This is a genomic window from Marmoricola sp. URHA0025 HA25, from assembly GCF_054059435.1.
The window spans coordinates 1,631,279-1,743,469 of the sequence record NZ_JBSSCD010000001.1 but is presented as its reverse complement, the minus strand read 5'-3'; the positions used below and the strand labels follow the sequence as shown (position 1 = coordinate 1,743,469).

Sequence of the window (112,191 nt, the reverse complement as noted above, 5' to 3'; positions counted from 1 at the left end):
GCCACCTCCAGGGCGGCGCTTACCTCCTGGTGCTGATGGTCGTCGCGGTGCTGCTGTCCGCGACGTTCTTCGCTCGTCGCGACGTGGACGCCACCTGACCCGGTCCGCGCTCCGCTCGCGTGGCGGCCCCGCGTAGGCTGGCCTGCGTGACTGACCTGCACTCCGCCCCTCGGCCCGCTCCGGAGGGCCGCAAGCTGCTGCGACTGGAGGTCCGCAACGCCGAGACCCCGATCGAGCGCAAGCCGGAGTGGATCAAGACCCGCGCCAGGATGGGTCCGCAGTACCGCGAGCTCCAGCAGCTGGTGAAGTCCGAGGGCCTGCACACCGTGTGCCAGGAGGCGGGCTGCCCCAACATCTTCGAGTGCTGGGAGGACCGCGAGGCGACCTTCCTCATCGGCGGCGACCAGTGCACCCGGCGCTGCGACTTCTGCCAGATCGACACCGGCAAGCCTGAACCGCTGGACCGCGACGAGCCGCGCCGGGTCGCCGAGTCCGTCCAGACGATGGGGCTGCGGTACGCCACGATCACCGGCGTTGCCCGCGACGACCTGCCCGACGGCGGTGCGTGGCTGTACGCCGAGACGGTGCGCGCGATCCACGAGCTCAACCCCGACACCGGCGTGGAGAACCTGATCCCCGACTTCAACGGTGAGCCGTCGCTGCTCCAGGAGGTCTTCGAGTCGCGGCCGGAGGTGCTCGCCCACAACGTCGAGACGGTGCCGCGGATCTTCAAGCGGATCCGGCCGGCCTTCCGCTACGACCGGTCGCTCGACGTGCTCACCCAGGCGCGAGCGTTCGGGCTGGTCACCAAGTCCAACCTGATCCTCGGCATGGGCGAGACCCGCGAGGAGGTCAGCCAGGCGCTGCGTGACCTGCACGACGCCGGCTGCGAGCTGGTCACGATCACCCAGTACCTGAGGCCTTCGGTGCGCCACCACCCCGTCGAGCGGTGGGTCAAAGCCCGAGGAGTTCGTTGAGCTGTCCACCGAGGCGGAGGAGATCGGGTTCGCGGGGGTGCTCAGCGGGCCGCTCGTGCGCTCGTCGTACCGGGCGGGCCGGCTGTACCGACAGGCGATGGACGCGCGAGCCGCGCGGTCTGCGGCGAGCTGAGCGTCTCGACTACGCTCCTTGAGTTGAGCTCGACACGAGCACCGGCAACCACCACGAGGCAGGCACCACGCATGGCGAAGAAGGACCCGAGCAAGCCCGGACGGATCAAGCAGATCGTCCAGAGCTACCAGATGACCAAGGAGCGCGACCCGCGCATCGGCCTGGTCCTGCTCGGCACGTTCCTGCTCGCCGGTCTCGCCGGGTTCGCGCTCGTCCTCCTCCTGCTCGACAACCTGGTCTTCTCGATCGTGTTCGGCGTGCTCGTCGGCTCCCTGGTGACGATGATCATCTTCGGCCGCCGTGCGCAGCGATCCGCCCTGGCCCAGATCGAGGGTCAGCCGGGCGCGGCCGCCGCGGCTCTCGGCCTGCTGCGGCGCGGGTGGAAGACCGACCCGGCGATCGGCTTCACCAAGCAGCAGGACGTCGTGCACCGCCTCGTGGGCCCTCCGGGCATCGTGCTGATCGGTGAGGGCAACCCCAACCGGCTCAAGCCGCTGATGGCCTCGGAGCGGCGCAAGCACGAGCGGGTCGTGTCGGAGACGCCGATCACCGAGCTCGTCGTGGGCGACGGTCAGGGCGAGGTGCCGCTGCGCAAGCTCGTCCGGCACGTCTCCAAGCTGCCCCGCGCGCTGAAGCCGGCCGCTATGACCGACGTGCTCGCGCGCCTCAAGGCCCTGGACGCCAACCGGTCGAACATCCCGCTGCCCAAGGGCCCGATCCCCACGTCGATGAAGGGCGCCCGCCAGAACATGCGTGGGCGCTGACGGTCCTCAACCCCCGAGCGTCCGAGCGACCGCCGCCGCCTCGCCGCGGTTGCTGACGCCGAGCTTGGCCAGGATGTTGGACACGTGGACGCTCGCGGTCTTCTCGGAGATGAACAGCGCCTGACCGATCTCGCGGTTGGTCCGGCCCTGCTCGACCAGCGCCAGGACCTCGGTCTCGCGCCCGGTGAGGCCGGCGATCGCGCGCTGGGTCGCGGCGCCGGGCACCTTGAGCCGCTGGCGACGGGCGACCGTCTCGACCTCCTCGGTGAGCATGACCGCGCCCAGCTCACCTGCGCGCCGGTGCACCGCGTGCAGCTCGGTGACGGCGGCGTCCACGTCCCCCGACCTGCCGAGGGCGTCGACCAGGCGGACGCCGCAGTACAGCGCCTGCTCGGCCTGGGTCCGCGACGCCATGGCGTCGCGAGCCGCCCGCCACAGTGACGGGTCGTCCAGGTCGTTGACCCGGGCGACCTCCGCGTCGAGCACGGCGAGCCAGCCGTCGATGTTCGCCCGTCGGACCTCGTTGACGCCCGGCCGGGACCCGGCCAGAAGGGAGCGGATCCGCTCGACGGTCTTGGCCGCGTCGGCGGATCCGGCAACGGCGGCCGCGGCCGCGACGCGGGCAACGAGCGCGAACGCGTTGTAGGTGTTGGCGTCACCGGCGAACGGCTCGAGGAGCTCCAGCGTGTCACCGGTGTCGAGCGGTCCGCGCGCGAGTGCGAGCAGCATGCCGACGGCGGCCTGCGGACCGATCGCCTGGGGATCGCGGATGCTCGGCGCGAGCTCCTGCGCCCGACGCAGGTGTGCCGCACCCTCGTCGTACCGGCCCTGGACCGTGTCCAGCCAGGCGTGGCTGACGTTGAAGTACTGCCCGTTGACGCCGGCGACCGACCCGGTGCGCACCTCTGCCAGGGTGCTCTCCGCGTCGCTGTGGCGTCCCGTCCGGATGAAGGCGTCGGCGAGCTCCATCCGGAGCCAGTCCGTCATCGCGCCACGGACCGAGTGCCGGGCGGCGTACTCGAGGCCCTCGCGCGCGGTTCTCTCGGCGCTCGCGATGTCGTCGGCGGGCGTCTTGAAGTTCGAGGTCAGGTTGATGTAGCCCCGCACCGCATCGGCTCCGGCGCCGGCGGCATGGGCCGTGGCAATGGCCTCGCGCAGCAGCGCGTTGCCCTCCTCCAGCTCGCCGAGTGACCCCAGCGACGTCCCCAGGGAGTTCTGGGCACGGCTCAGCTCGACCGGCGCGTCCACCTCACGAGCGAGGGACACGCCGAGTCGGCCCGGGGCGATGGCCTCCTCGTAGCGGCCCAGCAGCATCCGCAGCCGGCACTGGAACCCGAAGGCCTCGGCTGCCTCGCGGGTGTGCTCGCCGGCCAGCATCTCCGTGGCGGTGTCCGAGGCCACGACCGCGTCGTCGCCGAGGCCGGCCATCCAGAGGCTCTCGCTCAGCTCGGCGTACAGCCCGCCGACGACGACCCGGTCGGCCACCGGGTCCAGTGAGTCGATGGCGCGGCGGAGGTGGCCGAGTCCCACCGAGGGATGTCCTGCGTGCCGCGCGCTGTGGGCGGCGAGCCGGAGGAGCTCCCAGGTGGCAGGGGTGTCCGCCCCGGCTTCCGGGGAGATCCGGGTGCTCAGGTCGACGGCGCCCTCGAAGTGGCGCTGGGCCTCGTTGAACGCGAACAGCGCCCGGGCGCGCTGCCCTGCCCTCACCAGCGAGCGATAGGCCAGGTCGACGTCGTACGCCGCCAGGGCGTGGTGGGCCAGCTCGCTGTCCACGGCGTCCGACCCACCTGCGGCGAGGTCGGGCTCGGCGAGCAGGGCGTCGGCGAACGCGCGGTGGAGCCGGGTGCGCTCGCCGGGCAGGAGCTGCTCGTGCACGGCCTCCTGCAGCAGCGCGTGCCGGAACCGGAAGTCGGTGCCGTCCGAGACCAGCGCCTGTGCCTCGACCGCGGACCGGAGGCCGGCGTCGAGGTCGTCGGGCTCGAGGTCCGCGACCACCTCGAGCAGCCGGTGGTCGACGCGCCGGCCGGCAGCGGCCGCGATCCGGAGCACTTCCTTCGCGGCGTCGGGCAGCGCGTCGATCCGGGCGGTGAGGATGTCGCGCAGGGTCCACGGCACGCCGTCGGCGTCGGAGCCCGCGAAGAGCTCCTCGGCGAAGAACGGGTTGCCCTCCGACCGGTCGGCCACCTGGCGCGCCACCCCGGGCGCGACCGGGCCACCGTTGATGGCGGTGAGCAGCTCGGCGATCTCGTCCCCGGTGAGCGGCTGGAGCTCGATCCGCTCGACGTGAGGAAGTCGCCCGAGCTCTGCCAGCACCGATCGGAGCGGGTGCGAGCGGCGCATCTCGTCGGAGCGGTAGGTCACCAGGAGGAGCACCCGGGAGTCGACCAGGTTGCGGGCGAGCCAGGCGAGCAGGTCGAGGGTCGAGCGGTCGGCCCAGTGCACGTCCTCCAGCACGACGGCGACCGGGTGATCGGTGGACAGCTCCACGAGGACGGCGCGGAACGCCTCGAACATCCCCAGCTGGCCGGTCCAGTGCGGGTCGACGTCGCCGTGGTCGCGTCCCGGGAGGAATCCCGATAGCTGGGGGCCGATCAGCTCCTCCGCCCGGCTCTCGCCGAGGTCGCGGGCGAGCTGGCGCAGGATCATGACCAGCGGCGCCAGCGGCATCACCGCCTGACCGAGCTCGAGGCAGCCACCCTGGAGGGTCACGGCGCCCTCGGCGCGGTCGACGAACTCGGTCACCAGCCGGGTCTTGCCGGCTCCGGCCTCACCACCGACGACCACGAGCCGGCCACTTCCGACGGCCACGCCCGCGAGAGCTGCCTCCAGCAAGTGCAGCGGTGCCTCTCGGCCGACCATCACGGCGGCAGACACACGCTGGGGCATGGCGCCGAGTATGTCAGCGCCGGTCTGCGCCCGGGTGCTGCTCAACGAACGGCAGGAACGAGGTACTGCAGGTACGGGTCGCGGCGGGAGGACCGCCCGGAGCCCGACCGGGTCGCCGACTCGCTGGCGTCGGTCCGGGCCTGACGACGAGCCTGCCGGAACTGCCGGCGGACGCGCCCCTGCTCGGCCTGCGCGATCAGCTCGGCGACGTGGTGGCGGGCGATGGTCTGGTTGATGTAGCTGGTCATGGTGTGCTCCTGGGTTTCGTGCTTCTCCGACACCCATGACTCTGTCGCTAAGGCCACCCCTCCCACATGGGGAGGACGCCTCGTCCATCGCCCGGAACGGCACCTCAGATCACCCGGCCAGGCCTCAGAGACCCCTCAGACAGGGGCGAGAGCCTTAGACCGCGCCTCAGACGCGCTCAGGACCTCACTGGCTCATGATCTGCGAGGCCGGCGGAGCGGTGATATCAACCGGTTTGCCCCAGTCGGACACCAGCATCTGGATCGCCTGGCCGGCGACGGTCATGTCGATGCGCCGCATGAGGTGGTCGTCGTCGACGTACAGCGTGTAGGTGACCGTCTTGGGCAGGTCGCCGGACGCGGCCGCGCCGCCGAGCGTGGCCGCCATCGCCGAGGTGTCGGCGGTGACGCGGTACTTGGTGACCTTGGTGCCGTCGACGGTGTCGGTCCCGGCGTACTCGACCTTCTGGAGCGCGCCCTTCATCGCCGTGATCGAGCCGTCCGGGCTCAGTCCGGACATCTGCTCGACGATGCTGCCCATGCCCGGGGTGTTCTTGTCGATCTTGACGAACTTGCCGCCCGGCGTCTGCTGCATGTAGACCACGCCGCCGACCAGGATCACGACCGCCTTGGTCGAGCCCATGTCCATCGACATCTTCATCTCGGTCTTGTCCGTGGAGTAGCGGACGTCGGCGTCGGCGCTCACCGAGCTGCCGATCTTCATCGACATGTGCGCGGTCTTCTTCTCGCGCATCGCCGCCAGCATGGTGGCGACCAGGTTGTCCTTGGTGAGCCGCTCCCCCGGTGCTGCCGCGCCCTCGACTGCACTGTCGCCGGAGTCGCTGGAGTCGCTGGAGCCGGTCACGTCGCCCGTGTCGGTCGAGGCGGACGCGCTCGGCGACGCCGACGAGGACGCGCTGGTCTTCGCACCTGCGTCCTTGGTCTTGTCGTCGGAACCGCAGCCGGCGAGGGCGGACAGAAGGAGCGCACCGGCTGCGATCGCGCTCAGCGCGCGGGAACGGGTGATGAGCATGGGTCCTCCGGGTGGATGCACGACGTGTTGCCGCAAGCGTAGGAGACGCCTCCTCACTGCACGCGATAAGCGCCCGATCGGGTCCACAGGTCGTGGAGCCCCCGACCGTCCTCGCGGAACACCAGCGGCGGGATCACCAGGCACACCAGCAGCTGGCGCTGCAGCGCCCGCAGCAGGCTCAGCGGCCTTCCCTCCAGGGTCTGCACCCTGACCCGCACGAGCGCCTGCCCGAAGGACGCCCCGGCGAGTGCCACGCCGACCGACGACTCGAGCCAGAAGACGACCAGCGGGAGCCAGGAGTACGCCGGTGCGTCGAAGCCGCCTGCCACGAAGGCCGCCACGAGCGACGAGGCGATCCAGTCGACGAAAAGCGCCCCGATGCGCCGCAGCCAGGACGCGTGCTCCAGGGTGCTCGCGGGGCTGCGTTCGGCGGACATCGCGACGACCCTACCGAGGCCCACGCGCACCGGCACGACACGGGTGGGCGGGCCGGCCCGTCCCGTGACGTGAGCGCGTGTTACATGGCCGAAACAAACCGGATACGGTCGATTAATCGGTCCGGCGTACGTTGCTCCACGGTGCGATGCATCGTCGCGTCGCACACCCCTCACCACTCAAGATCTGGTCGCCCTCCGCGGCCAAGGAGGACGAATGTTCCAGAACAGCGACGAGCTCCTGAAGTACATCAAGGACGAAGGCGTCGAGATGGTCGACGTCCGGTTCTGCGACCTGCCCGGTGTGATGCAGCACTTCACCGTGCCGGTCTCGTCCTTCGACCAGGCGGTCTTCGACGACGGCCTCGCCTTCGACGGCTCCTCCATCCGCGGCTTCCAGGCCATCCACGAGTCCGACATGTCGCTGTTCCCGGACCCGACCACGGCGTACATCGACCCGTTCCGCACGGCGAAGACCCTGGTCGTCAACTTCTTCATCCACGACCCGATCACCGGCGAGGCGTACTCCCGCGACCCGCGCAACATCGCCCGCAAGGCGATGGCGTACCTGAGCAGCACCGGCATCGGTGACACGGCGTACTTCGCCCCGGAGGCGGAGTTCTACGTCTTCGACTCGGTGCGGTTCGAGACCAAGGTCAACGAGGGCTTCTACCACATCGACTCCGAGGCCGGCGCCTGGAACACCGGCTCCGAGGACAACAACCGCGGCTACAAGGTCCGCTACAAGGGCGGCTACTTCCCGGTCGCGCCGTACGACCACTTCGGCGAGCTCCGCGACGAGATGGTCATCGAGATGGAGAAGGCCGGGCTGCACGTCGAGCGTGCCCACCACGAGGTCGGCACTGCCGGCCAGGCCGAGATCAACTACAAGTTCGACGAGCTGCTCAAGGCCGCCGACGACGTCATGAAGTTCAAGTACCTGGTGAAGAACGTCGCGTGGCGCAACGGCAAGACCGCGACCTTCATGCCGAAGCCGATCTTCGGCGACAACGGCTCGGGCATGCACTGCCACCAGTCGATCTGGAACAACGGCGAGCCGCTGTTCTACGACGAGACCGGGTACGCCGGGCTCTCGGACATCGCGCGCTACTACATCGGCGGCATCCTCAAGCACGCGCCGTCGCTGCTGGCGTTCACCAACCCGACGGTGAACTCCTACCACCGCCTGGTGCCGGGCTTCGAGGCGCCGATCAGCCTGGTCTACAGCCAGCGCAACCGGTCGGCGTGCGTGCGCATCCCGATCACCGGCTCGAACCCGAAGGCCAAGCGCATCGAGTTCCGCTGCCCCGACCCGTCGGCGAACCCGTACCTCGCGTTCTCCGCGCTGCTGCTCGCCGGCATCGACGGCATCAAGAACAAGATCGAGCCCGCCGCGCCGGTGGACAAGGACATCTACGAGCTGCCGCCGGCCGAGATGGCCGAGATCGCCCAGGTGCCCACGTCGCTGAACTCCGTGCTCGACAACCTCGAGGGCGACCACGACTTCCTGACGGTCGGCAACGTGTTCACCCCCGACCTGATCGACACCTGGATCGACTACAAGCGCACGAACGAGATCCTGCCCGTGCAGCTGCGCCCGCACCCGCACGAGTTCGAGCTCTACTACGACATCTGAGCGAGCGTCTACGCCGAGAGCCCCGGGTGACGACCCGGGGCTCTCGGTCGTTCGAGGCGGTCTTCGACGGCCCGTTTCGCCTTGTCCCGGCGTGAGGCGTATCCGGACGTCGAGTCGTGCACCCGGCCACGCGGCGAAGAGAGCGCGGTCAGGCACACGACCCACTTCGGCCGTGGGCACCAGATTTTCGCAAGGTCTGTGCGCGACATTGGCCTCTGACGACGGCGGGGGACCAGATGTCGCGCAGCAAGCTGATGGGACGGATCGTGGTCTCCGCCTGCCTGGCGCTGGTCGTGGGGTGCGGGGGGACCTCTGGCGAGCCCGGCACTGCGTCGACGCAGCCGGCGGTGCTCGCATCACCGTCGCCGGTCACCGAGGACGTCCGCGCCTGCGCAGGCGTGGAGGCGATCATCAGCCACATCACGGTCGACACCGTCCGCTGGTCACCGAACCTGCACCCCTTCGACAAGACCATCTCCTCGCGCTTGGCGACGTCGGCGCGCGAGCTCGCCGCCCAAGGCCCCCAGGCCACTGACACCGACATCCAGTTCTGGATCCGGGCGACGGCGGCGTCCTTCAGCGCGGTCGCCACCGCGATGGCTGCGCAGAAGCGCAAGCACGTCGACAAGGCGATCGACCAGTCGCGAGTGGCCTACAAGGGGCTCAAGCAGGCGTGCTCACTCGACGGACGATGACCCGCTGACGTCGGTTCGGCCTCTCGGCCTGGATCAGTCGTGCAGGCGCTCGGGGACCAGCCGGGCGAGCACCGCGCGGATCGGGTGTGGCGCCTGCAGCTCGCCCCGCCCGAACGCCCGCAACAGGTGCTGGAGCTCGGTGCCGAACCCGTCGGACGCGGGGGTGATCTCGTAGCTGATCGCGCCGGCTTCGTGCGCCACCACGCGAACCTGGGCCCCGAGGTCGTGCAACAGGGCCACCACCGGCTCGTTCTCCTCGGCGACCAGGGCGGTGAAGTGCCGGACCCCTTCCTCCCGTGCTCTCGCGAAGAGCCGGTGCAGCAGCTCCCGGGCCAGTCCGCGTCGCTGCCAGTCATCGACGACCGCGATCGCGATCTCCGCCAGCTCCGGGTGGTCGCGATCCTTGATGAAGCGCGCAATGCCGACGCCCCGGCCGTCGCGTGCGTCGCGGGCCCCGAGCGCCTCGTGGTCGTGGTGGTCGACGTGGGTGAAGTAGCGCAGCTCCGACGGCGACAGCCTCGACTTGTCCGCCAGGAACCGGAGACGTCGCGACTCCGCGCTCAGCCGGGAGAACCCCTCCTCGAGCAGCGGTACGTCGTCGCGGTGCACCGGGCGGATCAGCACCTGCGACCCGTCGTCGAGCACGACCAGCTCGTCCTCGGAGCCTCGCGCCCTGGCGGCCGGCGCCGGCCTGGTCGGATCCAGCGTCATGGCCGGCCACCCCCACGAGCAGACACGGCAACGTGGCGACCCTTCGGCCGCGGTGTCGGCCCGCTGGTCCGGGATGCACGGCGACTCTCGGCGCGCAGGAGCAGGACGAGCCCGGTGGCGACCGGCACCGCCCAGAGGAGGAAGCCCCAGCCGAAGGACACCAACGCCACGTTGAAGGCGATCAGGGCGACCAGCCCGGACCGGCGTACCCGGCCGGGGAAGAGCACGGCGGCACCTGCGACGGCCTCGAACGCGACCAGCAGCCCGATGAAGACCGTCTGGTGGGGCACCACCAGCGACTCCCACGTGTCCTTGACGAAGCCGACGTACGCCCGGGCCCGGACGCCGCAGACGACGATGGTCACGCCGCGTGCCGCCCAGATCGGACCGAGCACCAGCACTGTCGTGGCACCCACCGGCCGAACCCCCTCACCTCTGCACGGGTGTCTCCACCTCCATGTTCGAACCGCCGGAGAGCTCGCTCTCAGAGGCGAACGTCCCAGCCCGCGGGACGACGGTCCCCCGGGACTTCCTCCGCCGGTGACGGAAGTCCCAGCCCGCGGGGACATTGCGCTCTGACCCGTTCGCACGAGCGGCGGCAGGGTGGAGTCAGAGGCATCACGAGAGACCAGATCCAGGAGGAGCCATGGACAAGCGCCAGGGAACGATCGTCGTCGGCATCGACGGGTCCGCGGCGTCGGCCCACGCACTCCGCTGGGCCGCCGAGCACGCTCTGGCCGAGCACCGCGGGATCACACTCGTGCACACCGTCACGACCGTGGCACCGGCGTTCATGAGTGCCGCGATGGTCAACGTCGCGGAGGCCCGCGTCGCTCTCGAGATGTCGGGCCGAGCGGTGCTCGACGCGGCGCACCATGAGGCAGAACGACTGGCGCCCTGCGTGGAGGTCGTCGACGTGCTCGAGTACGCCGACGCGGGGGACCTCCTGGTCAGGCTCTCGGAGAGCGCCGCCATGGTGGTCGTCGGCTCGCACGGGCGCGGACCAGTGCGCAGCAAGGTGCTCGGATCGGTGAGCGTGCGACTGGTGCGCCACGCCCACAGCCCGGTCGTCGTCGTGCGCCCGAGCAACCCGGGAACGGTGCGGAACGGCGTCGTGGTGGGAGTCGACGCGCTGGCCGAGTCGCAGCCGGTGCTCGAGTTCGCCTACCGCGAGGCGTCCCTGCGCGGCCTGCCGCTGACCGTGGTCCACGCCGCCTGGTGGAGTCGCGGAGCTGGCACGTTGGAGGCGGCCTACATCCCGGTCACGTCGGCCGAGAGGGAGTCGGCAGGGCTCGCGCTGGCCGAGGCGATGGCGGGCATGGCCGAGAAGTACCCGGAGGTCGCCGCCACGACTCGGGTCGCCGAGGGACGGGCAGAGGACATCCTGGTCAGCCTGGGCGAGCGGATGAACCTCATCGTGGTCGGGGCGCACCAGACCCGTGGCGTGGAACGGATCCTGTTCGGCTCGGTCTCCGTGGCAGTCGTCGAGCACGCCACCTGCCCGGTCGCCGTGGTGCCGGTCACCGCCGTTCACGCGTGAGGGCCCGGCGCGCACTGTTCATCTCATGGCGACGTTGCCCGCGCGCATTCGCGTAGCGCATCGGTCACCATTCACCCATGTCGACGACAGGCCCGGTGACCACTGACGCGGCGGCGCTGGCCCGTCGCGCGGCCGCCGAGCTGCTCGGCACCGGGTTCCTGGTCGCCGCCGTCATCGGCTCCGGCATCGCAGCGAGCCGCGTGTCCCCCGGTGACGTCGGTCTGCAGCTGCTGGAGAACAGCCTCGTCACCGGTGCCGCGCTCGTCGCTCTCATCCTCGCGCTGCAGCCCGTCTCCGCCGCGTTCAACCCGGTGGTGACGCTCGTGGAGCTCGCCTTCGGTGTCGTGCGCGCCGACGAGGCGGCTGCCCTCGTCGGAGCACAGTTCGTGGGTGGCTTCCTCGGTGCAGTCGCGGCGAACCTGATGTTCGACCTCGATCCGGTCTCCCTGTCGGGCCACGACCGCACCGGCGGCCACCTGCTGCTCGGGGAGGTCGTGGCGACGTTCGGCCTCGTGCTGATCGTCTTCGGCAGCGTCCGGTCGGGTCGCAACGAGACGGTCGCGTTCGCGGTGGGCGGCTACATCGCGGCGGCGTACTGGTTCACCAGCTCGACCAGCTTCGCCAACCCTGCCGTCACGGTGGCGCGGATGTTCTCCGACACGTTCGCGGGGATCGCACCTGGTTCGGTGCCCTGGTTCGTCGTGATGCAGCTCGCCGGCGGCCTGCTGGCGTGGCTCGCCGTGAGGTTCCTCTACCCCGCGGAGGACCGCACGTCGCCGACCGAGTGAGCGAGCTGAGCGGCCCGCTCAGTCCTCGGAGCGACGCCGTTCGAGCATCACGGTGTCACGCCAGACGCCGTCGAGCCGCGCGATGCGGGGACGCACGGCCAGGGTCCGGAAGCCAGCTGCGTGGTGCAGTGCGAGGGACGCCCGGTTCTCGGGGAACACCGATGTCTGGAGGGTCCAGAGGCCGCCCGCGTCGGCCTCGTTGACCTGGCGGAAGATCAGGCTCTTGCCGACTCCGGCGCCACGCGCACTCTCCGCGACGTACACGCTGGTCTCGCCGACCCCGGAGTAGCACTCCCGCGAGGAGGCCGGGCTGATCGCAGCCCACCCGACGACCTCTCCGTCGCGCTCGGCGACCCAGCGGTGCTCCGGCAGCCACTTCGTCGCCAGCTCGGCCGGCGACGGCACCTCGGTCTCGAACGTCGCGTTGCGGGTCGCGATGCCCTCGGCGTAGATGTCGCGCACGGTGGGCAGGTCGTCGTCGGTCATCATCCGCGTGTCCACGTCCGCCGGGAGGTCGTCCGGGCAGCAGGGACGGCTCGCGAGCGTCCCCATCACGACGTCGGCGGCGTGCGGCAGCCCGCTGCAGCAGGCAGGGTTCACCGAGACCACCGACGACGTCCCGACCTTGTCGACGGCGACGAAGCCCACCTCGGCGAGCTTGCGGACGTGGTGGGAGCACGTGGACTGGCTGATCCCGAGGCTCTCGGCGAGCTCGCCCACCCGGACGGCCCCGGTCGGCGCGGTCGAGACAGCGTGAAGCAACCGCACCCTGGTGGGGTCGGACAGGGTCGCGAACCACTCGGCATAGGTCGCGGCGGTGTCCTCGGCGATCGCCGTGCCAGACGTCATGCGGACACCTTACATCGATGTCCATCGATGGTTGCGTTCATCGAGCCAGATCGATACAGTCCGACTTCATCGACACCCGTCGATGGAGATCACCAGGAGACCCCATGGCCAGCAAGCCGACCCAGCCTCCCGTCGTCGTCATCGGCGCCGGCCCGATCGGGCTCGCCGCCGCCGCCCAGGCCCAGGCCCGCGGCCTGGCGGTCGTCGTCCTCGAGTCCGGGACATCGGCAGGCACCTCGGTGCGCAGCTGGGGCCACCTGCGGCTCTTCTCCGCATGGAGCGAGCTGATCGACCCCGCCGCGGCAGCCCTGCTCGGTGCCTCGGGCTGGCTGGCTCCTGACGCGGCTGCGTACCCCACGGGCGCCCAATGGGTCGACGAGTACCTCCAGCCCCTCGCAGACGCACTCGCCGCAACGGACGAGGTCGAGGTGCTCCACTCGTCACGGGTGACCGGAGTCGCGAGGAGCGGCCGTGACCGGCTCGTCGACGACGGCCGGGACCACGAGCCCTTCACGATCCACGTCGACGGCCCGAGCGGGCCGCGGCTCCTCGCCGCGACCGCGGTGATCGACGCCTCCGGCACCTGGACCGGACCCAACCCGCTGGGAGGCGACGGGCTGCCGGCACTCGGCGAGGCCGAGCACGCAGATCGCATCTTCCACGGCATCCCCGACTTCCGTGACGCCCAGACCGCCGCACGGTACGCCGGCAAGCACGTCGTCGTGGCCGGGACCGGCGCCTCGGCGCACAACGTGCTCGTCGGCCTGGCCGCCGTGGGTGCCGCGGATCCCGGGACTCGGGTGTCGTGGCTGGTGCGGCGCACGGCGCCGGAGACCGCTTTCGGCGGAGGCGAGGACGACCAGCTCGCCGAGCGCGGCGCACTCGGCCTGCGCGCGAAGGCCGTCGCCTCGTCGTCGCTGGTCCAGGCGCGCACCGGATTCCGCACCGAGGCGGTCGCGAACGGTCCTCATGGCCGGCTGCGCATCGGGTCGCTCGACGGCCAGGTCGTGGAGGACGTCGACGAGGTGATCGTCGTGACCGGCTTCCGGCCCGACCTGTCGTTCCTCACCGAGGTCCGCCTCGACCTCGACCCGGTGCTGTCCGCGCCACGGCGCCTCGCCCCGCTCGTCGACCCGAACGTGCACTCCTGCGGCACCGTCTCCCCGCACGGTGCCGCAGAGCTGGCCCAGCCCGAGCCGGGGCTGTACCTCGCCGGGATGAAGTCCTACGGTCGGGCCACGTCGTTCCTCGCACTGACCGGGTTCGAGCAGGTCCGGAGCGTCGTCGCGGCGATCGACGGTGACCACGACGCGGCGGCGCGGGTGGAGCTGGTCCTCCCGGAGTCCGGTGTCTGTGGAGGCTCTGGTCTGTTCGACGCGGCCGGCACCACGGGCCCGGGGTGCTGCGCTCCAGTGGCTTCCCAGCTGCTGACGATCGGCACCCGTGACGGGGATTGAAGCCGGCCAGCGCGGGTAACGGGCACGAGGGCAGCGCCACGAGCGGCTGAGCGGGCGGGTCCGTCAACCCCGAACAGACAGGTCGTGCCATGGTCCTCACCAGGCCTCGGGGCCGCAAGGTCGCGCCGGCGACGCCACGAGCCCCGGGATGAGCCGGCCGACCACGATCGTGGTCGTCGACGACTCCCCCGACGTTCGCACGCTGCTCCGGACGCAGGTCCGTCTCTCCGGAGAGCTCGAGGTCGTCGCCGAGGGCGCCAACGGGCTCGAGGCCGTCGCTCTCGCGACCCGGCACCAGCCGGACCTGATGCTGCTCGACGTCTCGATGCCGGTCGTCGACGGGCTCACCGCGCTGCCCAGGGTCAGGGCGGCCTCCCCGACGACGCAGGTCGTCATGTACACGGGGTTCGACGAGAAGGGTCTGGCCGCGCGTGCGGCGGACCTCGGCGCCGCTGCGTTCGTCGAGAAGTCCGCCCCCTTCGAGGTCCTGATCGGCACGCTCGTCGAGCTGGCGAGCCTCGCCGGCGAGCACGCCCCGGCAAGCGAGACTGACGTACCCGAAGGAGAGCCGCCGGTCCTCGACCCGGTGCTCGAGGAGCATCTCGAACGCTTCCACGAGGAGTTCGAGGATGCGTCGGTCGGCATGGCCACCATGACCCTGGCCGGTCGGCTCGTCCGCGCGAACCGCAGGCTGGCGCAGCTGCTGGAGACCTCGGTCGACGATCTGGCGGGCGTCGCTCTCGCGGACCTCGCCGAGGAGCCTGCGGCCATCAACGACGCACTGCTCAGCCTTGATGCCGGTGAGCCGGCGGTCGAGGTCGAGCATCGGCTGCGCTCGCACGAAGGGCGCGTCCTTCGTTCGACGCTGTCGCCGGTCATCGACGTCCGCGGCCGCCCGCTCTACGTCTTCGTGCGGGTCCAGGACGTCAGCAACGAGCTCGCCGCCGAGCGGGAGCTGCGCCGGACCGAGGCCCGGTTCAAGCTCCTGGTCGAGGCGGTCGAGGACTACGCGATCTTCATGCTCGACCCCGAAGGCAACATCAGCAGCTGGAACGCCGGGGCCGAGCGCAGCAAGGGGTACACCGCCGAGGAGATCATCGGCAAGCACTTCCGGATCTTCTACCCGACGGAGAAGCAGGAGAGCCGTCATCCGGAGCACGAGCTGGCCGAGGCGCTTCGCGTGGGCAGGTACGAGGAGGAGGGCTGGCGGATCCGCAAGGACGGCACCAGGTTCTGGGCGAACGTCACGATCACCGCGGTCCGGGATCCCGATGGTGAGCTGGTCGGGTTCGCAAAGGTGACCCGCGACACGACGGAGCGGCGCAACATGCTCGAGCGGCTGGAGGAGACCAACCGCCGGCTCGAGGAGGCCAACCAGCAGCTCGCCGCGCTCGCCCAGCAGCAGGAGCAGTTCTTCGCGGTCACCGCACACGAGCTGCGGGCGCCGGTCAGTGTGCTCACCGGCGCCACCAGCACCCTGACCGGCAGCTTCGACGTCCTCGAACCGCAGGACCGCACCGACATCGCGCGAGCCGTCTCGAACAGCTCGGCGCAGCTCCGGCGGCTGCTCGAGGACCTGCTCACCGCATCTCGGCTCCAGGCGCGTCGTCTGGCGCTCGACCCGATCGAGCTCGACCTCAACGACCAGCTGGAGTCGATCACGGCGGGGGTCCGGCAGTCGACGAGGTCCGCGCAGATCCGCTTCACGAAGGGACCTCCTGTCCGGGTCCGCGCCGACCCGGTCCGGCTCACGCAGATGTTCGACAACCTGCTCATGAACGCCATCCGTCATGGCGAGCCCCCGGTCGACCTCAGCCTGACCACCGACGCACACGTCGCCGAGATCGTCGTACGCGACTCCGGGCCCGGCGTCCCCGAGGAGCTCCACGGCCGGCTCTTCGAGCGGTTCGAGACCGGCAGCAGCAGTGGCACCGGGCTCGGGCTGTTCCTGGTGCGGGAGCTCGCCCGGGCGCACGGCGGCGAGGCGACGTACCGGCAGTCGGACCGTGCCTTCGTCGTGACTCTCCCGACGATCGTCGAACCATGACGATCAGGACCCTCCTCGTCGAGGACGACCCCGACGTCCGCACGATGCTGCGGATCGCACTGCGGGCCCGTGGTGGCTTCGACGTCATCGGCGAGGCCGACACCGGCACCGACGCGATCCGGCTCGTCCGCTCACTGCGACCCGATGTCATCGTCCTGGACCTGGGGCTCCCGGACCTCGCCGGCCGGGACCTCTTCGCGCAGATCCGCAGGCAGTCACCCACCTCGCGGATCGTGGTCTTCTCAGGCAGCGACGCCGACCGGTCATGGTTCGAGCAGCGCACGTCCGGGTACGTCGCGAAGGGCGTCGTGCTCGACGACCTGATCGACGTGCTCGCGGACGCCGGTGCCGGCCAGACCCATGACGAGGCGATCGTGGAGCTCCTGCACAACGTCATCGCGGCCCGCGAGGCCCGCGCGGTCGTCACCGACCTGCTGCAGGGCTGGGGCTACCAGGAGCTGGTGGACGACGCAGCGCTCGTCGTCAGCGAGCTGGTGACCAACGCCGTCACGCACGCGGGATCCAACTGTGCGGTGCTGGTCAACCGGTCCGGTGACGGGGTGCGGATCGAGGTGCGTGACCAGGGCACGGGGATGCCGTCCCCACGGTCGCCCAGCGACGCCGCCGAGAGCGGGAGGGGTCTGATGATCGTGTCCGCGCTCGCCAAGGCATGGGGCATCGACACCGAGCCGCCCAGCAAGTCGGTCTGGGTGGAGCTGTCGTCCGGATGAGGCTGCTCGATCAGCCGGCGGGCGTCGCCAGCCAGGGGTCGCGGAGGTCGAGGAAGCGCGGCTCCCCGGTCGCCATCGCGTTGAGCTCCTGCATCAACGCCGCAGCGTCGGCGGGTGGCTCCTTCTGCTCGCCCTCGCGCGCCGCAGCCTCGGAGGTGAAGTAGATCGCCATCGTCCAGTCGCCGTCCTCGGTGCTCGCCCACAGGGTGCCCAGGATGTCGGGCCGGAAGGACGGCCAGTCCGTGGTGTCGCCGGCCATCAGGTCACGGGCTCGACGCGCGTCGCTGACCTTGCCCTGCATCACCTGGACGAAGCCCGCCCGGTCGGGGTCGCCGTAGGTGTCGACGTCGACGACCGTGCAGTCGCGGAACTCGGGCTCGCCGTCGTAGTACGACGCCATCTGGCCCCACCACTCCCCCTGCTCCGGCCGCTCGCTGTTGCGCCGCGCCGCCTCCTCCGACTCGAAGCGCACCACGGCGACCGACGTGCCGTCGTCCGTGACTCCCCCCGTCGTGCCGAGCCACCCCTCGGCGCCGGCGCCGACGCTGGTCGCCCACGTCTCCACGTGGGTGCGCATCGCGGCAGGATCGGAGGTCCTGCCCTGGATCACCTGGACGAACATCGCGCCTCCTCGTTCCGGCCGAGATCGATGGTGCATCGACGCTACTCCCGAACGCGGCGCGCGGCGAGCATCGTGCGCGGCCTTGGCCCCAATCGTCCGATTGGGGACCTTGACCCCCATCAGCCGTCCGGCCGATGCGCACGGCGCAAAGGGGGCGTACCGTCGCATACGGGCCACGGCGTCCGGGGGGACGCCGGGGTCGCGCTCCGACAGCAGCACCCCGCGGGTGCAGCCGTCGCCGTCGGCTCGGTGTCGGGATCTCGGGTGGGGCGATGACAGGGAGGGCCGTCGGCAGACGCCTGCTGAGGGCCGAGGGGATGCCGTTTCGTGCGGAGGGCGCAGGGAGAGCGCGGATGATGTCGGAGGAGTCGACGGCGCGTTCCGCCGTACGCGAACACGGTGCCGAGCCCGATCCAGCGGGCATCGACTCCACGGTCGAGGTCAGGCGTACGCCGACGAGCCGGCTGCCGGCCATCGTGATCGCCCTGGCGACCCTGGCCGCCTCCGCCGCCCTCGGCCTGGTCGCCCACCACGTCTCCACGCGGCAGGAACGCGTCCTGCTCAAGGAGCGCACGAACGAGGTCACCACCCTGCTGACCACGACGCTCGCCAACACCGCGACAGTCCTCAGCGGGGCCGGCGCCGCAGCCGCGGCCGAAGGGCAGTCGGACCTCTTCACGAGCCTGACGACCACGACGACCGCGCAGGGCGGTGAAGTCGTCGTCGCGCGCCAGCAGGCCGATTCGTTCCACACGCTCGCGCGTGCCGGGAAGGGAGCGACGACCGTCGGTGCGCAGATTCCGGCCGACGACGCCGGCGTCGCCGATCGCGCGTTGAAGAGCAAGGGCATGGTGACCGGGATCTACACCGCCGTGACCGGCCGCCGGATCGTGCTCGCCCTCGGCGTGCCCGGACAGTCCGGCGTTGTCGCCTACATCGACAGCCCTCTCGGCGGGACCACCGCCGCGCCGACCGATCCCGAGTCGCCGTACCGGGAGCTCAACGCCGCGTTGTACGCCTCGGGCACGCGGGACGCGGGCAAGCTCGTCCTTGTCTCCGGCGCGCTTCCCAAGGCCGGCTCCGGGACGGTGACCCGCAAGGTCCCGATCGGCGCCGAGTCCTGGCTGCTCGCCGTCTCACCCCGCGAACCGCTGGTCGGCTCTCTCGCGGCCGCCTTCCCGTGGCTGGTCGTCGGCACCGGCGCAGCGCTCGCGCTGGTTCTGGGCTTCCTCGTCGAGGTGCTGATCCGGCGGCGTGCCTACGCCCTGCGGCTCGTCGAGGAGCGCACGCGCTCGCTGCTCGATGCGCGGCTCGCGGCGGAGAAGGCCAACCGGGCGAAGAGCGACTTCCTCTCGCGGATGAGCCACGAGCTGCGTACGCCGCTGAACGCCGTGCTCGGCTTCGGACAGCTCCTCGAGCTCGACGGCCTGACGCCCGACCAGGCGGAGAACGTCGGCCAGATCACCAAGGGCGGCGCCCACCTCCTCGACCTGATCAACGAGATCCTCGACATCAGCCAGATCGAGTCCGGGCACATGTCGATGAGCCCGGAGGCCGTCCTGGTCGGCGACGTCGTCGAGGCCGCGGTCAGCCTCCTCCGGCCACTCGCCGAGGAGCGAGGGGTCCACCTGATCGGCGGCACCGACCACGGCTGCGGTCACTACATCTTCGCTGACCGGCAACGGGTCAAGCAGATCCTGCTCAACCTCATCGGCAACGGGATCAAGTACAACCGCCAGGGCGGATCGGTCTCCATCAGCTGCTTCCAGGCAGTGCGCGGGACCCTGCGGATCCAGGTCACCGACACCGGTCCGGGCATCGCCGCGGACCAGCTGCACCTGCTGTTCGCGCCCTTCGAGCGTCTCGGCGCCGAGCAGACCTCTGTCCCGGGCACCGGCGTCGGCCTGGCGCTCTCGCGAGGCCTCGCCGAGGCCATGGGCGGCACCCTCGACGTCGACAGCACACCCGGGCGCGGCAGCACGTTCTGGGTGGAGTTCCCGATCGTCGAGAACCCGGTGAAGATCTTCGAGGAGGCCAACCAGCGGGCTGCCCGACCCGACGAGCAGGGTGCGCTCACCGTGCTGCACATCGAGGACAACCTCGCGAACGTGCAGCTGGTCGAGCGGGTGCTGGCCCAGCGGCCGAACCTGACCGTCGTGCCGGCCATGCAGGGCCGGATGGGCGTGGACCTGGCCCGGCGGCACCACCCGATCCTCATCCTGCTCGACCTCAACCTCGTCGACCTGCCCGGCGTCGAGGTGCTGCAGATCCTGCGCGACGACCCGGCGACCGCGGACATCCCGGTCGCGATCGTCAGCGCCGACGCGATGCCGCGCCAGGTCCAGCGGCTGCTGAGCAGCGGAGCCGTCGCCTACCTCACGAAGCCGATCGACATCCACCGGCTCCTGGACCTCGTGGACGACGCGGTCGAGAGGGCGGGCGGTCAGCACACCAGCCACGCCGGAGCGGACACCGATGGCGTCCTCTGAACCGGGGATCCTGGAACCGTTCGGCTGGTCGCCGGTGCTGATCGTGGACGACGATCCGTCCAGCGCGCTGCTCGCCCTCAAGCTGCTCCTGCGTGCTGGGCTGCGCCGGGTCGACACCATCAACGACGCACGGCAGGTCATGGACTGGGTCGACGAGCACGACCCGGACCTGATCCTGCTCGACCTGCACATGCCCTACCTCGACGGGTTCGGAGTGCTGACGGCGTTGCGCGAGCGCTCGACGTCGACCGACCTCCCGGTGATCGTGCTGACCGCCGACGACACGCTCGATGCCTCCGACCGGGCGCTCGGGCTGGGCGCGAACGACTTCCTGGTCAAGCCGCTCCAGCCGACCGCGCTGACCCACCGCGCCCGCAACCTGCTGGACATGCGGGCTGCACACCGGAGCCTGCACCGCCGGCAGCGCTGGCTCGAGGAGGCCGAGCGGTTCTCGCGCGAGCTCTTCTCCGGCGAGATCGACGAGCCGCTGCTGACCATGGCCAGCCGCTCGTTGCAGCTCGCTGACGCCGACCACGTGCTGACCATGGACTGCCGGACCGGCGTCGAGGACGAGGGATGCCTGTCCACGCCGCAGCAGTGGGTCGACCAGACCACGGCAGGAGTGTCCGGACGCCTCACGATCGGTCTCGGGCAGCGCCTCCGTGCGCAGGTCGTCGAGAAGGCGACCCCGGTCCTCATCGACGACGGCCGTCACGACCCGGACCTGGTCTTCGAGGACATCGACGAGCCGGAGATAGGCCCGATGATGCTGTTGCCGGTCGCCGGGACCGAGACACCGCGAGCCGTGGTGGGTCTGGTCCGCGACGCCGGCCGCGAGCCGTACTCGCCCAGCGACCTGGAGACGGCCCAGCAGTTCGTGACCCGGGCGGCGATCGCGCTCGAGCTCGTCGACCGGCGCGCGGACCGGAAGAGCTACCTGGACTTCTTCGAGATCCTGGTCTCGCAGGTGACCGAGTACGCCATCGTCCGGCTCGACGTCGACGGCAGGGTCGCCTCGTGGAACGTCGGTGCCGAGCGGGTGCAGGGCTACTCGGCCGAGGACGCGGTCGGCCGCCACCTCTCGCTGTTCCACCCGGACGAGGACGTGCGTGCCGGCGTACCGCAGCGACTGCTCGACGAGGCCGGGGCGACCGGGCGTGCGCACCACCAGGGCTGGGGCGTGCGCAAGGACGGCACCCGCTTCTGGGGGGAGGCGTCGCTGACGGCGCTCCGCGACGAACGCGGTGTTCTGATCGGCTACGCGCAGCTGACCCGTGACATGACCGAGTCCCGGCGACTCGAGCTCGCGCGCGAGTCGTTCTTCGCCTCTCTCTCCCACGACCTGCGGACGCCGCTCAACTCGATCCAGGGCTTCGTGGAGATGATCCCCATCGTCGACGAGCACCGTCGCGGCGAGTTCATCGAACGGGTGCAGAGCAACGTCGGTCGGCTGACGGTCCTGATCGACAACCTCCTCGACCATGCTCGTCTCCGGGCCGGGGCCGTGCCGCTGTCACCTGAGGTCGTGCACGCGGCGACTGTAGCGACCAGCTGCGTCCGCGACCTCTCGCCGCTGCTCGGCGAGCACCGGGTCGTCGTCGAGGACTCCGACCTGAGCGTGGTGGCCGACCCGGCGGCCCTGGGCCGTGTGCTCGCCAACCTGCTGGTCAACGCCGTCCGCTACTCGCCGGCCGGTACGCCGATCGAGGTCACCTTCGAGGAGGACGCCCCGGTCGGCAGGATCGTGGTCACCGACCACGGCCGTGGCATCGCGAAGGCGGACCTGGCGACGATCTTCGACGAGTTCGAACGCGGCTCGCTCGCCGAGCCCGACGGCGGGACGGGACTGGGTCTGTCCAGCGTCCGGCAGCTGGTGACCCTGCAGGACGGGACCGTGTGGATCGCCAGCGAGCCCGGCTTCGGGACGACGGTGAGCGTCGAACTCCCGCTGCCGGGTACGGGACAGGGCCTCCGACACCTGCCGAGGAGGGCCATGAACTCCAGCACACCGCCGTCGCAACGCTCCGAGTCGGCCGGCGAGCGGCCCGACCAGGACGCGGAACCGCCCGGACCCGGGATCCCCGGTCCGATCCACCCCGACGAGCCGGCCGAAGGCCCCGACACCCCGAAGGACCAGCACGCCGGGATCGGGTGAGGTTGGCCGAAACGGTTGCCAGCGGACATTCCAGACGCCACAGTGTGCGGGTGCAGAAACCCGTGTGGTTGTCGTTGCTGGTGGTGTCAGCCGTCCTGTCCGCCGGCGCGGTGTCGGCCGGGAGTGCCGGAGCGACGGGGCTGGTACGCGCCCGCGTCGTCCACGCCACGTCGACGACCGTCTCCGCGGGCACCTTCGAGACCCGACTCTTCGCCCGGACGAACCTCCGGCGCGCCAACCACGGATGCCGGCCGCTGCGGCTCAACGACGCGCTCGTGCTGGCCGCCCGGCAGCACAGCACCCGGATGGCCGCCGAGAACCAGCTGTCCCACGGGCTCGCCGACGAGCCGATCCTGCAGGCCCGCGCCGTGGGCGCCGGCTACACCGGCTGGCGGATCCTCGCCGAGAACCTGGCCTGGGGACAGGCCACCCCCGGGCAGGTGTTCGGTGACTGGGTGCGCAGCCCCGGGCACCGCGAGAACCTCGACAACTGCCGGCTCCGGGACGTCGGCGTCGGCGTGGTGATCCGCGGGGGACGGCCCTGGGTCACCGAGGACTTCGGCCGCCGTTTCGGGTGAGCCTGCGTCCCGCCCGCATTCTCATTGAGTGCACTATGATCTCCTCCTGACCGTCCGCCCGGGACGGGACCGACGGAGGATCCATGCGTCACGGCATCGTGCTGTTCACCAGCGACCGCGGCATCACCCCGGCCCGCGCGGCCAAGGCCGCCGAGGCGGCCGGCTTCGACACCCTCTACGTGCCCGAACACACCCACATCCCGGTCAAGCGCGACGCCGCCCACCCGGGCACCGGCGACGAGACCCTCCCCGACGACCGCTACCTGCGCACCCTGGATCCGTGGGTGTCGCTCGCCACGGCCGCGGCGGTCACCGAACGGATCCGGCTGTCGACAGCGGTGGCGCTCCCCGTCGAGTCCGACCCGATCACGCTCGCCAAGACGATCGCGACGCTCGACCACCTCTCCGGCGGCCGGGTGACGATCGGTGCGGGCTTCGGCTGGAACACCGACGAGCTCAGCGACCACGGGGTCCCGGCCGGGAAGCGGCGTACCGTGCTGCGCGAGTACGTCGAGGCGATGCGTGCCCTGTGGACGCAGGACGAGGCGTCCTACGACGGCGAGTTCGTCAGCTTCGGCGCCGCCTGGGCCTGGCCGAAGCCGGTGCAGGCACACGTCCCGCTGCTGATCGGCGCCGGCGCCGGACCGAAGACGTTCGCCTGGATCGCGGCCAACGCCGACGGCTGGATGACCACGCCGACGGAGAACGACGTGCCCGGTCACGCCGCAGCCCTGCGCGAGGCCTGGCAGGAGGCGGGGCGAGCGGGGTCACCGGAGATCGCCGTGCTGGTCGTGGTGCGGCCGACACCGGAGGACCTCGCCGGCTGGGAGGCAGCCGGTGTGACCGAGCTGATCTGGGGCCTGCCCGACAAGCCGGCCGAGGACGTCGAGGCGTTCATCGCCCGCCACGGCGACCGACTCGACCTCGGCTGAGGAGACGCCGTGACCCTCAGCGCCAAGGGGACGCGCCTGAACAGGCGTGGCCTGGAGACCCGCGAGCACCTGCTCCGCTCGGCCCTGCGGAGCCTGGCCGACGGCGGGCCCGATGCGGTCAGCGCGAGCTCGGTGGCGCGGGAGGCGGGCGCGACCTGGGGCACGGTCCAGCACCAGTTCGGTGACGTCGACGGGCTGTGGGCCGCGGTGCTGGAGTACGTGCTCAGCGATCGCGCCGCGATGACGCCGCAGGTCCCCGGGTCGACCGGTCTCGCGGACCGGGTCGACGCGGTCCTGGACCTGCTCTGGACCGCCATGGACCGGCCGGCGTCGCGCGCGATCCACCACCTCCGGCTGGCGCTGCCGCAGCAGCGCGACGAGCTGGAGGCGGCCTATCCGCGCACCGCTGCCGCGATCGCGCACTGGGACGAGGCGTGGACCGAGTCGGTGCAGCGCGCGTTCGACGGGCTCGAGGTCGACGCGGTTCGACTCCGCCGGGTGCGCAGCCTGCTCCCCGGCGCGATGCGCGGCCTGCACAGCGAGCAGTTCCTCAGCAGCTACACCGACTCCGCGGAGGCCCGGGCCGGACTGGCCGGGGCTCTCACGGCGTACCTCTCCTGATCCGAAAGGCAGCCCGATGTCCGACACACAACAGGTCTTCGACGTGGTCGTGGTGGGCTCGGGCGGTGGTGCAATGACCGCCGCCCACCTGACCCAGAAGCGCGGGCTGTCGACCGTCGTGGTGGAGAAGACCGACAAGGTCGGTGGCACGTCGGCGTACTCCGGTGGCGCCTGCTGGTTGCCGGGATCGGCCGTCCAGCAGCGTGCCGGGATCGCCGACTCCACCGACTCCGCCCGCGACTACCTCCGGGCGATCCTCGACGAGCCGGACCAGGACAAGGTCGAGGCGTTCCTCGAGGAGGCGCCCCGCCTGGTCGGCGCGCTCGAGGACGACCCCGCCCTGGAGTTCGAGTGGCTGCCGTTCCCGGAGTACTTCGACGCTCCGGGCCGGGTGTCGTGGGGGCGGTCGATCCAGCCGGTGAACATCCGCCGTGCCGACCTGCCGACGGAGGTCGCCGCACTCGTGCGCCCGCCCGTCGAGCGCGACCGGGCCGGCGAGGGCGGGCGCAACACCCTGAGCGGCGGTCAGTCGCTGATCGCCCGGCTGCTCTGGGCCTTCACCCGCGACGGCGGTGTCGTGCTCACCTCGCACTGCGTCGACACCCTGCTCCTCGACGGCGACCGCGTCGTCGGAGTGCGCGCCACTACCGGGGACGGCGACGTCGAGATCCGAGCGCGACGCGGCGTGCTGGTCGCGGCCGGGGGGTTCGAGCGCAACCCGGCGTGGCGCAAGCAGTACGACGTACCGGGTGACGCTGCCTGGACGATGGCACCGCGGGGCACCAACACCGGCGAGCCGATCGCCGCCGCCGTCGCGGTCGGCGCTGCGACCGACCTGCTCGACCAGGGCTGGTTCTGCCCGGGACTCCAGCAGCCGGACGGCAGCGGCACCTTCACCCTCGGGTTCCGCGGCGGCGTGATCGTCGACCGGGAAGGCAGGAGGTATGCCAACGAGTGCCTGCCCTATGACCGGTTCGGCCGGGCGATGGCCGCAGCGACCGGCCGGATCCCGTCATGGTTCGTGTTCGACTCCCGCGAGGAAGGTCGGCTGCCGGCGATCGCGATGCCGGAGGGAGATCCCGCAGAGCACCTGGCGGCGGGCACGTGGGTGCGCGGCGAGACGCTCGAGGACCTCGCCGACCAGCTGCAGCTCCCCGAGCTCGCGAGGACCGTCGCACACTTCAACGGCTTCGCGGCGAGTGGGGTGGACGACGACTTCGGCCGGGGCTCCGACGAGTACGACACGTTCTTCGCCAGCGGGGACGGTCCCAACAAGGCGCTCGTCCCGGTGGACCGCCCGCCGTTCTTCGCCGCCCGCCTCGTGCTGTCCGACCTCGGCACCAAGGGCGGCCTGGTCACCGACGCGAACGGCCGCGTCCTGCGCCCGGACGGCAGCGCGATCGCCGGCCTCTACGCCACCGGCAACTCCTCGGCCTCGGTCGTGGGTGCGGTCTACCCGGGTCCGGGTGCCCCGCTGGGCACCGCGATGGTGTTCGCATCCCTCGCCGTCCAGGACCTGGCCAGGCCCTGAGGAGCGCGCTCAGGTCGCCAGCAGTACGAGCGAACCGAGCGGCAGCAGCCAGCTGACGAAGCTCCCGACCAGGAAGTACTCGGTCAGGCGGTGGATGCGCTCCTGGTCGGGCTTGGACTGCAGCTCGGGGAACCGCAGGAGCCCCTTCGCCGCGATCACGATGCTGGCCGCGGTCAGCTGTCCGGCCAGGCCGAGACCGAGGATGAACACCCGCTCCATCGGACCCAGCAGCCGGCCGCCCTTGAGCTGGGTCTGCGGGTCGTCGATGCTGCCGTCCTTGACCGGGTTGACCGTGCCGGTGGCCGCCAGCACGAGCCGGACCAGAACATTGCCGGTCGAGAGCTGGACCAGGAACGCCCCGGCGAGGAGGAGCACGCGGTCGGCGTCCAGCCCGTCGAGCACCGGCAACGGGTCTCGCGCGAGCCAGTCCCCGAGCACTCCCCCCGTCGGCCCGGCGGCAGGTGCGAACGCGACGGCGAGGACGAACGCCGCGCCGATGAGCGCCAGCGGCACCGACGCCTTGTTGCGGCCGAATCCCTGGCGCACCGTGACACCCCAGGCGACGACCACCGCGGCGATCGCCGCCAGAGCGAGCACGTCGCGCAACCCGGTGAGCCCGCAGAGGACTCCGGCGAGCACCGCGACGCCCGCGCCGACACACTCCGGGACGATCCGCACCGGCCGGATGGAGTGGCCGACGTCGGCGATCGCGATCCCGATCATCAACAAGGCGATCCAGCTCACGCCACCCTCCCGAGTCTCTCGTCGGCGTCCACCACAGCCGCCAGTCCGTCGCTGCGGACCCGTTGCGAGACGGCCGAGGGGCTGATGGCCAGCGCCTCGGCGATCTCGCGCTGGGTCTGCCCCGACAGCAGACCACCCAGCACCGACACCGAGCGGTCCGAGAGGTCGCCGACGACGGCGTCGCGCAGCACCAGGGCAGCGCCGACGAGGTCCTGGTCAGGTCCGTCCGCACCGTCGGCGAGGCGGTACGCCGTGCTGCGGAACCGGCTGGCCGGATGCTCCTGGGCCAGCTGCACCTCGTGGATGGCATCCCGGGCCGCCCACCAGCCCGGACCGTCCTCCACCCGGGGTTCGTCCTGCAGCACGCTGACCTCGCCCCAGCCGATGCCGTGGCGCATGTCGTGGTCGGGCAGCAGCCCCAGCCGCAGCCGCAGCGATGCCCGGACCGCCTGTCCGACGGTGGCGAAGGTGCCCTGGAACTCGTCGCCCACCGTGATCCGTAGAGCGGAGACGGGCGCGGCACTGGCGTTGACCTCGTCGAGGAGGGCGGTCAGGCGGTCGTGCAGGCCGGCGCGGTCGCGTGCGCGGCGCGACGCGACCACGTCGCCGATCAGGGTGGCAGTCAGCATATGGCTTCACCTTCCATGCAATGAAGCATATACGCGGATCTCATCGAGAGTGAAGTAAATCGCTTATTCACCCCAGAAGATCCGGTCCACCACACCCCGTGCGCGGCGCGCCGTGCGCTGGTAGTCGTTGACCATGGCCGCGGTCTCGCCCGGTCCGTAGCCCAGGATGCGGGCCACCGCGGCGCGTTCGCGGGCATCGTGCGGCAGCTCGTCGGCCGGCCGGCCGCGGACGAGGACCGTCGCGTTGCGGGCCCGGCTGGCCAGCTTCCAGGCTGCGCCCAGCACCTCCGCGTCGTCCGGGTCGAGCACGCCATGGGCGACGGCGGCAGCCAGCGCCTCGGCGGTCTTCGGCGTGCGCAGGGCCGGTACGCCGCCGGCGTACTGCAGCTGCAGGACCTGGACCGTCCACTCGACGTCGGACAGTCCGCCGCGACCCAGCTTGAAGTGGGTGGTCGGATCCGCACCCCGGGGCAGCCGCTCGTGGTCGATGCGCGCCTTGATCCGGCGGATCTCGACGAGGTCGTCGTGACCCAGCCCGGTCTCGGGAAACCGCAGCGGGTCGATGAGGGCCCGGAAGCGCTCCTGCAGGTCCTTGTCACCGGCGACCGGCTCCGCGCGGAGGAGCGCCTGGGCCTCCCAGACCGCCGACCACTTGGCGTAGTAGGCGGCGAAGGAGTCGAGGGTGCGCACCAGGGGCCCCTGCTTGCCCTCCGGCCTGAGCCCGGCGTCGACCTCGAGCGCCGGATCGGTCGCCGGCAGCGCGAGCAGCCGGCGCAGCTCGTTGGCCACCGCCTGCGCCATGGCACTCGCCACCTGGGCGTCGGCACCGGGCAGCGGGTCGTGGACGAACATCACGTCGGCGTCGCTGCCGTAGCCCATCTCGTAGCCGCCGTAGCGGCCCATGGCGATGATCGCCATCCTGGTCGGCAGCGGCCGACCACGCTCCCGCTCCACCGCTCCGCTGGCAACGGCGAGGGCCGCTTCGACGGTCGCATCGGTCAGGTCGGTGAGGGCGTAGCCCACCTCGGCGACACCGAAGGGCACGCACAGGTCGGCGGCGCTGATCCGGAGCAGCTCGCGTCGCCGGATCGCACGCACGGTCCGGATGGCCTCCTCCGCGTCGCGCCGCCGCGCGGCACCGGCCAGCATCTCCGTCTGGATGGCCTCGCGACCCAGAGGGGCGAGGTCCTCCCCCAGGATCTTGACGCCCTCCGGCTCGCGCTCGAGGAGGTCCGTGGCGTAACGGCTGGTGGCCAGCACCTGCGCCAGCCGCTGGGCCGTCTGCCCTTCGTCGCGCAGCAGCTTGAGGTACCAGGGAGTGCTCCCCAGTGCGTCGGAGATCCGCCGGAAGCCGAAGAGCCCGGCGTCCGGATCCGGGGCGTCGGCGAACCACTCCAGCAGCACTGGCAGCAGGGTCCGCTGGATCGCCGCCGTGCGGGACACGCCGGACGTCAGGGCCTCGAGGTGGCGGAGCGCGGCCGGCGCGTCGGCGTACCCGAGAGCCGCGAGGCGCTGCCGGGCGGCCGTCGGCGTCAGCCTGGCGCCGTCGCCCGGGATGCGCGCGACCGCCGCCAGCAACGGGCGGTAGAAGAGCTTCTCGTGCAGCCGGCGCGCCTCGAGGCGGTGGTGGCGCCACGCGCGCTCCAGCTCGGCGACCGGGTTGCGGCGGAAGCCGAGCGAGCGGCCGATCCGGCGCAGCGCGGCCTCGTCGTCGGGCACGACGTGCGTGCGACGCAGCTGGTACAGCTGGATCCGGTGCTCGAACGTGCGCAGGAACGCATAGGCGTCGTGCAGCGACTGGCCGTCCTCCCGGCCGACGTACCCGCCCCTGATGAGCCGGTCCAGCGCACTGAGCGTGGTCGGCGGCCGGACCGTATCGTCGCTGCGTCCGTGCACCAGCTGCATGAGCTGGACGGCGAACTCCACGTCGCGCAGGCCGCCGGACCCGAGCTTGAGCTGACGGTCGGCCTCGTGGGCCGGGATGTGCTCGAGCACGCGCCTGCGCATCGCCTGGACGTCCTCGACGAACCCTTCGCGCTCGGCGGCGTGCCAGACCATCGGACCGATCGTCGCGACGTACTGCCGGCCCAGCTCGAGGTCGCCCGCGACGGGCCGGGCCTTGAGCAGTGCCTGGAACTCCCAGGTCTTCGCCCAGCGCTCGTAGTAGCCACGGTGGCTGGCCAGCGTGCGCACCAGGGGCCCGGCCTTGCCCTCCGGCCGGAGGGCGGCGTCCACCTCCCAGATGGTGCCCTCGGCGGTCTGGTCCGAGCAGACCTGCATCATCGTGGAGGCGAGCTGCGTCGCCGCCCGCAGCGCACTCTGCTCGTCGGTTCCGTGCTCGACGTCCTCGGCGACCGGCTCCGCCACGAAGATCACGTCGACGTCGCTGACGTAGTTCAGCTCGTGGCCCCCGCACTTGCCCATCGCGACGACCGCCAGCCGGCACCGCGCGGCATCCGGACCGACGCGGGCCCGGGCGACGGCCAGCGCGGCCTCGAGCGTCGCGCTGGCGAGGTCGGACAGCTCGGCCGCGACGTCCCCGAGCGCCACGTGGTGGGCGAGGTCGCGGCTGGCGAGCCGCAGCAGGACGCGGCGGTACTCCACCCGCAGCGCGTCGACTCCCTCGGCGTGCGGCAGGGTGGCGACCGGCTGGGCGGCGTCGGGGTCGGCACCGACCGCAGCCAGCAGTCCGGCGCGCACCGCGTACGCCGCCGGCCGGGTCGAGCCGAGCGTGGGGTCCCTGAGCTCGTGCCAGTGCTCGGGATGGCGCACCACGTGGTCACCGAGGGCGGCGCTCATCCCGAAAACGGAGAGCAGCCGCATCGCGGTGCCTTCGTCGTCGGCAACGGTGGAGAGCATCAGGTCGCCGTCGCTCGCCGACGCGCGCAGCCGGGTCAGGGTGTCCAGCGCCAGGTCGGGGTCGGCGGTCCGGGCGAGGAACGCGAGCAGCGGCTCCGCGGCATCGCCGAGCGCACGGAGCTGGGACGCGGCGAGCTCACTGTCGCGGAACCCCGACCGGACGAGGTTGCCCGACGACAGCACGGACGGGTCCCGGGCCACTCGCGCCTCTCCCTCGGGCTCGCCGTCTCTGGCCGACGCTCAGATGACCGGGAGCATCCGGTCGCGCTCGAAGGCCGAGACCTGACCGCGGTACTCCTCCCACTCCTGGCGCTTGTTGCGCAGGAAGAAGTCGAAGACGTGCTCACCGAGGGTGTCGGCGAGGAGCTCGGAGCGCTCGGCGATCCCGATCGCGTCGTACAGGCTCTTCGGCAGCTGCTCGAGCCCCAGCGCCTGGCGCTCGCGCTCGGTGAGCGACCACACGTCGTCCTCGGCCTCGCGCGGGAGGTCGTACTGCTCCTGCAGGCCCTTCATGCCCGCCGCGAGGACCACTGCGAAGGCGAGGTAGGGGTTGCAGGCCGCGTCGATCGTGCGCAGCTCGATGCGGGTGGACTGGCCCTTGTTGGGCTTGTACATCGGCACCCGGACCATCGCCGAGCGGTTGTTGTGCCCCCAGCAGATGTAGGAGGGGGCCTCGCCGCCACCGATCAGGCGCTTGAAGGAGTTCACCCACTGGTTCGTGACAGCGGTGATCTCGGGGGCGTGGTGCAGGATGCCGGCGATGAAGTGCCGGCCGGTCTTGGAGAGCTGGTACTCGGCGCCACCCTCGAAGAAGGCGTTCCGGTCGCCCTCGAACAGCGACACGTGGGTGTGCATGCCGGAGCCCGGGTGCTCGGTGAACGGCTTCGGCATGAAGCTCGCCCACACGCCCTGGCTGAGCGCCACCTCCCGCACCACGGTGCGGAACGTCATGATGTTGTCGGCAGTGGAGAGCGCGTCGGCGTACCTGAGGTCGATCTCCTGCTGGCCCGGGCCGCCCTCGTGGTGGCTGAACTCCACCGAGATCCCCATCGACTCCAGCATCGTGATCGCCTCGCGGCGGAAGTCCGAGCCCGCGCTCTGCGCCGTGTGGTCGAAGTAGCCGCTCTGGTCGACCGGCACCGGCGGATGGCCCGTCTCCGGCTGGCCCTTGAACAGGTAGAACTCGATCTCGGGGTGCGTGTAGAAGGTGAAGCCCTGGTCGGCGGCGTTCTGCAGGGTCCGCTTCAGCACGTAGCGCGGGTCGGCGTACGACGGCGAGCCGTCGGGCATCGCGATGTCGCAGAACATCCGCGCGGTCGCCGGGCCGTCGCCGCGCCACGGCAGGATCTGGAAGGTCGACGGGTCAGGGCGCGCCAGCATGTCCGCCTCGGTGACCCGGGCGAAGCCCTCGATCGCGGAGCCGTCGAAGCCGATGCCCTCGACGAACGCACCCTCCAGCTCGGCCGGCGCGATCGCGACCGACTTCAGGTAGCCGAGCACGTCGGTGAACCACAGCCGCACGAAGCGGACGTCACGCTCTTCGAGTGCCCGCAGCACGAAGTCTTCCTGCTTTCCCATGGCCGCAACTGTAGGGCCAGGCGCAGGTACGCCGGATCGCGACTCAGCGGGTGGCCGGCATCGGTCCGGAGCCGGCCGGATGCGGGGACCGCACCCGACCGGCCGGAGTCATCGGCGCGCGGTGATCTGGTGGTTGCCCACGATCACGCCGTCCGGGTCGACCCGCTCCCGGACCGCGACCAGCCGAGCCCAGGCGTCGGGCTCGAAAGCCGTGCTCACGTCGACCGGGCGCTCGACCAGGTTGAGGTAGCTGCGCCCGGTCTCGCTGGGCGCCAGCGCAGCCATCGCGACGTCGATGTCCGCCGCGCCACGTGCCGCCAGCTCCGGCGTCGGGGCCATCGCGACGAAGTAGGCGGCGTAGGCGCCGCCCATGGTTGCCATCGCCCCGGCGGCCGCGGGCGCCTCGGCAAGTGCCCCGCCGAGCTGGCGGAGCTCCGCCATCAGGATCGAGGTCGTCGCACCTGCTCCGACGGCGGCGGTGAAGCGCGCGATACCGGCCTCGTCGAGCGTGGCCACCAACGTGCCCCGGCCCACCGCAGGAGTCGGACCCTCCGGGTCCATGTGCATCCGGAGGATCCCGGCGGCCGGCACCCGCTGCCAGGTGTCGAGCTCCGGCTCCAGCGCCCGGAAGTCCGCAAGGATCTCCTCGGCCCGCGCGTCGTCGGCGTTCACCGCTCCGTCGAGGATCACCAGTGCGCGCCCACGGAAGGCCTCGGGGATCTGCGGGAGCGGCGGGAACCTCATCGCGCGCAGCGACGTGCTCACCTCTGCCGGCGCGCTTCCCGACCACGCGTTCCATCGGCGCAGGACGGTTCCGTAGTTGCTGATGTCCCAGACCATCTGACCGGCGTACACGTCGCTGATGGGGAGCAGTCCGAGCTCGATCGCCGTGACCACCCCGAAGTTCCCGCCGCCGCCGCGCAGGGCCCAGAACAGCTCCGGGTCGTGCTCAGCATCGGTGCGCACCAGCTCACCGTCGGCGGTCACGAGCTCGATCGCGGTGACGGCGTTGCAGGTCATGCCGTGCTGGCGGGCGTACCAGCCGATGCCGCCGCCGAGCGCGAGCCCGGCCACGCCGACATCGGGCGACGAACCGTGCAGCGCTGCGAGCCCGTGCTCGGCGGCCGCGTCGACGAGCTGCTCGGAGAGGGCGCCGGCCCCGACGCGCGCGATGCGGGCGGCAGGGTCGACGCTCACCTGGTTCAACGCGGTGGTGCGCAGGAGCACGACGTCGTCGAGGCTGAGGTCGCGCAGCGCCTGCGCGCCGTGGCCGGTGCCCTGGGGTGCGATCCTCAGGCCCACCGCACGGGCGGCCCGGACGACGGCGCGCACCTCCTCGGCGGTGGACGGTGTGGCAACCGCCGCGGGTCGTTGCTGCACCGCAACGTTCCACGGCATCCGGCCGGTGTCGTAGGCCGGGTCGCCCGGCAGCGCGACGAGGCCGGCACATCTCGCCCGGAGCTGGTGCGCCGCGGCCGAAGGGGTCGCGGTCGGACCGGTCGTGGCGTGGGGCGCCACGGGTACGTCGGTGGTCATCGTGATGTTTCCTTTCGATGGAGCTTCTGGTTGTCCGAGACTTCTTGTCCCGAGTCGTGGGTCAGCGCACCGCGAGTGCGTCGATGCAGACGGTCATGCCGCGCACCGGCAGCCGGCGTACCTCGAGGAAGGTCGTCGGCGGCCGGGCGTCGAAGTCGGCGAGGTGCTCCACCGCGGCGTCGTAGCAGTCGAGCAGGACGTCGAGATCTGTGGAGCACACCCGCAGCTGGGCGACATCCGGCCAGCCCAGCCCTCCCGCCGCCAGGACGGCGCCGACGTTCGCCAGCGTCAGCAACAGCTGGGCGACAGGGTCGTCGAGGTGCAGCAGCCGACCATGCTCGTCGAACGGGCCCTGCCCGGCGACGGTGAGCAGGCTGCTCACTGCATCGCGCCGCTGACCCTGGTCGTGGCCGTCGCACACGACGGCGGCCGACGGGTTGAGGGCGACGGGCGGTGCGGCGAGTCGGGAGGTGGTGGTCTGCATGCCGTCGAGTCTTGGCCGGACCACCGGGCACGGACCATCCCAGTCCTTGGGGTGTTTCGACCCCCCACAACTCTGGGATGGCGCCCGCGGCGACCCTTCACGCACACTTCATCCATGAGCCGGGACCTCACTGCGCGGCGGGTGCAGCGCGACATCGACGTGATCGCCCGCGCCGGTCTCGAGACCCGGGACTTCCTCGCCGAGGCGATCGCCTCCCTGGGCCGCGTGGTCCCCCACGTCGGCGCCTGCGTCGCCCACCTAGACCCGAGCACGCGCCTCAACACCGGCGCGCACAAGTTCGGTGACCTGCTCGGCCGCGACGAGCACGATGCCCAGTGGGGACTGCTCGAGTTCACCCCGCCCAACCCCGTGGCGCTACGGGAGCTCGCTGCTCGCAACCTCCCGGCGGTCGCCATCCAGGAGTGGAACCGCACCGGCGACGAGCCGACCTCACGCCTCGACGACTTCATGCGGCCGAACTTCGACTACGGCGACGAGCTGCGGACCGTGTTCCGCGACGGCGACCAGGTCTGGGGAGGGATGTCGATCTTCCGCGGTGACTCCGACCGCCCCTTCGACGCGGCGGACGTGGCGTTCATGTCCTCGCTCTCCACGGCATTTGCTCTGGGCATGCGCACCGGGCTGCTCGCCGGGCTCATGTCGGCGGCGGCGGTCCCGGCCTCCGGGCCGGCCGTGCTCATCGTCGGCGCGGACGACACCATCACGCAGCTCAGCGACGGAGCCGAGGAACGGCTCACCGAGCTCACGACGAGCACCGAGCTGCCGACCGGTGTCGTCGCTGCGCTGGTGGCGGCTGCCCGGCGGTACGCCGCCGGCACCCTTGACCACCCTCCGCGGTGCCGCACGCGCGGGCGCAACGGCATGTGGCTGACGCTGCACGCCACCACGCTGAGTGCGCGTGACGGCGCCGCCGGCGATGTCGTCGTGACGATCGACGAGGCGCGGCCCCCGGAGATCGTGCCGCTGGTGGTCGCTGCCTTCGACCTGACGCCACGCGAACGCGACGTCACGCTGCTGGTGCTCCAGGGGGTCGAGACCAAGGAGATCGCAACGAGGCTGCACCTCTCGCCCTACACCGTGCAGGACCACCTGAAGTCGGTCTTCGACAAGGCGTGCGTGCGCAGCCGGCGCGAGCTGATCGCCCGGATCTACTTCGACCAGTACGTCCCGCGGATGGGCACCGACATCGGCCCCTCGGGGTGGTTCGCCGCCGTCGAGTCCTAGGACCGCAGCAGCCGGGCGAAGGCCGCGGCCCACCGGCTGCCACGCGGCCTCGAGCTCACTGCCCGCCGAGATCATCTCGGCCAGCCGCCGGTCGACCAGCTCGGCGCCGATGTCGTCGCGCTCGTCGGCGGCCCACGCCTCGACGATCGCGTCGTCGACCTCCGGGTGGGCCTGGACGCCCCAGACCGTGTCGGCGAAGCGCGCAGCCTGGAGGGTGCCGTCCGGCGCCTGCGCGAGTGCGACTGCGCGGCGCGGCGGCTCGGTGACGACGTCGTTGTTCCAGTGGATGGCGCGCGCCGGCAGGGTGCCGAGCACTGGGTCACCGGCGGCCCGATCCGTCCAGCCCACGGGGAGGACGCCGAACTGACGGCCCGCCGGGTTGGGCTCGACCCTGCCGCCGAGCGCGACGGCAGCGAGCTGGTGGCCGAGGCAGATCCCGAGGGCGGGCTTGCGCTCGGCAGCCGCGACCCGGAACAGCTCCTTGGCCGACGGCAGCCACGGGTGGGCCTCGTCGTCGCCGGCTCCCATCGAGCCACCGAGCACGAGCAGCCCCTCGTGGTCGGCGAGGTCGACCGGCAGCGGCAGGCCACCGGCGTACGGGCGCCGGATGTCGACCACGCACCCCGCTTCGAGCAGCCACCGCCCGATCAGTGCCGGCGGGCAGTCGTCCTGGTGCTGGACGACGAGGACGCGTGGGTCACGCGCCATCCGGGACCCGGGCCAGGTCGGCCAGCCACGCGGCCGCGCTGGCGTCGGAGGGCATCCGCCAGTCGCCCCGCGGCGACAGCGAACCACCGGCAGAGACCTTGGGGCCGTTCGGGATCGCCGACCTCTTGAACTGGTTGGCGAAGAACCTGCGGAGGAAGACGTCGAGCCAGTGCTTGACCGCCGGCAGGTCGTAGGAGATGCGTCGCTGCTCCGGGAAGCCCGGAGGCCACTCCCCTGTCTCCGCGTCGGACCAGGCGTGCCGGGCGAGGAAGGCGATCTTGCTCGGCCGGAACCCGAAGCGCAGCACCTGGTAGAGCGTGAAGTCGTGGAGCGCGTAGGGCCCGATCGTGTCCTCGGTGCTCTGCGGCTTGTCGTCCTTGGACGGGACGAGCTCCGGGCTGATCTCCTGCTCGACGATCTCGGTGAGCACGTCGTCGACGTCCGCGTCGAACTGGTCGGCGCTGACCACCCAGCGGATCAGGTGCTGGATCAGCGTCTTGGGAACGCCGGAGTTCACCGTGTAGTGCGACATCTGGTCGCCGACGCCGTACGTGCACCAGCCGAGCGCGAGCTCGCTGAGGTCGCCCGTCCCGAGCACGATGCCGGCGCGCTGGTTGGCGAGCCGGAACAGGTAGTCGGTGCGCAGGCCGGCCTGGACGTTCTCGAAGGTGACGTCGTACACCTCCTCGCCGCGGCCGAAGGGATGTCCCATCTCTTCGAGCATCTGGCGGGCGGCCGGTCGGATGTCGAGCTCCTCGAAGCTGACCCCGAGCGACTTGGCGAGCCGGGTGGCGTTGCTCTTGGTGTAGTCGGAGGTCGCGAAGCCCGGCATGGTGAAGCCCAGGATGTCGCTGCGTGGCCGGCCGAGCCGGTCCATCGCCTTGGCGGCGACGATGAGCGCGTGGGTCGAGTCGAGGCCGCCGGAGATTCCGATGACGATCTTGGGCTGCCCGATGGCGCGCAGGCGCTGCTCGAGGCCGGAGACCTGGATGTTGTAGGCCTCGTAGCAGTCGAGGGCGAGCCGCGCCGGGTCGTCGGGCACGAACGGGAACCGGTCGACCTTGCGCCGCAGGCCGATGTCGCCGTCGGGCGGCTCCAGGGTGAACTCGACCACGGTGGTCGATCCTGTCGAGACCCCCTCGGCCTTGGCGTTGTCGTCGAAGGTCCCCTGGCGCAGGCGCTCCTGGCGGATCCGGTCGAGGTCGACGTCGACGGTTGTGCGGCGGGGACCACTCGGGAACCGCTCGGTCTCCCCCAGCAGGTCGCCGCACTCGTAGGCCATCGTCTGGCCGTCCCAGGACAGGTCCGTGCTGGACTCGCCCTCACCTCCGGCTGCGTAGAGGTACGCCGCGAGGCAGCGGGCGCTCGCCGAGCGGACCAGGAGCCGCCGGTCCTCCGCGCGCGCGACCGTGATCGGACTGCCGGAGATGTTCGCCAGGACGGTCGCACCAGCAAGCGCAGCGTTGGCGCTGGGTGGGATCGGCACCCACATGTCCTCGCAGACCTCGACGTGGAGGGACAGCCCGGGGACGTCGGTCGCCGTGAAGATCAGGCCGTTGCCGAACGGCACCTCCTCGCCGGCGAGCACGATGTGGCCGTCGTACTGGTCGGCGCCGGAGGCGAACCAGCGAGCTTCGTAGAACTCCCGGTACGTCGGCAGGTACGACTTCGGCGCGACGCCCAGGACGCGCCCGCGATGGATCACCACGGCACAGTTGTAGACCCGGTTGCCCCGGCTCAGCGGCGCCCCGACGACGATGACCGGCCGCAGCTCCGCGCTGGCCGCGACGATCGTCGCGATCGCTTCCTCGACCGCTCGGAGAAGCACGTCCTGGAGGAACAGGTCGTCGATGCTGTAGCCACTCAGGCACAGCTCGGGGAACACGGCCATGGCGACGCCCTCGTCGTGGCACGCCCGCGCCTCCGCGAGGACCGTTGCCGCATTGGCGCCCGGATCAGCGAGCGCCATCGGGATCGTGCAGGCCGCTACTCGTGCGAACCCGTGGGCATAGCAGGAGTTGAAGTCCACATTCACAGTCTCGCAGACCGACGCGCACCCCGAAATGACGCGTCAGGTACGGCGGCGAGCCGACTTGAGCTTCGCGGCCAGGTGCCGCCTGGCGCCAGCTTGCGGAGGTTTCGACAGGCTCAACCACCGGGTGGTCGAGCAGCGAGCGTGCGAGCGATCTGTCGAGACCTGGCGACCCTGGGCAGGGAGCCAGCCCAAGGGCGGCCGAGACCTGCTGACCCGACAGCGGGACACAGCCCGAGGGTGGTCGAGCAGCGAGCCTGCGAGCGATCAGTCGAGATCTGGTCAGCCGAGGCAGTGAGCCCGCCCAGGGGTGGTCGAGACGTAACCCGACGGGTGGTCGAGCAGCGAGCCTGCGAGCGATCAGTCGAGACCCGGTGACCCGGGGCAGGAAGCCCGGCCCAGGGGGGCCGAGACCTGCTGACCCGACAGCGGGACACAGGCCGAGGGTGGTCGAGCAGCGAGCCTGCGAGCGATCAGTCGAGACCCGGTGACCCGGGCATGCTGGTGGCCCCGCCGGGTGCCCGGCGGGGTGTGGGTCAGCTGGTTCGTCGTGGTGGTGGGTCGACCGGGGCCGGGGTGAGGTCCTCGGTGCCGGTGGTGTCGCGCAGGTAGGTGTACCCGTAGGGAGAGCGCCACAGGTAGGCACCGAGCTCGAGCATGGTGTAGGTCCAGTCGCCGTGGGTCTTCATCCGGTGGTGGCCTCGGCACAACGGGGCCAGGTTCTCGGTGCTGGTCTGGCCCGGTGGCCCGTCGGGGTCGTAGGCGATGACGTGGTCCTTGTCGCAGGACCGGGCCGGTCGCTGGCACCAGGGGAACACACAGGTGCGGTCGCGCAGCTCGACCTGTTCGGCGATCCGGTCAGGCACCCGGTAGGCATCGGTTTCGAGGTGCTGGTTGAGGTCGATGACGGGTTTGACGACCACCCGGGACGTCTCGGGGCGCCCACACCACTCGGCAACCTGCCCGGCAGTGACCAGCTGTCCGCCGGCGTTGTCCAGCAGCACCGGCACGTTCGGATCACCGGTGGCCAGGGCGTCGGCGGAGAGGTGCACGAACAACACCACCTCACGCCGCCGCCCACCGGACCGGCCCCGACGCAGCACCCGCCCGGTCTCGGACCGCACCACGTCAGCTGGCCCGCCGGGCTCCAGCGGCAGCGTGTGTTCCCCGCGGGCGATCATCCCGACCGCGGCCGCTCTCCGGGCGTCCAGGGGTTCGGTGGAGCCGAGGTCGGCGAGCTGTTGGGCACCAGCGGTGACGGCGTCGGCGAGGTCCAACGCGTCGGCGAGGTCCAGCTCCCCGTGGACCCGGGAGGTGCCGGCGAAGGAAACCTGGTCGTGCTCGATGCTGAAGTACCGCTGGTCCGCAGCCCGGGCACGTTCTTCGGCGGCGACCTCGGGCATGAACCGGGCGATGGCCTGGTCGACCAACCGTTGGGTCTGGGCCGGTCCGGTCTTGTGCGCGAACGGCGCCAACTGGGCATCCACGAACTGGGCGGCCTCGAAACTCAGGTGCAGGGTGGCTTCGGCGATCCGCTTGGCCCGCCAGGCCACCAGGGTGCCTTCCTGGACCCGGAACCAGGTCTTCGGCAACCGGTGGGCCAGCTCGAGGGCACAGGCGATCAGGTCGCGTCCGGACCGGTCGGTCAGACCCAGGGCGGTGGCGAACTCCCCGACCGCGAACTCCGAGACCCACGGGCACCCTTGCCCGCCGATCGGGATCCCGGTGTCGCGACCCTCGGCGACCACCCAGGTCGCCGCCACCTCCAGGTCGTCGACGACATGGAGGTGGGCCCACTCCAACGCGGTGGCGAGCACGCCGGCCTCGGCAGTGTTGGCCTGGGTGCGGAAGGCTCGGGCAGCACCCAGCACGGCGGCTGCGTCCAGAGTGGTGGTGCCCGAGTCCATGTGATGAATCTAGGGGTGGCCACCGACAGAACCAGCCCGGTTTCGCCTTACCGGGATGGGAATCGGAGAACTTTCTCGAAGAATCTTGGTGGGGTCTCTGCCGCATCTCACCGGGTCTCGACTGGCCGCTCGCAAGCTCGCTGCTCGACCACCAGTGGGTCCGGTCCCCGTCCCAGGTCACCGGGTCTCGACTGGCAGCTCGCAGGCTCGCTGCTCGACCACCAGCGGTCAGGTCCCTGCCCAAGGTCACCAGGTCTCGACTGGCCACTCGCAGGCTCGCTGCTCGACCACCGGTGGTTCGGCCCCTGCCCGACCTCACCGGGTCTCGACTGATCGCTCGCACGCTCGCTGCTCGACCACCTGTGGTTGCGACCGCACCCGATCGCCCAGCCCAGCCCCGCGGCGTACTGCGTCGTCGTTGCCAAGAACCCAACCACCCACAGACCGAGGTCTCGTCTGATCGCTCGCAGGCTCGCTGCTCGACCACCCGTGGTTGCGAACCTGCCCGACCTCACCAGGTCTCGACTGGCCGCTCGCAGGCTCGCTGCTCGACCACCCGGGATTCGGTCCCTGCCCAAGGTCACCAGGTCTCGACTGATCGCTCGCAGGCTCGCTGCTCGACCACCGGTGGTTGGGTCCCTGCCCGACCTCACCGGGTCTCGACTGATCGCTCGCACGCTCGCTGCTCGACCACCCGAGGTTCGGTCGCTGCCCGCCGCCACCAGGTCTCGACTGGCCGCTCGCGAGCTCGCTGCTCGACCACCGGTGGTTGGGTGCCTGCCCAAGGTCGCCGGGTCTCGTCTGATCGGCCGCAAGTTCGCTGCTCGACCACCTTGGCGCGGCCCCACGGCAGACTGGCGCCATGAGTGCGTTCGCAGGCGGCCGGGGTCCCGAGCCTCCGTACACCGCCGTGATCTTCACGAGCACCCGGACCGACGGCGACCATGGGTACGCCGTGATGGGCGCCCGGATGCAGGAGCTCGCGCAGCAGCAGCCCGGCTATCTCGGCTACGAGTCGGCTCGGGAGGGGGCGTTCGGGATCACGGTGTCCTACTGGGTCGACGACGCGGCTGCAGCCGGGTGGAAGCAGGTCCACGAGCACGCCGTCGCGCAGGAGCGCGGCCGGACGACGTGGTACTCCGACTACCGGGTCCACGTCGCCACGGTGACCCGCGCTTACGGACCGTACGGTCACTGACGCGGCGTGACGACCGCTCTGGCCGTGTAGCCGCAGCACTCGATCTCGCGGACCGGCGCCTCGGTCGTCCCGCTGATCCGATCTCCCCGCAACTGGGCGACGGTGTCGACGGCGTCCGCGACCACGCCGACGCCGATCCGGCCACCGGTGATCGTGTTCGCGCGCGTGCTCCCGTCACCGTCCTGGACGATCATCCCGAAGTAGCGGTTGCCGCCGAGCGTGTTGTGCGCGACCAGACAGCACGACGGGCTGTCGACCTGGGTGATGCCGACGTCGTTGTTGTCGATCTCGTTGTCGACGACCCGCGTCCCCGGCTCGAGCGAGAGCAGCAGCACACCGATTCCCTGGCCTTCGAAGATCGGGTCGGGTCCGCAGCCGAAGCCGCCGCAGACGACGTCGCGGACCTGGTTGTCGTGGAGGTCGACGACCGCGTCCACGTCGATCCAGAAGCCTGCCTGGAAGCTGGGGATCGTCCAGCCACCTGCGACCAGGGTGTGGTCCACCGTCACGACGGAGCGCGGTCCGTCGGCGGGACCGGAGACGGAGATCCCGGCATGCTGGAAGTGGTCGACCCGGACGTCGTGCACTCGGCCGAAGGCCGTCGTGCCGCGCTGTCCGTCGACCTCGATGTGCGGCGGCGTCCCGTAGACGATCGCGCGACCGGCTGCATCGTCGGCCGGGCAGCTCGCCGGGTCGGCCTGGATCCCGGTCACCCTCGCGTCGGACAGGTCGAGGGTGGCGCGCTGGAGCGCGTGGATCCCGGTCGCCTCGACACCGCAAGGGATCGGGCCCGCCACCGTGAGGCCGGACATCGTGACCCGGGCCCCGTGGCCGATGCGAATGACAGCGGTCAGGGCGCGACCGTCCGGCAGGTGCACGCCGTACGACGTGAGCGCGGCCGGCGACCGCACGGTCGTCGTGCCGACGCCGGACCCGCGAAGGGTCACGTCGTGGTCGATGACGATCTCCTCGACGAAGGTGCCCGGTCCGAGGACCACGGTGGCCCCCGCCGGAGCGTGGTCGAGGGCGGCCTGGATCGTCGGGTAGTCGCGAGGGACGACGATCGTGCCGGGCGCGCCGTGCCCCGACGCGGGCCAGGTGGGCACCAGCAGGACCAGAAGGGCCCCGGTCGTCAGCAGCAGTCGTCTCACGGTCATCACCTCCGGTGGGTCGACGGCCGTCCGGCCGTCGCTTCGATGATTCGCCGGCGACGTCGACACAGCGAGGGGGCACTTCCCTCGGAGCCGGGAAGCTGGCCCGACGACCCGGGAAAGCCGTCCTCACGCCGGTGACGAGCGCCACAGTCCCCAAACCGGGCGCGCGGGGCTAGCGTTGAGAGCGGTCCGGGGACTCCGTCAGGGAGCCTCGAGAGCATGAAGGAGCTCGACGATGAGCGAGAGCAACCCTGAGGTGGCCGCGCCCTACGGCAGCGGCGCCACCCAGCCGGAGGCGAGCAGGCCGATCAGGCGGATCCGCACCCATCACCTGCGGGAGATGAAGGAGCGCGGCGAGCGGTTCGCCATGCTCACGGCGTACGACATGTACACCGCCGCCACCTTCGACGAGGCCGGCATCGAGGTCCTCCTCGTCGGAGACAGCGCCTCGAACAACGTGCTCGGCAACGAGACGTCCCTGCCGATCACGGTCGACGAGCTGATCCCGCTGACGCGCGCGGTCGCCCGGTCGACACACCGCGCCCTGGTCGTCGGCGACCTCCCCTTCGGCTCCTACCAGCGCTCGCCGGAGCAGGCCTACGACACCGCGGTCCGGTTCATGAAGGAAGGTGGCGCGCACTGCGTCAAGCTCGAGGGCGGTCACGAGATGGCGCCGCAGATCGAGCTGCTCAGCCGAGGTGGCATCCCGGTGATGGCGCACATCGGCTTCACCCCGCAGAGCGAGCACGCCCTCGGCGGCTACCGGGTCCAGGGCCGGGGCGACACCGCCCAGCGGATCCTCGACGACGCCAAGGAGGTCGAGGCCGCCGGTGCGTTCGCGGTCGTGATGGAGATGGTCCCGGGCGAAGTGGCCGGACAGGTCACCAAGGAGCTCACCATCCCGACGATCGGCATCGGCGCGGGCAACCAGTGCGACGGCCAGGTGCTGGTCTGGCAGGACGCGTTCGGGCTGCGCACCGGCCGGATGGCGAAGTTCGTCAAGCAGTACGCCGACGTGCACGGCGTGCTCCTCGACGCGGCGAAGGCCTACGCCGACGACGTGCGAGCAGGCACGTTCCCCGGACCCGAGCACTCCTTCTGATGCACCCGGAGCACCACGGCAGCCACGACGACGTCGCGGACCTGTTCCGGCAGGAGACCTGGGACGCGCGGTACGCCGAGTCGGAGCAGATCTGGAGCGGCCGGCCCAATCCCCGCCTGGTCGACCAGGTCACCGGCGTGAGCCCGGGCCGCGCCCTCGACGTCGGAGCCGGCGAGGGCGCCGACGCCGTCTGGCTGGCGACCCAGGGCTGGGAGGTCACCGCTCTGGACGTCTCCGAGGTCGCCCTCGCGCGGGCGGCGGCCCATGCGGCCGAGGCCGGTCTTGCCGAGCGTGTCACGACCCTGCACCACGACTTGATGACCGGCGCTCCCCTGCCGGACGAGTTCGACCTGGTGTCGGCCCAGTACCTGCACCCGCCGGTCGAGCGGTTCGCCGAGATGATGGGCACCCTCGGCGGCGCCGTCCGCCCCGGCGGACTCCTCCTGGTCGTCGGCCACCACCCGGACGACCTCTCGACCGGCCTGCGCAGCGGCCACGGGCACCCGGAGCTCCTCTTCGGGCCCGACCGGGTGGTCGAGGCGCTCAGTCCGGGGCAGTGGGACATCCGGGTGGCCGACGCCCCGACCCGTGAGGTCGCCGGACCCGACGGTCCGGTGACGGTGACCGACACCGTCGTCCTGGCCGCGAAGCGCTGAGCCACACACGCCTGTCGCACCGTCCGCACGCGTCGTAGCGTGGGCGCATGCGGAGTCTTCCGGTCCTGGTCCTGTCTGCTGCGCTCGCGATCCCGTTGTCGGCCTCGGCACAGCCGGCGCCGGACTCGCCTCCGGGCGCGACACCCGGTCGCGCACGAGCCTCGGCCTTTCCCACGCTCTCGGTGACCCGCCAGGTGCGCGGGCTCGCGACGCCCTGGGACGTGCAGCGGCTGCCGCACCGCCGCCTGCTGATCACCGAGCGCGACACCCGGCGGCTGCTCCTGTGGCACGCCGGCCGGACGCGGGTGCTCCGGTTCCCGTCGGCGAGCGTCTGGGCGAGCAGCGAGACCGGGCTGATGTCGATCGCGGTCGATCCGGCCTTCACCCGCAACCGCCGGATCTACACGTGCCAGGGCGGGTTCACTGCGACGGGCCACGACGTCCGGGTGCTGGCCTGGCGGATGAACCGTCACCACACCGGCGTGCGCCGGATCCGCACCCTGGTCTCCGGCCTGCCGGCGACCAGCGGGCGGCACGGCGGCTGCCGGCTGCTCATCACCCGCGCCGGCGCGCTGCTCGTCGGCACCGGCGACGCCGCGACCGGGACCAACCCGCAGGACCTCGGCTCCCTGGGCGGCAAGGTCCTGCGGATGAGCCGGTTCACCGGCAAGCCGCTCCCGAGCAACCCGTTCGCGTCGTCGCCGTCGCGCACCACCCGCTACGTCCTCAACTACGGCCACCGCAACGTCCAGGGCCTGGCCCAGCGTGCTGACGGCACCCTGTGGTCGGTCGAGCACGGACCGGACCGTGACGACGAGATCAACGAGGTGCTCGCCGGCGGCAACTACGGCTGGAACCCGGTGCCCGGCTACAACGAGGACGTGCCGATGACCGACGACTCGCTGCCCGGCGTACAGGTCCCGGCGCGGTGGAGCTCAGGCGTCCCGACCCTCGCGACCTCCGGTGCCACCTGGGTCCGGGGCGCACGCTGGGGCGAGTACGACGGCACCCTCGCGGTCGCGGCACTCAAGGCCAGCCGGCTGGTCTTCTTCAAGTTCGACAGCGCCGGACACTTCATGTGGGCGCGTACTCCGGCCGAGGTGACCACGTTCGGACGGCTGCGCTCGGTGACCCGGGCCGGCAACGGCGACCTCCTGGTCACCACGTCCAACGGGACGGACGACTCGGTGCTGCGGGTCTCGCCGCACTGACGCTCACCGGGCGAACAGGACCGCCGCAGCCCACGCGAGGATCGACAGCACTCCGGCGACGAGCACGCGGCGCGGATGTGGCTTGAAGGAGATGGAGCCGACCGAGAGCAGCACCAGCCAGCAGAGCAGCAGCACGACCGTCGCGACCGCTCCGTAGGCCGCGGCGGCACCGAGGATCAGGAAGGGTGCGCACGCCAGCAGTGACATGCCGACGAACGAGGGCCGATACGCGCGGATGTCACGGATCCGGCCCGGGATCTCCTGGTCGTCCACCGGGTCAGTCGTTCCAGTTGGGATCGTCGTCCCACTCCCGGTTGCGCTCCTCGACCTTCTCCAGCGCCCGGGACGCCTCCGCCTCGGTCGGGTACGGGCCGAGGCGGTCGGCGTAGCTGCAGCCCTCTGCCCCTTCGACCGCGTGATGGTTCAGGCAGTACCAGAACTCACTCATCTTCCTGAAACTACACTCGCCGGGTGACCCCCGTCGTACCCGGAACCATCTCGCCGCGTCGCCCGGTGCCCGCCAACATTCCCCGGCCCGAGTACGTCGACAAGCCCGGACCCGCGCGGTTCACCGGCTCCGAGGTCAAGGACGCCGAGACCATCGAGCGGATGCGCGTCGCGGGCCGGATCGCCGCGCAGGCGCTGCAGGAGGTCGGCAAGCACGTCACCCCCGGGGTCACCCACGACGAGCTGGACCGGATCGGCCACGAGTTCCTGCTCGACCACGACGCCTACCCCTCGACCCTGGGCTATCGCGGCTTCCCGAAGTCGCTGTGCACCAGCGCCAACGAGGTGATCTGCCACGGCATCCCGGACAGCCGGGTCGTCGAGGACGGCGACATCGTCAACATCGACATCACCGCCTACATCGGCGGCGTCCACGGCGACACCAACGCGACCTTCATGACCCCGGGCGTCAGCGAGGAGGTGCGCGACCTCGTCGAGCGCACCGAGGAGGCGCTGCGCCGGGCGATCAACGCGGTGAAGCCCGGCCGCCAGATCAACGTGATCGGACGCGTGATCGAGGCCTACGCCCGCCGGTTCGGGTACGGCGTGGTCCGGGAGTTCACCGGCCATGGCATCGGCACCTCGTTCCACTCGGGGCTGGTCATCGCGCACTTCGACGACCCGTCGTACGACACCACCATGGAGGCCGGGATGACGTTCACGATCGAGCCGATGCTCAACCTGGGGACCCATCAGTGGGAGATGTGGGACGACGACTGGACGGTGGTGACCCGCGACCGGCGCATGTCGGCGCAGTTCGAGCACACGCTGCTGGTCACCGACAGCGGCGCAGAGATCCTGACGCTGCCATGAGGCGCCTCGTCGCCCTCGTGCCGGTCGTGGCCCTGCTCGTGGCGGGCGGCAGCGCCGTCGCGCGCCCCGGACCGGGACGCTCGGTCGCGGTCGTCCCGATCGCCGGTACGACGTGCCGCGCGTTCCCGGCCGACAACTACTGGAACACCGACATCCGGTCGCTGCCGGTCGACGCACGCAGCGCGACCTGGCTCTCGCACATGTCGACCGACCGCAACCTGCACCCCGACTTCGGTCCGTCCTTCGGCGACGGACCCAACTACGGCATCCCGGTGACCGTCGTGGGCCGCCACCACGCCCGGGTGCGGGTGCGCTTCGACTACTCGTCGGAGAGCGACCACGTGCGCTACCCGCTCGGCACGGACACGAAGATCGAGGGCGGTCGGAACTCCGCGGGCGACAAGCACGCGATCGTCGTCCGCAAGGGCGTGTGCCGCCTCTACGAGACCTGGAACACCCGCGTGCGCAACGGGCACTGGCGGGCCGGGTCGGGCGCGACCTGGTCGCTCGGGAGCAACGCCCTTCGCCCGGACGGCTGGACGTCCGCGGACGCCGCCGGGCTGCCGATCCTGCCCGGTCTGCTGCGCTGGAACGAGGTCAAGGCCGGCAACGTCGCGCACGCGATCCGGTTCACCACCGACGTCACCAGCCGCCACCACCTCTGGCCGGCGCGGCACGACGCCGGGTCGACCGACAGCCTGGCCTGCCCGCCGATGGGTGCGAGGTTCCGGATGAAGGCCGGCTTCGACGCCGGCGGCTACAGCCCGCTCGCCCGCGTGGTGATCACGGCGATGAAGGACTACGGGCTGGTGCTCGCGGACAACGGCTCGCCGTGGTTCTTCACCGGGGAGCGCAACGGCCACTGGCCACCGGCGCTGATCGAGGAGCTCAAGCGCATCCCGGCGTCGGCCTTCGAGGCCGTGGACACCTCGTCACTTCACTGAGCGCGACGGCCGTCGGGCGTCACAGACCCGCGTGCAGCCGCTCCACGCGCAGCACCGCGAGCTCGTGCTCGGGGTCACCGGACATGGCGGCGGCCAGGCGCAGGTGCGGGAGCGCCTCGGCGTACCGGGACTGGCGCTCGAGGCTGCGCCCGAGCGCGAAGCGCACCCAGTCGTCATCGGGGTGCTCCTCGGCGAGCTGGGTGAGCTCGGCCTCGGCGCGCCTGAGCTGGACGCGGATCAGGTAGGCCCACGCACGCAGGACGCGCAGGCCGGTGTTGCCGGGCTCGGCCTCCAGGGCCGGCTCGATGACCTCCAGGGCCTCGTCGGCCGCCCGCCGGGCGAGCAGGTCGTAGGCCACCCGGTACGCCGATCCGAGATCGCGCTGACCGGGGAACACCACTGCGGGTGCCCGCAGCTCGAAGCTGTCCTCCATGTCCACCATCCTCACGCTCCTCCAACACTGGCACGGCCGTCGTGATTCCGGCCGTCCGTGGCGCGGCGTGCCGCGAGACCGCACAGCTCAGAGCGGGGCCAGGTCCAGGTCCACGACGCCCCGCCACGCCTGTCCGTCGCGTCGTTCCTGGTCGACCACGGTCGTCGGGGCCGCAGCGATCACTTCACGCGGACTGCTTCGGACCAGCTCGTCGAGAAGGCGGCGGGCGGCGTCGAGCGCGGCATCGCGGCTGCCGAAGACGCGCCTCGTCTCGGCCCGCAGGGCCGAGCCGCCAGGGCCGACGTCGACCGCCCAGCCCTGGATCAGGTCCTGCTTCTCGACGATGCCGCGAAGAAGGTCACGCAGCTCACGGCTCATGGGTGCCGGGTATCCCACGGAGCGCGAGTGACTCATGCCACGAAAGATGACACGAGACGATGATTGCCCCAGCGGCCTCGATGGGTGACCATTCCCTCATGGGGGCAGGAGGTCAGGGGGCGACACCCGTGCTGGTGTCGGTGCGAGCACCGCTGGGGTCGATCCGCTCGGCACTGATCGGGGTCGGGGCGCTCGCGCAGGACCACAGGTCGGTGGCGCTCGACCTGGGCGACGACCTGCTACTGCTCTCCTACGACGACAGGGAGCACGCGACGACGATCGCCGTCGGTGGCGGTGAGCCGCTGAAGACCGGCCGCTGGCTCGCCGAGCAGCTCGAGGACCTCGGGCTGAGGATCGTCGAGATCTCGCCCGTCGCGCCCAGCGAAATCCCCGTCCCCTGACCGGGGTTGCTGTCAGGTTGCGGTCAGGAACCAACCCCTAACGTGCCCGCATGTCGTCCGACCACACCGTCAGCCGTGCCCGCGTCATGCTCAACAAGGTTCCCGAGGTCACCGTGTACTTCTGGATCATCAAGATCCTCTGCACGACGGTCGGCGAGAGCTTCGCGGACTACATCAACGAGACGCTGGGCTTCGGCCTGACCAACACCACTCTGGTGTTCTCCCTGGCCCTGGTCGTCACGCTGGTCGTCCAGTTCCGCGTCGACCGCTACGTCCCGGGCGTCTACTGGCTTGCCGTGGTCCTGATCAGCGTGGTCGGGACGCTGCTGACCGACAATCTCACCGACGGGCACGACGTGCCGTTGTGGATCAGCTCGACCGTGTTCGCCCTCCTGCTCGCGGCCGTCTTCGGCACCTGGTACGCCAGGGAGCGCACCCTGTCCATCCACACGATCGTCACGACCCCCCGGGAGAGCTTCTACTGGCTGACGGTGCTGGTGACCTTCGCGCTCGGGACGGCGGTGGGTGACTGGACCCTCGACCTGACGGGCTGGTCGGCGGGCGTCTCGGTCCTCCTGCCGCTGGGCCTGATCCTGGCGGTGCTCGCGTCGTGGCGGCTCGGAGCCGGGCCGGTGCTGTCGTTCTGGCTGGCCTACATCCTCACCCGTCCGCTCGGCGCGAACATCGGCGACTACCTCGCGTCGTCGAGGAGCGACGGCGGACTCGGGCTGGGAACCTTCGGGACCAGCGTCCTCTTCCTCGGCACGATCCTCGCGGTCGTCATCTACCTGACGAGGACCGACAAGGATCGCACGGAGCTCAGCCATCCGGTCACAGCCGATCTCGACCGGTCCGAGCCCGGAAGGCGGAAGGCGTGATCGCCCTCGGCCGTACCGAGCGGATCCTGGTCGTCACCGATCATGCGGACCCGACCACGGAGCTGGTCGCTGCCATCCAGGAGCGCGCCGAGGCCGGAGACGTCCAGTTCCGGATCATCGTGCTGAACCCGGCACGAGCCGAGATCCACCTCCTGCACCCCGAGCGCCACGACAAGGCACGGGAGGCCGAGCAAGCCCTGCTGCGTGCCCTCCCGACGCTCGAGGCCGCGGCGGGCGGGCCGGTCCTCGGATCCGTCTCGGTCCGTCACGACCCGATGGACGCGATCGAGGAGGTCCTCTTCAACGAGCCGATCGACGAGATCATCCTGTCGGTGCCGGCGCACCACCTGGCCAGCCGACTCCACCAGGACCTCGAGCACCGCCTCCAGCACTTCGAGCTGCCCGTCCGCACCGTCCACGCGAGCTCCGGAGCGTAGGCGTCCGGGCGCCCGCCGACACAGCCGCCCTGGGTCATCGCCCGACGCACGGCGTACCCCTCGGCAGCGCATAGGGCGCGGCGATGCGATAGGTGCCGGCCTCCTGCGCGTGCAGGACCAGCCAGTGTCCCTGGTCGGCGGCGGAGGAGGGTTGTGCAGAGAAGCAGCCCTCACGTCCGATCGTCATCCGCCTGCCCCTCGGGTCGACGAGGCTGAGCCACGGCGAGTAGGGGATCCGCACCAGCACGGTCGCTGCACGCGGCAGCCGCAGCTCGAGACCCGCAGCGGTGAACCGGACCACCTCCGCCGGAGGGTCCGCGACCGGCGCGGGCGCATCGACGCGGTAGAGCGTCCAACGCCGATCGGTCCACACCGGATGCAGGTACGGCAGGCCGCCGGTGACGAGCGCCTCCTCGTCCTCGGCCGCCGGATCGGGCCGGTCGGTCGACACCACCACGAAGTGCACGGCCCAGGTGTCGAGCCAGGCGCGGTACGTCGACGCCGTCAGCGGAGCCTTGCCGTAGAACAGGGGGTTGCGCTCGGCGTCGGCCTGTCGGTTCCATCCGCGTGCGAGGTTGACGTAGCCGGCGAGGGCGGCAGCCTCCTGGTGGTTCTTCGTCGGTACTGCCTCCGTGCGGCCGAGAGCTGCTCCCCGTGCCTGGAGCTGGTGCGCGAGCGGTGTGATCGTCCACGACGCCTGGGCGTCCGGTCGCGATCCGATCGCGTCGCTCGTGGCCACGCTCACCTGCCAGATGGTGGAAGCCCCGATGGCGAGGGCCAGCAGAGCCATCGCCCAGCCGGAGCGCCGTCGGAGCCGGGTGGTCATGCGGAAATGAGCGTTCGCCCGATCCGCGGCCAGTGCGACGAGCGGAATGCCGCCGAAGACCAGGCCCAGCCGGACGATGTTGCTGCCCACCGGTGACGGCACTGCCCACGCAGCGATCACTGCGCAGCCGTACAGCGCGGAGCCGATGCGAACGGTGGTCCACGATCGTGGGAGCAGCAGGAGATTCGCAACGACCAGACCGACGGGCAGGATCGCCGACGCCAGGTGCATCGGCTGCCGGCCGCTGAACGGAAACAGCCAGGCGGAAGCCGCCACGACGACGAGCGGTGGCAGCCCGACGACGTACGCGCGGGTGCGACGGCCGCCGAGCCAGAGCGCGCCGGCCGCGATGCCGACGAAGAGCCCGGCGACCGGGCTGGCGGCGGCGGCCAGGGCCGAGAGCGCCGCGGCAAGGAGGCCACGGCTCCAGGCGCGACGGCCGGAGGTCGGGGCGTTCGGCCACGTGACCACCACCGTGACCGCCGCGAGCCCGAACATGGTGCCGAGACTGAACGTCGCACGCCCGGACACCGCGTTCGCGGTGAGCGCGAGGGTCCCGTAGAGCGCCGGCCACAACGGCCGCCGGACGGACTCGCTGCGCACGAGCAGGTGCGCCAGCAGCCCGGCGGAGACGATGCCGCTGAGAACCATGGTGGTCCGGACGCCGAGGAACGCCATGACGTACGGCGAGAGAGCGCTGTAGGACACCGGGTGCATCCCGCCGTACCACGCGAGGTCGTACGCGCTGGTCGGGTGGAGCCGCGCGAAGGACGCCCACGCGTACTGAGCGGCGAGGTCACCCCCCAGGCTCGGGTCGAGACGTGCCCAGACCACGAGCAGCGAGGATGCGACCACGCCGACGATCAGCACCGGGCGGGATCGTGTCTCGACGGGGCTGTCCATGACGTGCAGCATCCTCACCTGAGATGAACAGAGGCTGACTGTCAGCGTGGATTCAACTGGCGCTCCTACCGTGGTCGCCATGGGGACGATGACTCGACGCGTGTGCGCCGCCGTCTGGCTCCCGTTGTCGCTCGCGGCGCTGGCCGTGATCCTGCGCGGGGTGCTCGACGAGGCTCTGCTCGCGATCCTGCTCGTGCTGGTCGCACTCGCGGCGACCGGGTTGCTCGACCTCCTCCGCACGATGCGGGCGAACCGCCGCGGGCCGCGGCCCTGAGGTTCCCGACGCCGCACCGCGTTCAGCTTGATCTCAGCGTCGGAGGAGGAGAATCGGAGAAGCGACAAGTTCTGAGGAGGACCGATGCGGAAGACCTTCACAGCCCTGGCGGTCTCGGCGGTCGCCGCCGCCGTGGTCGCCGGCACGGCGCAGCCCGGCGCCCCGGCTGTCGCCGAGTCGTCGGCCATTCCGTCGACGATGGACCCGGCCGACTTCAGCCATCCGGTGACGAACCCGTGGTTCCCGATCGAGCCCGGCACGACGACATTGCTGCGCGGCACCGACGAGGGCCGGCGGTTCCGTGAGCGGGTGCGCGTCACCGACCGGACGCGGGTCGTGCAGGGCGTCACCGTGCGCGTCGTACGGGACGTGCTGCGGCGGGCCGGCGGCAGCCTCGCCGAGGCCACGTCCGACTGGTACGCCGACGACGACAACGGCAACGTCTGGTACTTCGGTGAGCGCACCGCGACGTACGACCGGCACGGTCACGTCGAGAGCCGCGAAGGCAGCTGGGAGGCCGGGGTGGACGGAGCCTCCGCCGGTCTGATCATGCCTGCAGATCCCAAGGCGACCGACGCCTACCGGCAGGAGTACTGGCCCGGACATGCCGAGGACCAGGCGTGGATCGTCGGGTTCAAGGCCTCGGTGAAGGTGCCGATGCGCCGGTTCCACCACGTCCTGCGCACCTTCGAGTGGTCGCGTCTGGAGCCGGGCGTCATCTCGACGAAGCTCTACGCCCGCGGGGTCGGTGTCGTGCGCGAGCGCGACGTCGCCGGCGGCAGCGAGAGGTTCGAGGTCGTCGCCGTGCACCACCGCTGACGGACCACCGGGTCGTGGTCATCGAGGCGCGAAGGCTGCTGACCGGCAGGTCCCCCGCCCGGTGCGGATGGGCTGGCTCATAGGCCGGGTTCTGTTCGCCGTGCCGCCTCGCGGGGCCACGAGGCCTTCCGTCAGTCGATGTGTTGCCCCCTACGGTTCGATCGATAGATGGACAGGGCCGCGATACCGGTATCCTTCTCACAATGGCGACGAAGTCCAAAGGGCAGAAGGAAGCGACGCCCCAACAGAAGCCAAGTGCCGCGCCGCGCGTGGCTCGGCGCGAACGCGCCCTGGCTGAAGCCGAACAAGTTGCCAAACGCGATAAGGAGCTGCTGAAGCGGCTTTCTAAGTGAGCTTCGAATATCTCGACGTCGATACGGTCATCGAGTTCAATCAACGCTACGGCGGTCTTGGCGCAGGTGTGATTGATCGTCGCGGTCTCGAAGCATCGTTGGCACGATCCTGGAGCGGTTTCGGCGAGGCCGAGTTCTATCCAACAATCTGGGATAAGGCTGGCGTTCTACTTCATGGACTCGCAACGACGCAATCCTTCTCTGATGGAAACAAGCGAACCGCGTGGGTAACCGCCGCAACGTTTCTGCGCTTGAACGGCGAGGATCTCATGGCAGTCGACCCGGGCGAAGGCGAGCGCTTCGTGCTGGATGTCGTCGGAGGGAACCACGGGCCGTCAGACGTGGCCGAGTGGCTTTTCGATCATGCTGAACCCTTGACCGAAGCGCTTGACGATCATGGGGAATGCGACTTCTGCGGGCGCATCGGCGATCTTCCTGGCGCTGAATTGTTGCCTCGGTCGATCATGCGCAGGTCCGGATATACGGCTGCGGATCAGATCTACGAGTCGGCCGAACTCGGTGGCGATTCCGACTTTGGTGTTCGTCGTTTCAACCCCTCTCGTGACTTGCTTCCAGGGGTCTGTGGCCGGTGTCGTTCCGGGTGGATGTCTCTAGTCGACCGGGCTGGCGTACCGGTGCTCGCTGCGCTCCTGGAGTTACCAGACTGGACACTGAGCGATTCGGATCGGCGTAACATCGCGTGCTGGGCCGTGAAGTTCGCCCTGCTCCGATCCACCCTCGAACCGTTCGCCCTTGGTTCCTGGAGAACGCGCCAATCGCGACGGCTACGGCAAGAGCGCCGCGTCCCCGCTGGTTGGGCGGTCCTTGCTGTCCACAGCCAATTGGGCTATGCGACAACTGGAAACTTCACTCACCTGAGCGGTCGGCCGGACGGCGCGCCCCCAACAGCAGAACTCGACGTCCGTGTCGCGCAATGCGTTGTTCCCATCGGTGCGCTCACTCTACTCATTGGCTATTCATCCAGCGAGCACGGAATCGCACCTTATGCGCAGCGGTTCGACGATGTCCGCAGTGCAATCGGCCAGCTCTGGCCCCCAGATGTTGCGCTTGCGAAACCATCCGTCGTCTCGGACGAGACGCTCGACGACCTCGGCCTGCGTTTGAGCCGCGAACTCCATCACGGGCCTGAGTCCCCGTAGGCTCCGACTAGATGGGACTGCAAGGCCAGACCCTCGAGGGCCTGCAGCCTCGCCGTGGACGTGACAACCTCTCGCGTTGTAGCAGCCCGGTGCGGATGGGCTGGCTCATAGGCCGGGTTCTGTTCGCCGTGCCGCCTCGCGACGACACGGTTGGCGACCATCCATCTGGGAGTGCCGTTGCCGACACCCTCGTGCGACCTACCCGTGAGCTCGGGCGGGCCGCCCTCGAACGCTCACTGTCTGGTCTTGCTCCAGGTGGGGTTTGCCGAGCCACGACGGTCACCCGCCGCGCTGGTGGTCTCTTGCACCACCGTTTCACCCTTACCACCGCCCGGAGGCGGTGGCGGTCTGCTTTCTGTGGCACTTTCCCGCGAGTCACCTCGGGTGGCTGTTGGCCACCACCCTGCCCTGTGGAGCCCGGACCTTCCTCGAGGAGGTTGCCCTCCCCGCGGTCGCCCGGCCAGCCCATCCGCGGGACCAGAGTAGCGTCTGGCACCGGACCGGCGATCGGTGGAAACACGTGCGAAACGACGACTGCCTAGCCTGCCCCTCGTGAGGGAGCTCTTCGACGCGTACGACGCCCGCGGGCCGGCGTACGACGAGATGTACGACGGGGGCACGGCGCGCGCGCCCTACACCCGCCTGCTCGGCACGATGGGCGCCCTGACGCACGCGGAGCTCGCCGGTCGCGTGGAGAGCCTGCACAGCGGCTACCTCGACCAGGGCGTCACCTTCGACATCGGCGGCGAGGAGCGCGCGTTCCCGATCGACATCGTGCCCCGGATCATCGAGCAGGAGCAGTGGGCCACCATCGACCGAGGCGTGCAGCAGCGGGTCCAGGTCCTCGAGCGGTTCCTCGCCGACATCTACGGAGCGGGCGAGGCGTTCACCGACGGCGTGATCCCGCGCCAGGTCGCGACCACGTCCAGCAACTACTGCCGCGAGGCGTTCGGGATCGAGCCGTCCAACGGCGTCCGGGTCCACGTCTCCGGCACCGACCTCGTGCGCGACGGCGAGGGCCGGTTCCGGGTGCTCGAGGACAACGTCCGGGTCCCGTCCGGGGTGTCCTACGTGATGACCAACCGCCGGGCGATCTCCACGGCGCTGCCCGAGGCGTTCGCCGAGCACCGGGTCCGCACGGTCAGCTCCTACCCGCAGCGGCTGCTCGCCGCCCTCCGGGCCGCAGCGCCAGCCGGGGTGGCCGACCCCAACGTCGTGGTGCTCACCCCCGGCGCGTTCAACGGCGCCTACTTCGAGCACGCGCTGCTGGCGCGCACGATGGGGGTCGAGCTGGTGGAGGGTCGCGACCTCGTGTGCCGTCGCGGTCGTGTCCTGATGCGGACGACCAACGGGCTCGAGCAGGTGCACGTCGTCTACCGCCGCGTCGACGACGAGTTCCTCGACCCGGTGCACTTCCTGGCCGACTCGGTGCTCGGCTGCCCGGGACTGGTCAACGCCGCCCGGGCCGGCAACGTGACGATCGCGAACGCCATCGGCAACGGGGTCGCCGACGACAAGCTCGTCTACACCTACCTGCCCGACCTGATCCGCTACTACCTCTCCGAGGACCCGGTCCTCCCCAACGTCGACACCTGGCGGCTGGGCGAGCCCAAGCATCGCGAGGAAGTGATGGACCGGCTGGAGGAGCTCGTGCTCAAGCCCGTCGACGGCAGCGGCGGCAAGGGCATCGTCATCGGCCCGGCCGCCAGTCCCCGCGAGCTGGACGACGTACGCCGTCAGGTGCTGCTCGACCCGCGCTCGTGGATCGCCCAGCCCGTGGTCCAGCTGTCCACGGTGCCGACGTACGTCGACGGCACCCTCGCGCCACGCCACGTCGACCTGCGCCCCTTCGCCGTCAACGACGGCCAGAAGGTGTGGGTCCTTCCCGGCGGCCTCACCCGGGTGGCGCTCGCGGAGGGCGAGCTGATCGTGAACTCGTCGAGAGGTGGCGGCTCCAAGGACACGTGGGTGCTCGCCGGCCCGGGTGCCGCGCCCCACCGGAGGGAGCCGACGGCGGGCCGACCGCGCGACATCGCTCCCCTCGACAGCGGGCCCGCCGGCGACGAGCGCGGACAGCAGGCCGACCAGCAGCAGCAGGGCCGCGACCACCACGCCGGACCGGAGCTCGGCCGATGCTGAGCCGGATCGCGGAGTCGCTGTTCTGGATCGGCCGGTACGTCGAGCGCGCCGAGGACACCGCCCGCATCCTCGAGGTGCAGACCCAGCTCATGGTCGAGGACCCCACCGTCGACGTCGCGATGACCTGCGACAGCGTGCTCGCGATCATGGGGGTGCCGGTCGCACCCGGCGAGGTGGTCGGGACCCGCGAGCTGCTCCAGCGACTCGCCTACGACCCTGCCTCACCCGCCTCCATCCACGCGACCCTCCAGGCGGCCCGCGAGGTCGCCCGCCGCGCGCGCGAGACGCTGTCCACCTCGATGTGGGAGGCGGTGAACACGACCTGGCGTGCGATCCCGAGTGGTCGCTTCGACGCGATGGCTCCCCCGGTCGCCTTCGCCTGGGTGCGCGACCGGGCCGCGCTGATCAACGGCACCGCCGACGCCACGATGCCGCGCGACGAGGGCTGGCAGTTCCTCATGCTCGGCCGGTCGATCGAGCGCGCCGACATGACGGCACGGCTCGTCGCTGCAGCGTCGCTGTCGACCTCGTCGGCGTGGGCGACGTCGCTGCGGGCCTGCGGCGGCTACGAGTCGTTCCTGCGCACCTACCGCGGCCTCGAGACCGATCGCGTTGCCGCGGAGTTCCTCGTGCTCGACCGCCTGTTCCCGCGCTCGGTGGTGTTCGCGCTGAACCGGGCGGAGCAGTGCCTGGTGAACCTCGACGCCTCGGGCCAGCGCGCCGGCTTCCACAACGAGGCGCAGCGGCTGCTCGGCCGGACCCGGACCGAGCTGGAGTACCGGTCCCTCGCCGACGTCCTCACCGACCTGCCCCACGAGATGGAGCGCCTGCAGCGCACCTGCGCGCAGGCGACCGAGGCGGTGACCCGGCGCTACTTCGCCGGCGCGGTCGCGACGACCTGGCGCGGAGGGATCGGATGAGCATGCAGCTGAGGATCGTGCACACGACCGGTTTCGCGTACGACGGCGGCGCGGCCGCGTCGTTCAACGAGGCCCGCCTGACGCCGCTGACCGTCGGGGGCCAGATCGTCGTGCACACCCGTCTCGAGGTCGACCCGACACCGTGGACCTGGACCTACCGCGACTACTGGGGCACCCAGGTGACGGCGTTCGAGGTGCTCGACCCGCACGACGAGCTCACCGTGACGGCCACCGCGACGGTGCACACCCACCCCCGGCCCACGATGCCCGAGCTGCTGTCCTGGGAGGAGATCCGTCGCGACCGGGTCGCCGACCAGTTCACCGAGTACCTCCAGATCGACGACCGCGTCCGGCCGCCCGAGGACCTGGCCGTCGTCTACGCCGAGATCGGCAGCTCCAGCCCCAGTCCGCACGACGCCGCCCGGGCCATCTGCTCGCTGGTGCACGAGGAGGTCGACTACGTGGTCGGCTCGACCCACGTGTCCGGTCACGCCGCGGACTCGTGGGACGCCCGGGCCGGGGTCTGCCAGGACATGGCCCATCTCGTGATCGGTGGCCTCCGCCAGATCGGCCTGCCGGCGAGGTACGTCTCCGGCTACCTGCACCCGACCACCGATCCGGTCGTCGGGGAGACGGTCGGCGGCGAGTCGCACGCCTGGGTCGAGTGGTGGGACGGCGACTGGCACGGCTACGACCCGACCAACGACGCCGAGGCCTCCGACCGGCACGTGGTCGTGGCGATCGGCCGCGACTACGGCGACGTGCGGCCGCTGTCCGGCATCTTCACCGGCGCCGGGACGTCGTCGATGTTCGTGGACGTGCAGGTCACCCGGCTCGCCTGAGCGTGCCTTGCTGCCGGCCGGGACTCAGAGCGTGAAGCGCACCCTGCGCGTCGCCGGATCGGCCTCGGCGAGCACGAGCTCCACGTCCTCGCCGACCGGCAGCGGCTCCTCGCCGGCGACCTTGGCCTCGATCGCCGGTTCTCGCACGACCGCGTCACCCTTGCGGGGGTCGTCGGACTCGGCGGCCACGACGACGCCCGCGAACCGCTCTCCGACCCGGCCGGCCAGCGTCGCCGCCTCGACGAGGTCGAGCACGGCGTTCTCGTAGGCGTTGGCCAGGTGACCGGAACGCTGCATGGTCTCGGGCAGGTCGTGGAGCCGCTCGCGGACCCACGCAGGCACCTCCTCGCCGGCGGAGAGAGCCGCGCAGACCGCCAGTCCGTAGCGGTCGACCAGGCGGCGCAGCGGCGCCGTGACGTGGGCGTACTCCGACGCGAGGGCGGAGTGCTCGGCCTGGGCCGGGATCTCGCCGTCGAAGGCGGCGTACCCGGCACCGCGGAGCAGCGTGGTCGCCGCCACCACCATCGCCTCGTGGTTGGCCTTGGCGGGGTCCAGCGCGCGGATGAAGTCCGGATAGGTCTGCTCCGCGGGCCAGTCGATCCCCAGTCCGCGTGCCGTGCGGTGCAGACGGGTGACCGCCTCCGGCGGCGGGGGCGGCAGCGTCCGGAGGATGCCGACGCGGGCGTAGACCATCATCGACGCGGCGGCGAAGCCGGTGAGCAGGGAGATCTGGGCGTTCCAGGTCTCGACGTCGAGCAACCGGCGGTACTCCAGGCGCCACGGGCTCGTGCCGCAGTCGATCACCTGCTCGGGCATCGGCAGGTTCACGCCGCCGCGCTCGGCCTCCTGGTGGATGCGCAGCTGCCCGACCTCCTTGAGCAGGTCGAGCACCGGGCCACCGGTCCCGTCGTCGATCATCCGCTGCGCACCGGCGTAGTCGAGCTGGCTGCGTGAGCGAACCAGGGCGCGCTCCACCTTGGCGTCGGTGCCGTCGCCGTCGGCCGCGACCTTGATCGTCCACAGGTACGCCGGCCGCACCTGGTCGGGCAGCAGGGAGGCCGCTCCCTCCGACAGCTCGCGCGGGTGCAGCGGGACCAGCGCGTCGGCACCGTAGAGCGACTCGCCGCGGCGATGCGCCTCCGTGTCGAGCGCTCCCCCGGGCTCGACGAACGCGGTGAGGTCGGCGATGGCGTAGTGCACGACGTACCCGTCACCGTCGCGCTCGAGGTGCATCGCCTGGTCGAGGTCGCGCGAGCCACGCGGGTCGATGGTGAGGAACGGGATGTCGGTGCGGTCGAGCTCCGGCAGCCTCGGGCTCTTCGCCGCCTGCACCGCCTCGGCGACGACCTCGGGCGGGAAGTCGGCGTCGATCTTCAGCTCGGACTGGATCTCGCGGATCCACCCCTCGAGCTCATCCTTGAGTTCTCGGACCCGTAGCACGCGTTGGCTCACCCGGCCACCCTATTCAGCCGCCACCAACTGCTCTCCCTAGGCTGTCCGGGTGCTGATCCTGCTGCCCCCGTCCGAGGGCAAGTCCGTCCCGCGGCGCGGCAGGCGGCTCGACCTGGACAACCTGGGTTTCGCGGACCTGACCGACGCGCGCAGGAGCGTCCTCACCGGCCTGGTCGAGCTCTGCACCGGCGACCCCAAGGCGGCGGCCCACGCCCTCGGGCTGGGGCCCACGCAGCTCGACCTGGTCGCCCGCAACGCCGGCCTGCTCACCGCGCCGACCGCGCGGGCCGACCGCGTCTACACTGGCGTCCTGTACGACGCGATGGGGCTCGACTCCCTGGACGCCGCGGCCCGTCGCCGGGCGACCCGGTGGCTGGTGATCATGTCGTCGCTCCTCGGCGCGGTCCGCCCGAGCGACCCGGTGCCGTCCTACCGGCTGTCGGGCGACACGAAGCTGCCCGGCCTCGGCATCGTCAGCGCCCACTGGCGTGCCCACCTCGGCCGCACCCTCTCCGAGGCGGCGGCCGGAGGACTCGTCGTCGACCTGCGGTCGTCGACCTACGCCGCCTTCTGGCGCCCGGACGCCTCTCTCGCGCCTCGGGTCGCGACCGTGCGCGTGCTGCACCAGGTCGGTGACCAGCGCAAGGTGGTCAGCCACTTCAACAAGGCGACCAAGGGACGGATCCTCCGCGACCTGCTGTCCGACGGTCGCGCGCCGCGGACACCCGGGCAGCTCGCCGACCATCTCGCGACACTCGGCTGGAAGGTCGAGCCGGGTCCGGTCACGCGGACCGGGCAGCAGCTCGACGTGGTCGTCGAGGCGATCTAGCGGCTACAGGAACGGCGCCTCGGTGGGGCGCGCGTTGTAGAGCCGCAGGTTGGGGTGACGCATGCCCTCCTCCGGACCACGGCCCTCGAAGTAGGAGACCACCGTCACCGAGGCGGGCGAGAGCTCCATCCGGAACAGTGCCTCGAGCGGCGCCCCGAGCGCGTCGGCGACGAGGGTCTTGATCGGCGTCACGTGGCTGACCACGAGCACGGTCCTGCCTGCGTACGCCTCCGCGATCCGGTCGCGGCCCGCCAGCACCCGCTCGGCCACCGAGCGGAACGACTCGCCCCCGCCGGGGGCCTGCTCGAGGTTGCCGAGCCACGCCGACAGCTCGTCGGGGAACTGCTCCTGGACGTCGGCGAAGGTCAGCCCGTCCCAGGTGCCGAACTCCATCTCGGCGATGCCCTCCTCGAACTCGACCTCGTGGCCGAGGATCTCGCCGAGGATCTCCGCCGACTGGTGGGTACGCCGTACCGGCGAGGCGACCAGGGCGTCGATCTGCTCGCGCATCGGCGAGAGCCACTCCGCGGTCGCCCTGATCTGGGCGCGCCCCTCGTCGGTGAGAGGCGGGTTCGAGCTGGCCAGCCCGCCGGAGAAGACCTTGCGGGTCGTGTGCTCGGTGACGCCGTGACGGACCATGATCAGCGTGGTCGGCGGCTCGCCCGGCGGATGCCAGCCGCGGCTCGGCCTAGGGGTCGCAGCCGGGGCGGTGGCCGCCCGGGGAGCGTCGAGTGCCTCGTTGACCAGCCGGTCCGCATGGGTGTTCTCCCCCCGCGGGATCCAGGTGAAGGTGGTGCCGACCGGGGTGAGCCTGTTCGCCTCGGTCGCGAGCGGACGCATCGACGGGTGCCGGACCTTCCAGTGGCCGGACATCTGCTCCACGACCAGCTTGGAGTCCATCCGTACCTCGACCGAGGCGTTCGGAGCGTGCTCCTCGGCGAGCTTCAGGCCGGCGATCAGGCCGCGGTACTCCGCCACGTTGTTGCTGGCGATGCCGATGGCCTCGGCGATCTCGGCGATCACCTCCCCGGTGGCCGCGTCCCTCAGCACCGCCCCGTACGCCGCTGGCCCCGGGTTGCCCCGCGAGCCGCCGTCGGCCTCGATGACGACCCTGTCGGTCACAGCCCCGACTCGCCGGTGCGGACGAGGATCCGGCTGCACTCCTCGCAGCGGATCACCTCGTCGCTCGGCGCGGCGGTGATCCTGGCGAGGTCCGAGGGGTTCAGGGTCAGCCGGCAGCCGGTGCACTCCTTGCGGCGGAGGGCGGCCGCACCGACGCCACCCTTCTGCTCGCGCAGCTTGGTGTAGAGCGCGAGCAGGTCGTCGGGCACCTCCACGGTCAGACCGGCACGCCGGGCCTCGACCTCGCCGAGCGACTGCTCGAGGTCGGCGGCCTTCTGGGCACGCGCCACCTCGAGGGTGACGGCCCGGGCGTCGAGCTCCTCGAGCTCCTGGGTCCTCTCGCCGAGGGCGGCCTGGGCGGACTCCAGCCGCTCCATGACCTCGATCTCGGTGTCCTCGAGGTCGGAGATCCGGCGCTGCAGCGACTCGAGCTCGCCGAGCATCCGCTGGAGCGCCTTGGGGTCGGCGATCGAGCCGGCGTCGATCATCGACTGGTCGCGCACCCGGCGCGCCTTGACCTGCTCGACGTCGGCATCGGCCCGCTTCTGCTCCGCGGTCAGGTCGTCGACCTCGATCCGCAGGTCGCGCACCGCGCCGTCGAGCTCGGTCCGACGCGTCCCGAGCTCGGCGAGCTCGACGGCCTCGGGGATCGTGCCGAGCTGGTGGTGCAGGGAGTCGAGCCGCGAGTCGAGCTCCTGCACGTCGAGCAGCTTCAACTGGGCAAACGGGTCGGCTTTCAGCGGGTGCTCCTCAGCAGGTCAGACCCGGAAGGTCCAGGGATCGGTGTTGGTCGTGCTCACGTGGACCTCAACCGTATCGCCCAGCTCCCCGAGCAGCCGGTGCCGGAGCACCGGGAGCCAGGTCCACTCCGCGGCCCAGTGGGCGACGTCGAGGAGCGCGGGGCTGCCGAGGTGCTCGCGGAGCTCAGCTGCCGGGTGGTGTCGCAGGTCGCTGGTGACGTAGGCATCGACCCCCTCGGCACGGGCGTGGTCGAGCAGGAAGTCGCCGGCACCTCCGCACAGTGCGACGGTCTCGACCCTCGCCTCCGGGTCTCCCGCCACCCGGACACCGTGGGCCGTCGCGGGAAGGGCGCCGGCGACCCGGCGCGCGAACTCCGACAGCGCCACCGGCTCCTCCAGGCGCCCTACCCGGCCCGAGCCGCGGGCCGGGTCGTCCAGCGCCGCCAGCGGGACCACGTCGTACGCCGGCTCCTCGTAGGGGTGGGCCGCGACCATGGCGGCGACCACCCTGGAACGGTTGCGCCGGTCGAGGATCGACTCGATCCGCACCTCCTCGACCGTCGCCAGCTCGCCCACGGACCCGATCGCCGGGTCGGCCCCGGCGAGCGGCCGGAACCGTCCCTCTCCGGTGCTGGTGAAGGTGCATGAGTCGTAGTCACCGATCGCGCCGGCGCCGGCCTCGGTGATGGCATCGCGCACCTTGTCCGCGTCGCCGACCGGGACGAACACGACCAGCTTGTCGCGCTCCTCCAGCGGGTCGGCCTGCAGCGGTCGCACGTCGACCAGCCCGAGGGCCAGGGCCATCGACTCACTCACTCCCCCGGCCGGCGCGTCGGCGTTGGTGTGCGCCGCGAGCAGGCCGCACCCGTGGGTGACCAGCGTGTGCACGACCCGTCCCTTCGGCGTCGTCGCCGCCACGCTGCTCGTCCCGCGCAGGAACAGCGGGTGGTGCACGATCACCAGGTCCGCCTCGAGATCGACCGCCTCGTCCGCCACGACCTGCACCGGGTCGACGGCCAGCAGGATCCGGCGTACCTCGGCCTCGGGATCGCCGCAGACCAGCCCGACCGCGTCCCACTCCGCGGCGCGCTGCGGCGGGTACCAGCCGTCCATCAGGGCAACGACGTCGGCCAGGCGCATGCGCCGCACAGTATCTAGGTTTCGGCAGGCTCGACCACCGGTGGTCGAGGCTCGCGCAACCGCGCGCTCCGGTCGTCGAGCTCGCGCCAGCGCGTCTGGACTGCCGGGACCATCGTCGTGACGAAGTACGCGCCACCGACCGCGAGCAGCGCCGGGGCGATGCCGACACCGGCGACCAGCACACCACCCAGGAGGCCGCCGAACGGGATCAGCGACCAGCTCATCGCGATGTTCATCGAGGTGACCCGGCCCATGAGCGCTTCCGGGATCCGCTCGAAGAGGACCGCACCGAGCAGCGGGTTGAGGAAGCCCGCGGCGAACCCGCCGGCCACGGCGACGGCAAGGATGACGACCCAGGGCGCGTCCAGGGCCAGGACGACGAACCGGGGCACTCCGGCGACGAGGAAGGCCACCACGTAGACCAGGTAGCGCGGCAGCCGCGGTCCGAGCACCGCCGCGATCACGGAGCCGGCGATCGCGGCGCCGCCGAAGGTCGCCCCGAGGAGCCCGACCGCCTGCACGCCGTGCCCGCCCTGCTCGGCCCACACCGGCACCAGCACCGACGACCACGCGGCGTCCAGCAGGTTCGTGACGGCGACCATCACCCCGATGCCCATCAGGATGGGGTCGCGCCGCATGAACTCCCACCCGGAGCGCAGCTCGGCAAGGTACGACGTCCCGGCGCGGCCCGGGTCCACCGCGGTCCTGGTGACCGCCCGGGTCGTCAGCACCAGGACGAGACCGGACACCAGGAAGGACGCTGCGTCCACGGCGAGCGCGTTCGCCGCGCCGACCACGGCCACCACCCCTCCGGCGATCGCCGCGCCGGCCATGCTGGCGCCGCGCTCGACGGCTCCGGTGAGGCCGGTCGCCCGCTCGGTGGGGATGCCGACCTGGTCGACGAGCACCGGGAGCATCGCGTGCCTGGCTGCGTCGCCCGGCCCGCGCAGCGAGCCCGCCATGACGACCAGCACGAGCAGCAAGGGGTAGGACAGCGCGTCGAGAGCGTGCGCGACCGGGACGGCGCCCACGACCAGCACGCTCGTCAGGTCGCAGGTGATCGCGACCCGGCGCGCTCCGAGCCGGTCCATGAGCGGGCCGCAGAGGGCCTGCAGCACGACCAGAGGGGCCAGCTCGGCGAAGGCGACCACGCCGGTCCGGGTCGCGGACCCCGTCGTGGTCAGCACGAACCACGGGATCGCGATCATGGAGACACGGGTGCCCGTCACCGAGATCGCCTGGGCGGTCAGGTAGCCGGTGAAGGGGAGGCGCAGGCTCATGCGCGCGGGTCGGGCTCCACGGCGCCCGGCCGGACGAAGGCGTTGAAGTTGAGCACGAAAGGAGCGGCGTCCGGGGCGTCGTCGTCCTCGCCGTACTCGTCGACGAGCTGGTGCACGGCCTCGGCCAGCGCCTCGGCGCGCTCGGGCGTCAGCCGCAGCGTCCAGTCGCTCAGGTCGCCCACGCCACGCCAGCGCTCTGGGAGGAGCTGGCGCTCCTCGAGGGACCGCAGCATCCGCTCGTGGTAGAGCATCGCCACGGCCTGCAGGTAGGCGTCGTGGGTGTCGTGCTCCTCCGGAGTCGCCGCCGCCAGATCGGTGCGGGTGGTCGTGTGCGCCGCTCGCCACCACCGGTCACGGCCGTTGCCGCGCTCCTCGTCCTCGACGACGAAGCCGTGCTTCTCGAGCTGGCGCAGGTGGTAGGAGGTGGCGCCGCTGTTCAGCCCGAGCCGGGCGGCCAGCGTGGTGGCGGTGGCGGGACCCTCGGCCCGCAACAGGCCCAGCATCCGCAGCCGCCCGGGATGGCTGAGCGCCCTGAGCCCGTCCGGGCCCGGCGTGACGAAGGTGCGTTCCATCGCACCACGCTAGATTGCAAAGAGTCCTTTGCAAAGAGTTCTTTGCGAATTCGTGGGTCGTCAGTTCACCTGGCGGGCGCGGCCCTCCCAGTACGGCGCCCGCAGCTTGAACTTCTGCAGCTTGCCGGTCGCCGTGCGCGCGAGCACCTCGCGGAACTCCACCGACGTCGGCGCCTTGTAGCCGGCCACCTTGGACTTGCAGTAGGCGATCAGGTCGGCCTCGGTGAGCTCGGAGCCCTCGGCCCTGACGACCAGTGCCTTGATCGTCTCCCCCCACTTCTCGTCCGGTACGCCGATCACGGCGACCTCCGCGACGTCGGGGTGGGAGAAGATCACGTCCTCGACCTCGATGGACGAGACGTTCTCGCCGCCGGTGATGATCACGTCCTTCTTCCGGTCCTGGATGGTCAGGTAGCCGTCGTCGCCGATCACGCCGCCGTCGCCGGTGTGGAACCAGCCGTCGCCCAGCGCCGCCTCGGTCTCCTCCGGCTGCTCCCAGTAGCCCTCCAGCACGACGTTCGACCTGGCCAGCACCTCGCCGTCCCGGGACACCTTCAGCGTCACCCCGATCGCCGGGGTGCCCGCGCGGACCAGCTTCGCCGCCCGCTCCTCGGGCTCGAGGTCGTCCCACTCGGCGCGGGTGCGGTTCACGGTCAGCAACGGCGAGGTCTCGGTGAGCCCGTAGATCTGGATGAACTCCCAGCCGAGCTCCTCCTGCACGCGCACGATCGTCTTGGTCGGAGGCGGCGCGCCCGCAACGATGATCCGCACGCGATCGCGTCCGGGGATCTCGCCGTCCCAGTCGGCCGCGGCGTCGAGCACCGCGTTGACGACCGCGGGCGCGGCGCACATCACCGTCACGCCGTACGTCTCCACGCGACGCAGGATCTCGGCTCCGTCGACCTTCCGCAGGACGATCTGCTTCCCACCCATCCCGGCGACACCGAAGTGAAAACCCCAGCCGTTGGCGTGGAACATCGGCAGGGTGTGCAGGTAGACGTCGCGGTCGGAGACGCCCGCGTGGAGCGCGAAGGTGATCGCGTTGGTCCAGATGTTGCGGTGGGTGATCTGCACCCCCTTGGGCCGGGCAGTCGTGCCGGAGGTGTAGTTGATCGTGGCGGTTGCGTTCTCGTCGTGCTCCCACGCCCGAGGCTCCACGCCGTCGGTGAACAGGTCGTCGTCGTCACCGAGCAGGAACTTGTGCTCGCACTCCACCGACGCCAGCTGGTCCTCGAGCTCGGGGTCGACGTAGAGCACCCGGGCGCCGCTGTGCTTGACGATGTAGCCGACCTCCTCCGCGGAGAGCCGGAAGTTCACCGGGACCAGGACCCGGCCGTAGCCGCAGACGCCGAAGAACGCCGCGAGCAGCCGGGCGCTGTTGTGGGACACGAACGCGACCCGGTCGCCGACCTCGATGCCGAGCTGGTCGAGCCGGGCGGCCATCGCGGACGCCCGGGCCCCGAGCTCGCCGTACGTCAGCTCACCGAGTGGCGACGCCGGCTGGTCGGGCTCGTCCACGACGCCGACCCGGTCGCGGTAGACCGCCAGGGCACGGTCCAGGAAGTCGCTGGCACTGAAGGGAACGATCACGGTGTCCTCCGTCACACGGGTGTGCTGCCAAATCTAGGCCCGTCGCGGCCGGACGCACACCGGGGGCACACGCGTGCGGTTGTGGGCGCCCGCGACGGGTACCTGCGCTCATGCCACGCACGCGCCGGGTCTCGCCCAACGATGCGGGGTGGACCCGGCGCAGGGTGGGCCGGGGCTTCGCCTACCTCGACGAGAACGGCAACCGGCTGCCCGACGACGACGTCGCCCGGGTCAAGGCGCTCGCCATCCCGCCGGCCTGGTCCGAGGTCTGGATCTGCCGCGTGCCCAACGGCCACCTCCAGGCGGTCGGCATCGACGCCGCCGGACGCCGGCAGTACCTCTACCACCCGGACTGGCGGGCCCGGCGCGACGAGCTCAAGTTCGAGCGGGTGACCCGCGCCTCGAAGCGGTTGCCGGCCATGCGCGTCGCCGTCCTCCAGGACCTCGCGGACGAGGAGATGACCCGCGACAAGGCCTGCGCGGCCGCGGTGCGGCTGCTCGACCTCGGCTGCTTCAGGATCGGCAACGACGCCTACGCCAACGGCGAGTCCTTCGGGCTCACCACTCTCGAGCGCCGGCACGTGCGCCGGATCGGGGACACGCTGGTCTTCGACTTCACCGGCAAGTCCGGGATCGAGCACCACATCGAGGTCGACGACGAACCGAGCCGGCAGGCGATCGACACGATGCGGCGGCGTCGCGACGGCTCCGAGCGGCTGCTGGCGTACCGGGAGGGCGGCCGCTGGGTCGAGCTCGACGCCCCGACCGTCAACCTCTACCTGCGTGACCGCACCGGCGAGGACCTGACCGCGAAGGACTTCCGCACCTGGCACGCGACGGTGCTCGCCGCGGCCGCGCTGGCGGAGAGCGACGAGCGCGGTGACACCCGGGCCTCACGCCAGCGCGCGATCAAGGCGGCTGTGGCCGAGGTCGCGGAGTTCCTCGGCAACACGGCGACGATCGCCAGGTCGTCGTACATCGACCCGCGGGTGATCGACCTCTACGAGGACGGCGTCACGATCTCGACCGCGTCGCACCGACGCTACCGGGACTCCGACGCGCGTCAGGCAGCGCTGGAGCGGGCCGTCCGTCGGATGCTCAGCGAAGCGTGACCGAGGTCCGCGACATCAGCCGACGCGGCGAACGACCGGGACGCCCCACAGCGAACTCGTGGTGCCGCGGCTGCCGCGCAGCACGATCCGGTAGCGGCCCGGACGCAGGGCAGAGGTGACCAGGCGGGTCGGCCTCCTCGCGTAGGTCCACGTGCGGGACCGTCCCGTCCGCAGGCTCGTGACCCGCACCCGCACCTCGTGGACGCGGTAGAGCTTCCTCGACCGGGCCCACTCGATCGACAGGCGGTGGCCGCTGCGGTGGACCACGGGCTCGAGCGGCGGCGTCCACGGCACGAAGGCGCGGGCGACCTCGGGGACCCCGGGGAGCACCCCGAGGCCCGCCAGGGCTTCGGCCATCTTCTGGGCGATCACGGTCTCCCCGGTCGGGTTGGGGTGGACCAGGTCACGGGTGTCGCGCGACGGGGACCAGTCCGGCGAGTCCAGGTCGGCGACGACGACCGGCGACTGGTCGGTGGTGAGCTCCGCCGCGAGCACGTGCAGGCCGGCATTGGCCTCCGCGCGCGTGCGGGCCTTCGGCGTCGCGACCTCTCCGAGGACGACCTTCAGGTTGGGCTGGGCCGCGCGCGCGTTCGCGACGTACGCGCGCCAGGAGTCGAGCAGCGCGGCCGGGCTCGCGCCCGCGCCGACGAGGTCGTTCGTGCCGTACTCGGCGACGAGCACGTCCGGCAGGTACGCCGCGACGTCCGGCCCGATCGAGGCGACGCTGCCCGCCAGGGTGGAGCCGCCGAGCGCGTCGTGGTCGCTGTCCCACCCGGTCGTCAGGTACAGGTCGTGGCCGCCGTAGGGATAGCGTCTCGGGCCGACGAAGTCGACCGGCACCTGCTGCCTGCCGAACTCCTGGAACAGGCGGTAGCGCCAGGTGAAGTCACCGTCGAAGCCCTGGGTGATCGAGTCGCCGGCGAGCATGACTCGCACGGGCGAGGTTGACACCGAGCCGGGGTCGTCGCCGGACGCCGGACCCGGTGCGGTGACCAGGGTGGTCGCCGCCACCGCGACGGTGACGGCGGCGGCCGAGAAGGTCCTGCGCATGTTCGGGTCCCCCGGGGTGCTGTGACGGAATGCCGGGACACCTCATCACGAAACCCGACCTGGTTTCGGCGGAATGTCCGAAAGCGAGCCCCGGGGGCGGTCCTCACAGGGCGGCGAGGCGGGCCTCCAGCCAGCGCCGGGTCGCGCCGTCGGTGGTCAGCGAGATCGCCTTGCCGTACGCCGTGACGGCGGCCGCCTTCTCCCCGACCGCCGCGAGCAGCGCGGCCCGGGTCGCCCAACCCGGCTGGAACCGCTGGAGCGCGGGGTCGTCGATCTCGTCGAGGAGTGCGAGCCCGCGCGCCGGTCCGTCGACGCGGCCGGTCACCGCGGCGAGGGCCACACGCGCACCGAGCGTCGGGGCCACTGCGACCAGCGCCTCGTGGAGCGTGCGAAGGGCGGGCCAGTCCACCGGCCCCCCGTTGACGCGGGCGGCGTGCACCGACTCGATCGCGGCCTCCAGCTCGAAGCGTCCGATCGGCCGTTCCGGCGCCCGGGAGGCCGCCGCCCGCCGCAGGAAGCCGTCGCCCTCCGCCAGCATCCCGGCGTCCCACAGCCGGGTATCCTGCTCGTCCAGAGGCACGAAGGCGCCCTCGGCCCGGGCCGCGGTCCGCGCCAGGGAGAGGGTGATCAACGCCGCCAGTCCCCACGCCTCCGGCTCGTCGACGAGCAGGCGGGCCAGCGTCACGGCAAGGTACTGCGCCTCGCCGGCCATCGACTCCCGCACGGTCGGGCCCGACGAGCCACGCCAGTCGATCGCGAAGCAGCCGTAGACGGCCTCGAGCACCGCGCCGAGCCGGTCCGGCATCAGCGACCGGTCCGGCACGGTGAACGGGATCCCGGCGTCGCGGATGCGCCTCTTGGCCCGGACCAGGCGCTGGGACATCGCCGAACCAGGCACGGCGAGCGCCTCGCCGACCTGGCTGGCCTCGAAGCCGAGGACGACCTGCAGCATCAGCGGGGTGCGCACGCCCTTGTCGATCGCCGGGTGGGCGCAGGCGAAGAGCAGCTCGAGGCGCTTGTCGGGGATGGCGTCGGGGTCGACCTCCTCGAGCGGGCTCGTCGCGGTGTGCGAGCCGGCCGCGGGCCCTGCGGGCAACGCCTCGGACAGCCGCCGGGCCGCCGAGCCGAGCACGTCGCTCTGGCGGTTCCTGGCCACGGTGAGCAGCCACCCCTCGGGGCTCCTCGGCACTCCGGCCTCGGGCCAGGTGCGCAACGCTCGCTCGAACGCGTCGGCGAGGGCGTCCTCCGCCAGCGCGATGTCACGGGTGCCGGCCGCGAGGACCGCCACCAGGCGGCCGTAGGAGGTGCGGGCCGCGCGCTCGGCGACCGCCCGGACCTCGTCGCCGAGAGGTGGGTCCACGGTGCGGTCAGCCCTCGACCCACTGGCCGTCGACGACATGGGTCGCGGTCGGACGGACCTCGACCGTTCCCCACTGCACGGACGGCGCCCTCTCGGCCCAGGCGAGGGCGGCGTCGAGGTCGGGCACGTCGATCACGAAGGTGCCGCCCAGCTGCTCCTTCGTGGCGGCGTACGGACCGTCCTGGATCGACAGCTCGCCGCTCACGGCCGAGACCGTCGTGGTCGCGGTCGAGGGTTGGAGCACCTCGCCGGCGAGGAGCACGCCCGCGTCGTGCAGCGCGGCCGCATAGGCGCGGAACGCCTGCTGTCCGGCCTCGAGCCCTTCCGGACCCAGCTCTTCGGGGGACATCTCGGGGTAGTGCAGAAGCAGTGTGTAGCGCATCGGTTCCTCCTCAGGTTCCGCAGTGTTCCAGGGCCCGGCGTCATGCTCAGGCGAGGCGCTCCTGGAGGTGCACGGTGACGTCGTCACCGACGTCCTTGTCGATCCGGCCGAGCAGCGCCCTGGTCACCGGCAGCTTGTGGGTGCCGTCGCCGAGCGCCATGAACGAGGTGCGGATCGGCTCGCCGTCGACGGTGCCGCGCACCTTGACCCGGCCGCGGGTGCCGAAGAAGTCGGCGGACCCGGGCAGCTGGACATAGGTCCACCCACCCGGCTCGAGGCTCTTCACCACGGTCGCGGTGAAGGTGTGGTCCAGGCCTGCCGGCCACGGGCCTGCGGTGGCGTCCATCAGGTCTCCTCTCGTGCGTGGTTGCACTGAGGGAACGAATCAACCAGGTGCCGATCGACAGCACCCCGCGACGAACAGGACGGCTGCGTGGGCGCAGAGGGGATCGAACCCCCGACATCTTCCTTGTAAGGGAAGCGCTCTACCGCTGAGCTATACGCCCCGGACTGTCGTGCGGCGCACAGACTAGGCGGCCAGGCACACATGGGGCAAAAAAGCCGCGACCGCCGGTGTCTCGGGTCACCAGCGGTCGCAACACCGAAATAGTGACAGGCGATCCGCCCCGAGTCACGCGTTTGTGACCAAGTCCCGCGAAAATGGCCCGAAAGGGCTATCCGGCCTGCTTCAGCCGGGCCGCCTGGAGGTCCAGGTCACGCGCCTCGCCACGCTCGCTGTGCAGGGCCCAGCTGATCCGGCCGCCGCGATCGACGACGTACGACGTCCGCAGGGCGCAGCCCTCGTCCTCGTCGAACACCCCGTACGCCGAGGCCACCGCGCCGTGCGGCCAGAAGTCGGAGAGCAGCGGGAAGAAGATCGCGTCGCGGTCGGCGAAGGCCCGCTGGGTGAACAGCGAGTCGCACGAGATCCCCAGGAGCGTCGTGGTGTCGGTCTCGAAGTCGCCGAGCCGGTCGCGGAAGCCGATCAGCTCCCCGGTGCACACCCCGGTGAAGGCGTACGGGTAGAAGGCCAGCAGCACCGCCTTCTGCCCGGCGTACGAGGAGAGCGTGATGTCCTGCCCGTGCTGGTCCCGCAGCGTGAAGTCGGGCGCGCGCTCGCCGATCTGGAGTGGCACCTCAGGCCCCGTCCAGGTCGCGCTTGAGGATCTTGCCGGTGGCGTTGCGCGGGAGCTCGTCGAGGAACACGAAGTCGCGCGGCACCTTGTAACGGGCGAGGTTCGCCTTCACGTGCTCCCGGAGCTCCTCCTCGGTGACCGCGCTGCCCTCCGCGCGCACCACGAACGCGCGCAGCCGCTTGCCGAACTCGCCGTCCTCGACCCCGATCGCAGCCACCTCCGCCACACCTTCGTGGCGGGCGAGGCTGTCCTCGACCTCCTTGGGGAAGACGTTCTCGCCTCCGGAGACGATCATCTCGTCGTCGCGTCCCTCGACGAACAGGCGGCCGTCCTCGTCGAAGCGGCCCACGTCACCCGAGCTCATCAGGCCGTCGATCCGTTCCTTGTGCCCGCCTCCGGTGTAGCCCTCGAAGAGCATCGAGTTGCCGACGAAGATCCGGCCCGTCTGCCCCGGCGCGACCTCGCTGGCCTCGTCGTCGTAGATCCGGACGATCGTGTTGACCGGCGGCTTGCCGGCGGTGCCGGGCGCCGCCCGCATGTCCCTGGGCTGCGCGACGCTGGCCCACGCCACCTCGGTCGAGCCGTAGATGTTGTAGAGCGTGTCGCCGAACTGGTCCATCCACTCGATCGAGAGGTTGCCCGGCATCGCCGACCCGGATGCGGCGACCACCTTGACCCTCGACAGGTCGTAGGAGTCCAGGGTCTCCTTCGGCAGCCGCAGGATCCGCTGCAGCATCACCGGGATCACCACGAACGAGTCGCACTCCTGCTCGGTGAGCACCTTGAGCGCTCCCTCCGGGTCGAACCGGCGGGTCAGCACGACGGTCGACCCCAGCAGCATCGACAGGCTGAGGTGGGCGAACCCCCAGGTGTGGAACAGGGGCGCCGCGACGTGGGAGCGCCAGCCGCTGCGCAGCGGGATCCGCTCGAGCAGGGCGACGGCCGCCTCGAAGTTGCCGCCGCCGCGAGGGGCGCCCTTCGGCGTACCGGTGGTGCCCGAGGTGAGGATCACCATCTTGCCCTCGCGGGAGGGTGCCGTCCGGCGTGCACGCGAACCTGTCGCGATCAGGTCCTCGAGGGTCTCGCGCGCGTCGGACTCGGCGTCGGTCCAGGCGAGCAGCCGCGGCACGGTCACGTTCGCCCGGTCGACGAGGTCGTCGAACTCCTCGTCGTGGATGACGAGCTTGGCGCCCTCGCGCTCGCACACCTCACCCAGCTGCGGCGCGGCGAACGCGGTGTTCAGCAGCAGCACGTGGGCGCCGAGCTTCGCGATCGCCAGGGTGGCGTCGACGAACCCGCGATGGTTGCGCACGAGCAGGGCGACGCCGTCGCCCTCCTGCACGCCGCGGCGGGCGAGCTGGTCAGCGAGCGCGTTGCTGCGCTCGTCGATCTCGCGGAAGGTCAGCTCCCCGAGCTCGTCGACCAGCCCGGTGCGCTCGGGGAAGCGGATCGCCACCGCACTGAAGCCGCCGGCGACACCCATCCCCCATTCACGCAGCGTCCTGACCAGGCCGAGGAGGGTGACTGGCCCGAACGGCCGGATCACGCCGGCCTGGGTGAGCACACGTGCCGCGATCGCCTTGTTCCTGGCCTCTGCGGCGACCTTCTCCGCGAGCGTGCCGGTCATCCGTGGTGCCTCCTTGGGGCAAGTTGTGCACACGGTACTGCGTGGCTCACCCGCGCGAATTCCGTCTCGCCGCTGATCTGGGGGGGCTCAGCGGGACTTCGGAGCGACCAGCTTCGTGGCGGTCCAGTCGGCGCTGATCGGGATCGTCGTGGTGTTCGACAGACCCGCGATCGGGGCTGCCTCGGCCACGTCGGAGGCGGGCACCGCGTTGGCCCGCCCGATCTTCGGTGAGACGAGCCAGATGGCGCCACCGCCGACCAGGTCGGTCAGCGTGTCGACCAGCGCGTCGACCAGGTCGCCGTCACCGTCGCGCCACCAGAGCACGACCGCGTCGACCACGTCGCCGTAGTCGCCGTCGACCAGGTCGGCATCGATGGCGTCCTCGATCGCCACCCGCACCGCGTCGTCGACGTCCTCGTCCCAGCCGAGCTCCTGCACGACCATGCCGGGTTTGAGTCCCAGCCGTTCCCCCACCATCTGGTCGGCGCCCCCTGTGGACGGGCTCACGTCGCTGCCTCGATTCTGTGTGCGTCGGGTTGCCTCCCACGCGGAGGCGATGCCCAAGTTCAGCGGACTGGGGTGTCGCAACGCAAGCCCGGTCGGGCCGCACGCCTGTCCGCACACCCTCCGGTGCACCTTTCAGTGCACGTTTCGGGGTCCCCTCCGGCCGGCCGTTCCCGGCGCTCGTTCGCGTACTCATGGGTAGATTTCCCGGCTGGTTGGAACGTGCCAAGATGCAAGGGTGTCCGAACAAGCCAAGACCGAGCCCGAGGTACGCCACATCCCCGCGACGCCTCCGGTGATCCACGAAGGGCTGCCCACCCAGCTGCCCGACATCGACCCCGACGAGACCACCGACTGGCTCGACTCGTTCGACGCCCTCGTCGACGACCGAGGCCGCCAACGCGCCCGGTACATCATGCTTCGGCTGCTGGAGCGGGCCCGCCAGAAGCAGGTCGGCGTCCCGGCGCTGCGCAGCACGGACTACATCAACACGATCCCGCCCGAGCGCGAGCCGTGGTTTCCCGGCGACGAGGACATCGAGCGCCGGATCCGCGCCTTCATCCGCTGGAACGCCGCGGTCATGGTCAGCGACGCCAACCGCAAGGGCCTCGAGGTCGGCGGCCACATCGCGACGTACCAGTCGAGCGCCAGCCTCTACGAGGTCGGCTTCAACCACTTCTTCCGCGGCAAGGACCACCCCGGCGGCGGCGACCAGATCTACATCCAGGGCCACGGCTCACCGGGCATCTACGCGCGTGCCTTCCTCGAGGGCCGCCTCACCGAGCAGCAGCTGCTGAACTTCCGCCAGGAGGTGCAGCACGGTGTCGGCAAGGGCCTCTCTTCCTACCCGCACCCGCGGTTGATGCCCGAGTTCTGGGAGTTCCCGACGGTCTCGATGGGCCTCACGGCCATCAACTCGATCTACCAGGCGCGCTTCAACCGCTATTTGCACAACCGCAAGATCAAGGACACGAGCGAGCAGCGCGTGTGGGCCTTTCTCGGCGACGGGGAGATGGCCGAACCGGAGTCACTCGGTGCCATCCGGGTCGCGGCCCGCGAGGAGCTCGACAACCTCACCTGGGTGATCAACTGCAACCTGCAGCAGCTCGACGGGCCCGTCACCGGCAACGGCAAGATCATCCAGGAGCTGGAGGCCAACTTCCGTGGCGCCGGCTGGAACGTCATCAAGGTGATCTGGGGTCGTGAGTGGGACGACCTGCTCGCCCGTGACGTCGACGGCGTCCTGGTGAACCAGATGAACACCATGCCCGACGGGGCCTTCCAGACGTTCTCCGTCGAGGACGGCGCCTACAACCGCGAGTACTTCTTCGGCCCCGACCCGCGGCTGCGCAAGATGGTCGAGCACATGTCCGACCGGCAGATCGAGAAGCTGCCGCGCGGCGGCCACGACTACCGCAAGGTGTACGCCGCCTTCGACTCAGCGACCCACCACGTCGGCCAGCCGACGGTGATCCTGGCGCACACCATCAAGGGCTGGACGATCGACGCCCTCGAGGGCAAGAACGCCACGCACCAGATGAAGAAGCTGAACAAGGAGGACCTCAAGCGCTTCCGCGACCGGCTCTACCTGCCGATCAGCGACAAGGAGATCGAGGACCGCTACGACGCCGACCACACGGCGCCGTTCTTCCACCCGGGCGTGGACTCCCCCGAGATCGAGTACATGCTCGAGCGTCGTCGCCAGCTCGGCGGCTCGCTGCCGAAGCGGGTCGTGCGCGCGAAGCCGCTCAAGGTTCCCGGCGACGCGGTCTACGCCGACCTCAAGCAGGGCTCGGGCAACAACAAGATCGCCACCACGATGGCCCTCGTCCGGCTGCTCAAGGACTGGATGAAGGACCCGGAGATCGGCAAGCGGATCGTGCCGATCGCCCCCGACGAGTACCGCACGTTCGGCATGGACGCGATGTTCCCGACCGCGAAGGTCTACAACCCGGGCGGGCAGCAGTACGAGTCCGTGGACCGCAAGCTGCTGCTGAAGTGGCGGGAGTCCGCCGAGGGACAGATGCTGCACGAGAGCATCTCTGAGGCCGGCGCGATGGCGTCCGCGACTGCCGCCGGCTCGGCGTACGCGACGCACGGCGAGGCGATGATCCCGTTCTACATCTTCTACTCGATGTTCGGGTTCCAGCGCACCGGCGACTCGATCTGGGCGATGGCCGACCAGCTGGCCCGCGGCTTCCTGATCGGGGCGACCGCCGGCCGCACCACGCTGACCGGCGAGGGCCTGCAGCACGCCGACGGGCACTCGCCGCTGCTCGCGGCCACCAACCCGGCGGTCGTCCACTACGACCCGGCGCACGCCCACGAGGTCGCGCACATCATGCAGGACGGCCTGCGGCGGATGTACACCGTCACGCCCGAGCACCCGATGGGCGAGGACGTCATCTTCTACCTCACCGTCTACAACGAGCCGGTCACCCAGCCCGCCGAGCCCGCGGACCTCGACGTCCAGGGACTGCTCAAGGGCGTCTACCGATTCGGCCAGGGCCCTGACCTCGGTGCCGACGCTCCCAGGGTCCAGCTGCTCGCCTCCGGCATCGGCTTCCCGTGGATCAAGGAGGCTCAGCAGCTGCTGGCCGAGGACTGGGGCGTGAGCGCCGACCTGTGGTCGGTGACGTCGTGGAACGAGCTGGCCCGCGACGCCGTCGACGCCGAGCGCTGGTCGCTGCTGCATCCCGAGGAGCAGGCACGCGTGCCGTTCGTGACCAGCCAGCTCGGCGGCGCGCCCGGACCGTTCGTGGCGGTCTCGGACTTCATGCGTGCCGTGCCGCTGCAGATCGCCCGCTGGGTGCCCGGCGACTTCCACGCCCTCGGCACCGACGGGTTCGGCTTCGCCGACACGCGGCCCGCGGCTCGCAGGTTCTTCAACGTCGACGCGCAGTCGGTGGTCGTGCAGGCGCTGCAGGCACTGGCGGCGCAGGGATCGGTCAAGAGCGAGACGGTCACCGAGGCGTTCCGCAAGTACCGGATCGACGACCCGACCGCGGTCTCCGGCATCGCACAGGAGGGCGGCGACGCGTGAGGCTGCCGGGCCGTGGGCTCGGGATCAGCACTCCCGAGGCTGCGGAGCCTGGCTGAAGTCACCCGCGTAGTACCCGCGGTGGCGCCGGATCGGGTCGGTGTACACACCGGACTCGACCTCGATGTCGATCGTTGCGGCCATCGTGCTCACCTCCCTGGTCCTCTCGCTGTCCTGTCCGTGCAGACCGCGCTCCGGCCCCGGAATCATCGCCTCTCTCACCAGGACGACGATCGGGGCCCGCCAGATACGACATCGCTGCCAGAAGTTGCCCACTCCGGGGCTGCCACGATGCGGCGCGGCGGGGTTAGCATCCGGTCATGACGGGGCAGTTGAGCTCGCTCCTCGGACGGCCGGTTTACGCCGTACGGGTGCTGCGGCTGCCTGCCCCGCACGCACCGTTCGTGCTGGTCGGCCGCAGTCGCCGCTGCGACGTCGTCCTCGAGGACCCGACCGTGTCTCGGGAGCACGCCGGCCTGGTGCTCTTCGCCGGTCACTGGTTCGTCTGCGACCGGGACTCGACCAACGGCACCCGGGTCAACGGCCGCCGGATCTGGGGCACGTCGTCGGTGCAGCCGGGCGACCTGGTCGCGTTCGGAGACACGGCCCTCCGACTCGCAGCCCCGGACGGCAGCTAGCGCAGGGGCGGCTCAGGCGCCGGCGCGCTTGCGGCGCAGCGGGGTGACCTCGGCGAGCTCCATCCGCTCGCTCAGCGGCACGGCGGGGCCGTTGCGCAGAAGCTGGCGCCAGCGGCCGCGGTGGTAGCTGGCGGGCTGGGTCGAGCGCACGAAGTCGTTGAGGATCTTCACGAACCGCTCGGGATGGTCCTTGTGCGGGAAGTGGCCGGAGTTGCCGAGCACCTCGACCATCGCTCCGGGTGCGACCGCGGCGGCGGTGCGCGCGTGCTTGACCGGGATCACCCGGTCCTCGCTGCCCCAGATGATCAGCATCGGCATCGCCTGCGTCAGGTAGGCGCGGTCGACCATCGTGACCAGCTGGCCGCGGGTGTCGACCACCGCGCGCACGACGTGCGAGATCGCCTTGCGCGCCGCCGGGTCCTTGAACGAGTCGTAGATCTCCGCGACCTCGTCGAGGTCGTGGGTGAGGGTCATGCCGGTGCGCGACAGGGCCCGCATCCCGGCGATCGCGGCGTGGCGCAGGCCGGGCAGCGTGAGCATGCCCATCACCGGGTTGAAGCCGGGGAGGGAGACCGCCCGGATCATCCGGGTGACCTCGGGGCCGAGGCCGCCCGGCGCGACCAGCACCATCCGCTCGGTGCGCTCGGGGAACTGGTAGCCGAACTGCATCGCGACGCCGCCGCCCAGGCTGTGGCCGACGACGGTGACCTTGTCGATGTTGAGCACGGTCAGCAGGTCGCGCATGCCGTTCGCGTAGCCGCCGACGGAGTAGTCGGCGCGCGGCTTGTCGCTGGCCCCGTGGCCGAGGAGGTCGGGTGCGATGACGGTGTACTTCTTCGCGAGCTGCTCGATCACCGGGAGCCAGGTGGTGTGGTCGCAGCCGAGCCCGTGCAGGAGCAGGAGCGCAGGGCCCGACCCCATCTTCACGTAGGCACGCCGGTGCCCGTGGATGGTGACCTTCTGGACCTCGATCGACCCGGCCAAGGCGACTCCTGTAGTCGTGTCCGGTGGATCCGGAGTAGCGGCAGTCAATCAGACGAACCCCTGGAATTCGCCTGTCTGCAAGGGATTGCTCCGAGTCTGTGAACAAGTACCACGATCCTGTGACGGATGGGACCGGTGGGACGGCTCCGGTGCCATGCTGGCGTCGTGGACAAGTTCCGGGCGGTCACCTTCGTGCAGAAGCGGTTGTTCAACCCCGTGGTCCGGCCGTTGCTCGAGCACGCCAGGGTGCCCGGCTATGCCCTCCTCGAGACGACCGGCCGCACGTCGGGGATCCCGCGACGCAACCCGGTCGGTGACGGCCTGGTCGGCTCGACGTTCTGGATCGTGTCCGAGCACGGACGCCGCGCGTCGTACGTCCGCAACATCGAGGCCGACCCGCATGTCCGGGTGCGGGTCCGGGGCCGCTGGCGCAGCGGCACCGCGCACCTGCTCCCCGACGACGACCCGCGCGAGCGCCAGCGACTGCTCGGTCAGAGGTTCGCGGCACGCCTCAACGCAGTCTCGGTGCGGGCGATGGGCACCGACCTGCTCACCGTGCGGATCGACCTCGACGGCTGATCGGCGCAGACGGTGAGCAGCAGCTCGCCCAGCTCGATCATCCCGGCGTGCCTCGAGCTCGCCGTCACGTCGCAGGAGTCGACCGCGGAGCGCAGGAGATCCACCAGGAGACCCAGCTCGAGCTGTCCGGACCCACGTGCGACCTTGACGAACTCGTCGCGCAGGATGGCGACGTACAGCGCCTGGCTGTCCCGGCCGGGCTCGACGCCGAGCTCGTCCACCATCCGCCGACGGAACGCGACGTAGGCCAGCACGGCCTCGGACCGCTCGCCGGCGTGCCACAGGGCGCGCATCAGCGCCTGTCGGGCGGCTTCCGAGTAGGTACTGTGGGCGACGGCCGCCCGCGCCAGCTGGACCGCGACGCGATACTCGCCGGCCGCATCAGCGACCGGCACGGAGCGCAGGCACGCAGCCGACACCTTGTCGTCGAGGTCCGCGCGCGCCACGTCGGCCCACGCCGCATACGGGTCGCTGTCCAGCAGGACCTCGTCGGACAGGCCCACCACGGTGGCGATGTCCGCGGCGGAACCCCGCGAAAGCACGCCGTGCACGATGGCGAGGTCCACGTTCACCTGGGCGTCGTCGAGGACGTAGCCCTTGTTGAGCGTCGCCAGCGGGCCGTGCCGGCCACCCGCCAGGCCCAGCCGGCGCCGCAGTCCGCACACGTAGCTCTCCAGGGTGGCGACGTACGACGCCGGCGGGTGCCCTTCCCACAGGCGCTCGGCGATCAGGTCCTTCGGCAGCGGCGTCCCTGGCGCGAGCGCCAGCATCTCGAGGATCTGGCGGGGCTTTGCCCCGCCCAGGTCCTCCCCCGTGAGCTTCCTGCCCTCGACCCACACCATGGTGGGTCCGAACAACGCAATGTCGATCATGTGCTCCCCCGTTCAACGAACAACACCGTGCCCGTCGCTGCTCCCAGCCGACAGACCCTCTATTGGGGACTTGCCATCCCCCCATGCTGAGTAGCCCGATCGTCAGTCCCACAGGCGCAGACGGACCATGCCGACCACCCTCCTCGAGCTGACGCTTCCGTAGTCCCGGGAGTCGATCGAGTCGGCGCGGTTGTCACCGAGGACGAACACGGCGTCCGCCGGCACCACCACCGGCCCGAAGTAGGTGCCGTCGACCCGCGCGTGCTCGACGTAGGGCTCGACCACCGGTTCGCCGTTGACCACCAGGACGCCGTCCATGACCGCGAGGACATCGCCTCCTGTGCCGGCGACCCGCTTGACGACCAGGGCCCCCGAGACGGGTGCCCGCAGGACCACCACGTCGCCACGGTGCACGGTCACCCGTCCTGAGATCGCCTTCGTGACCAGGACCTCCGTCCCGGTGCGGTACGTCGGCGCCATGGAGTCCGAGGACACGCGCATCGGCTCGGCGACGAAGCGCAGGCCGAGCAGGACCAGCACCCCGGAGAGCGCCAGCAGCCCGGCGACGAGCCGGCGCCGAGCCTTGCCACGGTCGGCCACGGCCTCACACCAGGAGGCCCGTGAACCGGGCGACGAGGGCCGCGACGCCCACGCACAGCATCGCGGTCCCGACCCGTGACCGGATCCGCCGCGGCAGCAGACCGGTGAGCACGAGGACCAGGCCGAGCTCGACGGCCTGGCAGCCGAGGTCGAGCCAGCCGACGTCCTCGATCCGCGATCCCGGGAAGATCGGGATGCCGTTGCCGACGCCACCGGCGATCGGCAGGTGCTTCACGGTGTGGCCGATGTCGTGTGCCGGCACGAAGGGCAGCTCCGCTGTCCGGCTGACGACGTAGAGCATGAGCAGGCCGACGTGGGCGCCGATGGCGGGGACGAGGAGCAGCGGCGACGTCCGCCGCCGCAGGAACAGGTAGGCCAGCCCCAGCTGGGCCACTCCGACGACCAGGAAGAACGTCCCGAGGATCGGCGCTTCGGCGAGGTGGTCGCGTACGACGGCCAGGTGGATCACGCCGGCGCAGGCCGCGAGGCCGGCTGCCGTCACGAGGTGCACGGCCGGGGCGGATCGGGCCCGCGCGGCGAGTCCGACGTCAGCGGTGAGCGTCATCGCCGGCCCCTCACAGCGCGCCCTCGGGCAGCGGGTGTGCGGGGTCGCACAGGGGACTGTCCTCGCCGCGCATGGCGTCGATGATGTCGAACTGGCCCATCATGTCGTGGTCCTCGTGCACCAGGTTGTGGCAGTGGATCATGTACTTGCCACGGCCGTTGTCGAACTTGATCAGCAACCGCACGGTCTCGTTCTCCCCGAGGAAGACCACGTCCTTGGCGCCGAGCTCGTGCGGCATCGGCGGCCCGCCGTTGCGGCTGAGGACCTTGAAGTCGATGAAGTGGATGTGCGCAGGGTGGTGCCAGCCACCCGAGGGGTTGCTCAGCTCCCAGATCTCGACGGAGTCCGTCAGCGGATCACCGAGCGTGTAGTTGAAGTTGCTGGAGATCACGTCGTTCCAGGTCTTCCCGTTGATCGTCCAGTTGCCGTTGGCCCGAACGAAGTCGAAGTGTCGCGTGATGGTCGCGTCGCTCTCCTTCAGCGCCATCGTCGGCTGGGCCGCGTAGAGCTGGCTGGGGATCGAGTTGCCGGTCTTGCTGTACGCGTCATCGGTGACGTCGAAGGCCATCACCTTGTCGGTGTTGGTGAAGTTGAGGTTGTTCTTCGGGCTGTCGTTGCGCAGCACGATGCGGGTGCCGGGCTTGTACTTGGAGAAGTCGATGATGAACTCGTACCGCTCGGCGACGCCCTGGCGGAAGCTGGTCACGGCGTGCGGCTTCGGCATCAGGCCGGCGTCGGTGGCGATGATGGTCATCGGCGCACCGTTGTCGAGGTACCACTTGTACGAACGCGACGGTCCGGCGTCGAGGATCCGGAACCGGTACTTCCGGCGCGCGACCTTCATCGCCGGCCAGACGACACCGTTGACGGTGATCACGTCGCCCCAGAACCCGGACCCGTCGTTGTTGTCGAAGAGCAGCGACCCGTCGCTGTTGAACATCCGGTCGCTGACCACCAGCGGTACGTCGTACGCGCCGTGCGGGATCCCGAGCTTCTGCTCGAGCGAGTCGTGCAGCTTGTACATGCCGGCGAGCCCCATGTAGACGTTCTCGGCGGTGTGATGGACGCCGTGGTCGTGGTACCAGAGCGTGCGGGCCGGCTGCACGTTCGGGTAGCGGTAGTCCTTCCACTCCCCCGGGTTGGTGATGTCGCTGGCGTAGCCGTCGTACTCGGGCAGCGACGCGGACCCGTGCAGGTGCACCGAGGACCACGGCGTGTAGTTCCACACCGGGTGCACCGACGGCAGGTTGTTGACCTGGCGGACGACGGCCTTGCGACCCTGGACCATGTCGAAGGTCGGACCGGGGACCGAGCCGTTGTACCCCCACATCGGTGTCGGCAGGCCCGGGATGAACTCGACCTGGGTCGGCTCCATCGACACGTAGTAGTAGTCGGTGGTCGCGTCCGAGCGGACCGGCGCGACGACCGGCGGCATCCGGAACGGCTGCGTGAACGGAACCGGCAGCGCACTCTCCGCAATCCGGCTGGCGAACGCGAGCGACCCGCTCACCGAGCGTTCGAGGGGCAGCGCGACCGCTGCTCCGGCGAGCACCGAGAACTTCATGACGTCGCGTCGGGACAGCTCCATGACGCGCCTCCTCCTGATCGGCTGCGGCAACGCTAGGAACCCACTCCTTGCGTTTTCCTTGGGACGCCGGAGCGGGATGTCGCTCAAGGTTTTCCCAAGGTGACCCCGGCGACGGTGGGCGGCATTCGGTCCTTCTGGAGGCCTCGCGCCGTCATACGAAGTGGGTAACGTCATGAGTCAATTCGGCAACCTGAAGCTGAGCCGGTCGCGTCGTTCGCAGACCAGGCGAGCCTCCGTCTTCGTCGCGGTCCTCGCCGTGGTGATGACCTTCCTGTCACCGCTCATGCCGTCGGCGCAGGCCGTCGTCGCCCCGGTGGGCCAGGGGTTCACCGTGACGGCCGGCGACCTGTCGTTCATCCTCAAGCAGATCAGGATCGCGGAACGACATGCGGCCACGCTGACGCCGGCCGAACCCTGCGGGACGCTCGTCGGCCCCGCGAAGTACCAGATCCCTGACCGGCTGACGTCGTACGGGCTGCGGACCGTGGACGGCTCGTGCAACGACCTCTTCCCGGACCGGACCGGCTTCGGCGCGGCCGACCAGCAGTTCCCCCGGCTGACCAGTCCACGGTTCCGCGATGCCGACCCGGCGAGCTCCTTCCCGGTCCCTCTGCTTCCGGGCTCGGTCCAGGCCGGCGGAGGCACCTCCTACTCGACCCTCGGTGACGTCGTCGACTCCCAGCCCCGCACGATCAGCAACCTGATCGTCGACCAGACCTCGACCAACCCGGCAGCCGTCGCGGCAGCCGGCTTCCCGGTCCGCACGCAGAACAACACCGGCCTGTTCGTCTGCGGGAGCCCGGGCGCGCCTGCGGCACCGGACTGCGTTCCCGAGCACAAGACGCTCTTCATCCCGAACGTGACGACCGACGTGGGCCTGTCCCCGCCGTACAACTCGCTGTTCACGTTCTTCGGCCAGTTCTTCGACCACGGTGTCGACCAGACCGTCAAGAGCGGCGCCACCGTCTACGTGCCCCTCAAGGACGACGACCCGCTGCGCACCCTCGGCCCCGACGGTGACGCGAGCACGCCTGACCAGGTTCCCGCCAGCCAGGCCTTCATGGTGCTGACCCGGGCACAGAACCAGCCGGGCCCCGACGGCGTCCTCGGCACCTCCGATGACGTCCAGGACGCCAACAACACCGACACCCCCTGGGTCGACCAGAGCCAGACCTACACCTCGCACGCCTCGCACCAGGTCTTCCTGCGGGAGTACGCCCTGGTCGGCGGCAGGCCGGACGCCACCGGCAAGCTCCTGGGCGGCCTCCCCGCCGGCCAGACCTACCCCGGCTCGGCGGACGGTCAGACCGGCATGTCCACCTGGGCGTCCACGAAGGCGCAGGCCGCCAGCGTGCTGGGGCTCCAGCTCACCGACTACGACGTGACCAACATCCCGATGCTGGCCACCGACCCCTACGGCGAGTTCATCCCCGGATCCCATGGCTTCCCGCAGTACGCGCTGAAGGACGGCACGCTGGTCGAGGGTGACCCCGCCGCCGACGGCGGGAAGGGCGTCTCGGTGCCCGCGAACGTGCGGCACTTCGACACCCCGTTCCTGACCGACATCGCGCACAACGCCGACCCGTCGCGCCAGGACTGCGACCACAACGGCTCTCCCGAGACCGTTCCCGTCCCTGACGGGAACACCACCATCGAGACCGACTTCACCCTGACCCCCTGCGGTCAGTACGACGACGAGCTGCTCCATGCGCACTTCACCGCCGGTGACGGCCGCGTCAACGAGAACATCGCGCTCACGACGATCCACCAGATCTTCCACAGTGAGCACGACCGGCTGATCGACGACATCAAGGCGACCCTGAACGCGCCCGCGAACGCAGCACTGCTCGCGGACTACCAGAACGTCGCCCCGAACGCTGACGACCCTGCTCCCTGGAGCTACGGCAACCGGCTGTTCCAGGCTGCCCGGTTCGTCACCGAGATGGAGTACCAGCACCTGGTCTTCGAGGAGTTCGCCCGCAAGGTGCAGCCGGCGGTCCGGCCGTTCCACGTCTACAACCCAGACGTGAACGCAGCGATCCCCGCCGAGTTCGCGCACGCGGTCTACCGGTTCGGCCACTCGATGCTGGACGACACCGTGGCCCGCAAGGACCCGGGCGGCGCCGACAACTCGCTGCCGCTGCTCAAGGCGTTCCTGAACCCACCGGAGTACCAGCACGCCCACGACGGCAGCGCGCTCACCCCTGAGCAGGCCGCGGGCAGCGTCGTGATGGGCTCCTCGGACCAGGTCGGCAACGAGCTCGACGAGTTCGTCACCGAGACCCTGCGCAACAACCTGCTGGGTCTCCCGCTCGACCTGCCGACGCTCAACATGGCCCGGGCCCGTGAGGCAGGCGTGCCGCCCCTGAACGACGTCCGGCGTCAGATCAACGCCAAGACGAACGACGCCCAGATGACGCCGTACACGAGCTGGACGGACTTCGGCCAGCACCTGAAGCACCCGGAGTCGCTGATCAACTTCGTGGCTGCCTACGGCACTCACCCGAGCATCACGGGCGCCACGACGCTGGCCGCGAAGCGGGCGGCTGCCAAGGCGATCGTCGACCCGAGCAGTGCTCCTGCGAGCGACCCGGCGACCATTCCGGCCGACTCCGCTGCGTTCATGTTCAGCAGCGACGGGAGCGCCATGCCCGGTTGCGAGCTCGCCGGCGCGGACTGCCGCGACTGGTCGAGCCCCGCGAGCGGGGTCACCACGACCGGCCTTGACCAGGTCGACCTCTGGGTCGGGGGCCTCGCCGAGGTCACCAACCTGTTCGGCGGCCTCCTGGGCAGCACGTTCAACTACGTGTTCCAGAACACCCTGGAGAACCTGCAGGACCACGACCGGTTCTACTACCTCTTCCGGACCCCGGGGATGAACCTCCGGACCCAGCTCGAGGGCAACTCCTTCTCCGAGATGATCCAGCGCAACACCGACGGGACCAGCACGTTGAAGGCCGACGCGTTCGCGACCGCGGACTGCAAGTTCCAGCTCGGCAACCTGAACGGCACAGCCGCGTACTTCGACCTTCACGGGTCGACAGTGGCCGACGACATCACGACGCCGGACTGCGACGAGTCGTTGCTCCTGCTGCGCAAGGCCGACGGCACGATCCAGTACCGCGCGAAGAACAGCGTCGACCCGTCCGGCATCAACGGTCAGTCGGTCTACAACGGCACCCCGGGCACGGACCGGGTCAACGGAGGCAACGACAACGACACCTTCTGGGGCGGTGACGGCCGCGACTTCATCGAGGGCAACGGCGGTGACGACGTCGCGCTCGGTGGTGACGGCAACGACATCGTCACCGACCTCGACGGAGCCGACGTGGAGAAGGGCGGTCCGGGCAACGACGCCCTGGACGGCGGGCCGGGTGACGACATCTTCATGGGTGGCGACGGCCAGGACTTCATCAACGGCGGAGCCAACGACAACGAGGCGTTCGCCGGGCCGGGCACCGACTTCGTCATTGCCGGCCAGGGTGCTGACGCCGTCTTCGGGGACGGTGGCGACGACTGGATCGAGGGTGGCTCTGGCCAGGACCTCCTCCAGGGCGACCACGGCGCCCCGTTCTTCGACGATCCTGCCGAGAGCGCACCGGGGAGTGACGTCTTCGTCGGCCAGGTCGGCGAGAACGACTACGACGCCGAGGGTGGCGACGACCTGATGTCCCAGAACGACGGGGTCGACCGCAACGCCGGAGCCGGCGGCTTCGACTGGGCCTTCCACCAGTACGACACGGTGGGCGCCGACGACGACATGTCCATCAACAACTTCCTGGTCGGCGCGCCGATCCAGGTCGTGGTGAACCGGGACCGCTGGCAGGAGACGGAGGCCGACTCGGGCTCTGCGTTCAACGACGTCATCCGCGGTACCGACGACGTGCCGAGTGCGGTGGGCGGGGCCGGCTTCACCGGCTGCGACGTCCTCGACCAGGCCGGTGTCGACCGGATCACCGGACTGGCAGCTCTGCTGCCCGCCCTTTCCGGGAACCTCGCTCCGGTGGTGGCTGCATCCGCGGCTGGCTCGTGCCCGCTGGCGGGCCCGATCTGGGGTGACGGCGACATCCTCCTCGGAGGTGCCGGCAGCGACCTCCTCGAGGGTCGTGGCGCCAACGACATCATCGACGGCGACAAGGCGCTGAACGTGAGGATCAGCGTCCGAAACCCTGCGGACCCGACGATCGAGATCGGCAGCACCGATCTGATGGAGCACGTCGCGAAGTCGGGCAGCTTCGGCGCCAACACGGCCGGGGAGACCCTCCAGAAGGCGGTGTTCGACGGTGACGTCGACCCGGGCAACCTCGTGATCGTGCGGGAGATCGTCGCACCGCCGGCCAGTGACGCCGGGTCGATCGACACGGCGAAGTTCACCGGCGCACGTGCCGGCTACTCGCTGACCTTCGGTGCGGGCTCGGTCACCGTGACCGACACCGCCGGCACCGACGGCACCGACACCCTGCGTGGCATCGAGCGGCTGCAGTTCTCCGACGGCATCGTGGACATCTCGACAGCACCGCCCACGCCGGTGATCGGCACTGCCGTCGCGGGCAATGCTCAGGCGACCGTGAACTGGACGGCGGGTGCGCCGAACGGCTCGACGCCCACCAACCAGTTCCAGATCCAGGTGATCGCGAACGGTGTGCCGCAGGCTGCACTGATCACGGGGATCGCCGCCAACGCGACCTCACGGATCGTGACCGGGCTGACCAACGGCACGTCGTACACCTTCAAGGTGCTCGCCGTGAACCAGGTCGGACTGTCGAGCCCGCTCTCGGCGGCCTCGAACCCGGTCATCCCGAACAACCCCGCGCCGGAGGTCCTCTCCAGCTCGCCGGCCAACGCCTCGACGGGCGCCAGCCTCACGGCGGACCTGACGGTGACGTTCGACGAGACGATCACGGGATTCAACGCGAACTCGGTGATCCTGAGGAACCCGGCCGGAACGACCCTGCCGACGGCGCTGGCGTTCAACACAACGACCCACGTCCTGACCGTCAACCCGGCGGCGAACCTGCTGCCCGGGACGACGTACACGCTCACCCTGCTGGGCACCTTGCCCGGTGGTGGAGCGGGGATCAGGAACGCCGCGGGTCTGAGGCTGGCGAACACGGTGATCACGTTCACGACGGCGAACGACACGACGCCGCCGACCGTGACGGGGGTGAACCCGGCCAACGGGGCCACCCGGATCAACCCGAACACGAACGTGGCAGTCACGTTCAGTGAGCGGGTCGTCGGAGCCAGCAGCACGACGGTGGTCCTGACGAACGTGGCCACGGGTGTCTCGGTGACCGCTGGGGTGACGCTCAACGCGGCCGGCACCGTGGCGACGCTGAACCCGAACGTCAACCTGGCTCGGAACACGCTGTACGAGGTGAGTGTGGTCGGCGGACCCACCGCGATCCGGGACAGCGCCGGGAACGCTCTGGCGGGTCCGATCACGAGCAGGTTCACGACCCGCTAGCTCCCCCGAGGCGAGAGGCACCCCGCAACCAGCGGGGTGCCTTTCGTTGTCCCGGGAGCCCGGCGGTGTCAGATCTGCGGACCGATGCCGGTCGGGACCCGACCGACGACAACGGCGCCGCCGCCGGTCCGCTCCTCCAGCGTGACGCTGCCGCCGACGTCCTTGAGGAACTCCGCCAGCAGCTTGATGCCGTTGTGCGGGACGAGGGGGTCGGGCCCGGTGCCGAAGCCCCGTCCATCGTCGGACACGCTCACGAGCACGACGTCCCCGCGCCGCTCTACCCGTACCCATGCCCGGCTCGCCGCGGCATGCCGGTCGACGTTGCGCAGCGCCTCGCGCACCAGGCGGTAGACGAGCCCGGCGACCTCGGGGTCCAGCTCGAGGTCACCGGCCAGCTCGAGCTCGACGTCGACACCGATGACACGCGCGAACAGGTCGGTGATCGCGGCGCGAAGGCCCACGGCGGACAGGTCGCCCGGAGACAGATCGGTCACCAGCGACCGCAGGGCGACGAGGTCTTCGCGCAGCAGTACGCCGAGACGATTGCCGGTGTCCCGCTTCGCGGCTCCCGGGGAATCGTCGGACAGCCCCTCCAGCACTCCGGGCAGGGCGTAGCTCACCGCGGCGATGTCCTGGATCACGCCGTCGTGCAGGTCCTGCGCGAGTCGGCGCCGCTCGAGCTGCCACGACGCCACCGCCCGGACGACGATCTCGCTGCGCCGCCGCTCGGCGCGGTCGACACTGCGCGCGAGCAGATAGGCCAGTGCCAGCACGGCCGCCTCGAAGACCAGCAGGATGCCGAACCCGAGAGGGATCAGCCGGCGAAGGACCTCCGTGCGGTCCCGCTGGATGCGGGCGGGCGACGTGTAGGTCTCGAAGACGAACGCGACGCCGTCCGCGTCGACGGCTCCGACGTACACCTCGAGGAGCGGTGCCTCGCCCGCCTCCGCGACGTTCTCGGGCTCCCCGAGCTCGGACAGCTCGACCGTGGTGTCGTGCGTGCCGAACAGCGCCCGGACGGCTGGAGGCTGCTCGAAGCGGAGCCCGACCAGTGCGGTGTGATCCGCCCAGATCACGGTGCCGTCGGCAGCCCACAGCTTGACGTGCCGCACCGAGCCCTCCGCGATCCGGTTGCGCAGCACGAGCCCGAGCGTCGCTGCGGCGCCGGGTGTGCCCGCTCGGACTGCCGCGTTGACGAGCGGGGCTGCGGTGCCGTTCGCGATCCCGGTGGCACGCGCCTCGGCATCGCGTCGCGCCTCGGCCTCGGCGATGTCCTGGCTCACTGCGAAGCTGCCGAACCCGAGGATCACGAGTGCGAGCATGCTCAGCGCCGCGAACCGGCCCATCGACGCGCGGATGACCGATCGCGACGGAGCCGAGCTCCCCCGCCCCCGGGACATCGGCTCAGGACCGTCCGTCCTCGGCAGAGCGCCCGAATCGTCGCGCGATGGCGACCGCCTCGAGCTGCGAGTGGGCGTCCAGCTTGGCAAGGACCGACTTCACGTAGGCGCGGCACGTGTTGATCGAGACACCCATCTGGTCCGCGATCGCGCGCACGTCGAGCCCGATCGTGAGCAGGTCCAGGGTCTCGGACTCGCGCGCCGAGAAGTGGGGCAGCAATTGGTCTGCGGCCTTGCTGCCGACCAGGGACTTGAGCAGCGCTGGGTGGACCACGAGGCCCTCGCGAGCCGGTGCGAGCAGCACTCCGAGCAGGTCGGGGAGGTTGCCGTCCTTGGGCACCAACGACGCGATCCCGGCCCTGGCCGCGTCCCCGAGCACCCTCTGGTCGGCATGTCCGGTGAGGACGACCACCTGGGTGCCAGGACGCTGCTTCAACATCTCGACACCGGCGTCGATGCCGGTCTGCTCGGTCCCGGTGAAGTGGTAGTCGATGACGACGAGGTCCGGCTCGAGGTCGGCGAACCGGTCTAGCGCACTGTCGATGCTGTAGGCCACGCCCACGCACCGCAGGCCCGGCTTTCCGGCAAGCGCGAGCTCGAGGAGATCGGCGAAGGTCTTGTGGTCGTCGACGATCAGGACGGTGCGCGCACCGTCAGCCGGAGCGGCGTCCTCCGGCTCATCAGCCGCGTGCGAGACCGAGTTCATCCGAGCGCCCACCCTTCGTGAGGGGCGGCGGGGTCCGGGCTGCCCATGCTTCCCCGAGAGGGACTCGTGCGGCGGATGCGCGCCGTCGATGAACCGTGCACAAGCGTAACCGCGGACAACGCGTTGTCAGCGAATTGGGAGAATGGTCCGTAGAGTCCTGCTGTGTCCTCCGCGTCCGCCCCCTCGCCGCGACCGCGGTCGCGGGCGCAGATCGCCCAGCGCCTGACCCGCGCCAGCGGCGCGCTCAGCTCGGCGGCGCTGACGCGCATGGAGAAGGACATGCCCTGGGTCGTGCAGCTGCCTGCCGAGGACCGCTCCTGGATCGGCCTGATCCTCCAGGCGGCGATCAAGTCGTTCATCGACTGGTTCCGCCACGGGGAAGGCGAGTCCCCGGTCAGCGCCGAGGTGTTCGGCGCCGCCCCGCGCGCCCTGGCCGGCGAGATCACCCTCGAGCAGACGGTGGCGATGGTGCGGCTGTCGATCGTGGTCGTCGACGAGAACCTCGACGAGGCGCTCGGCGACCAGGACGCGACGGTGGTGCGGACGGCGCTCAACGTCTATGCGCGCGAGATCGCCTTCGCCACCGCGGAGGTCTACGCCCGCGCGGCCGAGCAGCGTGGTGCCTGGGACGCCCGGCTCGAGGCGCTCGTGGTCGACTCCCTGCTGCGCGGCGAGGGCGACCAGACGATCTCGTCCCGCGCGAGCGCACTGGGCTGGGACGGCTCAGGACACGTCGTGGTGATGATGGGCGGCATCAACGGCGGCTCGGCGCTGGAGCACGTGCGCCGGGTGGCCCGCGACCGCCGGCTCGACTGCCTGTGCGCTGTGCAGGGCAACCGCCTCGTCGTGGTGCTGGGTGGCGTGGACCGGACCGGCCGGCCCGCCGGCGCGGTGGCCGAGGCGTTCGCACCGGGTCCCGTGGTGATCGGGCCGGTCGTCGACTCCCTGACCGACGCGAAAGTCTCTGCGGACGCCGCGCACTCGGGACTCCGCGTCGTGCACGGATGGCTCGACGCGCCCCGGCCGGTGCACGCCGAGGACCTGCTGCCCGAACGCGCGCTCGGGGGCGACGAGACCGCGCGCGCGGCTCTCGTCGGGCAGGTCCACCAGCCGCTGGACGAGGCCGGCTCGGCGGTCCTCGAGACGCTCGAGACCTACCTCGCCCAGGGCACCTCGATCGAGGCGACCTCGCGCGCACTGTTCGTGCACCCGAACACCGTGCGCTACCGGCTGAAGCGGGTGGCGGAGGTCACCGGGCTCAGTCCGACCAATCCGCGCGACGCCTACGTCCTGCGGCTCGCGCTCACGCTCGGACGGCTTGCTGAGCGCGATTTGTAGGTTTCCTACAAGAGTAGGACCGGCGATTTCGTGCGTTGCGGATGCGTCATGGCCCGGGCCCGTCAGCGAGAGTTGAAGGGTGCTGATCATCGTCGCTCCCGGACAGGGCGCCCAGACTCCCGGATTCCTGGCTCCGTGGCTGGAGGACCCGGTGTTCGCCGAGCGCCTGCACTGGCTGTCCGCAGTGGCCGGCATCGACCTCGCCCATTACGGCACCGAGGCCGACGCGGACACGATCCGGGACACCGCCGTCGCGCAGCCGCTGCTGGTGGCGTCGAGCCTGGTGTCGGCGCTCGCGTTGTTCCCGCACCCTGCCGAGGCCTTCGGGAAGATCGGTGCGGTCGCCGGGCACAGCGTCGGCGAGCTCGCCGCCGCAGCCGGTGCGCGCGCGATCAGCGGCGAGCAGGCGATGGTGCTCGTCCGCGAGCGCGGGAAGGCGATGGCACACGCTGCCGCCGCCACGCCCACCGGCATGACCGCAGTGCTCGGCGGCGACGCCGAGGAGGTGCAGGCCAAGCTCACGCAGCACGGCCTCACCGCCGCGAACGTCAACGCCGAGGGCCAGATCGTGGCTGCCGGCACCCTCGAGCAGCTCGCGGCGCTCGCCGCCGACCCGCCGGCCCGCGCCCGGCTGATGCCGCTCTCGGTGGCCGGTGCCTTCCACACCGAGCACATGGCGCCGGCGGTGGGTGTGCTCGGATCGCTGGCCAGGGCGGTGTCGACGCACGATCCGCGCACGCCGCTGATCTCCAACCGCGACGGCAAGGTCGTGCACGACGGCCGTGACGTCGTACGCCGCCTGGTCACGCAGGTGGCCAACCCCGTGCGCTGGGACCTCTGCATGGAGACGATGCGCGACCTCGGCGTCACCGGCCTCCTGGAGATGCCCCCCGCGGGCACGCTGACCGGGATCGCCAAGCGCGCTCTCCCCGGGGTCGAGACGTTCGCCCTGAAGACCCCCGACCAGCTCGACGCCGCTCGCGACTTCGTCGACAAGCACGGCACCCAGTCGGCGCTCGACGTGAGCCCGACATGGCGCCTGCTGGTCTCGCCCTCGAAGGGCACGTTCGTCCGCAATGCCGGTGGCGAGGGGTCGTCGCTGGACCCCGAGAGCACCATCGGCAGCGTGCGCTCCACCCGCGACGAGACGGCGGTGTTCGCCCCGCACGGCGGCACCATCGTGGAGTGGCTGGTGGAGGACGGTGACCTCGTGTCCCCCGGCCAGCCCCTGGTGCGACTGCACCCCGAAGGCGTCTCCGCATGACCGGCGCCGCCCACCTCGGCCAGACCGACGTCCTGAGGCACAGCGCGGTCCTCGGACTCGGCCACCACCGCGCAAGCCGCGTGGTGCCCAACTCCGAGATCGTCGAGGCGATCGACTCCAGCGACGAGTGGATCCAGCAGCGGTCCGGGATCGTCGAGCGCCGCTGGGCGACGCCCGAGGAGACGGTCCAGATGATGTCGGTCAGCGCGGCACGCGACGCCCTCGACGACGCCGGCATCCTGCCCGGCCAGATCGACTGCGTGATCGTGGCGACCGTCTCGCACATGATGCAGACGCCCGCCGTCGCGACGGCGGTCGCCCACGAGCTCGGCTCCACCGCAGCCGCCTTCGACATCTCCGCGGCGTGCGCAGGGTTCTGCCACGGCCTGGCCCTGGCCTCCGACCTCGTTCGCGGCGGATCCGCGACGCACGTCCTGGTCGTCGGCGTCGAGCGACTCTCCGACATCACCGATCCGACCGACCGCGGCACCGCGTTCATCTTCGCCGACGGAGCGGGTGCGGCCGTCGTCGGTCCCGCGGAGGAGGCCGGCATCGGACCGGTCGTCTGGGGCAGCGACGGCGAGCAGTACGACCTGATCCGGCAGCGGGAGGACTGGCGCGAGGTCGTCGCGGCCGGTTCGCTGGCGATGCCGCACCTGGTGATGCAGGGCAACGCGGTGTTCCGCTGGGCGGCGTACTCCATGGCCAAGATCGCCGACGAGACGCTCAGCCGCAGCGGGATCACCGCCGACGAGCTCGACGTCTTCGTGCCCCACCAGGCCAACATGCGCATCACCGACGCCATGGTGCGTTCGATGAAGCTCCCCGACCACGTCACCGTGGCCCGGGACATCGTCCACCAGGGCAACGCCTCTGCGGCGTCCATCCCGCTCGCCCTGCGCCAGCTGGTCCTCGACGGTGAGGCCAAGTCCGGTGACATGGCGTTGCTGATCGCCTTCGGCGCAGGGCTCTCCTACGCCGCACAGGTCATCCGCGTCCCCTGATCCATCCGCTGTGCCCGTGAGCCACCGGCTCATCCAACGAGAGGAACCCCGCCACCATGGCCACCACCGAAGAGATCCGCGCCGAGCTCGCCGAGATCGTCAACGAGGTCACCGGCATCCCCGCCGATGACGTCCAGCTCGACAAGTCGTTCACCGACGACCTCGACGTGGACTCGCTGTCGATGGTCGAGGTCGTCGTCGCCGCCGAGGAGAAGTTCTCGGTCCGCATCCCCGACGACGCCGTCAAGGACCTGAAGACCGTGGGCGACGCCGTTTCGTACATCGAGAAGGCCCAGGCTGCCTGACCGCGCCCGGACAGCCCGTCCGAGCCGCCCTCCGGGAGGAACCGCACGATGAGCAGAAGAAGAGTCGTAGTCACAGGGCTCGGCACGACCAGCCCTGTCGGCGGAGACGTCGCCAGCACCTGGGAGGCCCTGGTCGCCGGCAAGTCCGGCGTCCGGCACCTGACCCAGGACTGGGCGCAGGAGCTCCCCGTGCAGATCGCCGGCTCCGCCGCGGTCGAGCCGACCGACGTGCTCGAGCGGGTGAAGGCTCGGCGCCTCGACCGGTCCGCCCAGCTCGCCATGGTCGCGGCCATGGAGGGCTGGGCCGACTCCGGGCTGGCTGACGGAGGTGTCGACCCCGAGCGGCTCGGCGTCGCCGTCGCCTCCGGCATCGGCGGCGTGATCACGCTGCTCACGAACTACGACGCGCTCAAGGAGAAGGGTCCGCGCCGCGTCTCGCCGCTCGCCGTCCCGATGCTGATGCCGAACGCGCCGGCCGCCAACGTCGGCCTGTACGTCGGCGCTCGCGCCGGCGTGAACACCCCGGTGTCGGCGTGCGCATCCGGCAACGAGGCCGTCTCGCTGGCCACCGACCAGATCCGGCTCGGCCGGGCCGACGTGGTGCTCGCCGGAGGCACCGAGGCGGCGATCCACCCGCTGCCGATGGCCGCCTTCGCCAACATGATGGCGCTGTCGAAGACCGGCAGCGGCGAGAGCGACGCCGATCCGACCACCGTCTCCCGCCCCTGGGACGTCGCCCGCGACGGCTTCGTCCTCGGCGAGGGCGCCGGCATCCTGGTGCTCGAGGAGCTCGAGCACGCCCGCGCCCGCGGCGCCACCATCTACGCAGAGGTGCTCGGCGCCGGCATCACCAACGACGCCCACGACATCGCCCAGCCCGACCCCGAGGGTCGCGGCGGCTCGCGGGCCATCCTCCGGGCGCTCGAGGACGCCGGCATCTCCCCCGGCGACATCGCCCACGTCAACGCGCACGCCACGTCGACACCCCAGGGCGACATCGCCGAGGGCCTGATGCTCCACGCGACACTCGGCAAGTACGCCGACGAGGTGGTCGTCACCAGCACCAAGTCGATGACCGGCCACCTCCTGGGTGGCGCGGGCGCGCTCGAGTCGATCGCGACGGTGCTGGCGATCCGGCACCGGGTGTCACCCCCGACGATCAACCTCGACAACCTCGACCCCGCGGTGGAGCTGGACATTCCCACCACCGCGCGCGAGCTGCGCAGCGGCGACATCGCCGCGCTGAACAACTCCTTCGGCTTCGGCGGCGCCAACGTCGCGGTCGCGTTCGGGAGCATCTGACATGACCCAGGCGCCGGAGAAGCCGGTCTCGACGACCACCACCGAGAAGCCGCCGCGTGAGCAGGACCCGCGTCACCCGCTGCAGCGGCTGGCCGCCCTCTACGACGACGGCCGGTTCGAGCCGCTCACGCCGATCGACGACTCGGGCATGCTCGCCGCGATCGGGCGCGTCAACGGGATGACCGCCGTGGCCTTCTGCTCCGACCCGACGGTGATGGGCGGCGCGATGGGCGAGGAGGGCTGCAAGGTCGTCGTCGCGGCGTACCAGCGCGCGCTGACCGGCCGCGTCCCGATCATCGGGCTGTGGCACTCCGGTGGAGCCCGCCTCGCCGAGGGCGTGCTGTCGCTGCACGCGGTCGGCCTGATCTTCCACGCGATGACGAAGGCGTCCGGCACGATCCCGCAGGTCTCGGTCGTGCTCGGTGCGGCGGCCGGCGGCGCGGCGTACGGGCCGGCGCTCACCGACGTGGTGATCCTCGGCCCCGAGGGACGGATCTTCGTGACCGGGCCCGACGTCGTCCGCTCGGTGACCGGCGAGGACGTCGACATGCTCCGCCTCGGCGGCCCCGAGCCGCACGGCCGCCGCTCCGGGGTCGTGCACGTGCTCACCGAGTCCGAGGCGGAGGCGATGGAGCGCGCACGCACGATCGCGCACCTCCTCGGCGCCCAGGGCACGCTCGTCGTCGACGACGTCGAGGACATCGACCTCGGCGGACTGCTGCCGGAGTCGACGAAGCGCGCGTACGACGTGCACCCGCTGGTCGAGAACGTCCTCGACGCGGGCACGACGGTCGAGCTGCACGCGAAGTGGGCGCCCAACATCGTCACGGCACTCGGCCGCTTCGGCGGGCGCAGCACCGGGGTGATCGCCAACAACCCGCTGCGACTCGGCGGGTGCCTGGACTCGGCGTCGGCCGAGAAGGCCTCGCGGTTCGTGCGGATGTGCGATGCCTTCGGGATCCCGCTGATCGTGCTCGTCGACGTGCCCGGCTACCTGCCGGGCGTCGGCCAGGAGTGGGACGGCGTGGTGCGCCGCGGGGCGAAGCTGCTGCACGCCTTCGGCGAGGCCGTGGTCCCCCGCGTCACGGTGGTGACGCGCAAGACCTACGGCGGTGCCTACATCGCGATGAACGCCCGCTCGCTGGGCGCCACCCGGGTGTTCGCGTGGCCCGGCGCGGAGGTCGCCGTCATGGGCGCGGTCGCGGCCGTGCGGATCCTGCACCGTCGCAAGCTGGCCGAGGTCGCCCCGGAGATCAGGGGCCAGGTCGAGGCCGAGCTGGCCGAGGAGCACGCCCGCCTCGCCGGCGGCATCGACAAGGCCATCGAGATCGGGGTGGTCGACGAGGTCGTCGACCCGGCGGCGACCCGCTCGGCGATCGCCCGTGCGATCGCGTCGTCGGGACTGGTCACCCGCGGCGCGCACGGGAACATCCCGCTCTGAGACAGCGGCCCCTTCCCCGGCCGGGACATCTCATGCACGCCGCTCGGTCTGGACTAGACCGGAGCGCGCGGCGAGCGCGACCCCGAGTGACCTGAACTCGGACGTCTCGTTGCACGGGAGAAGGCCCCGCGCACCCCCGCTCCGGGCCGATCGAGGGAGTTCTGCCGTGAGGTCCAAGGTCAGGCTTTTCGTCCTGGGGGTCGTCGCCGCAATGGCCGCGACCGCCGCCGCGCCACTGCCCGCCTCCGGCGCCGGCGGCACGTACGCATACTTCGGTGCCACGGGTGGCACCCAGATCGAGGCTGTCGGCACGACGATCAGCTCGTCGATGACGGCCATGTCGCAGGTCGGCGGGCTGGGCAGTCCCGGCTCCACCACGAACAAGGTCGCCAGCGTGAACGCAGGCACCCTCGCGTCCGTGGGTGCGGTCGACACGAGTGAGGTCGCGACTGCCCACAACGACGGCTGGAACCTCACCGGGCACGCCCGCACCGCCGACGTCAGCCTGCTCAACGGGCTGATCAAGATCCAGGCGGTCGACACGACGACCACCGCGCAGTTCGACAGCACCGACGGCACCGTCGGCAGCAGCAACACCCGGTTCCTCGGCCTGACGATCGCCGGTCAGACCTACCCCGTCGACATCGCGCGGAACACCACCATCTCCGTGCCCGGGATCGCGACGATCGTCCTGAACTACCAGAACATCGGGACGAACGACAACGGCATCGCTGCTCAGGGCGCCGGCCTCGTGGTGACCCTGCTGAAGTCCGAGGCCACGGCCGCGATCGGCTCGACGATCATCCTGAACCCGTCCTACGCACTGGTCCAGAAGGCCGGGGCACCCGGCGGGCGCTCCCTCACCGGGTTCGCCTACGGCTCCTACGTCTTCGCCCACGTGGGCGACCAGGTCAAGGCCGAGTCGGGCTACACCGCCTTCGAGGTGCTCCCGCTGTCGGGCACCAACGGCGCCACCCTCGAGAACCACACGGCCGCGGTGAACCTGCCCGGAGTGCTCTACGCCAGTGCGATCGCCTCGACGGCCGAAGGTGTCAGCTCACCAGCGCTCAACGAGTCGAAGATGTCGACGCGAACAGCGAACGTCGACCTGTTCCCCAACCTCCTGTTCGGCTCGTTGATCCATGCCGACGCCATCGGGAGCAACGCCTCGGTGGTCCAGGAGAACGGCACGACGAAGATGACCGGCGGGATGCAGTTCCTGAACCTCAGGGTCGGCAACACCGCGATCCCGGTCAACGTCGGCCCGAACACCAGCATCCACATCGCCAACCTGGGCACGGTGACGGTCAACGAGCAGACGGAGTACGACATCCCCGGATTCGTCCACCTGAAGCAGGTCATCGCGCTGCACATCGTGCTCGACACCGCGACGGCAGGCCTGCCGATCGGTGCGGAGATCCAGATCGGCGTCTCGCAGGCCACGGTCTGGGGCGGCTGAACGCCGCACGTGACAGGCAACAGGGTCACCGCCCACAGGCGGTGACCCTGTTGCCTTTCTCGATGGCGCTTCGGGCGGCGTGATCCTCTCGGGGGCGGGGGCAGATCACACGACCTGGTGCAGCCACCTGACCGGGGCGCCGTCGCCGGCGTAGCGGAAGGTCTCGAGCTCGTCGTCCCACGGCTTGCCGAGGAGCTTGTCGATCTCGAGCTCGATCGTGGTGTCGCCGAGGGCGGCCTTGATCACCGCGGCCTTGAGCCGGTCCTCGGGAATCATCAGGTCGCCGTGGAGGCCCGTCACGGCGTGGAAGACGCCGAGGTCAGGGGTGTAGGAGTAGCGGGCACCCTCGGTCGAGGTGGTGGCCTCCTCGGTGATCTCGAACCGGAGCTGGTTCCAGCCGCGCAGGGCAGAGGCGACTGCCGCGGCGGTGCCGGCGTCACCGCTCCAGGAGTGCTCGGCCCGATAGGTGCCGGCCTGGGCGCTCTGCGGGGTCCACTCGAGGTTGACGGGAACGCCCAGCACGCCGCCCACGGCCCATTCGACGTGCGGGCACAGCGCTGACGGCGCCGAGTGGACGTACAGGACTCCACGGGTCGCGTTGCGGTTCACTTTGGCCTCCTTGCTCCGGCGTTGAGATACGCCTTCCCCAGCGGTCTCGCGGAGCAGGTGGCTGTGACAGGTGTGAACTTGTGTTCACATTGTGTCCCATTGCAGGCGTGGATGCCAGCGGAACACGGAAGTCGGAGGCTCAGCGGTTCGTGGCCCCGGTGGCCCGCCGAGGGCCCTTCCCGGGCATCTTCCGGGCAGGTCCGGCCGGCGCGGTCTTGCGCGGGCCGAGCTCCATCAGCTCGGTGAGCACCTCGGTCGCGACGCCCATGCCGCCGAGGTGGGACTCCCCCGGGATCGTCTCGAAGCGCGCGTCCGGCAGCCTCGCGGCCATGTGCACGCCGTGCGCGTGCGGGATGATGTGGTCGCTGTCGCCGTGCCACCAGCGCACCGGGACCCGCACGTCGGCGGCCTCGAAGCCCCACGGCCTGGTGAACAGGATGATGTCCGCGAGCGGCGCTCCGAGGTGGAACCGCGAGCCGTTGAGCAGGTCGTCGAGGAACATCGCCCGGAACTCCGGACGCGCGAGCAGCTCCTTGTCGCCGCGCGGCTGCACCGCCGCGTACGCGTCGATGGCGGGGCCGGCGAGCGGCCTGACCAGCCTGATCGCGACCGCCAGGACGTAGCCGAGCGGCACCCGGGTCAGCGACAGCACCGGTGCGGCGTACGGCGCCAGCTCGACCAGACCACCGCGGATCGCGTCCGGACCCTTGGTCGGCGCGACGCCGCCGAGCACGCCGACGCCGTGGACCCGGTCGGGCAGGGCCGCGCCGGCAGCGAGCGCGTAGGGACCGCCCCCTGACAGGCCGATGACCCGCATGGTGTCGACCGCCAGCGCGTCCGCGAGCATCTCGAGGTCGCCGGTCCAGTCGAGGACGTTCGGGTAGAGGTGTGGCGTCGAGGTGCCGATGCCCGGCCGGTCGATCCCGATGATCCGCAGGTCGTGCTGCTCGGCGTACGCGCGCGCCTCGATCGGGATCTGTCGGCGAGCCCCCGGAGTGCCGTGCATCCAGATGATCGCCGCCCCGCGCGGCGTGCCGAACTCCGCGAAGGAGAGCCGACGACCGTCACGAACCGCTACGGAGCCCTCGAGTCGGGGCCGCTCGATGTCTGCCATGAAGGCATTCTCGCGCGTCGGCGTCCGGCCGGGAATCTGTCCAGATGGCGGCGCGCCGCTGATCGCGGCTGCTAGGCAGAGGCGGAGCGCACCGCAGCGAGGTCGATCACGTTGGCAGGTTCCCTGACGGCGCCCAGGAGCATCCCGTCGGCGATCAGGGGTGGACCGTCTACGACGGTCGCGAGCACGCAGGTCACGTTGTCGCGGCCGCCCCGGCCGAGCGCCCCGGCCACCAGGGCCTGCACGGCGTCGTCGTCGGAGCGGGTGGCGAGCGTCTCGGCGATCACCGCCTCGTCGACCAGGTCGGTGAGCCCGTCGCTGGCCAGCAGGACCCGGTCACCCGGACGAAGCGAGAGCGGCAACAGGTCGGGGACACCGGTCTCCGAGCCGTTCACGGTGCGGGTCACGACGTTGCGCCAGGGGTGCTGCGCCACGTCGTCGGGGTCGAGACGGCCCTCGTCGACCATCTCCTGGACGTAGGTGTGGTCGCGCGTCACGCGGGTCAGCTCACCGTCGCGGAAGACGTAGCCGCGCGAGTCTCCGAGGTGGCCGAGCACGAAGGTCTCCCCGTCGGTCACCAGGGCAGTCAGCGTGGTGGCCATGCCCGACCGTGCCGGGTCCGCCACGACTCCGGCGTGCACCTGTGCCTGTGCGACCTGGACCGCCTCGCGCAGGACCTCGGCGGGGTCCTCGCCGCCGTGCATCAGGACCGTCGCCGCGACGGCGTACGCCGTGGTTGCCGAGGCGACCTCACCGGCTGCACCGCCACCGACCCCATCTGCGACGAGGATGCAGGTGGGGCCCACGAACGCGGAGTCCTGGTTGTCGTGACGCACCAGACCGACATGACTCTCACCGGTGCCGGAGATGCGCAGCATGTCTCCTCCTCACCACGAGAACGTCCTGCGAGCCTCTCACGGTTCCACCGACCGCCCCAAGACCCGCGGACGGACCTGACCCGCAACAATGGGCGCCATGGAATGGCTGCTGCTCGGGGTGTCCGTCGCGCTGATGGTCATCTGCGGCGTGTTCGGTGCAGCCGAGTACTCCTTCGTCGCAGTCGACCGGGCCGCCGTCGACCGCGCGGCAGCCACCGGGGACCGGGCGGCGCTGGGAGTCCGCAAGGCGCTCCGCAGCCTGTCCACCCAGCTGTCCGGAGCTCAGATCGGAGTCACGATCACGAACCTGGTGATCGGCTTCCTCGCCGAGCCCGCGATCGCCGAGCTGCTGCACGACCCGCTCGACGCCGCGGGCGTGCCGAGTGGAGCCGTCACCGGCGTCGCGGTCTCGATCGCCCTGGTGCTCGCCACCGTGGCGACGATGCTCGTCGGCGAGCTGATCCCCAAGAAGATCGGCATCGCGGTCCCGCTCGACGCCGCGAAGGCGACCCAGGGCGTGATGCGGCTGTTCACCACCGTCGTCAAGCCGGCGATCAGGGTGCTCAACGGCTCGGCCAACGCCATCGTCCGCTCGGTCGGGGTCGAGCCGCAGGAGGAGCTCCGCTCCGCGCGGTCGTCCGACGAGCTGGCCTCGCTGGCCGGGCGCTCGGCCTCCGAAGGCACCCTCGACGAGGAGACAGCGCAGCTCGTGCAGCGGTCAGTCGCCTTCGGCCCGCGCACCGCCGGGGAGATCATGACGCCCCGGATGCGGATGGCCGTGGTCGACGGCAACGACCCGGTCAGCGAGGTGATCGAGCTGTCCTCGACCACGGGCTTCTCGAAGTTCCCGGTGATCAAGGGCACCACCGACCAGATCGTCGGGTCCGTCCACGTCAAGCAGGCGGTCGCGGTGCCTCGCGGCGAGCGGGGCTCGACCCAGGTGCGCGAGATCATGGTCGCGGCCACCGTCGTGCCGGAGTCGCTGCGCCTGGACCCGCTGCTGTCGCTGCTGCGCGGCGAGGGCTTCCAGATGGCGATCGTCTCCGACGAGTACGGCGGCACGGCCGGCGTCGTCACCCTCGAGGACGTCGTCGAGGAGATCGTCGGCGACATTGCCGACGAGCACGACCGCAGCGGCGCGCGGATGCGGCAGCGTCCCGACGGGTCGTGGATCGTCTCGGGGCTGCTGCGACCCGACGAGGTGCTCGCCGCGACCGGGCTGGCCCTGCCCGAGCACGAGGACTACGACACGGTGGCGGGCCTGCTCGTGCAGCACCTCGGCCGGATCCCGGTGCCGGGCGACGCCGTCGACGTCAGACTGCCGGTCATCATTCCCGATGACGACGACGCCGAGCCGATCGTCGAGCACGCCCACCTGCGCGTCGTACGGATGGACGGGCTGCGGGTCGACCGGATCTCGCTCCAGCGGCAACCCGGGCCACCGCCCGCGCCAGGAGGGGAGGACCGATGAGCACCTCCGCGGCGCTGGCGCTCTCCGTCGTGCTGCTTCTGGGCAATGCGTTCTTCGTCGGCGCCGAGTTCGCCCTCGTCTCGGCGCGCCGCACGAAGGTCGAACCGCGTGCACGTGAGGGATCCCGGATGGCGAAGACCACGCTGCGCGCCATGGAGGACCTCACCTCGATCATCGCCGCGGCCCAGTTCGGGATCACGGTGTGCTCGCTCGGCCTGGGAGCCGTCGCCGAGCCCGCGTTCGCCGCTGTGCTCGAGCCGGTCTTCGAGGACCTGCACCTCGCCGAGTCGTGGCTGCACCCGGTGTCGTTCACCCTCGGGATGGCGATGGTGGTCTACCTCCACGTCGTGCTCGGCGAGATGGTGCCGAAGAACCTGGCCCTCGCCGGCCCGGAGCGGGCGGCGGTGCTGTTCGGGCCGCCGATGGTCGCGCTGGTGGCCTTCCTGAAGCCGGTGGTGAACGCGCTCAATGCCGCTGCCGACGCGGGTGTGCGCCTGATGCGCATCGAACCTCGCAACGACGTCAGCTCGACCTTCACCCACGAGGAGGTCGAGGCGCTGGTCGACGAGTCGCACGCCGAGGGCCTGCTGGAGGAGAGCGAGTACGAGCGGCTCTCCGGCGCCCTGGGCTTCACCTCGCGGACGGTCTCGGACGTGCTACTGCCGATGGAGGCGCTGGAGACGGTCACGCGCGACGCGCGGACGACCGAGGTCGAGGCGATCTGCGCGGAGACCGGGTACTCACGGTTCCCGGTCGTCTCCGAGGAGGGTGAGCTGACCGGCTACCTGCACATCAAGGACGTGCTCGAGCCCGATCCCCACGGCCGCGCACAGGTCATCGACCCGACCTGGATCCGCCCGTTCGCCGACGTGCACGAGACGGACACGCTCGTGCAGACGCTGCAGACACTGCAGTCGCAGGGGGCGCACATGGCCCGCGTCGTCGACGACGAGGACCGGGTGCTCGGGGTGGCCACGCTCGAGGACGTGATCGAGGAGCTGGTCGGCGAGATCAGGGATGCCGCCCACCACTGAGGGTGGGCGCGGCTGGTCCGGTCAAGCGGACAGAGGCACGGGCTCCACGTGGCCGTCGGGGGCCAGGTAGAGGCCGTCGTCGAACAGGATGACGCCGTTGCAGAGCCGGCACCACCCTTGCTCGGAGTGGTCGGCGACCGTGTGTGCGTGGCAGCAGTCGGCCGAGGTGGCGTCCGGACAGGACGGGTGATGAGTACACGTCATTGTGTTCTCCCAATCGATCAAGGGCGTTCGTGGTGCTGAATGTCCATGGAACCTCGCGGAGACGATGTTCACGATCCAATCGGACAAACTGGTTGAAACCTTAGCCGATTTGTGACCTTGTGGAAGCGAAACGGTCAACGTCAGCCCCACTGGTCTCGACCACGGTTCGCGCGCACACCCGACACCGTCCGCTGAGGCCTGCGGGGAACGCGCGCCAGCCGGACATGCCTTCGCCGGGACGGCCCCCACGGCCGTCCCGGCGAAGCCGGTGTTTCGGTGTGCTCAGGCGACGATCGGGTCCCGCTCGTTCGCCAGGGCGAGCGCCACCGAGGCGTCCCGCGCCCTGCGAGCGTGGATCAGGCCGATGATGCCCAGCAGCAGCAGCAGGCCGGCGCCGACGAAGGACACGATCGCGGCGATCCCGGCGATGGTGCCGATGGTCGCGAACGCGTATCCGTAGAGGAGCAGACCGCGGAGCGTGCTGCCCATGAACATCGTCTGGCGCAGTCCGGCGAGCTTCTGACCGTCAGGCGTCGCCTTCTGCGCGTCGGACAGGGCGAGGAACTCGCCGCTGACCTCTTCGTAGGTCTTGTTGCCGCTGGCGGCGTTCATGTGCACCAGGATGAAGTGGTTGGCATATGCCTTCGCCTGCGGACCGGTGGTCATCTTCTGGCCGGCGTACTTGTCGAGTGCCTTGTGCTGCGCCGGGGTCTCCAGCGCCGCCTTTGCCGGCATCGTGATGTTCTGCATCGCGAGCTGGTCGTGCACCTGACCACCGATGAACGAGCTTGCCCAGGTGAGCAAACCGCCGGCGATGATGAGAACGGCCGCGAGCAGCAGCCCGGTCCCCGAAATCAGCTTGTCGAGTGTTGAGCGCATGTCGCGTCTCCTCTGTGAACGGCGGGGGAACTTCTCCCGCACTGCCCACAGCACATCAGCCGGAGGGGGTCGGCCCCATGAGGCAAAGGGCCCCAGTCAGTCGGCCCAAAGTCGCCAGCTCCACGGGACCTTTGCGAGGCCGCGGCGGGACGTTCAGAGGCGCGGCGCGGCGGCTGCGAAGTGGCGGACCGTGTCGAGGGTGTAGTCGCCGTGGTCGGTGCCGACTCCCTGCGCCACCTGGGCGGCGGTCGCGCAGCCCAGCTCGGCGGAAGCGCGATGGTCCAGCCCGAGCCACCGGCCGCGCAGGAAGCCGGCGGAAAACGCATCGCCACATCCGGTCGTGTCGACGACCTCCACGGCGTACGCCGGCACCTCGACGGTCTCGTCTGCGGTGACCACCAGTGCTCCCCTGGCTCCCTGGGTGACCGCGACGCAGCCGGCGCCGGCGGCGACGAGGGCGCGGGCGCCGTCGACGAGCGTGGTCTCGCCGGTGAAGCCGAGCACCTGCTCGTCGTTGGGCAGCAGGTAGTCGGCGTGCGGGAGGCAGTCCACGATCCAGGCCAGCATCTCGGGGTCGCCGGGAGCGAGCACGTCGACCGACGTGGAGCAGCCGAGGCGGTGGGCAGCGGAGAGCAGCTCACCTGCGGCGGGCCCGCCGAGGAACTCGGGACCGCCCAGGTGCACATGCCCGAGTCGCGGCACCGAGCCCAGGTCGATGTCGCTGAGGCCCAGGAGTCCGTTGGCGCCGACGCAGTGCCACGCGGGGCGGTCGCCGTTGGGGCGAACCGGCAGGACGCTGGCCGAGGTCTGCGCGTCGGGCCTGCGGACCAGGCGGCTGGTGTCGACACCCTCCCGGGCGAGCAGCGCCAGCAACGTGTCGCCCAGGGGGTCCTGCCCGATCGCACCGATGCTGTGGACCTCGGTCCCCAGCCGGCTGAGGACGACACCGGTGCCGCCCGCCGTGCCGGCCGGCGAGACCCGGATCGTGTCGACCAGGGCGCCGTCGGAGCCCTCGGGGATCGTCTCCACGTGCAGCACATGGGTGTCCAGCACGTGCACGCCGACCACGGCCACGCTCGTGGGCTCGCTCACCGGGTCTCCTGCACCGTCGGGTCGTCGCTCGTGCGGACCACGCCGGCGACCCCGGCTTCGGTCGCATACCGGAGCAGGTACGCCGTCACCATCTCGATGCCCTCGTCGATGGCGAACTCGTCGCCGTCGTCCTGGATCTCGTAGGCGAGCTGGAAGACCCGGTCACCGATCTCGACGGCAAGCTCGGCAGCCGCGAGCGAGAGGTCGGGACGTGTGACACCTGCTCCGACGGCGAGGTCCCGCAGGTCGCGTGCCGTGTCCCGGTTGTGGCGGCGCCCGAACTGGTGGACGGCGGCGACGGTGCGCCCGCGCAGCCAGATCTCGACGAAGTCGGCGCGACGCGCATAGACCTTCGTGTAGGCGCGCATCGTGGTCTCCACCAGCGACCGGACCGACAGCACGTCGAGCGCGGCCAGGTCCTTGCGGACCTGCTGGTCCATCTCGTCGGTGTCGCGCTCGACCAGCGCGAGCAGGATCGCGTCGCGGTCGGCGAAGTACTGGTAGAGCGAGGCGACCGGGACGCCGGCCGCGGCCGCGGCCGACCGGGTCGTGAGCGCTTCGAGGCCCTGGGCGACGACCACGCGGGAGGCCGCCTCGAGGACCTTGCCCACCAGCTCGCGCGATCGGGCCTGCGTCGGAGTGCGGCGTCGGACGGTGGACGAGGCAGCGACCGCGGGCATGGCGGGACAGTAGCAGCAGAATCTGAACCCGACGCGTGTTCAGATTCGCGGAGGATGCGCACACCGCCGCCGTGTGGGTCGCTTCCCGAAACTTTGTTTTGTCTGCTTCTTCCCAATTGCCCGGTTTTGCCGCACCATGGGCACAGGGAGGAAGCCATGCCACATCCCCACTCCGTGAGCAGGTCTCCATGCACGAGCACCAACATCGCATCAGCCCCGACGGTCCGGGCCTCAGCCGGTTCGTCGCCGCACGCTTCATGCTGGTCGTGATGGCCAGCTTCTACCTCGCCGGAGCAACGCTCGGGGTGATGTACCTGCTCGGGATCGATCCGGTCACGTACCACTGGTAGTCGGACGCTGGCCCTTCCACTCGACCAGAGCCGGGGGCCCCGACCCGGCCGGGCGCAGGTAGCGCAGCGGCCGCCAGCCCTGGCGCACCATCGAGCCGTGCCCAGCGCCGGTGCTGTAGGTCTCGACGGTGACGACCCAGGCCTCCCAGCCGCCGGCCGTCCGGCGCCAGTCGAGCACGAGGCCGGGCAGCGGTGCACGCGGGCCGTCGAGATCGAGCTTCACCCAGACGTGGAACACCCGGGCGGGGCTGTCCGGCGGCTCGTGGAAGCGCTGCACACGGGCAGAATAGAACATACGTTCGATGTGTGTGCCCCGGATCCGGCGATCACTTCGGCGGCAGTGAACCGGCGTACCCGACGCCGAGGTCGACCCAGCGTTGCAGGGCGTCCGCCGACTCGACCGCCACCGCCCCGACCCGGAGCCAGCCGTCCATCTGCCGGCCGCGCATCACCATGCGGTCGACGTGCGGCTCTGCCGTCAGCGACTCGGCGTCGGCCGGGTCGGTCCGCACCATCAGGCCGCCCTGGCCGCTGGCTGCGACGGCCATGTTGCCGTGGACCAGGAACGCGAGCCCGCCGAACATGCGCTTCTCGGTGACACCCGCCTCGCCGGCGACCGCGTGCCGGATCCGCTCGGCCAGCTCCTCGTCGTACGCCATGGCAGCAGTATGGTCCGCGCGATCGACAGCGCCCCCCGCGCCGCTCGGTGCCTGCTGTTCGGGACCTTCGGCCCATGGCATCACTTCGCGCGCACGCCTACGGTCGGATCAGTGGGTACGGCCTTGGGAGGAAGGCCGCGGACATCAGCTCACACCCGACCCGCCTCGCCGGTTCCCCAGATCCTGGCGAGGCGGGTCGTGGATCTTGCCCGCCGGCCGAGACGTCGGTCAGTCCGGGACCGATGGCTCCGTCCAGTCGACCACCAGGCGATCACGCCGGCCGAAGCGCTCGAGGTCCCTGTCGAGGATCGCCTGGATCCGGCGTACGTCGTCGGCGTCGGTGGCGTCGATGCGAAGTGTCAGGGTGCTCCCGGAGGCGGTGATCGAACAGGTCCCCCACGGCGCGAACGTGAGCAGGCCCTCGGTGTCCGACCACTCGGCTCGCAGCTCGACCTCGGGCGCTGCTGCCGGCGCACCCCGGTGCATCCTCGCGCGGTGTCCTCCACCGGCCATCGCCGAAGCGTGCTTGCAGATCTGGGTGAGGTACCGGTCCGGGCGGTCGGTCTGGATGCGCGCTTCAGAGGTGACCATGCGGTCACGATACCCCCCGGGGGTATTCAAGGTACAGAGCGCTGCCTGGACAGCGCAGGAACCCGGGTCGTCCACAGAGGACGCCCGGGTTCCGGCACGATGCGTAGGGCGGGTGGGGCTCGAACCCACGACCCAAGGATTATGAGTCCTCTGCTCTGACCGACTGAGCTACCGCCCTGCGCGTCCAAGCGGCTCGACGCCCCGGCAGGTTACCGCCCTCTGCCTCGCGACGTCGGGAGGTTTCGAGACGGTCGCTGCGCGACCTCCTCAACCGCCGTGGCTGGCACGGCGTGAAGGTCGCCGGGTCTCGACTGATCGCTCGCACGCTCGCTGCTCGACCACCTGTGGAGCGGTCTGCGCGTGAGTCACCGGGTCTCGACTGATCGCTCGCAGGCTCGCTGCTCGACCACCTGTGGTGAGGTCTGCGCGCGCGTCGCCGGGTCTCGACTGATCGCTCGCACGCTCGCTACTCGACCGCCTGTGGTGAGGTCTGCGCGTGAGTCACCGGGTCTCGACTGATCGCTCGCAGGCTCGCTGCTCGACCACCTGTGGAGCGGTCGGTGCTCGACCACCCTTGGAGCAGCTGGTGGTTGAGGACCTGTGGCCGGCTCAGCCCGGGGTGCCTGCGAAGGCTGCGGCCGCTCCGTAGATCTTGTAGAGGGCGAACCCGCCGGCGTAGCCGGTGCTGCAGCGGTCGTCGAACAGCTGCATCGCGCCGCCGTCGCTGAGCACGTTGCCGTAGCCGACCACCTTGTCGCCCTCCACGGGACCGCCCGCGAAGTGACGCAGCCGCTGGACGAGCCCGAGCTTCTGGCCCTCGTCCGCCTGCCGCCACCAGCTGCACGTGTAGGAGCTGAGCCGCTGTGAGGTCACCACGGGAGCGACCGACGGCGCCGGACGCAGCGGGGCGAGGAGCTGGTCGATCACCTGGTCGATGAGTGAGAGGTTCACGATGTCGAGCAGGTAGGACGAGCAGGTCCTCGCCGTCGGGTTCGCGTCGCAGTACTCCTTGAAGACCTGCGTCTGGAGCGACCCGAGCGTGGTCGTGGGCGCCGAGCCGGGCTTCGCCGGCGTCATCGGCCAGCTGCAGATCTGCTCGTCACCGTGCGGGTAGCCGGAGATCTGGTACCCGGCGAGGCACGACACGAGCTCTGCCTCGGCGACCGGGTTGCCCAGGCCGATGCTCAGGGCGGGCATCGCGCCGTTGAGGCAGGAGGGCAGCAGCCCGTTGCCGGTTGCGGCCTTCCCGCCCGGCCCGGTGTTGTTCCAGAAGCAGTTGCCGGTGTTCGTCGGGAACGCGTCCCACCACAGGTCGGTGCCGTTGGGCTTGGCGGTGCCATCGGGCGCGACGCCCATCTTGTTGCCGTAGATGCTGTTGTCGTAGGAGGTCGAGAGGCCCGTTGCGCTGCAGCCCTGGACCGGGGTGCCGTCGGAGAGCACGGGACCGCAGACGGCCGCGTCGGGAACGGCGAACAGCATCAGTCCGCGCCGCCAGTTGTCCCAGAAGCTGTTGTTGCGCACCACGTTCTGGTTGCCGCCGGCGAGCCAGAGACCGGTGCCGACCGGTGCGCCGATGAACGGCTCGACGTCGGAGCCCGGCTGGAACGGGTTGAAGTTGTTGTCGTAGAAGTTGTTGTCCTCGATCACGTTGCCGTGCTGCGGGAAGCCGGGGTGGCCGGCCGCGGTGAACACGTCGGTGGTGAAGCCGAGCGCGTTGTCGAAGAAGTTGTTGTGGTCGATCCGGACGCCGCTGCTGTTGGTGCCCGAGAAGCCGCCAGTGTTGTGGTGGAGGTCGCACTGGGTCAGTCGCTGGCTGTAGCGGGCGACCGGGTAGAACGACGTGTCGCGCTTGACCAGCGTCGGAGCGCTCGACCCGGGGTAGATCCCGGAGTCGCCGTTGCCGGCGGCTTCGCAGTTCTGGATCTGTCCGTGGTCACCGACGAACGTGAGCACGCCGTACCCGCCGGCGTAGTACGTCTTGAACTGGTCGAGGAGGTAGCCGTCGGTCTCGAGGACGTAGATGTCGTGCTCGCGCGCGTGCCGCACGTTGATCTTGCGCATCACGAACCCGTCGGCACGGTCGACGAAGATGCCGACGTCCTTGCGGTGGCCGACAGCGGACGGCCCGCTGTTGCCGGCAGCGGCGTCGCCCGCCTCGACGACCACGTCGTCGGAGCTGACTCCCGAGCCCTCGAGCTGGAGGTTGCACCTGATGCAGGGGCCCTGGTTCGGGATGCCGTGCCGGTCGGCGAGCGGCGGGTCGGGGTCCACGCCGGACCCGATGCCTCGGCCGATCACTGCGATCAGGTTCGCGTCGTTGGGGCAGTGCACCTGGTACGCGTGCGACAGGGCTCCCGGGTCGCCCGCGTCGGAGTGGGTCTTGTACTGGTCACACGCCGGGTCGAAGGTCGGCTTCGACGCAGCGGTCGGCTCGGTGTAGACGCCCGGCATCACCACGACGCGGTCGTTGTTGTGCGAGGCGGTCACCGCCGTCTGGATCTCCGAGTACTGGCACCTCTCGAAGAGCTTGCCGTTGAGCTGGCGCAGGGTCTGCGCCTCGGTCGCCGTCAGCGTGCGGTGGTCGGTGGGCCGGACGTTGTAGCCGTGGGCGAGGGCGTTGTTGACCGAGGCGTTGAGCAGGTCCATCGAGTTCGGCCGGCAGACGACTCGGGTGTCCCCCGGCTGGGTGTCGTCGAGCGCCGAGGCGAGGCTTCGCGCCGTCGGGATCTCTCCGCCTGCGCACGGCGAGACCGAGCAGTCGGGGTTCGGGTCCGGCCAGTACGACGGCCGCTCGACGTGCGCCTGTGCCGCCAGCGGGATCGCGAAGGTGCTGCCGAGCGCGATCAGCGCGACCACGATGATTCGCTTCGAGAGTGACATGGCTCAGAGACCTCCGACGAAGGGCAGGACGGGCACGCAGTTGAGCGGGCGGGGATGGGCAGGATCAAGGGCGTTGAGCACCAGCACGCTGGCGTTCTTGTCCGCGGCGATCTCGAAGTGCTCGGTGAAGTCCAGCGGGCAGCGGTCCTGGAGGACGATGTTGGTCATCCCCGGCTCGATCCCGCTCGTGTACGGCACCACCAGCTCGTCGTACCGGCTGACGATGTTGACGTAGTGCACGCCCGGCACCGCCACTCCCCCGCTGCGCATCTCGGCGATGAACGACGAGCTCGCGGACATCTCGCCGCACGCCGCGCAGAACGGCACGGCGTACTCTGGCACGCCGGGTCCGAAGGCGAGCATGAACAGGGACCTGATGTCGCCGGTGCTGGTGCCGTGCCACAGCGACGCGAGCGAGATGTAGCTGCCGACCTTGCCGGCGCCGCCGAGGAACTTCAGCCAGTAGTCCGGCATCAGGGTGCCCTGCGAGTGGCCGACCAGGTCGACCTGCTGCGCACCGGTGGCGGCGAGCACACGGTCGACGAACGCACCCAGCTCGGCGGCGCTGGAGCGGATGCTGCTGAGTCCGCCGATCGCGCTGAGCGGATAGACCGAGCCCGGAGTGACGCCGTAGGTCAGCGCGAAGACGCAGTAGCCGTTGTTGCGCAGCAGCGGCCCGTAGGTCTGCCAGTTGGTGCTGCGGTTGCCGCCGGTGCCGTGCACCAGCACGACCGGGCGGGGATGCGCGGCGCTGGGCCGGCAGCTCCAGTCGTTGGTCCCGGGCGCGTCCGCGTCGGGCATGCCGCCGAGCAGCGCCGACGGGATGAACTGGTACGGAACGGGCAGGACGTCGGTGGCGGAGGCCGATGGCGGGAGCAGCAGCGCCGTGGACAGCAACGCCGCCAGAGCGGCGGCCAGGGTCGTGATTCGGCGCACGGATGATCCTCCGGTGTGGTCGGCGTCACGTGCTCAACGACCGAGCCGGAGAAAGATCACGCCAATTACTGAATGCGGTTCTTGTGGCGTGGCTTCTTGCCGGGCGCGCCGCTCGCCTGGCCCCGGTGCGGAGCGGCGGTCCGGTTGCGGGCGAACCGGTCGGGCTTCAGCGCGATCAGCACACCGGAGATGCGGGTGTCCTCGAGGGCGCGCAGCGTGTCGGCCGACAGGTCCGCGGGCAGCTCCACGATCGAGAACGCCGGCTTGATGTCGATCTTGCCGAAGTCCTCGCGCGACAGGCCGCCCTCGTTGGCGAGCGCGCCGACGATCTGGCGCGGCTCGACACGGTGTCGCTTGCCCACCTCGATCCGGTACGACGCCATCGGCTTGCCGCTCCCCCGGCGCTCCTTCGAGCGCTCCTGGTGCGGCGACCGGGTCGGCT

Annotated in this window: 104 protein-coding genes, 2 tRNA genes, 1 other RNA gene and 2 pseudogenes (2 of these 109 only partly in view); 49 read left to right on the top strand and 60 right to left on the bottom strand. The window is 70.8% G+C overall.

The window, feature by feature from the left end; genetic code table 11:
• The 3 genes and pseudogenes from ACVW00_RS08485 to ACVW00_RS08475 form a co-directional block, all read left to right on the top strand.
• Positions 1-98, top strand: the end of a protein-coding gene (locus ACVW00_RS08485) for a hypothetical protein (protein WP_457110462.1). It extends 883 nt beyond the left edge of the window; 98 of the gene's 981 nt are visible here — the last part of the coding sequence; its start codon lies beyond the left edge, outside the window; it ends in the stop codon at positions 96-98.
• Positions 99-155: 57 nt separating this feature from the next.
• Positions 156-1,110: pseudogene (gene lipA / locus ACVW00_RS08480) on the top strand (lipoyl synthase).
• Positions 1,111-1,181: 71 nt separating this feature from the next.
• Complete coding sequence (locus ACVW00_RS08475) at positions 1,182-1,874, top strand: DUF4191 domain-containing protein (protein WP_457110461.1); 693 nt, start codon at positions 1,182-1,184, stop codon at positions 1,872-1,874.
• A gap of 6 nt (positions 1,875-1,880) precedes the next feature.
• On the opposite strand, the gene ACVW00_RS08470 is transcribed toward ACVW00_RS08475, so the two are convergent.
• The 4 genes from ACVW00_RS08470 to ACVW00_RS08455 all read right to left on the bottom strand — a co-directional run bounded on the left by ACVW00_RS08470 (position 1,881) and on the right by ACVW00_RS08455 (position 6,475).
• Entirely contained in the window at positions 1,881-4,760 is a 2,880-nt protein-coding gene (locus tag ACVW00_RS08470; protein ID WP_457110460.1) for an ATP-binding protein, read from the bottom strand.
• A 41-nt stretch (positions 4,761-4,801) separates the two neighbouring features.
• Entirely contained in the window at positions 4,802-5,008 is a 207-nt protein-coding gene (locus ACVW00_RS08465; protein ID WP_457110459.1) for a hypothetical protein, read from the bottom strand.
• Positions 5,009-5,192: 184 nt separating this feature from the next.
• A complete protein-coding gene (locus ACVW00_RS08460; RefSeq protein ID WP_457110458.1) occupies positions 5,193-6,038 on the bottom strand; it encodes an LppX_LprAFG lipoprotein in 846 nt (281 codons plus the stop codon).
• A gap of 53 nt (positions 6,039-6,091) precedes the next feature.
• Positions 6,092-6,475, bottom strand: coding sequence for an RDD family protein (locus ACVW00_RS08455; protein ID WP_457110457.1), 384 nt, complete (start codon positions 6,473-6,475; stop codon positions 6,092-6,094).
• Between the two features lie 214 nt (positions 6,476-6,689).
• Between ACVW00_RS08455 and glnA the strand changes: the two genes are divergently transcribed.
• A complete protein-coding gene (gene glnA / locus ACVW00_RS08450; RefSeq protein ID WP_457110456.1) occupies positions 6,690-8,108 on the top strand; it encodes a type I glutamate--ammonia ligase in 1,419 nt (472 codons plus the stop codon).
• Between the two features lie 236 nt (positions 8,109-8,344).
• On the top strand, positions 8,345-8,803 hold the full coding sequence (locus tag ACVW00_RS08445; RefSeq protein WP_457110455.1) for a hypothetical protein: 459 nt from the start codon (positions 8,345-8,347) through the stop codon (positions 8,801-8,803).
• A 33-nt stretch (positions 8,804-8,836) separates the two neighbouring features.
• On the opposite strand, the gene ACVW00_RS08440 is transcribed toward ACVW00_RS08445, so the two are convergent.
• Entirely contained in the window at positions 8,837-9,514 is a 678-nt protein-coding gene (locus ACVW00_RS08440) for an N-acetyltransferase family protein (RefSeq protein ID WP_457110454.1), read from the bottom strand.
• Complete coding sequence (locus ACVW00_RS08435; protein ID WP_457110453.1) at positions 9,511-9,930, bottom strand: hypothetical protein; 420 nt, start codon at positions 9,928-9,930, stop codon at positions 9,511-9,513. Before ACVW00_RS08435 ends, ACVW00_RS08440 begins: the two co-directional genes overlap by 4 nt.
• Positions 9,931-10,160: 230 nt before the next feature.
• On the opposite strand from ACVW00_RS08435, the gene ACVW00_RS08430 reads away from it, so the two are divergent.
• Together ACVW00_RS08430 and ACVW00_RS08425 are read left to right on the top strand one after the other, a co-directional pair.
• Entirely contained in the window at positions 10,161-11,054 is an 894-nt protein-coding gene (locus tag ACVW00_RS08430; RefSeq protein WP_457110452.1) for a universal stress protein, read from the top strand.
• Positions 11,055-11,131: 77 nt separating this feature from the next.
• Positions 11,132-11,842: an aquaporin gene (locus tag ACVW00_RS08425; protein ID WP_457110451.1), complete on the top strand. Its 711-nt coding sequence runs from the start codon at positions 11,132-11,134 to the stop codon at positions 11,840-11,842.
• Between the two features lie 18 nt (positions 11,843-11,860).
• On the opposite strand, the gene ACVW00_RS08420 is transcribed toward ACVW00_RS08425, so the two are convergent.
• A complete protein-coding gene (locus ACVW00_RS08420) occupies positions 11,861-12,691 on the bottom strand; it encodes a helix-turn-helix domain-containing GNAT family N-acetyltransferase (protein WP_457110450.1) in 831 nt (276 codons plus the stop codon).
• 104 nt (positions 12,692-12,795) lie between these two features.
• On the opposite strand from ACVW00_RS08420, the gene ACVW00_RS08415 reads away from it, so the two are divergent.
• The 3 genes from ACVW00_RS08415 to ACVW00_RS08405 all read left to right on the top strand — a co-directional run bounded on the left by ACVW00_RS08415 (position 12,796) and on the right by ACVW00_RS08405 (position 16,926).
• Positions 12,796-14,148, top strand: a complete 1,353-nt coding sequence (locus ACVW00_RS08415) for an FAD-dependent oxidoreductase (RefSeq protein ID WP_457110449.1) — start codon at positions 12,796-12,798, stop codon at positions 14,146-14,148.
• Between the two features lie 148 nt (positions 14,149-14,296).
• The gene (locus ACVW00_RS08410; protein WP_457110448.1) at positions 14,297-16,195 is read left to right on the top strand and encodes a PAS domain S-box protein; all 1,899 of its coding nucleotides are present in this window, start codon (positions 14,297-14,299) and stop codon (positions 16,193-16,195) included.
• Positions 16,192-16,926 carry a response regulator gene (locus ACVW00_RS08405; protein WP_457110447.1) on the top strand — a complete coding sequence of 245 codons (735 nt, stop codon included), beginning with the start codon at positions 16,192-16,194 and terminating at the stop codon, positions 16,924-16,926. The genes ACVW00_RS08410 and ACVW00_RS08405 overlap by 4 nt, the downstream gene beginning before the upstream one ends.
• Positions 16,927-16,936: 10 nt before the next feature.
• Here the strand turns inward: ACVW00_RS08405 and ACVW00_RS08400 are convergent, their stop codons facing one another.
• Positions 16,937-17,548 (bottom strand): hypothetical protein, encoded by a 612-nt coding sequence (locus tag ACVW00_RS08400; protein ID WP_457110446.1) that lies wholly within the window; start codon positions 17,546-17,548, stop codon positions 16,937-16,939.
• A 353-nt stretch (positions 17,549-17,901) separates the two neighbouring features.
• Here ACVW00_RS08400 and ACVW00_RS08395 point away from each other — a divergent pair, with 353 nt between their 5' ends.
• The 6 genes from ACVW00_RS08395 to ACVW00_RS08370 all read left to right on the top strand — a co-directional run bounded on the left by ACVW00_RS08395 (position 17,902) and on the right by ACVW00_RS08370 (position 25,854).
• A complete protein-coding gene (locus ACVW00_RS08395; RefSeq protein ID WP_457110445.1) occupies positions 17,902-20,037 on the top strand; it encodes an ATP-binding protein in 2,136 nt (711 codons plus the stop codon).
• Positions 20,024-22,192, top strand: coding sequence for an ATP-binding protein (locus ACVW00_RS08390; protein ID WP_457110444.1), 2,169 nt, complete (start codon positions 20,024-20,026; stop codon positions 22,190-22,192). Before ACVW00_RS08395 ends, ACVW00_RS08390 begins: the two co-directional genes overlap by 14 nt.
• A 50-nt stretch (positions 22,193-22,242) precedes the next feature.
• Positions 22,243-22,770, top strand: coding sequence for a CAP domain-containing protein (locus ACVW00_RS08385; protein WP_457110443.1), 528 nt, complete (start codon positions 22,243-22,245; stop codon positions 22,768-22,770).
• A gap of 83 nt (positions 22,771-22,853) precedes the next feature.
• A complete protein-coding gene (locus tag ACVW00_RS08380) occupies positions 22,854-23,702 on the top strand; it encodes an LLM class F420-dependent oxidoreductase (protein WP_457110442.1) in 849 nt (282 codons plus the stop codon).
• A gap of 9 nt (positions 23,703-23,711) precedes the next feature.
• Complete coding sequence (locus ACVW00_RS08375) at positions 23,712-24,323, top strand: TetR/AcrR family transcriptional regulator (protein ID WP_457110441.1); 612 nt, start codon at positions 23,712-23,714, stop codon at positions 24,321-24,323.
• A gap of 16 nt (positions 24,324-24,339) precedes the next feature.
• Positions 24,340-25,854, top strand: coding sequence for an FAD-dependent oxidoreductase (locus ACVW00_RS08370; RefSeq protein ID WP_457110440.1), 1,515 nt, complete (start codon positions 24,340-24,342; stop codon positions 25,852-25,854).
• A 9-nt stretch (positions 25,855-25,863) separates the two neighbouring features.
• Here ACVW00_RS08370 and ACVW00_RS08365 read toward each other — a convergent pair whose 3' ends face one another.
• The 6 genes from ACVW00_RS08365 to ACVW00_RS08340 form a co-directional block, all read right to left on the bottom strand.
• Positions 25,864-26,598, bottom strand: a complete 735-nt coding sequence (locus ACVW00_RS08365) for a hypothetical protein (RefSeq protein ID WP_457110439.1) — start codon at positions 26,596-26,598, stop codon at positions 25,864-25,866.
• The gene (locus tag ACVW00_RS08360; RefSeq protein WP_457110438.1) at positions 26,595-27,227 is read right to left on the bottom strand and encodes a SatD family protein; all 633 of its coding nucleotides are present in this window, start codon (positions 27,225-27,227) and stop codon (positions 26,595-26,597) included. Before ACVW00_RS08360 ends, ACVW00_RS08365 begins: the two co-directional genes overlap by 4 nt.
• A gap of 63 nt (positions 27,228-27,290) precedes the next feature.
• The gene (locus tag ACVW00_RS08355) at positions 27,291-30,287 is read right to left on the bottom strand and encodes a bifunctional [glutamine synthetase] adenylyltransferase/[glutamine synthetase]-adenylyl-L-tyrosine phosphorylase (RefSeq protein WP_457110437.1); all 2,997 of its coding nucleotides are present in this window, start codon (positions 30,285-30,287) and stop codon (positions 27,291-27,293) included.
• 39 nt (positions 30,288-30,326) lie between these two features.
• Positions 30,327-31,664, bottom strand: a complete 1,338-nt coding sequence (locus tag ACVW00_RS08350) for a glutamine synthetase family protein (RefSeq protein WP_457110436.1) — start codon at positions 31,662-31,664, stop codon at positions 30,327-30,329.
• A gap of 108 nt (positions 31,665-31,772) precedes the next feature.
• A complete protein-coding gene (locus ACVW00_RS08345; protein ID WP_457110435.1) occupies positions 31,773-33,200 on the bottom strand; it encodes an FAD-binding oxidoreductase in 1,428 nt (475 codons plus the stop codon).
• Positions 33,201-33,261: 61 nt separating this feature from the next.
• Positions 33,262-33,684: a RidA family protein gene (locus ACVW00_RS08340; protein ID WP_457110434.1), complete on the bottom strand. Its 423-nt coding sequence runs from the start codon at positions 33,682-33,684 to the stop codon at positions 33,262-33,264.
• A gap of 114 nt (positions 33,685-33,798) precedes the next feature.
• Here ACVW00_RS08340 and ACVW00_RS08335 point away from each other — a divergent pair, with 114 nt between their 5' ends.
• Entirely contained in the window at positions 33,799-34,929 is a 1,131-nt protein-coding gene (locus tag ACVW00_RS08335) for a helix-turn-helix transcriptional regulator (protein WP_457110433.1), read from the top strand.
• A 168-nt stretch (positions 34,930-35,097) separates the two neighbouring features.
• On the opposite strand, the pseudogene ACVW00_RS08330 reads toward ACVW00_RS08335, so the two are convergent.
• The 3 genes and pseudogenes from ACVW00_RS08330 to ACVW00_RS08320 form a co-directional block, all read right to left on the bottom strand.
• A pseudogene (locus ACVW00_RS08330) lies at positions 35,098-35,637 on the bottom strand (type 1 glutamine amidotransferase); the annotation flags it as partial.
• Entirely contained in the window at positions 35,627-37,672 is a 2,046-nt protein-coding gene (locus ACVW00_RS08325) for an NAD(+) synthase (RefSeq protein WP_457110432.1), read from the bottom strand. The gene ACVW00_RS08325 and the pseudogene ACVW00_RS08330, both read right to left, overlap by 11 nt.
• A gap of 533 nt (positions 37,673-38,205) precedes the next feature.
• Positions 38,206-39,576 (bottom strand): HNH endonuclease signature motif containing protein, encoded by a 1,371-nt coding sequence (locus tag ACVW00_RS08320; RefSeq protein WP_457110431.1) that lies wholly within the window; start codon positions 39,574-39,576, stop codon positions 38,206-38,208.
• Positions 39,577-40,438: 862 nt separating this feature from the next.
• Here ACVW00_RS08320 and ACVW00_RS08315 point away from each other — a divergent pair.
• Positions 40,439-40,774: an antibiotic biosynthesis monooxygenase family protein gene (locus tag ACVW00_RS08315; protein ID WP_457110430.1), complete on the top strand. Its 336-nt coding sequence runs from the start codon at positions 40,439-40,441 to the stop codon at positions 40,772-40,774.
• Here the strand turns inward: ACVW00_RS08315 and ACVW00_RS08310 are convergent.
• Positions 40,768-41,925 (bottom strand): hypothetical protein, encoded by a 1,158-nt coding sequence (locus tag ACVW00_RS08310; protein ID WP_457110429.1) that lies wholly within the window; start codon positions 41,923-41,925, stop codon positions 40,768-40,770. The two genes, ACVW00_RS08315 and ACVW00_RS08310, sit on opposite strands and share 7 nt — an antisense overlap.
• 238 nt (positions 41,926-42,163) lie before the next feature.
• Between ACVW00_RS08310 and panB the strand changes: the two genes are divergently transcribed.
• The 3 genes from panB to ACVW00_RS08295 are packed head-to-tail and all read left to right on the top strand — an operon-like array spanning position 42,164 to position 44,897.
• Positions 42,164-43,030 carry a 3-methyl-2-oxobutanoate hydroxymethyltransferase gene (gene panB, locus ACVW00_RS08305; protein WP_457110428.1) on the top strand — a complete coding sequence of 289 codons (867 nt, stop codon included), beginning with the start codon at positions 42,164-42,166 and terminating at the stop codon, positions 43,028-43,030.
• Complete coding sequence (locus ACVW00_RS08300) at positions 43,030-43,686, top strand: class I SAM-dependent methyltransferase (protein WP_457110427.1); 657 nt, start codon at positions 43,030-43,032, stop codon at positions 43,684-43,686. The genes panB and ACVW00_RS08300 overlap by 1 nt, the downstream gene beginning before the upstream one ends.
• Before the next feature lie 47 nt (positions 43,687-43,733).
• The gene (locus tag ACVW00_RS08295) at positions 43,734-44,897 is read left to right on the top strand and encodes a PQQ-dependent sugar dehydrogenase (protein WP_457110426.1); all 1,164 of its coding nucleotides are present in this window, start codon (positions 43,734-43,736) and stop codon (positions 44,895-44,897) included.
• Between the two features lie 3 nt (positions 44,898-44,900).
• Here the strand turns inward: ACVW00_RS08295 and ACVW00_RS08290 are convergent, their stop codons facing one another.
• Together ACVW00_RS08290 and ACVW00_RS08285 are read right to left on the bottom strand one after the other, a co-directional pair.
• Positions 44,901-45,170: a hypothetical protein gene (locus tag ACVW00_RS08290; RefSeq protein ID WP_457110425.1), complete on the bottom strand. Its 270-nt coding sequence runs from the start codon at positions 45,168-45,170 to the stop codon at positions 44,901-44,903.
• A gap of 4 nt (positions 45,171-45,174) precedes the next feature.
• Entirely contained in the window at positions 45,175-45,345 is a 171-nt protein-coding gene (locus tag ACVW00_RS08285) for a hypothetical protein (RefSeq protein ID WP_457110424.1), read from the bottom strand.
• Between the two features lie 23 nt (positions 45,346-45,368).
• On the opposite strand from ACVW00_RS08285, the gene map reads away from it, so the two are divergent.
• Positions 45,369-46,217, top strand: coding sequence for a type I methionyl aminopeptidase (gene map / locus ACVW00_RS08280; RefSeq protein WP_457110423.1), 849 nt, complete (start codon positions 45,369-45,371; stop codon positions 46,215-46,217).
• Complete coding sequence (locus ACVW00_RS08275) at positions 46,214-47,161, top strand: hypothetical protein (RefSeq protein ID WP_457110422.1); 948 nt, start codon at positions 46,214-46,216, stop codon at positions 47,159-47,161. Before map ends, ACVW00_RS08275 begins: the two co-directional genes overlap by 4 nt.
• 19 nt (positions 47,162-47,180) lie before the next feature.
• On the opposite strand, the gene ACVW00_RS08270 is transcribed toward ACVW00_RS08275, so the two are convergent.
• Both ACVW00_RS08270 and ACVW00_RS08265 read right to left on the bottom strand, forming a co-directional pair.
• Entirely contained in the window at positions 47,181-47,594 is a 414-nt protein-coding gene (locus ACVW00_RS08270) for a tetratricopeptide repeat protein (protein ID WP_457110421.1), read from the bottom strand.
• A gap of 87 nt (positions 47,595-47,681) precedes the next feature.
• Complete coding sequence (locus tag ACVW00_RS08265; protein WP_457110420.1) at positions 47,682-47,972, bottom strand: hypothetical protein; 291 nt, start codon at positions 47,970-47,972, stop codon at positions 47,682-47,684.
• 98 nt (positions 47,973-48,070) lie between these two features.
• Between ACVW00_RS08265 and ACVW00_RS08260 the strand changes: the two genes are divergently transcribed.
• The 3 genes from ACVW00_RS08260 to ACVW00_RS08250 are packed head-to-tail and all read left to right on the top strand — an operon-like array spanning position 48,071 to position 49,688.
• Entirely contained in the window at positions 48,071-48,373 is a 303-nt protein-coding gene (locus ACVW00_RS08260) for a hypothetical protein (protein WP_457110419.1), read from the top strand.
• A 50-nt stretch (positions 48,374-48,423) separates the two neighbouring features.
• A complete protein-coding gene (locus tag ACVW00_RS08255) occupies positions 48,424-49,251 on the top strand; it encodes a COG4705 family protein (RefSeq protein WP_457110418.1) in 828 nt (275 codons plus the stop codon).
• Entirely contained in the window at positions 49,248-49,688 is a 441-nt protein-coding gene (locus tag ACVW00_RS08250; protein ID WP_457110417.1) for a hypothetical protein, read from the top strand. The genes ACVW00_RS08255 and ACVW00_RS08250 overlap by 4 nt, the downstream gene beginning before the upstream one ends.
• Before the next feature lie 34 nt (positions 49,689-49,722).
• On the opposite strand, the gene ACVW00_RS08245 is transcribed toward ACVW00_RS08250, so the two are convergent.
• A complete protein-coding gene (locus ACVW00_RS08245) occupies positions 49,723-51,417 on the bottom strand; it encodes an MFS transporter (RefSeq protein ID WP_457110416.1) in 1,695 nt (564 codons plus the stop codon).
• 79 nt (positions 51,418-51,496) lie between these two features.
• Here ACVW00_RS08245 and ACVW00_RS08240 point away from each other — a divergent pair, with 79 nt between their 5' ends.
• The 4 genes from ACVW00_RS08240 to ACVW00_RS08225 all read left to right on the top strand — a co-directional run bounded on the left by ACVW00_RS08240 (position 51,497) and on the right by ACVW00_RS08225 (position 54,023).
• Positions 51,497-51,691: a hypothetical protein gene (locus ACVW00_RS08240; protein WP_457110415.1), complete on the top strand. Its 195-nt coding sequence runs from the start codon at positions 51,497-51,499 to the stop codon at positions 51,689-51,691.
• 84 nt (positions 51,692-51,775) lie between these two features.
• A complete protein-coding gene (locus tag ACVW00_RS08235; protein ID WP_457110414.1) occupies positions 51,776-52,510 on the top strand; it encodes a hypothetical protein in 735 nt (244 codons plus the stop codon).
• 203 nt (positions 52,511-52,713) lie between these two features.
• Positions 52,714-52,863, top strand: a complete 150-nt coding sequence (locus tag ACVW00_RS08230; RefSeq protein ID WP_457110413.1) for a hypothetical protein — start codon at positions 52,714-52,716, stop codon at positions 52,861-52,863.
• Positions 52,860-54,023: a type II toxin-antitoxin system death-on-curing family toxin gene (locus ACVW00_RS08225; protein WP_457110412.1), complete on the top strand. Its 1,164-nt coding sequence runs from the start codon at positions 52,860-52,862 to the stop codon at positions 54,021-54,023. Before ACVW00_RS08230 ends, ACVW00_RS08225 begins: the two co-directional genes overlap by 4 nt.
• A 92-nt stretch (positions 54,024-54,115) precedes the next feature.
• On the opposite strand, the gene rnpB is transcribed toward ACVW00_RS08225, so the two are convergent.
• An RNA gene (gene rnpB / locus ACVW00_RS08220) (RNase P RNA component class A) lies at positions 54,116-54,491 on the bottom strand.
• Positions 54,492-54,575: 84 nt separating this feature from the next.
• On the opposite strand from rnpB, the gene ACVW00_RS08215 reads away from it, so the two are divergent.
• The 3 genes from ACVW00_RS08215 to ACVW00_RS08205 are packed head-to-tail and all read left to right on the top strand — an operon-like array spanning position 54,576 to position 57,924.
• Positions 54,576-56,162 carry a circularly permuted type 2 ATP-grasp protein gene (locus tag ACVW00_RS08215; protein ID WP_457110411.1) on the top strand — a complete coding sequence of 529 codons (1,587 nt, stop codon included), beginning with the start codon at positions 54,576-54,578 and terminating at the stop codon, positions 56,160-56,162.
• Positions 56,156-57,082 carry an alpha-E domain-containing protein gene (locus tag ACVW00_RS08210; RefSeq protein WP_457110410.1) on the top strand — a complete coding sequence of 309 codons (927 nt, stop codon included), beginning with the start codon at positions 56,156-56,158 and terminating at the stop codon, positions 57,080-57,082. The genes ACVW00_RS08215 and ACVW00_RS08210 overlap by 7 nt, the downstream gene beginning before the upstream one ends.
• Entirely contained in the window at positions 57,079-57,924 is an 846-nt protein-coding gene (locus ACVW00_RS08205; RefSeq protein WP_457110409.1) for a transglutaminase family protein, read from the top strand. The genes ACVW00_RS08210 and ACVW00_RS08205 overlap by 4 nt, the downstream gene beginning before the upstream one ends.
• A gap of 24 nt (positions 57,925-57,948) precedes the next feature.
• Here ACVW00_RS08205 and ACVW00_RS08200 read toward each other — a convergent pair whose 3' ends face one another.
• Positions 57,949-59,376: an RNB domain-containing ribonuclease gene (locus tag ACVW00_RS08200; RefSeq protein ID WP_457110408.1), complete on the bottom strand. Its 1,428-nt coding sequence runs from the start codon at positions 59,374-59,376 to the stop codon at positions 57,949-57,951.
• A 49-nt stretch (positions 59,377-59,425) separates the two neighbouring features.
• On the opposite strand from ACVW00_RS08200, the gene yaaA reads away from it, so the two are divergent.
• Positions 59,426-60,205 carry a peroxide stress protein YaaA gene (gene yaaA, locus ACVW00_RS08195; protein ID WP_457110407.1) on the top strand — a complete coding sequence of 260 codons (780 nt, stop codon included), beginning with the start codon at positions 59,426-59,428 and terminating at the stop codon, positions 60,203-60,205.
• Between the two features lie 3 nt (positions 60,206-60,208).
• Here yaaA and ACVW00_RS08190 read toward each other — a convergent pair whose 3' ends face one another.
• From ACVW00_RS08190 to ACVW00_RS08165, 6 genes are read right to left on the bottom strand one after another with little or no spacing between them, the layout of a single operon-like run.
• Complete coding sequence (locus ACVW00_RS08190; RefSeq protein ID WP_457110406.1) at positions 60,209-61,327, bottom strand: bifunctional RNase H/acid phosphatase; 1,119 nt, start codon at positions 61,325-61,327, stop codon at positions 60,209-60,211.
• Positions 61,324-62,043, bottom strand: a complete 720-nt coding sequence (locus ACVW00_RS08185; protein ID WP_457110405.1) for a zinc ribbon domain-containing protein — start codon at positions 62,041-62,043, stop codon at positions 61,324-61,326. Before ACVW00_RS08185 ends, ACVW00_RS08190 begins: the two co-directional genes overlap by 4 nt.
• Before the next feature lie 42 nt (positions 62,044-62,085).
• Positions 62,086-63,207, bottom strand: coding sequence for a Nif3-like dinuclear metal center hexameric protein (locus ACVW00_RS08180; RefSeq protein WP_457110404.1), 1,122 nt, complete (start codon positions 63,205-63,207; stop codon positions 62,086-62,088).
• Between the two features lie 14 nt (positions 63,208-63,221).
• Entirely contained in the window at positions 63,222-64,487 is a 1,266-nt protein-coding gene (locus ACVW00_RS08175) for an MFS transporter (RefSeq protein ID WP_457110403.1), read from the bottom strand.
• On the bottom strand, positions 64,484-65,059 hold the full coding sequence (locus ACVW00_RS08170; RefSeq protein WP_457110402.1) for an ArsR/SmtB family transcription factor: 576 nt from the start codon (positions 65,057-65,059) through the stop codon (positions 64,484-64,486). The genes ACVW00_RS08175 and ACVW00_RS08170 overlap by 4 nt, the downstream gene beginning before the upstream one ends.
• Positions 65,060-65,119: 60 nt before the next feature.
• Positions 65,120-66,649 carry an AMP-binding protein gene (locus ACVW00_RS08165; protein ID WP_457110401.1) on the bottom strand — a complete coding sequence of 510 codons (1,530 nt, stop codon included), beginning with the start codon at positions 66,647-66,649 and terminating at the stop codon, positions 65,120-65,122.
• 110 nt (positions 66,650-66,759) lie between these two features.
• Between ACVW00_RS08165 and ACVW00_RS08160 the strand changes: the two genes are divergently transcribed.
• Positions 66,760-67,761, top strand: a complete 1,002-nt coding sequence (locus ACVW00_RS08160; protein ID WP_457110400.1) for a DNA topoisomerase IB — start codon at positions 66,760-66,762, stop codon at positions 67,759-67,761.
• Between the two features lie 15 nt (positions 67,762-67,776).
• Here ACVW00_RS08160 and ACVW00_RS08155 read toward each other — a convergent pair whose 3' ends face one another.
• The 8 genes from ACVW00_RS08155 to ACVW00_RS08120 all read right to left on the bottom strand — a co-directional run bounded on the left by ACVW00_RS08155 (position 67,777) and on the right by ACVW00_RS08120 (position 73,823).
• The gene (locus tag ACVW00_RS08155; protein ID WP_457110399.1) at positions 67,777-68,811 is read right to left on the bottom strand and encodes an SGNH/GDSL hydrolase family protein; all 1,035 of its coding nucleotides are present in this window, start codon (positions 68,809-68,811) and stop codon (positions 67,777-67,779) included.
• A gap of 103 nt (positions 68,812-68,914) precedes the next feature.
• On the bottom strand, positions 68,915-70,171 hold the full coding sequence (locus tag ACVW00_RS08150) for an RNA polymerase sigma factor (RefSeq protein WP_457110398.1): 1,257 nt from the start codon (positions 70,169-70,171) through the stop codon (positions 68,915-68,917).
• A gap of 7 nt (positions 70,172-70,178) precedes the next feature.
• The gene (locus tag ACVW00_RS08145) at positions 70,179-70,553 is read right to left on the bottom strand and encodes a YciI family protein (protein WP_457110397.1); all 375 of its coding nucleotides are present in this window, start codon (positions 70,551-70,553) and stop codon (positions 70,179-70,181) included.
• A 46-nt stretch (positions 70,554-70,599) separates the two neighbouring features.
• Positions 70,600-70,899, bottom strand: coding sequence for a DUF1905 domain-containing protein (locus ACVW00_RS08140; RefSeq protein WP_457110396.1), 300 nt, complete (start codon positions 70,897-70,899; stop codon positions 70,600-70,602).
• A gap of 88 nt (positions 70,900-70,987) precedes the next feature.
• Positions 70,988-71,059, bottom strand: a tRNA-Val gene (locus tag ACVW00_RS08135).
• 168 nt (positions 71,060-71,227) lie between these two features.
• A complete protein-coding gene (locus ACVW00_RS08130) occupies positions 71,228-71,689 on the bottom strand; it encodes a peroxiredoxin (protein ID WP_457110395.1) in 462 nt (153 codons plus the stop codon).
• 1 nt (position 71,690) lies between these two features.
• Entirely contained in the window at positions 71,691-73,316 is a 1,626-nt protein-coding gene (locus ACVW00_RS08125; RefSeq protein WP_457110394.1) for an AMP-binding protein, read from the bottom strand.
• An 87-nt stretch (positions 73,317-73,403) separates the two neighbouring features.
• Positions 73,404-73,823, bottom strand: coding sequence for a DUF3052 domain-containing protein (locus ACVW00_RS08120; protein WP_457110393.1), 420 nt, complete (start codon positions 73,821-73,823; stop codon positions 73,404-73,406).
• A 235-nt stretch (positions 73,824-74,058) separates the two neighbouring features.
• Here ACVW00_RS08120 and aceE point away from each other — a divergent pair, with 235 nt between their 5' ends.
• Together aceE and ACVW00_RS08110 are read left to right on the top strand one after the other, a co-directional pair.
• Positions 74,059-76,863, top strand: a complete 2,805-nt coding sequence (aceE, locus tag ACVW00_RS08115; protein WP_457110392.1) for a pyruvate dehydrogenase (acetyl-transferring), homodimeric type — start codon at positions 74,059-74,061, stop codon at positions 76,861-76,863.
• Positions 76,864-77,180: 317 nt separating this feature from the next.
• Positions 77,181-77,498: an FHA domain-containing protein gene (locus ACVW00_RS08110; protein WP_457110391.1), complete on the top strand. Its 318-nt coding sequence runs from the start codon at positions 77,181-77,183 to the stop codon at positions 77,496-77,498.
• Between the two features lie 12 nt (positions 77,499-77,510).
• Here ACVW00_RS08110 and ACVW00_RS08105 read toward each other — a convergent pair whose 3' ends face one another.
• Positions 77,511-78,482, bottom strand: a complete 972-nt coding sequence (locus tag ACVW00_RS08105) for an alpha/beta fold hydrolase (RefSeq protein ID WP_457110390.1) — start codon at positions 78,480-78,482, stop codon at positions 77,511-77,513.
• 165 nt (positions 78,483-78,647) lie between these two features.
• Here ACVW00_RS08105 and ACVW00_RS08100 point away from each other — a divergent pair, with 165 nt between their 5' ends.
• Entirely contained in the window at positions 78,648-79,061 is a 414-nt protein-coding gene (locus ACVW00_RS08100; protein ID WP_457110389.1) for a nitroreductase/quinone reductase family protein, read from the top strand.
• On the opposite strand, the gene ACVW00_RS08095 is transcribed toward ACVW00_RS08100, so the two are convergent.
• The 4 genes from ACVW00_RS08095 to ACVW00_RS08080 form a co-directional block, all read right to left on the bottom strand.
• Positions 78,974-79,933, bottom strand: coding sequence for an AfsR/SARP family transcriptional regulator (locus ACVW00_RS08095; RefSeq protein WP_457110388.1), 960 nt, complete (start codon positions 79,931-79,933; stop codon positions 78,974-78,976). The genes ACVW00_RS08100 and ACVW00_RS08095 overlap by 88 nt on opposite strands.
• A gap of 102 nt (positions 79,934-80,035) precedes the next feature.
• On the bottom strand, positions 80,036-80,533 hold the full coding sequence (gene lepB, locus ACVW00_RS08090) for a signal peptidase I (protein ID WP_457110387.1): 498 nt from the start codon (positions 80,531-80,533) through the stop codon (positions 80,036-80,038).
• Between the two features lie 4 nt (positions 80,534-80,537).
• A complete protein-coding gene (locus ACVW00_RS08085; protein ID WP_457110386.1) occupies positions 80,538-81,098 on the bottom strand; it encodes a hypothetical protein in 561 nt (186 codons plus the stop codon).
• A gap of 10 nt (positions 81,099-81,108) precedes the next feature.
• A complete protein-coding gene (locus ACVW00_RS08080) occupies positions 81,109-82,686 on the bottom strand; it encodes a multicopper oxidase domain-containing protein (protein WP_457110385.1) in 1,578 nt (525 codons plus the stop codon).
• A 172-nt stretch (positions 82,687-82,858) separates the two neighbouring features.
• Here ACVW00_RS08080 and ACVW00_RS08075 point away from each other — a divergent pair, with 172 nt between their 5' ends.
• On the top strand, positions 82,859-88,153 hold the full coding sequence (locus ACVW00_RS08075; RefSeq protein ID WP_457110384.1) for a peroxidase family protein: 5,295 nt from the start codon (positions 82,859-82,861) through the stop codon (positions 88,151-88,153).
• 68 nt (positions 88,154-88,221) lie between these two features.
• Here ACVW00_RS08075 and ACVW00_RS08070 read toward each other — a convergent pair whose 3' ends face one another.
• Positions 88,222-89,499, bottom strand: coding sequence for a sensor histidine kinase (locus ACVW00_RS08070; RefSeq protein ID WP_457110383.1), 1,278 nt, complete (start codon positions 89,497-89,499; stop codon positions 88,222-88,224).
• A gap of 58 nt (positions 89,500-89,557) precedes the next feature.
• Positions 89,558-90,259, bottom strand: coding sequence for a response regulator transcription factor (locus ACVW00_RS08065; protein WP_457110382.1), 702 nt, complete (start codon positions 90,257-90,259; stop codon positions 89,558-89,560).
• A 162-nt stretch (positions 90,260-90,421) separates the two neighbouring features.
• Here ACVW00_RS08065 and ACVW00_RS08060 point away from each other — a divergent pair, with 162 nt between their 5' ends.
• The 7 genes from ACVW00_RS08060 (at position 90,422) to ACVW00_RS08030 (ending at position 98,372) form a co-directional block, all read left to right on the top strand.
• Complete coding sequence (locus ACVW00_RS08060) at positions 90,422-91,597, top strand: PucR family transcriptional regulator (RefSeq protein ID WP_457110381.1); 1,176 nt, start codon at positions 90,422-90,424, stop codon at positions 91,595-91,597.
• Positions 91,598-91,676: 79 nt separating this feature from the next.
• Entirely contained in the window at positions 91,677-92,861 is a 1,185-nt protein-coding gene (locus ACVW00_RS08055) for an acyltransferase domain-containing protein (protein WP_457110380.1), read from the top strand.
• Positions 92,858-93,865 (top strand): beta-ketoacyl-ACP synthase III, encoded by a 1,008-nt coding sequence (locus tag ACVW00_RS08050; protein WP_457110379.1) that lies wholly within the window; start codon positions 92,858-92,860, stop codon positions 93,863-93,865. Before ACVW00_RS08055 ends, ACVW00_RS08050 begins: the two co-directional genes overlap by 4 nt.
• Before the next feature lie 56 nt (positions 93,866-93,921).
• Complete coding sequence (locus tag ACVW00_RS08045; RefSeq protein WP_457110378.1) at positions 93,922-94,170, top strand: acyl carrier protein; 249 nt, start codon at positions 93,922-93,924, stop codon at positions 94,168-94,170.
• 48 nt (positions 94,171-94,218) lie between these two features.
• On the top strand, positions 94,219-95,472 hold the full coding sequence (locus tag ACVW00_RS08040) for a beta-ketoacyl-[acyl-carrier-protein] synthase family protein (protein WP_457110377.1): 1,254 nt from the start codon (positions 94,219-94,221) through the stop codon (positions 95,470-95,472).
• Position 95,473: 1 nt separating this feature from the next.
• Complete coding sequence (locus tag ACVW00_RS08035; RefSeq protein WP_457110376.1) at positions 95,474-96,913, top strand: acyl-CoA carboxylase subunit beta; 1,440 nt, start codon at positions 95,474-95,476, stop codon at positions 96,911-96,913.
• Between the two features lie 166 nt (positions 96,914-97,079).
• A complete protein-coding gene (locus ACVW00_RS08030; RefSeq protein WP_457110375.1) occupies positions 97,080-98,372 on the top strand; it encodes a choice-of-anchor P family protein in 1,293 nt (430 codons plus the stop codon).
• Between the two features lie 105 nt (positions 98,373-98,477).
• Here ACVW00_RS08030 and ACVW00_RS08025 read toward each other — a convergent pair whose 3' ends face one another.
• The 3 genes from ACVW00_RS08025 to ACVW00_RS08015 form a co-directional block, all read right to left on the bottom strand.
• The gene (locus tag ACVW00_RS08025) at positions 98,478-98,981 is read right to left on the bottom strand and encodes a DUF3145 domain-containing protein (RefSeq protein WP_457110374.1); all 504 of its coding nucleotides are present in this window, start codon (positions 98,979-98,981) and stop codon (positions 98,478-98,480) included.
• Between the two features lie 139 nt (positions 98,982-99,120).
• Positions 99,121-100,095, bottom strand: coding sequence for an alpha/beta fold hydrolase (locus ACVW00_RS08020; RefSeq protein ID WP_457110373.1), 975 nt, complete (start codon positions 100,093-100,095; stop codon positions 99,121-99,123).
• A gap of 71 nt (positions 100,096-100,166) precedes the next feature.
• On the bottom strand, positions 100,167-100,973 hold the full coding sequence (locus tag ACVW00_RS08015) for a PP2C family protein-serine/threonine phosphatase (protein ID WP_457110372.1): 807 nt from the start codon (positions 100,971-100,973) through the stop codon (positions 100,167-100,169).
• Between the two features lie 97 nt (positions 100,974-101,070).
• Between ACVW00_RS08015 and ACVW00_RS08010 the strand changes: the two genes are divergently transcribed.
• Together ACVW00_RS08010 and ACVW00_RS08005 are read left to right on the top strand one after the other, a co-directional pair.
• Positions 101,071-102,444 carry a hemolysin family protein gene (locus ACVW00_RS08010; RefSeq protein ID WP_457110371.1) on the top strand — a complete coding sequence of 458 codons (1,374 nt, stop codon included), beginning with the start codon at positions 101,071-101,073 and terminating at the stop codon, positions 102,442-102,444.
• Positions 102,441-103,478: a hemolysin family protein gene (locus ACVW00_RS08005; RefSeq protein WP_457110370.1), complete on the top strand. Its 1,038-nt coding sequence runs from the start codon at positions 102,441-102,443 to the stop codon at positions 103,476-103,478. Before ACVW00_RS08010 ends, ACVW00_RS08005 begins: the two co-directional genes overlap by 4 nt.
• Before the next feature lie 21 nt (positions 103,479-103,499).
• On the opposite strand, the gene ACVW00_RS08000 is transcribed toward ACVW00_RS08005, so the two are convergent.
• From ACVW00_RS08000 to ACVW00_RS07985, 4 genes are all read right to left on the bottom strand, one after another.
• A complete protein-coding gene (locus ACVW00_RS08000; RefSeq protein ID WP_457110369.1) occupies positions 103,500-103,682 on the bottom strand; it encodes a DUF5999 family protein in 183 nt (60 codons plus the stop codon).
• A gap of 282 nt (positions 103,683-103,964) precedes the next feature.
• On the bottom strand, positions 103,965-104,561 hold the full coding sequence (locus tag ACVW00_RS07995) for a hypothetical protein (RefSeq protein WP_457110368.1): 597 nt from the start codon (positions 104,559-104,561) through the stop codon (positions 103,965-103,967).
• A 153-nt stretch (positions 104,562-104,714) separates the two neighbouring features.
• On the bottom strand, positions 104,715-105,653 hold the full coding sequence (locus tag ACVW00_RS07990; RefSeq protein WP_457110367.1) for a carbohydrate kinase family protein: 939 nt from the start codon (positions 105,651-105,653) through the stop codon (positions 104,715-104,717).
• On the bottom strand, positions 105,650-106,333 hold the full coding sequence (locus ACVW00_RS07985) for a TetR/AcrR family transcriptional regulator (protein ID WP_457110366.1): 684 nt from the start codon (positions 106,331-106,333) through the stop codon (positions 105,650-105,652). The genes ACVW00_RS07990 and ACVW00_RS07985 overlap by 4 nt, the downstream gene beginning before the upstream one ends.
• A gap of 188 nt (positions 106,334-106,521) precedes the next feature.
• On the opposite strand from ACVW00_RS07985, the gene ACVW00_RS07980 reads away from it, so the two are divergent.
• Positions 106,522-106,683, top strand: coding sequence for a hypothetical protein (locus ACVW00_RS07980; RefSeq protein WP_457110365.1), 162 nt, complete (start codon positions 106,522-106,524; stop codon positions 106,681-106,683).
• Here the strand turns inward: ACVW00_RS07980 and ACVW00_RS07975 are convergent.
• From ACVW00_RS07975 to ACVW00_RS07945, 7 genes are all read right to left on the bottom strand, one after another.
• Positions 106,667-106,960, bottom strand: a complete 294-nt coding sequence (locus tag ACVW00_RS07975; RefSeq protein ID WP_457110364.1) for a hypothetical protein — start codon at positions 106,958-106,960, stop codon at positions 106,667-106,669. The genes ACVW00_RS07980 and ACVW00_RS07975 overlap by 17 nt on opposite strands.
• Before the next feature lie 49 nt (positions 106,961-107,009).
• Positions 107,010-107,342 carry a TfoX/Sxy family protein gene (locus tag ACVW00_RS07970; RefSeq protein WP_457110363.1) on the bottom strand — a complete coding sequence of 111 codons (333 nt, stop codon included), beginning with the start codon at positions 107,340-107,342 and terminating at the stop codon, positions 107,010-107,012.
• Positions 107,343-107,570: 228 nt separating this feature from the next.
• Entirely contained in the window at positions 107,571-107,933 is a 363-nt protein-coding gene (locus ACVW00_RS07965; protein WP_457110362.1) for a DUF2218 domain-containing protein, read from the bottom strand.
• A 104-nt stretch (positions 107,934-108,037) separates the two neighbouring features.
• Positions 108,038-108,111: transfer RNA gene (locus ACVW00_RS07960), tRNA-Ile, on the bottom strand.
• A gap of 431 nt (positions 108,112-108,542) precedes the next feature.
• Positions 108,543-110,813 carry a right-handed parallel beta-helix repeat-containing protein gene (locus ACVW00_RS07955; RefSeq protein WP_457110361.1) on the bottom strand — a complete coding sequence of 757 codons (2,271 nt, stop codon included), beginning with the start codon at positions 110,811-110,813 and terminating at the stop codon, positions 108,543-108,545.
• A gap of 3 nt (positions 110,814-110,816) precedes the next feature.
• Positions 110,817-111,749, bottom strand: a complete 933-nt coding sequence (locus ACVW00_RS07950) for an esterase/lipase family protein (protein ID WP_457110360.1) — start codon at positions 111,747-111,749, stop codon at positions 110,817-110,819.
• Positions 111,750-111,814: 65 nt separating this feature from the next.
• On the bottom strand, positions 111,815-112,191 hold the end of the coding sequence (locus ACVW00_RS07945; protein ID WP_457110359.1) for a DEAD/DEAH box helicase. Its footprint extends 1,324 nt past the window's final position; the window shows 377 of its 1,701 coding nt (coding positions 1,325-1,701); its start codon lies off the right edge, out of view; the stop codon is at positions 111,815-111,817.

What these genes read in the sequence shown, in the direction of transcription:
- ACVW00_RS08475 (WP_457110461.1), top strand. Translation starts at nt 1,182, where the DNA reads ATGGCGAAGAAGGACCCGAGCAAGCCCGGACGGATCAAGCAGATCGTC.
- ACVW00_RS08470 (WP_457110460.1), bottom strand. Translation starts at nt 4,760, where the DNA reads ATGCCCCAGCGTGTGTCTGCCGCCGTGATGGTCGGCCGAGAGGCACCG.
- ACVW00_RS08465 (WP_457110459.1), bottom strand. Translation starts at nt 5,008, where the DNA reads ATGACCAGCTACATCAACCAGACCATCGCCCGCCACCACGTCGCCGAG.
- ACVW00_RS08460 (WP_457110458.1), bottom strand. Translation starts at nt 6,038, where the DNA reads ATGCTCATCACCCGTTCCCGCGCGCTGAGCGCGATCGCAGCCGGTGCG.
- ACVW00_RS08455 (WP_457110457.1), bottom strand. Translation starts at nt 6,475, where the DNA reads ATGTCCGCCGAACGCAGCCCCGCGAGCACCCTGGAGCACGCGTCCTGG.
- glnA (WP_457110456.1), top strand. Translation starts at nt 6,690, where the DNA reads ATGTTCCAGAACAGCGACGAGCTCCTGAAGTACATCAAGGACGAAGGC.
- ACVW00_RS08445 (WP_457110455.1), top strand. Translation starts at nt 8,345, where the DNA reads ATGTCGCGCAGCAAGCTGATGGGACGGATCGTGGTCTCCGCCTGCCTG.
- ACVW00_RS08440 (WP_457110454.1), bottom strand. Translation starts at nt 9,514, where the DNA reads ATGACGCTGGATCCGACCAGGCCGGCGCCGGCCGCCAGGGCGCGAGGC.
- ACVW00_RS08430 (WP_457110452.1), top strand. Translation starts at nt 10,161, where the DNA reads ATGGACAAGCGCCAGGGAACGATCGTCGTCGGCATCGACGGGTCCGCG.
- ACVW00_RS08425 (WP_457110451.1), top strand. Translation starts at nt 11,132, where the DNA reads ATGTCGACGACAGGCCCGGTGACCACTGACGCGGCGGCGCTGGCCCGT.
- ACVW00_RS08420 (WP_457110450.1), bottom strand. Translation starts at nt 12,691, where the DNA reads ATGACGTCTGGCACGGCGATCGCCGAGGACACCGCCGCGACCTATGCC.
- ACVW00_RS08415 (WP_457110449.1), top strand. Translation starts at nt 12,796, where the DNA reads ATGGCCAGCAAGCCGACCCAGCCTCCCGTCGTCGTCATCGGCGCCGGC.
- ACVW00_RS08410 (WP_457110448.1), top strand. Translation starts at nt 14,297, where the DNA reads ATGAGCCGGCCGACCACGATCGTGGTCGTCGACGACTCCCCCGACGTT.
- ACVW00_RS08405 (WP_457110447.1), top strand. Translation starts at nt 16,192, where the DNA reads ATGACGATCAGGACCCTCCTCGTCGAGGACGACCCCGACGTCCGCACG.
- ACVW00_RS08400 (WP_457110446.1), bottom strand. Translation starts at nt 17,548, where the DNA reads ATGTTCGTCCAGGTGATCCAGGGCAGGACCTCCGATCCTGCCGCGATG.
- ACVW00_RS08395 (WP_457110445.1), top strand. Translation starts at nt 17,902, where the DNA reads ATGATGTCGGAGGAGTCGACGGCGCGTTCCGCCGTACGCGAACACGGT.
- ACVW00_RS08390 (WP_457110444.1), top strand. Translation starts at nt 20,024, where the DNA reads ATGGCGTCCTCTGAACCGGGGATCCTGGAACCGTTCGGCTGGTCGCCG.
- ACVW00_RS08380 (WP_457110442.1), top strand. Translation starts at nt 22,854, where the DNA reads ATGCGTCACGGCATCGTGCTGTTCACCAGCGACCGCGGCATCACCCCG.
- ACVW00_RS08370 (WP_457110440.1), top strand. Translation starts at nt 24,340, where the DNA reads ATGTCCGACACACAACAGGTCTTCGACGTGGTCGTGGTGGGCTCGGGC.
- ACVW00_RS08360 (WP_457110438.1), bottom strand. Translation starts at nt 27,227, where the DNA reads ATGCTGACTGCCACCCTGATCGGCGACGTGGTCGCGTCGCGCCGCGCA.
- ACVW00_RS08350 (WP_457110436.1), bottom strand. Translation starts at nt 31,664, where the DNA reads ATGGGAAAGCAGGAAGACTTCGTGCTGCGGGCACTCGAAGAGCGTGAC.
- ACVW00_RS08345 (WP_457110435.1), bottom strand. Translation starts at nt 33,200, where the DNA reads ATGACCACCGACGTACCCGTGGCGCCCCACGCCACGACCGGTCCGACC.
- ACVW00_RS08340 (WP_457110434.1), bottom strand. Translation starts at nt 33,684, where the DNA reads ATGCAGACCACCACCTCCCGACTCGCCGCACCGCCCGTCGCCCTCAAC.
- ACVW00_RS08335 (WP_457110433.1), top strand. Translation starts at nt 33,799, where the DNA reads ATGAGCCGGGACCTCACTGCGCGGCGGGTGCAGCGCGACATCGACGTG.
- ACVW00_RS08320 (WP_457110431.1), bottom strand. Translation starts at nt 39,576, where the DNA reads ATGGACTCGGGCACCACCACTCTGGACGCAGCCGCCGTGCTGGGTGCT.
- ACVW00_RS08315 (WP_457110430.1), top strand. Translation starts at nt 40,439, where the DNA reads ATGAGTGCGTTCGCAGGCGGCCGGGGTCCCGAGCCTCCGTACACCGCC.
- panB (WP_457110428.1), top strand. Translation starts at nt 42,164, where the DNA reads ATGAGCGAGAGCAACCCTGAGGTGGCCGCGCCCTACGGCAGCGGCGCC.
- ACVW00_RS08300 (WP_457110427.1), top strand. Translation starts at nt 43,030, where the DNA reads ATGCACCCGGAGCACCACGGCAGCCACGACGACGTCGCGGACCTGTTC.
- ACVW00_RS08295 (WP_457110426.1), top strand. Translation starts at nt 43,734, where the DNA reads ATGCGGAGTCTTCCGGTCCTGGTCCTGTCTGCTGCGCTCGCGATCCCG.
- ACVW00_RS08285 (WP_457110424.1), bottom strand. Translation starts at nt 45,345, where the DNA reads ATGAGTGAGTTCTGGTACTGCCTGAACCATCACGCGGTCGAAGGGGCA.
- ACVW00_RS08275 (WP_457110422.1), top strand. Translation starts at nt 46,214, where the DNA reads ATGAGGCGCCTCGTCGCCCTCGTGCCGGTCGTGGCCCTGCTCGTGGCG.
- ACVW00_RS08270 (WP_457110421.1), bottom strand. Translation starts at nt 47,594, where the DNA reads ATGGAGGACAGCTTCGAGCTGCGGGCACCCGCAGTGGTGTTCCCCGGT.
- ACVW00_RS08265 (WP_457110420.1), bottom strand. Translation starts at nt 47,972, where the DNA reads ATGAGCCGTGAGCTGCGTGACCTTCTTCGCGGCATCGTCGAGAAGCAG.
- ACVW00_RS08260 (WP_457110419.1), top strand. Translation starts at nt 48,071, where the DNA reads ATGGGGGCAGGAGGTCAGGGGGCGACACCCGTGCTGGTGTCGGTGCGA.
- ACVW00_RS08255 (WP_457110418.1), top strand. Translation starts at nt 48,424, where the DNA reads ATGTCGTCCGACCACACCGTCAGCCGTGCCCGCGTCATGCTCAACAAG.
- ACVW00_RS08245 (WP_457110416.1), bottom strand. Translation starts at nt 51,417, where the DNA reads ATGGACAGCCCCGTCGAGACACGATCCCGCCCGGTGCTGATCGTCGGC.
- ACVW00_RS08240 (WP_457110415.1), top strand. Translation starts at nt 51,497, where the DNA reads ATGGGGACGATGACTCGACGCGTGTGCGCCGCCGTCTGGCTCCCGTTG.
- ACVW00_RS08235 (WP_457110414.1), top strand. Translation starts at nt 51,776, where the DNA reads ATGCGGAAGACCTTCACAGCCCTGGCGGTCTCGGCGGTCGCCGCCGCC.
- ACVW00_RS08230 (WP_457110413.1), top strand. Translation starts at nt 52,714, where the DNA reads ATGGCGACGAAGTCCAAAGGGCAGAAGGAAGCGACGCCCCAACAGAAG.
- ACVW00_RS08210 (WP_457110410.1), top strand. Translation starts at nt 56,156, where the DNA reads ATGCTGAGCCGGATCGCGGAGTCGCTGTTCTGGATCGGCCGGTACGTC.
- ACVW00_RS08205 (WP_457110409.1), top strand. Translation starts at nt 57,079, where the DNA reads ATGAGCATGCAGCTGAGGATCGTGCACACGACCGGTTTCGCGTACGAC.
- ACVW00_RS08180 (WP_457110404.1), bottom strand. Translation starts at nt 63,207, where the DNA reads ATGCGCCTGGCCGACGTCGTTGCCCTGATGGACGGCTGGTACCCGCCG.
- ACVW00_RS08175 (WP_457110403.1), bottom strand. Translation starts at nt 64,487, where the DNA reads ATGAGCCTGCGCCTCCCCTTCACCGGCTACCTGACCGCCCAGGCGATC.
- ACVW00_RS08170 (WP_457110402.1), bottom strand. Translation starts at nt 65,059, where the DNA reads ATGGAACGCACCTTCGTCACGCCGGGCCCGGACGGGCTCAGGGCGCTC.
- ACVW00_RS08160 (WP_457110400.1), top strand. Translation starts at nt 66,760, where the DNA reads ATGCCACGCACGCGCCGGGTCTCGCCCAACGATGCGGGGTGGACCCGG.
- ACVW00_RS08155 (WP_457110399.1), bottom strand. Translation starts at nt 68,811, where the DNA reads ATGCGCAGGACCTTCTCGGCCGCCGCCGTCACCGTCGCGGTGGCGGCG.
- ACVW00_RS08145 (WP_457110397.1), bottom strand. Translation starts at nt 70,553, where the DNA reads ATGCGCTACACACTGCTTCTGCACTACCCCGAGATGTCCCCCGAAGAG.
- ACVW00_RS08140 (WP_457110396.1), bottom strand. Translation starts at nt 70,899, where the DNA reads ATGGACGCCACCGCAGGCCCGTGGCCGGCAGGCCTGGACCACACCTTC.
- ACVW00_RS08125 (WP_457110394.1), bottom strand. Translation starts at nt 73,316, where the DNA reads ATGACCGGCACGCTCGCGGAGAAGGTCGCCGCAGAGGCCAGGAACAAG.
- ACVW00_RS08110 (WP_457110391.1), top strand. Translation starts at nt 77,181, where the DNA reads ATGACGGGGCAGTTGAGCTCGCTCCTCGGACGGCCGGTTTACGCCGTA.
- ACVW00_RS08095 (WP_457110388.1), bottom strand. Translation starts at nt 79,933, where the DNA reads ATGATCGACATTGCGTTGTTCGGACCCACCATGGTGTGGGTCGAGGGC.
- ACVW00_RS08085 (WP_457110386.1), bottom strand. Translation starts at nt 81,098, where the DNA reads ATGACGCTCACCGCTGACGTCGGACTCGCCGCGCGGGCCCGATCCGCC.
- ACVW00_RS08080 (WP_457110385.1), bottom strand. Translation starts at nt 82,686, where the DNA reads ATGGAGCTGTCCCGACGCGACGTCATGAAGTTCTCGGTGCTCGCCGGA.
- ACVW00_RS08075 (WP_457110384.1), top strand. Translation starts at nt 82,859, where the DNA reads ATGAGTCAATTCGGCAACCTGAAGCTGAGCCGGTCGCGTCGTTCGCAG.
- ACVW00_RS08070 (WP_457110383.1), bottom strand. Translation starts at nt 89,499, where the DNA reads ATGGGCCGGTTCGCGGCGCTGAGCATGCTCGCACTCGTGATCCTCGGG.
- ACVW00_RS08065 (WP_457110382.1), bottom strand. Translation starts at nt 90,259, where the DNA reads ATGAACTCGGTCTCGCACGCGGCTGATGAGCCGGAGGACGCCGCTCCG.
- ACVW00_RS08050 (WP_457110379.1), top strand. Translation starts at nt 92,858, where the DNA reads ATGACCGGCGCCGCCCACCTCGGCCAGACCGACGTCCTGAGGCACAGC.
- ACVW00_RS08045 (WP_457110378.1), top strand. Translation starts at nt 93,922, where the DNA reads ATGGCCACCACCGAAGAGATCCGCGCCGAGCTCGCCGAGATCGTCAAC.
- ACVW00_RS08040 (WP_457110377.1), top strand. Translation starts at nt 94,219, where the DNA reads ATGAGCAGAAGAAGAGTCGTAGTCACAGGGCTCGGCACGACCAGCCCT.
- ACVW00_RS08035 (WP_457110376.1), top strand. Translation starts at nt 95,474, where the DNA reads ATGACCCAGGCGCCGGAGAAGCCGGTCTCGACGACCACCACCGAGAAG.
- ACVW00_RS08020 (WP_457110373.1), bottom strand. Translation starts at nt 100,095, where the DNA reads ATGGCAGACATCGAGCGGCCCCGACTCGAGGGCTCCGTAGCGGTTCGT.
- ACVW00_RS08015 (WP_457110372.1), bottom strand. Translation starts at nt 100,973, where the DNA reads ATGCTGCGCATCTCCGGCACCGGTGAGAGTCATGTCGGTCTGGTGCGT.
- ACVW00_RS08010 (WP_457110371.1), top strand. Translation starts at nt 101,071, where the DNA reads ATGGAATGGCTGCTGCTCGGGGTGTCCGTCGCGCTGATGGTCATCTGC.
- ACVW00_RS08005 (WP_457110370.1), top strand. Translation starts at nt 102,441, where the DNA reads ATGAGCACCTCCGCGGCGCTGGCGCTCTCCGTCGTGCTGCTTCTGGGC.
- ACVW00_RS08000 (WP_457110369.1), bottom strand. Translation starts at nt 103,682, where the DNA reads ATGACGTGTACTCATCACCCGTCCTGTCCGGACGCCACCTCGGCCGAC.
- ACVW00_RS07995 (WP_457110368.1), bottom strand. Translation starts at nt 104,561, where the DNA reads ATGCGCTCAACACTCGACAAGCTGATTTCGGGGACCGGGCTGCTGCTC.
- ACVW00_RS07985 (WP_457110366.1), bottom strand. Translation starts at nt 106,333, where the DNA reads ATGCCCGCGGTCGCTGCCTCGTCCACCGTCCGACGCCGCACTCCGACG.
- ACVW00_RS07980 (WP_457110365.1), top strand. Translation starts at nt 106,522, where the DNA reads ATGCACGAGCACCAACATCGCATCAGCCCCGACGGTCCGGGCCTCAGC.
- ACVW00_RS07970 (WP_457110363.1), bottom strand. Translation starts at nt 107,342, where the DNA reads ATGGCGTACGACGAGGAGCTGGCCGAGCGGATCCGGCACGCGGTCGCC.
- ACVW00_RS07965 (WP_457110362.1), bottom strand. Translation starts at nt 107,933, where the DNA reads ATGGTCACCTCTGAAGCGCGCATCCAGACCGACCGCCCGGACCGGTAC.
- ACVW00_RS07955 (WP_457110361.1), bottom strand. Translation starts at nt 110,813, where the DNA reads ATGTCACTCTCGAAGCGAATCATCGTGGTCGCGCTGATCGCGCTCGGC.